General features: G+C 67.4%; 104 protein-coding genes and 1 tRNA gene (2 of these 105 only partly in view). 64 read left to right on the top strand and 41 right to left on the bottom strand.

Translation table 11 applies throughout. The annotated features are described in order from the left end of the window. Positions 1-547, bottom strand: the 5' portion of a protein-coding gene (locus AC5WJ1_RS09305; protein ID WP_494476042.1) for an ATP-binding cassette domain-containing protein. It extends 1,388 nt beyond the left edge of the window; only the first 547 of its 1,935 coding nucleotides appear in the window; the start codon lies at positions 545-547; its stop codon lies beyond the left edge, outside the window. A gap of 305 nt (positions 548-852) precedes the next feature. On the opposite strand from AC5WJ1_RS09305, the gene AC5WJ1_RS09300 reads away from it, so the two are divergent. The 16 genes from AC5WJ1_RS09300 (at position 853) to AC5WJ1_RS09225 (ending at position 18,326) form a co-directional block, all read left to right on the top strand. After that, positions 853-1,818, top strand: coding sequence for a MurR/RpiR family transcriptional regulator (locus AC5WJ1_RS09300; protein WP_133096352.1), 966 nt, complete (start codon positions 853-855; stop codon positions 1,816-1,818). A gap of 8 nt (positions 1,819-1,826) precedes the next feature. Further along, positions 1,827-2,795, top strand: coding sequence for an isoaspartyl peptidase/L-asparaginase family protein (locus AC5WJ1_RS09295; protein ID WP_133096351.1), 969 nt, complete (start codon positions 1,827-1,829; stop codon positions 2,793-2,795). A 51-nt stretch (positions 2,796-2,846) separates the two neighbouring features. Next, positions 2,847-4,751: a dipeptide ABC transporter ATP-binding protein gene (locus AC5WJ1_RS09290; protein ID WP_494476041.1), complete on the top strand. Its 1,905-nt coding sequence runs from the start codon at positions 2,847-2,849 to the stop codon at positions 4,749-4,751. A gap of 38 nt (positions 4,752-4,789) precedes the next feature. Then, positions 4,790-6,346 carry a glutathione ABC transporter substrate-binding protein GsiB gene (gsiB, locus tag AC5WJ1_RS09285; RefSeq protein WP_133096349.1) on the top strand — a complete coding sequence of 519 codons (1,557 nt, stop codon included), beginning with the start codon at positions 4,790-4,792 and terminating at the stop codon, positions 6,344-6,346. A 151-nt stretch (positions 6,347-6,497) separates the two neighbouring features. Then, a complete protein-coding gene (gsiC, locus tag AC5WJ1_RS09280; protein WP_133096348.1) occupies positions 6,498-7,418 on the top strand; it encodes a glutathione ABC transporter permease GsiC in 921 nt (306 codons plus the stop codon). Between the two features lie 7 nt (positions 7,419-7,425). Continuing rightward, positions 7,426-8,340, top strand: coding sequence for a glutathione ABC transporter permease GsiD (gsiD, locus tag AC5WJ1_RS09275; protein ID WP_063237910.1), 915 nt, complete (start codon positions 7,426-7,428; stop codon positions 8,338-8,340). A 4-nt stretch (positions 8,341-8,344) separates the two neighbouring features. Next, positions 8,345-9,403, top strand: a complete 1,059-nt coding sequence (locus tag AC5WJ1_RS09270) for a DmpA family aminopeptidase (protein ID WP_135705398.1) — start codon at positions 8,345-8,347, stop codon at positions 9,401-9,403. Next, the gene (locus AC5WJ1_RS09265) at positions 9,403-10,233 is read left to right on the top strand and encodes a M55 family metallopeptidase (RefSeq protein ID WP_494476040.1); all 831 of its coding nucleotides are present in this window, start codon (positions 9,403-9,405) and stop codon (positions 10,231-10,233) included. Before AC5WJ1_RS09270 ends, AC5WJ1_RS09265 begins: the two co-directional genes overlap by 1 nt. A gap of 91 nt (positions 10,234-10,324) precedes the next feature. Further along, positions 10,325-11,125, top strand: coding sequence for a hypothetical protein (locus AC5WJ1_RS09260; RefSeq protein ID WP_135705396.1), 801 nt, complete (start codon positions 10,325-10,327; stop codon positions 11,123-11,125). Between the two features lie 65 nt (positions 11,126-11,190). Continuing rightward, positions 11,191-12,261, top strand: coding sequence for a M14 family metallopeptidase (locus AC5WJ1_RS09255; protein WP_135705395.1), 1,071 nt, complete (start codon positions 11,191-11,193; stop codon positions 12,259-12,261). Positions 12,262-12,516: 255 nt separating this feature from the next. Continuing rightward, complete coding sequence (locus AC5WJ1_RS09250) at positions 12,517-13,143, top strand: CDP-alcohol phosphatidyltransferase family protein (RefSeq protein ID WP_133096343.1); 627 nt, start codon at positions 12,517-12,519, stop codon at positions 13,141-13,143. A gap of 4 nt (positions 13,144-13,147) precedes the next feature. Continuing rightward, positions 13,148-14,917, top strand: coding sequence for a bifunctional alpha/beta hydrolase/class I SAM-dependent methyltransferase (locus AC5WJ1_RS09245; protein WP_494476039.1), 1,770 nt, complete (start codon positions 13,148-13,150; stop codon positions 14,915-14,917). Next, positions 14,914-16,302, top strand: coding sequence for a phosphatase PAP2/dual specificity phosphatase family protein (locus AC5WJ1_RS09240; RefSeq protein WP_434033931.1), 1,389 nt, complete (start codon positions 14,914-14,916; stop codon positions 16,300-16,302). The genes AC5WJ1_RS09245 and AC5WJ1_RS09240 overlap by 4 nt, the downstream gene beginning before the upstream one ends. Then, the gene (locus tag AC5WJ1_RS09235) at positions 16,292-16,723 is read left to right on the top strand and encodes a hypothetical protein (protein WP_434033932.1); all 432 of its coding nucleotides are present in this window, start codon (positions 16,292-16,294) and stop codon (positions 16,721-16,723) included. The genes AC5WJ1_RS09240 and AC5WJ1_RS09235 overlap by 11 nt, the downstream gene beginning before the upstream one ends. Positions 16,724-16,731: 8 nt before the next feature. Further along, the gene (locus tag AC5WJ1_RS09230) at positions 16,732-17,358 is read left to right on the top strand and encodes a lysophospholipid acyltransferase family protein (RefSeq protein ID WP_133096339.1); all 627 of its coding nucleotides are present in this window, start codon (positions 16,732-16,734) and stop codon (positions 17,356-17,358) included. 5 nt (positions 17,359-17,363) lie between these two features. Beyond that, positions 17,364-18,326, top strand: coding sequence for a phosphatidate cytidylyltransferase (locus AC5WJ1_RS09225; RefSeq protein WP_135705391.1), 963 nt, complete (start codon positions 17,364-17,366; stop codon positions 18,324-18,326). A gap of 9 nt (positions 18,327-18,335) precedes the next feature. Here AC5WJ1_RS09225 and AC5WJ1_RS09220 read toward each other — a convergent pair whose 3' ends face one another. Then, positions 18,336-19,235, bottom strand: a complete 900-nt coding sequence (locus AC5WJ1_RS09220) for a LysR family transcriptional regulator (RefSeq protein WP_133096337.1) — start codon at positions 19,233-19,235, stop codon at positions 18,336-18,338. Between the two features lie 225 nt (positions 19,236-19,460). Between AC5WJ1_RS09220 and AC5WJ1_RS09215 the strand changes: the two genes are divergently transcribed. Genes AC5WJ1_RS09215 through AC5WJ1_RS09205 form a run of 3 tightly spaced genes read left to right on the top strand, consistent with a single transcriptional unit; the run spans position 19,461 to position 22,640 of the window. Beyond that, on the top strand, positions 19,461-20,456 hold the full coding sequence (locus tag AC5WJ1_RS09215) for a Bug family tripartite tricarboxylate transporter substrate binding protein (RefSeq protein ID WP_494476038.1): 996 nt from the start codon (positions 19,461-19,463) through the stop codon (positions 20,454-20,456). A gap of 11 nt (positions 20,457-20,467) precedes the next feature. Beyond that, complete coding sequence (locus AC5WJ1_RS09210; RefSeq protein WP_133096335.1) at positions 20,468-21,481, top strand: NADPH:quinone oxidoreductase family protein; 1,014 nt, start codon at positions 20,468-20,470, stop codon at positions 21,479-21,481. Positions 21,482-21,500: 19 nt separating this feature from the next. After that, on the top strand, positions 21,501-22,640 hold the full coding sequence (locus tag AC5WJ1_RS09205) for a CaiB/BaiF CoA transferase family protein (RefSeq protein WP_434033934.1): 1,140 nt from the start codon (positions 21,501-21,503) through the stop codon (positions 22,638-22,640). Between the two features lie 80 nt (positions 22,641-22,720). On the opposite strand, the gene AC5WJ1_RS09200 is transcribed toward AC5WJ1_RS09205, so the two are convergent. The 10 genes from AC5WJ1_RS09200 to dapC form a co-directional block, all read right to left on the bottom strand. Beyond that, positions 22,721-22,797, bottom strand: a tRNA-Val gene (locus AC5WJ1_RS09200). Between the two features lie 107 nt (positions 22,798-22,904). Further along, on the bottom strand, positions 22,905-24,494 hold the full coding sequence (locus tag AC5WJ1_RS09195) for a class I adenylate-forming enzyme family protein (RefSeq protein WP_494476037.1): 1,590 nt from the start codon (positions 24,492-24,494) through the stop codon (positions 22,905-22,907). A gap of 64 nt (positions 24,495-24,558) precedes the next feature. Continuing rightward, entirely contained in the window at positions 24,559-25,566 is a 1,008-nt protein-coding gene (locus tag AC5WJ1_RS09190; protein ID WP_135705387.1) for a tripartite tricarboxylate transporter substrate binding protein, read from the bottom strand. Positions 25,567-25,775: 209 nt separating this feature from the next. Beyond that, the gene (locus AC5WJ1_RS09185) at positions 25,776-27,044 is read right to left on the bottom strand and encodes an MFS transporter (RefSeq protein ID WP_135705386.1); all 1,269 of its coding nucleotides are present in this window, start codon (positions 27,042-27,044) and stop codon (positions 25,776-25,778) included. A gap of 158 nt (positions 27,045-27,202) precedes the next feature. Next, entirely contained in the window at positions 27,203-28,096 is an 894-nt protein-coding gene (gene prmB / locus AC5WJ1_RS09180; RefSeq protein WP_135705385.1) for a 50S ribosomal protein L3 N(5)-glutamine methyltransferase, read from the bottom strand. A 24-nt stretch (positions 28,097-28,120) separates the two neighbouring features. Beyond that, positions 28,121-29,272: a succinyl-diaminopimelate desuccinylase gene (gene dapE, locus AC5WJ1_RS09175; protein ID WP_195427621.1), complete on the bottom strand. Its 1,152-nt coding sequence runs from the start codon at positions 29,270-29,272 to the stop codon at positions 28,121-28,123. Between the two features lie 47 nt (positions 29,273-29,319). Next, entirely contained in the window at positions 29,320-29,667 is a 348-nt protein-coding gene (locus AC5WJ1_RS09170) for an arsenate reductase (RefSeq protein ID WP_133096328.1), read from the bottom strand. A gap of 25 nt (positions 29,668-29,692) precedes the next feature. Beyond that, positions 29,693-30,052 carry a hypothetical protein gene (locus AC5WJ1_RS09165; protein ID WP_240745875.1) on the bottom strand — a complete coding sequence of 120 codons (360 nt, stop codon included), beginning with the start codon at positions 30,050-30,052 and terminating at the stop codon, positions 29,693-29,695. A 155-nt stretch (positions 30,053-30,207) separates the two neighbouring features. Then, the gene (dapD, locus tag AC5WJ1_RS09160; RefSeq protein ID WP_029045838.1) at positions 30,208-31,032 is read right to left on the bottom strand and encodes a 2,3,4,5-tetrahydropyridine-2,6-dicarboxylate N-succinyltransferase; all 825 of its coding nucleotides are present in this window, start codon (positions 31,030-31,032) and stop codon (positions 30,208-30,210) included. A 65-nt stretch (positions 31,033-31,097) separates the two neighbouring features. Continuing rightward, positions 31,098-32,300 carry a succinyldiaminopimelate transaminase gene (gene dapC / locus AC5WJ1_RS09155; protein ID WP_494476036.1) on the bottom strand — a complete coding sequence of 401 codons (1,203 nt, stop codon included), beginning with the start codon at positions 32,298-32,300 and terminating at the stop codon, positions 31,098-31,100. Positions 32,301-32,505: 205 nt separating this feature from the next. On the opposite strand from dapC, the gene AC5WJ1_RS09150 reads away from it, so the two are divergent. After that, positions 32,506-33,480: a DMT family transporter gene (locus tag AC5WJ1_RS09150; RefSeq protein WP_494476035.1), complete on the top strand. Its 975-nt coding sequence runs from the start codon at positions 32,506-32,508 to the stop codon at positions 33,478-33,480. Positions 33,481-33,504: 24 nt separating this feature from the next. Here the strand turns inward: AC5WJ1_RS09150 and AC5WJ1_RS09145 are convergent, their stop codons facing one another. The 10 genes from AC5WJ1_RS09145 to AC5WJ1_RS09100 all read right to left on the bottom strand — a co-directional run bounded on the left by AC5WJ1_RS09145 (position 33,505) and on the right by AC5WJ1_RS09100 (position 43,239). Beyond that, positions 33,505-34,092, bottom strand: coding sequence for an SCO family protein (locus AC5WJ1_RS09145; protein WP_133096324.1), 588 nt, complete (start codon positions 34,090-34,092; stop codon positions 33,505-33,507). Next, complete coding sequence (locus AC5WJ1_RS09140; protein WP_135705380.1) at positions 34,089-36,257, bottom strand: heavy metal translocating P-type ATPase; 2,169 nt, start codon at positions 36,255-36,257, stop codon at positions 34,089-34,091. The genes AC5WJ1_RS09145 and AC5WJ1_RS09140 overlap by 4 nt, the downstream gene beginning before the upstream one ends. Positions 36,258-36,268: 11 nt before the next feature. Then, positions 36,269-37,024, bottom strand: a complete 756-nt coding sequence (locus AC5WJ1_RS09135; protein ID WP_135705379.1) for a sulfite exporter TauE/SafE family protein — start codon at positions 37,022-37,024, stop codon at positions 36,269-36,271. A gap of 255 nt (positions 37,025-37,279) precedes the next feature. After that, positions 37,280-37,489 (bottom strand): hypothetical protein, encoded by a 210-nt coding sequence (locus AC5WJ1_RS09130; protein WP_133096321.1) that lies wholly within the window; start codon positions 37,487-37,489, stop codon positions 37,280-37,282. Beyond that, complete coding sequence (gene ccoS, locus AC5WJ1_RS09125; protein ID WP_133096320.1) at positions 37,482-37,658, bottom strand: cbb3-type cytochrome oxidase assembly protein CcoS; 177 nt, start codon at positions 37,656-37,658, stop codon at positions 37,482-37,484. The genes AC5WJ1_RS09130 and ccoS overlap by 8 nt, the downstream gene beginning before the upstream one ends. 15 nt (positions 37,659-37,673) lie before the next feature. Further along, complete coding sequence (locus AC5WJ1_RS09120; protein WP_135705378.1) at positions 37,674-39,389, bottom strand: cbb3-type cytochrome c oxidase subunit II; 1,716 nt, start codon at positions 39,387-39,389, stop codon at positions 37,674-37,676. Next, the gene (locus AC5WJ1_RS09115; protein WP_135705377.1) at positions 39,386-40,816 is read right to left on the bottom strand and encodes a cbb3-type cytochrome c oxidase subunit I; all 1,431 of its coding nucleotides are present in this window, start codon (positions 40,814-40,816) and stop codon (positions 39,386-39,388) included. Before AC5WJ1_RS09115 ends, AC5WJ1_RS09120 begins: the two co-directional genes overlap by 4 nt. Before the next feature lie 40 nt (positions 40,817-40,856). Next, on the bottom strand, positions 40,857-41,318 hold the full coding sequence (locus AC5WJ1_RS09110) for a hypothetical protein (RefSeq protein ID WP_205751633.1): 462 nt from the start codon (positions 41,316-41,318) through the stop codon (positions 40,857-40,859). Positions 41,319-41,363: 45 nt separating this feature from the next. Continuing rightward, complete coding sequence (locus AC5WJ1_RS09105) at positions 41,364-42,491, bottom strand: metallophosphoesterase family protein (protein WP_133096317.1); 1,128 nt, start codon at positions 42,489-42,491, stop codon at positions 41,364-41,366. A 58-nt stretch (positions 42,492-42,549) separates the two neighbouring features. Then, positions 42,550-43,239 carry a carboxypeptidase regulatory-like domain-containing protein gene (locus AC5WJ1_RS09100; protein WP_205751632.1) on the bottom strand — a complete coding sequence of 230 codons (690 nt, stop codon included), beginning with the start codon at positions 43,237-43,239 and terminating at the stop codon, positions 42,550-42,552. 881 nt (positions 43,240-44,120) lie between these two features. Between AC5WJ1_RS09100 and smc the strand changes: the two genes are divergently transcribed. The 4 genes from smc to def all read left to right on the top strand — a co-directional run bounded on the left by smc (position 44,121) and on the right by def (position 51,765). Continuing rightward, on the top strand, positions 44,121-47,636 hold the full coding sequence (smc, locus tag AC5WJ1_RS09095; protein ID WP_135705376.1) for a chromosome segregation protein SMC: 3,516 nt from the start codon (positions 44,121-44,123) through the stop codon (positions 47,634-47,636). 64 nt (positions 47,637-47,700) lie between these two features. Next, positions 47,701-49,074: a cell division protein ZipA C-terminal FtsZ-binding domain-containing protein gene (locus AC5WJ1_RS09090; protein WP_135705375.1), complete on the top strand. Its 1,374-nt coding sequence runs from the start codon at positions 47,701-47,703 to the stop codon at positions 49,072-49,074. 12 nt (positions 49,075-49,086) lie between these two features. After that, positions 49,087-51,216, top strand: coding sequence for an NAD-dependent DNA ligase LigA (gene ligA, locus AC5WJ1_RS09085; RefSeq protein WP_135705374.1), 2,130 nt, complete (start codon positions 49,087-49,089; stop codon positions 51,214-51,216). A 15-nt stretch (positions 51,217-51,231) separates the two neighbouring features. Next, a complete protein-coding gene (def, locus tag AC5WJ1_RS09080; protein ID WP_135705373.1) occupies positions 51,232-51,765 on the top strand; it encodes a peptide deformylase in 534 nt (177 codons plus the stop codon). A gap of 129 nt (positions 51,766-51,894) precedes the next feature. On the opposite strand, the gene AC5WJ1_RS09075 is transcribed toward def, so the two are convergent. The 3 genes from AC5WJ1_RS09075 to map form a co-directional block, all read right to left on the bottom strand. Next, entirely contained in the window at positions 51,895-53,796 is a 1,902-nt protein-coding gene (locus AC5WJ1_RS09075; protein ID WP_135705372.1) for a pseudouridine synthase, read from the bottom strand. A gap of 22 nt (positions 53,797-53,818) precedes the next feature. Then, on the bottom strand, positions 53,819-56,410 hold the full coding sequence (locus tag AC5WJ1_RS09070) for a [protein-PII] uridylyltransferase (protein WP_135705371.1): 2,592 nt from the start codon (positions 56,408-56,410) through the stop codon (positions 53,819-53,821). A gap of 76 nt (positions 56,411-56,486) precedes the next feature. Beyond that, positions 56,487-57,305, bottom strand: a complete 819-nt coding sequence (map, locus tag AC5WJ1_RS09065) for a type I methionyl aminopeptidase (RefSeq protein ID WP_133096309.1) — start codon at positions 57,303-57,305, stop codon at positions 56,487-56,489. A gap of 360 nt (positions 57,306-57,665) precedes the next feature. On the opposite strand from map, the gene rpsB reads away from it, so the two are divergent. From rpsB to AC5WJ1_RS08985, 16 genes are all read left to right on the top strand, one after another. Continuing rightward, positions 57,666-58,409 (top strand): 30S ribosomal protein S2, encoded by a 744-nt coding sequence (gene rpsB / locus AC5WJ1_RS09060; RefSeq protein ID WP_029045850.1) that lies wholly within the window; start codon positions 57,666-57,668, stop codon positions 58,407-58,409. A gap of 283 nt (positions 58,410-58,692) precedes the next feature. Further along, entirely contained in the window at positions 58,693-59,571 is an 879-nt protein-coding gene (tsf, locus tag AC5WJ1_RS09055; RefSeq protein WP_133096308.1) for a translation elongation factor Ts, read from the top strand. Positions 59,572-59,873: 302 nt separating this feature from the next. Then, positions 59,874-60,584, top strand: coding sequence for a UMP kinase (gene pyrH / locus AC5WJ1_RS09050; RefSeq protein WP_063237869.1), 711 nt, complete (start codon positions 59,874-59,876; stop codon positions 60,582-60,584). A gap of 117 nt (positions 60,585-60,701) precedes the next feature. Beyond that, complete coding sequence (gene frr, locus AC5WJ1_RS09045; RefSeq protein ID WP_133096307.1) at positions 60,702-61,262, top strand: ribosome recycling factor; 561 nt, start codon at positions 60,702-60,704, stop codon at positions 61,260-61,262. A gap of 44 nt (positions 61,263-61,306) precedes the next feature. Beyond that, on the top strand, positions 61,307-62,077 hold the full coding sequence (uppS, locus tag AC5WJ1_RS09040; RefSeq protein WP_135705370.1) for an undecaprenyl pyrophosphate synthase: 771 nt from the start codon (positions 61,307-61,309) through the stop codon (positions 62,075-62,077). A gap of 50 nt (positions 62,078-62,127) precedes the next feature. Then, a complete protein-coding gene (locus tag AC5WJ1_RS09035; RefSeq protein ID WP_133096305.1) occupies positions 62,128-62,949 on the top strand; it encodes a phosphatidate cytidylyltransferase in 822 nt (273 codons plus the stop codon). A 23-nt stretch (positions 62,950-62,972) separates the two neighbouring features. Next, the gene (gene ispC, locus AC5WJ1_RS09030) at positions 62,973-64,154 is read left to right on the top strand and encodes a 1-deoxy-D-xylulose-5-phosphate reductoisomerase (protein ID WP_133096304.1); all 1,182 of its coding nucleotides are present in this window, start codon (positions 62,973-62,975) and stop codon (positions 64,152-64,154) included. A gap of 115 nt (positions 64,155-64,269) precedes the next feature. After that, positions 64,270-65,673, top strand: a complete 1,404-nt coding sequence (gene rseP / locus AC5WJ1_RS09025) for an RIP metalloprotease RseP (protein ID WP_135705369.1) — start codon at positions 64,270-64,272, stop codon at positions 65,671-65,673. Positions 65,674-65,769: 96 nt separating this feature from the next. Next, positions 65,770-68,103 (top strand): outer membrane protein assembly factor BamA, encoded by a 2,334-nt coding sequence (gene bamA, locus AC5WJ1_RS09020; RefSeq protein ID WP_240745874.1) that lies wholly within the window; start codon positions 65,770-65,772, stop codon positions 68,101-68,103. A 22-nt stretch (positions 68,104-68,125) separates the two neighbouring features. Beyond that, on the top strand, positions 68,126-68,653 hold the full coding sequence (locus AC5WJ1_RS09015; RefSeq protein WP_135705368.1) for an OmpH/Skp family outer membrane protein: 528 nt from the start codon (positions 68,126-68,128) through the stop codon (positions 68,651-68,653). A 43-nt stretch (positions 68,654-68,696) separates the two neighbouring features. Next, positions 68,697-69,788 carry a UDP-3-O-(3-hydroxymyristoyl)glucosamine N-acyltransferase gene (gene lpxD, locus AC5WJ1_RS09010; RefSeq protein ID WP_135705367.1) on the top strand — a complete coding sequence of 364 codons (1,092 nt, stop codon included), beginning with the start codon at positions 68,697-68,699 and terminating at the stop codon, positions 69,786-69,788. Between the two features lie 11 nt (positions 69,789-69,799). After that, positions 69,800-70,249: a 3-hydroxyacyl-ACP dehydratase FabZ gene (fabZ, locus tag AC5WJ1_RS09005; RefSeq protein ID WP_010809590.1), complete on the top strand. Its 450-nt coding sequence runs from the start codon at positions 69,800-69,802 to the stop codon at positions 70,247-70,249. Positions 70,250-70,349: 100 nt separating this feature from the next. Beyond that, entirely contained in the window at positions 70,350-71,153 is an 804-nt protein-coding gene (gene lpxA, locus AC5WJ1_RS09000) for an acyl-ACP--UDP-N-acetylglucosamine O-acyltransferase (RefSeq protein WP_133096299.1), read from the top strand. Positions 71,154-71,166: 13 nt separating this feature from the next. Beyond that, positions 71,167-72,375: a lipid-A-disaccharide synthase gene (lpxB, locus tag AC5WJ1_RS08995; RefSeq protein ID WP_195427627.1), complete on the top strand. Its 1,209-nt coding sequence runs from the start codon at positions 71,167-71,169 to the stop codon at positions 72,373-72,375. Further along, complete coding sequence (gene rnhB / locus AC5WJ1_RS08990) at positions 72,375-73,133, top strand: ribonuclease HII (RefSeq protein ID WP_434033946.1); 759 nt, start codon at positions 72,375-72,377, stop codon at positions 73,131-73,133. Before lpxB ends, rnhB begins: the two co-directional genes overlap by 1 nt. Further along, on the top strand, positions 73,130-73,906 hold the full coding sequence (locus AC5WJ1_RS08985) for a TrmH family RNA methyltransferase (RefSeq protein WP_115703349.1): 777 nt from the start codon (positions 73,130-73,132) through the stop codon (positions 73,904-73,906). Before rnhB ends, AC5WJ1_RS08985 begins: the two co-directional genes overlap by 4 nt. Before the next feature lie 34 nt (positions 73,907-73,940). On the opposite strand, the gene ppsR is transcribed toward AC5WJ1_RS08985, so the two are convergent. Further along, positions 73,941-74,894 carry a posphoenolpyruvate synthetase regulatory kinase/phosphorylase PpsR gene (ppsR, locus tag AC5WJ1_RS08980; RefSeq protein WP_218959498.1) on the bottom strand — a complete coding sequence of 318 codons (954 nt, stop codon included), beginning with the start codon at positions 74,892-74,894 and terminating at the stop codon, positions 73,941-73,943. A 289-nt stretch (positions 74,895-75,183) separates the two neighbouring features. Between ppsR and ppsA the strand changes: the two genes are divergently transcribed. The 3 genes from ppsA to AC5WJ1_RS08965 all read left to right on the top strand — a co-directional run bounded on the left by ppsA (position 75,184) and on the right by AC5WJ1_RS08965 (position 79,202). Continuing rightward, positions 75,184-77,568, top strand: coding sequence for a phosphoenolpyruvate synthase (gene ppsA / locus AC5WJ1_RS08975; protein ID WP_135705366.1), 2,385 nt, complete (start codon positions 75,184-75,186; stop codon positions 77,566-77,568). Positions 77,569-77,748: 180 nt separating this feature from the next. Next, positions 77,749-78,171, top strand: a complete 423-nt coding sequence (locus tag AC5WJ1_RS08970; RefSeq protein WP_133096295.1) for an NfeD family protein — start codon at positions 77,749-77,751, stop codon at positions 78,169-78,171. Positions 78,172-78,269: 98 nt separating this feature from the next. Continuing rightward, a complete protein-coding gene (locus AC5WJ1_RS08965; RefSeq protein WP_029045868.1) occupies positions 78,270-79,202 on the top strand; it encodes an SPFH domain-containing protein in 933 nt (310 codons plus the stop codon). Between the two features lie 24 nt (positions 79,203-79,226). Here AC5WJ1_RS08965 and smpB read toward each other — a convergent pair whose 3' ends face one another. Then, a complete protein-coding gene (smpB, locus tag AC5WJ1_RS08960; protein ID WP_133096294.1) occupies positions 79,227-79,679 on the bottom strand; it encodes an SsrA-binding protein SmpB in 453 nt (150 codons plus the stop codon). A gap of 178 nt (positions 79,680-79,857) precedes the next feature. Between smpB and AC5WJ1_RS08955 the strand changes: the two genes are divergently transcribed. After that, positions 79,858-80,295 carry a type II toxin-antitoxin system RatA family toxin gene (locus AC5WJ1_RS08955; RefSeq protein WP_135705364.1) on the top strand — a complete coding sequence of 146 codons (438 nt, stop codon included), beginning with the start codon at positions 79,858-79,860 and terminating at the stop codon, positions 80,293-80,295. Then, complete coding sequence (locus AC5WJ1_RS08950) at positions 80,282-80,626, top strand: RnfH family protein (protein ID WP_133096292.1); 345 nt, start codon at positions 80,282-80,284, stop codon at positions 80,624-80,626. Before AC5WJ1_RS08955 ends, AC5WJ1_RS08950 begins: the two co-directional genes overlap by 14 nt. A gap of 72 nt (positions 80,627-80,698) precedes the next feature. On the opposite strand, the gene AC5WJ1_RS08945 is transcribed toward AC5WJ1_RS08950, so the two are convergent. Together AC5WJ1_RS08945 and AC5WJ1_RS08940 are read right to left on the bottom strand one after the other, a co-directional pair. Beyond that, positions 80,699-81,229, bottom strand: a complete 531-nt coding sequence (locus AC5WJ1_RS08945; RefSeq protein ID WP_195427629.1) for a DUF4124 domain-containing protein — start codon at positions 81,227-81,229, stop codon at positions 80,699-80,701. Between the two features lie 193 nt (positions 81,230-81,422). Then, a complete protein-coding gene (locus AC5WJ1_RS08940) occupies positions 81,423-82,382 on the bottom strand; it encodes a DMT family transporter (RefSeq protein WP_133096290.1) in 960 nt (319 codons plus the stop codon). Between the two features lie 123 nt (positions 82,383-82,505). On the opposite strand from AC5WJ1_RS08940, the gene guaB reads away from it, so the two are divergent. The 4 genes from guaB (at position 82,506) to AC5WJ1_RS08920 (ending at position 87,802) form a co-directional block, all read left to right on the top strand. Then, positions 82,506-83,969, top strand: a complete 1,464-nt coding sequence (guaB, locus tag AC5WJ1_RS08935; protein WP_133096289.1) for an IMP dehydrogenase — start codon at positions 82,506-82,508, stop codon at positions 83,967-83,969. Positions 83,970-84,196: 227 nt separating this feature from the next. After that, on the top strand, positions 84,197-84,805 hold the full coding sequence (locus tag AC5WJ1_RS08930; RefSeq protein ID WP_133096288.1) for a hypothetical protein: 609 nt from the start codon (positions 84,197-84,199) through the stop codon (positions 84,803-84,805). Then, positions 84,780-86,399: a glutamine-hydrolyzing GMP synthase gene (gene guaA, locus AC5WJ1_RS08925; protein WP_133096287.1), complete on the top strand. Its 1,620-nt coding sequence runs from the start codon at positions 84,780-84,782 to the stop codon at positions 86,397-86,399. Before AC5WJ1_RS08930 ends, guaA begins: the two co-directional genes overlap by 26 nt. 416 nt (positions 86,400-86,815) lie before the next feature. Then, on the top strand, positions 86,816-87,802 hold the full coding sequence (locus tag AC5WJ1_RS08920) for a tripartite tricarboxylate transporter substrate binding protein (protein ID WP_255519696.1): 987 nt from the start codon (positions 86,816-86,818) through the stop codon (positions 87,800-87,802). A gap of 39 nt (positions 87,803-87,841) precedes the next feature. Here AC5WJ1_RS08920 and AC5WJ1_RS08915 read toward each other — a convergent pair whose 3' ends face one another. The 10 genes from AC5WJ1_RS08915 to AC5WJ1_RS08870 all read right to left on the bottom strand — a co-directional run bounded on the left by AC5WJ1_RS08915 (position 87,842) and on the right by AC5WJ1_RS08870 (position 96,789). Then, positions 87,842-88,657, bottom strand: coding sequence for a shikimate dehydrogenase family protein (locus AC5WJ1_RS08915; protein ID WP_133096285.1), 816 nt, complete (start codon positions 88,655-88,657; stop codon positions 87,842-87,844). Between the two features lie 24 nt (positions 88,658-88,681). Continuing rightward, positions 88,682-89,671, bottom strand: a complete 990-nt coding sequence (locus tag AC5WJ1_RS08910; protein WP_195427630.1) for a 2-hydroxyacid dehydrogenase — start codon at positions 89,669-89,671, stop codon at positions 88,682-88,684. A 20-nt stretch (positions 89,672-89,691) separates the two neighbouring features. Further along, positions 89,692-90,636, bottom strand: a complete 945-nt coding sequence (locus tag AC5WJ1_RS08905) for a sugar kinase (RefSeq protein WP_135705357.1) — start codon at positions 90,634-90,636, stop codon at positions 89,692-89,694. Then, positions 90,633-91,430: a sugar phosphate isomerase/epimerase family protein gene (locus AC5WJ1_RS08900; protein WP_135705356.1), complete on the bottom strand. Its 798-nt coding sequence runs from the start codon at positions 91,428-91,430 to the stop codon at positions 90,633-90,635. The genes AC5WJ1_RS08905 and AC5WJ1_RS08900 overlap by 4 nt, the downstream gene beginning before the upstream one ends. Next, positions 91,427-92,161: an amino acid ABC transporter ATP-binding protein gene (locus tag AC5WJ1_RS08895; RefSeq protein ID WP_133096281.1), complete on the bottom strand. Its 735-nt coding sequence runs from the start codon at positions 92,159-92,161 to the stop codon at positions 91,427-91,429. The genes AC5WJ1_RS08900 and AC5WJ1_RS08895 overlap by 4 nt, the downstream gene beginning before the upstream one ends. After that, complete coding sequence (locus AC5WJ1_RS08890) at positions 92,148-92,798, bottom strand: amino acid ABC transporter permease (RefSeq protein ID WP_042879405.1); 651 nt, start codon at positions 92,796-92,798, stop codon at positions 92,148-92,150. The genes AC5WJ1_RS08895 and AC5WJ1_RS08890 overlap by 14 nt, the downstream gene beginning before the upstream one ends. After that, complete coding sequence (locus AC5WJ1_RS08885) at positions 92,795-93,553, bottom strand: amino acid ABC transporter permease (RefSeq protein WP_133096280.1); 759 nt, start codon at positions 93,551-93,553, stop codon at positions 92,795-92,797. The genes AC5WJ1_RS08890 and AC5WJ1_RS08885 overlap by 4 nt, the downstream gene beginning before the upstream one ends. A 55-nt stretch (positions 93,554-93,608) precedes the next feature. Further along, positions 93,609-94,412 (bottom strand): transporter substrate-binding domain-containing protein, encoded by an 804-nt coding sequence (locus AC5WJ1_RS08880; protein ID WP_133096279.1) that lies wholly within the window; start codon positions 94,410-94,412, stop codon positions 93,609-93,611. Positions 94,413-94,649: 237 nt separating this feature from the next. Next, positions 94,650-95,705, bottom strand: coding sequence for a LacI family DNA-binding transcriptional regulator (locus tag AC5WJ1_RS08875; protein WP_135706280.1), 1,056 nt, complete (start codon positions 95,703-95,705; stop codon positions 94,650-94,652). Positions 95,706-96,150: 445 nt separating this feature from the next. Then, positions 96,151-96,789, bottom strand: a complete 639-nt coding sequence (locus AC5WJ1_RS08870; RefSeq protein WP_494476034.1) for a hydrolase — start codon at positions 96,787-96,789, stop codon at positions 96,151-96,153. A gap of 343 nt (positions 96,790-97,132) precedes the next feature. Between AC5WJ1_RS08870 and AC5WJ1_RS08865 the strand changes: the two genes are divergently transcribed. Together AC5WJ1_RS08865 and AC5WJ1_RS08860 are read left to right on the top strand one after the other, a co-directional pair. Beyond that, positions 97,133-97,429, top strand: a complete 297-nt coding sequence (locus AC5WJ1_RS08865; RefSeq protein ID WP_434033950.1) for a putative quinol monooxygenase — start codon at positions 97,133-97,135, stop codon at positions 97,427-97,429. A gap of 15 nt (positions 97,430-97,444) precedes the next feature. Then, positions 97,445-97,909, top strand: coding sequence for an acyloxyacyl hydrolase (locus tag AC5WJ1_RS08860; RefSeq protein WP_135705351.1), 465 nt, complete (start codon positions 97,445-97,447; stop codon positions 97,907-97,909). On the opposite strand, the gene AC5WJ1_RS08855 is transcribed toward AC5WJ1_RS08860, so the two are convergent. Then, positions 97,897-98,571: a TetR/AcrR family transcriptional regulator gene (locus AC5WJ1_RS08855; RefSeq protein WP_240745872.1), complete on the bottom strand. Its 675-nt coding sequence runs from the start codon at positions 98,569-98,571 to the stop codon at positions 97,897-97,899. The two genes, AC5WJ1_RS08860 and AC5WJ1_RS08855, sit on opposite strands and share 13 nt — an antisense overlap. Before the next feature lie 247 nt (positions 98,572-98,818). Here AC5WJ1_RS08855 and AC5WJ1_RS08850 point away from each other — a divergent pair, with 247 nt between their 5' ends. The 4 genes from AC5WJ1_RS08850 (at position 98,819) to AC5WJ1_RS08835 (ending at position 102,586) form a co-directional block, all read left to right on the top strand. After that, positions 98,819-99,127: a hypothetical protein gene (locus tag AC5WJ1_RS08850; protein ID WP_494476536.1), complete on the top strand. Its 309-nt coding sequence runs from the start codon at positions 98,819-98,821 to the stop codon at positions 99,125-99,127. Positions 99,128-99,274: 147 nt separating this feature from the next. Then, complete coding sequence (locus tag AC5WJ1_RS08845) at positions 99,275-100,072, top strand: citryl-CoA lyase (protein ID WP_135705350.1); 798 nt, start codon at positions 99,275-99,277, stop codon at positions 100,070-100,072. Next, a complete protein-coding gene (locus tag AC5WJ1_RS08840) occupies positions 100,069-101,715 on the top strand; it encodes a class I adenylate-forming enzyme family protein (protein ID WP_494476033.1) in 1,647 nt (548 codons plus the stop codon). Before AC5WJ1_RS08845 ends, AC5WJ1_RS08840 begins: the two co-directional genes overlap by 4 nt. 22 nt (positions 101,716-101,737) lie before the next feature. Next, a complete protein-coding gene (locus AC5WJ1_RS08835; RefSeq protein ID WP_135705348.1) occupies positions 101,738-102,586 on the top strand; it encodes a dioxygenase family protein in 849 nt (282 codons plus the stop codon). Positions 102,587-102,598: 12 nt separating this feature from the next. On the opposite strand, the gene AC5WJ1_RS08830 is transcribed toward AC5WJ1_RS08835, so the two are convergent. Beyond that, entirely contained in the window at positions 102,599-103,453 is an 855-nt protein-coding gene (locus AC5WJ1_RS08830) for an IclR family transcriptional regulator domain-containing protein (protein ID WP_133096270.1), read from the bottom strand. Positions 103,454-103,530: 77 nt separating this feature from the next. Between AC5WJ1_RS08830 and AC5WJ1_RS08825 the strand changes: the two genes are divergently transcribed. The 9 genes from AC5WJ1_RS08825 to AC5WJ1_RS08785 form a co-directional block, all read left to right on the top strand. After that, entirely contained in the window at positions 103,531-104,418 is an 888-nt protein-coding gene (locus AC5WJ1_RS08825; RefSeq protein ID WP_135705347.1) for a LysR family transcriptional regulator, read from the top strand. A gap of 123 nt (positions 104,419-104,541) precedes the next feature. Then, entirely contained in the window at positions 104,542-105,753 is a 1,212-nt protein-coding gene (locus AC5WJ1_RS08820; protein ID WP_494476032.1) for a CaiB/BaiF CoA transferase family protein, read from the top strand. Positions 105,754-105,794: 41 nt separating this feature from the next. Next, on the top strand, positions 105,795-106,745 hold the full coding sequence (locus tag AC5WJ1_RS08815; RefSeq protein WP_494476535.1) for a hydroxymethylglutaryl-CoA lyase: 951 nt from the start codon (positions 105,795-105,797) through the stop codon (positions 106,743-106,745). Positions 106,746-106,773: 28 nt separating this feature from the next. After that, positions 106,774-108,189 carry a 3-isopropylmalate dehydratase large subunit gene (leuC, locus tag AC5WJ1_RS08810; RefSeq protein ID WP_135705345.1) on the top strand — a complete coding sequence of 472 codons (1,416 nt, stop codon included), beginning with the start codon at positions 106,774-106,776 and terminating at the stop codon, positions 108,187-108,189. 19 nt (positions 108,190-108,208) lie between these two features. After that, positions 108,209-108,847 (top strand): 3-isopropylmalate dehydratase small subunit, encoded by a 639-nt coding sequence (leuD, locus tag AC5WJ1_RS08805; protein ID WP_195427639.1) that lies wholly within the window; start codon positions 108,209-108,211, stop codon positions 108,845-108,847. Positions 108,848-108,898: 51 nt separating this feature from the next. Beyond that, a complete protein-coding gene (locus AC5WJ1_RS08800) occupies positions 108,899-109,894 on the top strand; it encodes a Bug family tripartite tricarboxylate transporter substrate binding protein (protein WP_494476031.1) in 996 nt (331 codons plus the stop codon). Between the two features lie 16 nt (positions 109,895-109,910). Next, on the top strand, positions 109,911-110,834 hold the full coding sequence (locus tag AC5WJ1_RS08795) for an NAD(P)-dependent oxidoreductase (RefSeq protein WP_135705343.1): 924 nt from the start codon (positions 109,911-109,913) through the stop codon (positions 110,832-110,834). Positions 110,835-110,904: 70 nt separating this feature from the next. After that, the gene (locus AC5WJ1_RS08790) at positions 110,905-112,065 is read left to right on the top strand and encodes an ABC transporter substrate-binding protein (protein WP_135705342.1); all 1,161 of its coding nucleotides are present in this window, start codon (positions 110,905-110,907) and stop codon (positions 112,063-112,065) included. A 39-nt stretch (positions 112,066-112,104) separates the two neighbouring features. Further along, positions 112,105-112,667, top strand: partial view of a branched-chain amino acid ABC transporter permease gene (locus AC5WJ1_RS08785; protein WP_133096263.1) — the 5' portion only. It continues 325 nt past the right edge of the window; only the first 563 of its 888 coding nucleotides appear in the window; its start codon is at positions 112,105-112,107; the stop codon falls past the right edge of the window.

The raw sequence follows: 112,667 nt of genomic DNA, 5'->3' as shown, positions 1-112,667 counted from the left end.
CCAGGTCCAGGTGGTTGGTCGGCTCGTCGAGCAGCAGCAGGTCGGAGGGGCACATCAGCGCCTGCGCCAGGTTCAGGCGCATGCGCCAGCCGCCGGAGAACGACGATACCGGCTGCGTGACCTGGGGCAGCGTAAAGCCGAGGCCGAGCAGCAGCGCCTCGGCGCGCGCGGCGGCGGTGTAGCCGTCGGCGTCGGCATAAGCGGCGTGGGCTTCGCCTTCGGCGGTGCCGTCGCCGCTGGCCTGCGCGGCCGTGATGGCGGCTTCGATCTCGCGCAGCCGGGTGTCGCCGTCGATCACGTACTCGACCGCGCTGCGGCTGACCGCCGGCGTTTCCTGCGCCACATGCGCCACGCGCCATTGGGCCGGCACGCTGACATCCCCGCCGTCCGGATGCAATTCGCCGCGCAGCAGCGCGAACAGCGTCGACTTGCCGCTGCCGTTGGCGCCGACTAGGCCCACGCGCTCGCCCGGGTTGAGCGTCACGCTGGTGTGGTCGAACAGCACCTTGGTGCCGCGCTGGAGGACAAGCTGGTCGATTCGGATCACGTGCGGGGAAACTTCTGAACGGGGTACTGGCAACTACGCGGAAAAGCCGGCCAAGGCGGGTTGGCGGCGCTGGCCGGCATTGTAGCGTTTCCAGTGCGGGGCATGCCCGCGAATGGCGAAACACCAGAAATGCCAGGGCATTGCGCACCGCCCCGGTGCCCCGCATGGCGGCGGGTCCTAGGGATTACCCTCGAACTGCGAAAACTCTATTTTCTTTGTGGGTGGGTTGCGTGTAAATTCATTTTCATTCGTTTTTCAGGATGTAACCGGCAGCGTCGCCCATGCGCATGCCGTCCCGACCCGACATGACCCAAGGCCATTCGATCTCCGACCGCATCGCGCGCAGCCTGCCCACGCTGACGCCGGCGCACCGCCGCATGGCGGAATACGTGCTGGCCAACCTGTTCCGCGCGGCCACGATGCGCATCGACGAGTTTGCCGCGGCGGTGGACGTGTCGGTGGCCACCGCCAACCGCTTCGCGCGGGCGCTGGGCTTCGACGGCTATCCGCAATTCCGTACCGAGCTGGTGCGCGGCTTTGAGGCCACGCTGGCGCCGGTCGAGCGGCTGCGCAGCGAACTGGAGCGGCCCGCCACCGTGGCCGAAGTGTTCGCCGCCTCGCTCGAGGATGCGGCCGCCAATGCCGAAGCCACCCGGCGCGGCATCGACGCGCAGGCGTGCGAGCGCGCGGTCGCGGCGATCCTGGGTGCGCAGCGCGTCTACGTGGCGGGCTTCGGCGCCAGCGGCTTCCTGGCCGGCCTGCTGCAGCACGGGCTGGAAATGCATTGCCGCATGGTGACCTCGGTCGCCGGCGCCGGCGGCGCCTCGCACGCGGCGCGCCAGCTGTTCAAGCTGCAGCCGAGCGACCTGCTGATCGTGATTGCCTTCCCGCGCTATGTGACCGACAGCATCGAACTGGCGGAGCGCGTCAAGGCGCACGGCGGCCGGGTGCTGGCGCTGACCGACGGGCCGACCTCGCCGCTGGCGCCGCTGGCCGATATCGCGCTGTACGCGCAGGCCGCCAACCGGCTCTCGGCCAACTCCGACGCGACCGTGCTGGCGCTGATCGAAGCGCTGTGCGGCGCGGTCGCGCATCGCGCCGAGCGGCCGGTCAAGGCCGCCGCCGAAATGACCGAATTCCTGCTGCCGTGGCTCTATGGCGCGCCAGGCGCGGACCGCGCCGGCCGTGCCGGGCCAGCCGAGCCGCAGGCTACCGAAGAGCAGGCGGCGGGCACCACGCGCCGCCGCGCCTCCAACCTCAAGAAGCCCTGAGCTATCCCATGCAACAAGCAGTCATTGCCATCCACGGCGGCGCCGGCACCATCACCCGCGAGGCGATGGATCCCGCGCGCGAACGCGAATACACGGAAGCGCTGGAACACGTGCTGCGGGCCGGCCAGCGCATCCTGGCCAACGGCGGCAGCGCGCTCGACGCGGTGACCGAAGCCGTGCGCCTGCTGGAGGAATGTCCGCTGTTCAACGCGGGCAAGGGCGCCGTGCTGACCCACGCCGGCACCTATGAACTCGACGCGGCCGTGATGGACGGCGCCACCCGCGATGCCGGCGCGGTCGCCTGCGTCACGCGGCTGCGCAATCCGGTGCTGGCGGCGCGCGCGGTGCTCGACCACAGCGAGCATGTGCTGTTTGCCGGCACAGGCGCCGAAGAATTCGCCGCCGCCCAGGGGCTGGAGCTGGTGGAGCAGGACTACTACTTCACGCAGGCACGCCATGAGCAATGGCAGCGCGCCCGCGGTACCGCCGGCATGGCGCTGCTCGACCATGATGCCGCCGCACTGGCGGCACGCAACAACCCGGCCGACCCGATCGACCCCGACAGCAAGTTCGGCACCGTCGGCGCGGTGGCATGCGACAGCCGTGGCAACCTCGCCGCGGCAACTTCCACCGGCGGCGTGACCAACAAGCGGGTGGGGCGCGTCGGCGATACCCCCGTGATCGGTGCGGGCTGCTATGCCGACGACGTGGTGGCGGTGTCGGCCACCGGCACCGGCGAGATGTTTATCCGCACCGTGGCCGCTCACGATGTCTCGGCGCAGATGCGCTATGCCGGCCTGCCGCTGGAGGAATCGGCACGGCGCGTGGTGATGGAAAAGCTGGTCGCCATCGAAGGCCGCGGCGGCCTGATTGCGGTAGACCGCGACGGCAACGTCACGCTGCCGTTCAACACCGAAGGCATGTACCGCGGCTTTGCCCGCGTGGGCGAGGCCGTCAGCGTCTCGATCTACGGCTGACCCGCGCCGCACCGGCAAGTCTCAGCACTCGCAGCAAACAAGGAGTACCTAGTGGCCACTACCCCTGCGCAATCGCGCGCTTCCGCCTCCGGCATCATCCTGCCGCCCGAGCGCGTCGTCTCGGTCGACGGCCTGAGCGTGCGCTTTGCCACGTCCGAACGTACCGTCGAGGCCGTGCGCAACCTGTCGTTCCATGTCGACCGCGGCGAGACGCTGGCGGTCGTGGGCGAGTCGGGCTCGGGCAAGTCGGTCACGTCGCTGGCGCTGATGCGGCTGGTCGAGCATGGCGGCGGCAAGATCGCCAGCGGCAGCATGCTGCTGCGCCGGCGCGGCGGCGAGGTGATCGACCTGGCGCGCGCGGATAACGCGACCCTGCGCAGCGTGCGCGGCGCCGACGTGGCGATGATCTTCCAGGAGCCGATGACCTCGCTCAACCCGGTGTTCCCGGTGGGCGAGCAGATCGCCGAATCGATCCGGCTGCACCAGGGCAAGAGCCGCGCCGCGGCGCGCGCCGAAGCGCTGCGCATGCTGGAACTGGTGCGCATCCCCGAGGCGCGCCGCGTGCTGGAGCGCTATCCGCACCAGCTCTCCGGCGGCATGCGCCAGCGCGTGATGATCGCGATGGCGCTGTCATGCAAGCCGGCGCTGCTGATCGCCGACGAGCCCACTACCGCGCTGGACGTGACCATCCAGGCCGAGATCCTGCAACTGGTGCGCAGCCTGCAGGCCGAGATGCACATGGGCGTGGTCTTCATCACCCACGACATGGGTGTGGTGGCCGAGGTGGCCGATCGCGTGCTGGTGATGTACCGCGGCGAGAAGGTGGAAGAGGGAAGTTCCGACGACGTGTTCCGCGCGCCGGCGCATCCGTACACGCGCGCACTGCTGTCGGCCGTGCCGCGCCTGGGCGCCATGAGCGGCACCGACCTCCCGGCCAAGTTCCCGCTGCTGCGGCTGGACAGCGCCAGGGCGGAGCAGGCCGCGCCGCAGGACACGGTCAAGCCCGGCATCGCGCCGATCCTGCGCGTGCAGGACCTGGTCACGCGTTTCGACGTGCCCGGCGGCCTGTTCGGCCGTGTCACGCGCCGCGTGCATGCGGTGGAGAAGGTCAGCTTCGATCTCTACCCCGGCGAAACGCTGGCACTGGTGGGCGAGTCCGGCTGCGGCAAGTCCACCACGGGGCGTTCGCTGCTGCGCCTGGTGGAAAGCCAGAGCGGCACCATCGAGTTCAACGGCCAGAACATCAGCAAGCTGGAAGGGCCGGCGCTGCAGACGCTGCGCCGCAATATCCAGTTCATCTTCCAGGACCCGTTCGCGTCGCTCGATCCGCGCGTGCCGGTGGGCTATTCGATCATGGAGCCGCTGCTGGTGCACAAGGCGGCCAGCGGCAAGGAGGCCGAGCAGCGCGTGGCCTGGCTGCTCGACAAGGTGGGGCTGGATCCGTCGCACGCGGCGCGCTATCCGCACGAGTTCTCCGGCGGCCAGCGCCAGCGCATCTGCATTGCGCGCGCGCTGGCGCTGAACCCCAAGGTGGTGGTGGCCGACGAGTCGGTGTCGGCGCTGGACGTGTCGATCCAGGCGCAGATCGTCAACCTGATGCTCGACCTGCAGCGCGAGCTGGGCATCGCCTTCCTGTTTATCTCGCACGACATGGCGGTGGTCGAGCGCGTCAGCCACCGCGTGGCGGTGATGTACCTGGGCCAGATCGTCGAGATCGGCCCGCGCCGCGCGATCTTCGAGAACCCGCAGCACCCGTACACGCGCAAGCTGATGTCGGCGGTGCCGATCGCCGATCCGGCGCGGCGCCACCTGCGGCGCGAGCCGCTGAACGATGAGATTCCCAGCCCGATCCGCGCGGTCGGCGACGAGCCGGTGGTGCAGCCGCTGATGCAGGTCGCCGGCAGCGGCGCGCTTGGCCACTATGTCGCCCGGCATGCCGTCGGCGGCGCCTATTGAAGTCCTGGAAATAACGAAGCTACCAAGGAGAATCGACGATGTCTGCACGTATGGTTTCGCCCCGATGGATGGCCGGCGCCTTTGCCGCCGGCACGCTCGGCATGCTGGCCGCCGCGCCGGCCTTCGCGGCCAAGGATGCGGTGATGGCGGTGTATTCCACCTTCACCACGCTGGACCCGTACGACGCCAACGACACGCTGTCGCAGGCAGCCAGCAAGTCCTTCTACCAGGGCCTGTTCGGCATGGACAAGGACATGAAGCTGGTCAACGTGCTGGCCGACAGCTATGACGTCAGCAAGGATGGCCTGGTCTACACCATCAAGCTGAAGAAGGGCATCAAGTTCCACGACGGCACTACCTTCGATGCCGCCGCCGTCAAGGCCAACCTGGACCGCGTCACCAACCCGGCCAACAAGCTCAAGCGCTATACGCTGTTCAACCGTGTCGCCAAGACCGACGTGGTCGATGCCAATACCGTCAAGGTCACGCTGAAGGAGCCGTTCTCGCCGTTCATCAACGTGCTGGGGCATCCGTCGGCGGTGATGATCTCGCCGGCCGCGCTGCAGAAGTACGGCAAGGAAATTGCCTTCCATCCGGTCGGCACCGGCCCGTTCGAGTTCGTCGAATGGAAGCAACCCGATCACCTGAAGGGCAAGAAGTTCGCCGGCTACTGGAAGACCGGCTACCCGAAGATCGATTCCATCACCTGGAAGCCGGTGGTCGACAACAACACCCGCGCCGCCATCATGCAGACCGGCGAGGCGGACTTTGCCTTCAGCATCCCGTTCGAGCAGGCCGCGGTGCTGAAGAGCAGCGCCAAGGTCGATCTGATCTCGTCGCCGTCGATCATCCAGCGCTACCTGAGCCTGAATACCACGGTCAAGCCGTTCAACGACCCGAAGGTGCGCCAGGCCATCAACTACGCCATCAACAAGGACGCACTCGCCAAGGTGGCGTTCGCCGGCTATGCCGTGCCGGCCGAAGGCGTGGTGCCCCCGGGCGTGGACTTTGCCGAGAAGCTGGGCCCGTGGCCGTATGACCCGGCCAAGGCGCGCGCGCTGCTGAAGGAAGCCGGCTACCCGAACGGCTTCGAGACCACGCTGTGGTCGGCGTACAACCACACCACCGCGCAGAAGGTGATCCAGTTCGTGCAGCAGCAGCTGCAGCAGGTCGGCATCAAGGCGCAGGTGCAGGCGCTGGAAGCGGGCCAGCGCGTCGAAAAGGTCGAGAGCGTGCAGAAGCCGGAAGACGCCGGCGTGCGCATCTACTACGTGGGCTGGTCGTCGTCGACCGGTGAATCGGACTGGGCGCTGCGTCCGCTGCTGGCTTCCGAGTCGATGCCGCCCAAGCTGCTGAACACCGCCTACTACAAGAACGACCAGGTCGATGCGGATATCGCCGGCGCGCTGCGCACCACCGACCGCAGCGAGAAGGCCCGCCTGTACAAGGACGCCCAGGAACGCATCTGGAAGGATGCGCCGTGGGCCTTCCTGGTGACGGAGAAGGTGCTGTTCGCGCGCAGCAAGCGGCTGACCGGGGCGTATGTGATGCCGGACGGGTCGTTTAATTTTGATGAGATTGATATCAAGCAGTGAGGGGTGTGAGGGCAGGCGCTTGCAGCACCGCGAAGCCGCGCTCTGCCACAACCCACCCAACCTAGCAGTAAAGCAGTAAGCCGATGGTGGCCGCCTGCCCGCGTCGCGGGGTCGCAGGCAGGCGGCCTGCGGCCTTTCTTCATGGTGTGCAATGCTGAACTACTTCCTCAAACGAGTGCTGGGCGTGATCCCCACGCTGCTGATCGTGGCAGTGCTGGTGTTCCTGTTCGTCCACCTGCTGCCGGGCGATCCCGCGCGGCTGGCGGCGGGCCCCGAGGCCGACTCGGCTACGGTCGAGCTGGTGCGCAAGGACCTGGGCCTGGACCGGCCGCTGCCCGAGCAGTTCGTCAACTTTTTCTCCAATGCGATCCGCGGCGAGTTCGGCAATTCGCTGCGCACCAAGCGCCCGGTGAGCGAAGAGATCGGCGACCGCTTCATGCCCACGCTGCTGCTGACGGTGGCGTCGATGGCGTGGGCGGTGGTGTTCGGCATGGTGATCGGCATCGGCTCGGCGGTATGGCGTAACCGCTGGCCGGACCGGCTGGGCATGACGCTGGCGGTCTCGGGCATCTCCTTCCCGGCCTTTGCGCTCGGCATGCTGCTGATGGAGGTGTTCTCCGTGCAGTTGGGCTGGCTGCCGTCGATCGGCGCCGACACCTGGAAACACTACGTGCTGCCGTCGATCACGCTCGGCGCCGCGGTGGCGGCGGTGATGGCGCGCTTTACCCGCGCCTCGTTCGTCGAGGTGCTGCAGGAAGACTTTATCCGCACCGCCCGCGCCAAGGGCGTGCGCGAGACGGCGGTGGTGGCCAAGCATGGCCTGCGCAACGCGATGATCCCGGTGGTGACGATGATGGGCCTGCAGTTCGGCTTCCTGCTGGGCGGCTCGATCGTGGTCGAGAAAGTGTTCAACTGGCCCGGCCTCGGCCGCCTGCTGGTCGATGCCGTCGAGATGCGCGACTACCCGGTGATCCAGGCCGAGGTGCTGCTGTTCTCGCTCGAATTCATACTGATCAACCTGGTGGTGGACATGCTCTACACCGTGATCAATCCCACCATCCGCTACAAGTGAGGCCGGCATGACTGAGCTTTCCACGCCCGCCGCAAGCGAAGCGGCACCCGCAACGGCCCCGGTGCCGGAGGCCGTGCGCACGCCCTGGACCGAGTTCTGGCGCAAATTCCGCAAGCAGCACCTGGCGCTCGGCGCCGGCGTGTTCGTGCTGCTGCTGGTGCTGGTCGCCGTCCTGGCGCCGCATATCGTGCCATACGACCCGGAGAATTTCTTTGACTACGACGCGCTCAACGCCGGCCCGTCGGCTGCGCACTGGATGGGCGTCGATTCGCTCGGGCGCGATATCTTCAGCCGCATCCTGGCCGGGGCGCGCATCTCGCTGGCAGCGGGTTTCCTGTCGGTGATCATCGGCGCGGTGATCGGCACCGTGCTGGGCCTGCTGGCCGGCTACTACGAGGGCTGGTGGGACCGCATCGTGATGCGGATCTCCGACGTGCTGTTCGCCTTCCCGGGCATCCTGCTGGCGATCGGCATCGTCGCCATCCTCGGCAACGGCATGACCAACGTGATCTTTGCCGTGGCGATCTTCAGCATCCCGGCGTTCGCGCGGCTGGTGCGCGGCAATACGCTGATGCTGAAGCGGCTGACTTACGTCGAGGCCGCACGCAGCATCGGCGCGTCGGACTGGACCATCCTGATGCGCCATATCCTGCCGGGCACGGTGTCGTCGATCGTGGTGTATTTCTCGATGCGGATCGGCACCTCGATCATCACCGCGGCCAGCCTGTCGTTCCTGGGGCTGGGCGCGCAGCCGCCCACGCCGGAGTGGGGCGCGATGCTGAACGAGGCCCGCGCGGACATGGTGACCGCGCCGCACGTGGCGATCTTCCCGAGCCTGGCGATCTTCCTGACCGTGCTCGCGTTCAACCTGCTTGGCGACGGCCTGCGCGACGCGCTGGATCCCAAGATCGACCGCCGCTAAAGCCATGCAGACATCGACGCAGGGCGTGCCGCGCATCGGCAATCTGCCGGCGGGACCGCGCGACAGCATCGCCGACGTGCCGGGCGTGACCGTGGGCCACTGCACGCTGGCGCAGGATGCAGTGCAAACGGGCGTCACCGTGATCCGCCCGCATGGCGGCGATGTGTATCGCGACAAGGTGCCCGCTGCGGCTACCGTGCTGAACGGCTTCGGCAAGAGCGTGGGGCTGGTGCAGGTGGAGGAACTGGGCGTGCTGGAGACGCCGGTCGCGTTGACCAACACCTTCTCGGTCGGCGCCGTGGCGCAGGCGCAGATCCGCGCCGCCGTCGCCGCCAACCCGGAGATCGGGCGCGCGTGGCCGACCATCAATCCGCTGGTGTTCGAATGCAATGACGGCTACCTGAACGATATCCAGCGCATGGTGGTGGACGGCAGCCACTATGACGCGGCGCTGGCCGCTGCCGGCCAGGAGGTGGCGCAGGGTGCGATCGGCGCCGGGCGCGGCATGTCGTCGTTCGGCGTCAAGGGCGGCATCGGCACGGCCTCGCGCATGGTGTCGTGCGTCGCGTCGGGCTATTGCGTCGGCGCGCTGGTGCTGGCCAACTTCGGCACGCCGGAATCGCTGACGCTGGCGGGCAAGCTGCTCGGGCCGCAGCTGGTGCAGCGGCTGGCGCAGCCCGACGCTGGGGCACAGCCTGAAAAGGGCTCGATCATCATGGTCGTGGCCACCGACGCGCCGCTGGACGCGCGCCAGCTGCGCCGGCTGTCGCTGCGCGCGGGTGCGGGGCTGGCGCGCACGGGGTCGGTGTTCGGGCATGGCTCGGGTGATATCGCGCTGGCCTTCTCGACCGCCTATACCGTCCCGCACCAGGCGGACCGTGCGATGCCATCGGTCGCCATGCTCCACGAAACGCTGCTCGACCCGCTGTTCCGCGCCGCCGCGGACAGTGTCGAGCAGGCCATCGTCCATGCGCTCTGGCATGCGGCGACGGTGCAGGGCCGCGACGGCCATGCCCGCCGCGCCTTGCTGGAGGCCATGCCAGAACTGCGCCAGTCGGCCTGATGAAGATCCTGATTTCCACCGATATCGAAGGCGTCGCCGGCGTCTTCCACGCCGAGCAGACCCGCCCCGGCAACGGCGAGTACGAACGCGCCCGCGCCTGGATGACCGCCGAGGCCAATGCCGCCGTCGCCGGCGCCTTTGCCGGCGGCGCCACCGAAGTGCTGGTCAACGACTCGCATGGCGGCTTCCGCAACCTGTTGTCAGACCAGCTCGACCCGCGCGCGCGGCTGGTGCTCGGCAAGCCGCGCTACCTCGGCATGATGGCCGGCATCGAGGACGGCGCCGACGGCGTGCTGATGATCGGCTACCACGGCCGCGCGCAGAGCCGCGGCGTGCTGGCGCACACCATCAACAGCAGCGCCTTTGCCCGGGTCTGGCTCAACGGCATGGAACTGGGCGAGGCGGGACTCTACGGCGCGATGGCCGGGGAGCTGGGCGTGCCGGTGCTGATGGCCAGCGGCGACGATGTCTTCGTGCACGAGACCCGGCCGCTGATGCCGTGGGTGCGCTTTGCCGAGACCAAGCGCGCCGGCGGCTTCGGCAGCGGCACCACGCTGTCGCCGGCGGCGGCGCGCGAGGCGATCCAGGCGGCCGCGGCCGACGGCGTGCGCGCCGCGGCACAGGCGCAATGCCTGCGGCTCGACACGCCGGCCGACGCGCGGGTGAGTGCCCGGCTGCAGACCCTGACGCCGGCGCATGCCGACCTGTTTTGCCAGTGGCCGACGCTGGAGCGCCTGGACGGCGTGACCCTGGGCTTCCACGCCGATTCCGTGCAGGCCGCCGTGCGCATGCTCAACTGCCTGTCGGCGATGTCGTTCATGCTGAAGTAGCGCCTGCTCGGCAGCGGATCGTGCGGATCGCGCGGATCGGCGACAATAGCGGGTCCGCAGCCAACCCAGCCAACCGGCGCTACGCATTCGCATGACCCAGGCACACGACGGGGGCTGGATCCCCGTACGCAAGGACTTCGTCGACGTGGACACCCGCTGCCAGGCGCGCGGCAACAGCCGCCGGCACCACGGTTTCCCGCACGGGCAGGCCTATATCCTGCGCGACGCCGCCGGGCACGAGTACCCGTTCGGCGAGGACTGCGCCCGCGCCGCGGTGGCGCATCCCGGGTTGCTGCTGCAGGTGCCGGACTACACCGAGCGCGACGTGGTGCCCCGCACAGCCTTGCCCGATCCTGTCCCCGCCGGCGCCCGGCGCGGAGGGGGCGGACGGCGCAGCGCGGCGGAAACCGCGGCGGCCGAGCGCCTGGCCGCCATCCGCTACCTCGTGCTGCGCATGGAAAAAGTGGCCGCCGTGCCTCGCGTGCAGCCCACCGTGCGCTTTCCCGCGCTGGACCCCGTCTACGAGCAATACCTGCGCACCGGCGACGTGGCCACCGCGCAGGTGCGCCGGATCCTGGCAATCGAGCGTGCGCCCAGCACGCCGCCGCGGCTGCGCGCCACCAACCTGCTCGACGTCTATACCGCCCACGTCAAGCTGGAGCGCCTGATCGCCGCGTCCAACAGCGTCGACAACATCCGCTTCCTGCGCGGCCTGCACGACTGGCTGGCGCGCCACCTGGTGCTGACCGCCGGCCAGCTGGCCGCGGCAGGGATCGAGATGCATCCGCAGGCCTTCACCTCGCCCGGCATCTGGGGCGCGGGGACGGAAGCGGCCGGCCCGGCAGTCCCGGCACACTCGGCGCCGGCCGACCCGAACGGCTCGCTGTTCTAGCCACGGCTGGCAGAACCGGCGGAAAAGGCGTCTAATCTCCAGCATCGCCATCCGCCGGTGACGCCATGAGCCCTTTTTCGCGCAGCTACGCCGAAGCCCGCCAGAAATTCCTCGATGCCGCGCGCGCGGCCGGGGCCGACCTGGCGCAGTTCCCGCATCCGACCCGCCGCGGCAGCGCCGGCGAGGACCTGGCGATCGACGTGGCGCAGGTGGGCGCGCCCGGTGCGCGGCAGTGCCTGATGGTGACGTCCGGCACCCATGGCGCCGAGGGCTTCGCCGGCTCCGGCGCGCAGATTGCGATGCTGAACGACACCGCGCTGCTGGCCGATTGCGCCGCGGCCGGCACCAGCCTGCTGCTGGTCCATGCCATCAATCCCTACGGTTTCTCGCACCTGCGCCGGGTCAACGAAGACAACGTCGACCTGAACCGCAACTTCATGGATTTCTCGCAGCCGCTGCCGCACAACGGGCCCTATGCGGAGATCGCGCCGCTGCTGCTGCCGGCGCAATGGCCGCCGTCGGACGCCGACCAGGCGCAGCTGATGAAGACCGTCGCCGAGCGCGGCATGGCGTGGTACCAGGCCGCGCTGAGCGGCGGCCAGTACCAGGACCCGGACGGCATGTTCTTCGGCGGCAACAAGGCGACCTGGAGCAACTACACGCTGTGCCGCATCCTGGCGCGCTTCGGCGCCGGGCGCGGGGCGCTGCGCTGGATCGACGTGCACACCGGCCTGGGGCCGTGGGGCTACGGCGAGCCGATCCACATGGGCCCGGACACGCCCGAGTCGCTGACGCGCACGCGCGCGATCTGGGGCAGCCGGGTGACGTCGATCTATGATGGCTCGTCGACCTCGGCCAACCTGACCGGGCTGGCCTGGCATGCGGTGCCGCAGACGCTGCCGGGGATCGACTATGCCGGCATCGCGCTGGAGTTCGGCACGCTGCCGGTGGGCGAGGTGCTGGACGCGCTGCGCGGCGACCACTGGCTGCACCAGCACCCCGAGGCGGACGAGAACCAGCGCGCGCTGGTGCGCCGGGCGATGTGGCAGGCCTTCTACGGCGATGCCGACGACTGGCGCGACGGCGTGGTGGCGCAGGTGACCGACGCCGTGCGCAGCACGCTGGCCGCGGCTTGATCGTGGCTAGAGCGCGGCCGGATGGCACTCAGCCTGCGCATTCGAAATCCTTCACTACAGGGCGTAAGCCGCTTCTGGTAATGTCTCGGACTTGGCTGTAGAGTGCCGCCAAAGGCACCGCTGGCGGGTCGCGTCAGCGCGGGCCGGGCAGTCACGACGAAACGCCACAAGAAACGCCACAAGAACAAGACGGAAGGGGTTCCCGGCCTGCCAGCGGCGCCGCTTCCGGCATCAGCTCGGCGGGAGGCCGGCGCGATGACGCTCTACGAACTCAAGCCCAGGTTCCAGGCATGGCTGCGCCCGGTGGTGCAGGACCTGGCCGATCGCGGCGCCACCGCCAACCAGGTCACGGTCGCCGCGGCCGCCGGCTCTCTCGCGGTCGGCGTGCTGGCCGCCATCGGCATGCTGGTGAGCGAGAGCCCGGCGCTGTTCCTGCTGTTTCCCCTCTGGCTGTTCCTGCGCATGGCGCTCAATGCCATCGACGGCATGCTCGCGCGCGAGCACGGCCAGCAGAGCGCGCTCGGTGCCTACCTCAACGAACTCGGTGACATCGTCTCGGACCTGGCGCTGATCCTGCCGCTGGCGGCGCTGCCGGACTTCGGGCTGGCGCAGGTCGGCACCTTTGCGCTGCTGGCGGTGATGGTCGAGGCCGCCGGCCTGGTCGGCCCGCTTGCCGGCGCCAGCCGGCGCTACGACGGCCCGCTCGGCAAGAGCGACCGTGCCTTCGCGGTCGGGGCCATCGCGCTGTGGGCGGGGCTCGGCCTGGGTTTCGGCGGTGCCGCTTCGTGGCTGTGGCTCGCGCTGTCCTTGCTGTCGCTGTACACCATCACCAATCGCGTGCGCCGCGGCGTTGCCGAGGCGCGTGCCCGCACCGCAGGCTGAGCCCATGGACCGAGCCGCTATCCGCCAGCCGCAGGAGCGGCATTTCCAGACCCATGACGGCCAGGCGCTGTTCTACCGCCACTGGCCGGCGGTGGAGGGCCCGGCGCGCGGCGCCGTGGTGCTGTTCCACCGCGGCCACGAGCATTCCGGCCGGGTCGCCCACCTGGCCGACGAGCTGAACCTGCCGGGCTACGACATCTTTGCCTGGGACGCGCGCGGCCACGGCCGCTCGCCAGGCGAGCGTGGCTACAGCCCCAGCCTGGCGGACTCGGTGCGCGACATCCAGACATTTACCCACCATATCGCCGAGGCGCACGGCATCCCGCTGGAGCGCACCGCGGTCATCGCGCAAAGCGTCGGTGCAGTGCTGGCCGCCACCTGGGTGCACGATTACGCGCCGCCGATCCGCGGGCTGGTGCTGGCCTCGCCGGCGTTCAAGGTCAAGCTGTACGTGCCGTTCGCGCGGCCGGGGCTGAAGCTGATGCACCGGCTGCGCGGCAGGTTCTTTGTCAACAGCTACGTCAAGGCGAAGTTCCTGACGCACGATCCCGAACGCATCGCCAGCTACGACACCGACCCGCTGATCACACGGCCGATCGCGGTCAATATCCTGCTCGACCTGTACGAGACCGCCGAGCGCATCGTCGCCGATGCCGCCGCGATCACGGTGCCGACGCAGCTGCTGATCTCCGGCGCGGACTGGGTGGTGCACCGCGGGCCGCAGGACCGCTTCTACGAGCGGCTGGGCGCGCGCACCAAGGAACGCATCGTGCTGGACGGGTTCTTCCACGACACGCTGGGCGAGCGCGACCGCAAGCTGGCGGTGGACGCGGCGCGGCGATTTATCGTGCGCGAGTTCGACACGCCGTCGGCGCCGCGCTCGCTGCTCGATGCCGACCAGATCGGCCCGTTCCGGGAGGAGTCGGACCGGCTGGCGTCGGCGCCGGGCGGGCTGGCGGCGTGGTACTGGCGCGCGGCGCGCGCCAGCCTGAAGCTCGGCGGGATGCTGTCGGACGGCGTGCGGCTTGGGCACGAGACCGGTTTCGACTCGGGCTCGACGCTCGACTACGTTTACCGCAATACGCCGTCGGGACGCGGCCCACTGGGCCGGCTGGCCGACGAGCAATACCTCGGCGCCATCGGCTGGCGCGGGATCCGCCAGCGCAAGGTCCACGCCGAAGCGCTGATCGCCCAGGCTGTGCGGCGGCTGCATGCGGCCGGCATGCCGGTGCGCATGGTCGACATCGCCGCCGGGCACGGTCGCTATGTGCTGGAGGCGCTGGACGCGCTGGACGGCGGTGCGGCCGCGGTGGAATCGATCCTGCTGCGCGACTACAGCCAGCTCAACGTCGACCAGGGCAGGGCGCTGATCGCGGCCAAGGGACTGCAGGGAGTTGCCCGCTTCGAACAGGGCGATGCCTTCGACGGCGACGGCCTGGCCGCGCTGACGCCGGCACCGACGCTGGCCGTGGTATCGGGCCTGTACGAGCTGTTCCCGGAAAACGCGATGGTGCGCCGCTCGCTGGAAGGCCTGGCGCGCGCATTGCCGCCGGGCGGCTATCTGGTCTACACCGGCCAGCCCTGGCATCCGCAGCTTGAATTCATCGCCCGCGCGCTGACCAGCCACCGCGGCGGCGCAGCGTGGGTGATGCGGCGCCGCTCGCAGGCCGAGATGGACGAACTGGTGCGCGCCGCCGGCTTCGACAAGGTGACCCAGCGTATCGACCCGTGGGGCATCTTCACCGTCAGCCTGGCGCGCAGGCGCGCAGCATGAGCACGCTGCCCGCTGGCGCGGCTGAGGCGGCTGCCGCGGCATCCCGCGGCGAACGTCCGTGGCGGCTGGCCTGCCTGCTGCTGGCGCTGGCCGGCGCGTTTTTCTTTTCCAGCTACGGCTTTGCCAACTGGCTTGCGAGCCAGCGCGCGCAGGTGCCGTCAGTCTATTTCGGCTGGGAGCGCGGCATCCCGTTCCTGCCGTGGACCATCATCCCGTATTGGTCGATCGATCTGCTGTACGGCATCTCCTTTTTCCTGTGGCGCACGCGCGCTGCGCTGGTCGTGCACGTCAGGCGGCTGGTGCTGGCGCAGCTGGTCTCGGTGGCGTGCTTTATCGCGTTCCCGCTGCGCTTCAGCTTCGAGCGGCCGCAGGCGGAGGGGCTGCCGGGGCAGCTGTTCGCGCTGCTGGGCGGCTTCGACCTGCCGTTCAACCAGGCGCCGTCGCTGCATATCAGCCTGCTGGTGATCCTGTGGGTCGCGTACGCGGCGCACCTGCGCGGCGGCTGGCGCTGGCTGCTCCATGGCTGGTTCGCGCTGATCGGCGTGTCGGTGCTGACCACGTGGCAGCACCACGTGATCGACGTGCCGACCGGGGCGCTGGCCGGCTGGCTGTGCGTTTACCTGTTCCCGATGCGGCTGCCGGGCGTTGCGATGGGAGTGCCCGATGCGCGCACGCGCCAGCTTTCGCGGCGCTATGGGATTGGCGCAGTCATGGCACTGCTGTGCGCGGTGCTGGCGGTGGGAGCCTCCGTGACGCTGGCGTTCCTGCTGCTGTGGGCGGCGCTGGCGCTGGCCTGCGTTGCCCGCATCTACGCGCTGGCCGCGCCGGCCTGGTTCCAGAAGCATGCCGACGGCACGATGGCGCAGGCGGCATGCTGGGTGCTGGCGCCATACCTGCTCGGCGCGTTCCTGAATTCGCGCTGGTGGACGCGGCGCGCGCCGCAGGCCAGCCGCATCGCAGACGGCGTCTGGGTCGGCCGCTTCCCGACCGATGCCGAACTGCGCGCACTGGGCGCTGACGCCGTGCTGGACCTGAGCGCCGAATTGCCGCGCGCCGCAACCGAGCCGGGGCTGGCCTATCGCTGCGTGCCGGTGCTGGACCTGACCGTGCCGACCGCGCAGCAACTGGAGCAGGCCGTGGCGCAACTCGACGCGTGGCACGCGCAAGCGCGCCGGATACTGGTGAGCTGTGCGCTGGGCTATTCGCGCAGCGCGCTGGTGGCGGCTGCATGGATGGCGCGCCGGCAGGGGCTGCGCGCTGCCCCGGCGGCGCTGGCCGCTTTGCGCGCGTACCGGCCCGCGGTGGTGCTGGGGCGCGAGCACGCCGAGGCGCTGCAGGCGTGGCTGGACCAGTATCCGACACTGGAGGCTGCCGATGGCCGATAACCCCGGCCGCCGCGGAACCACGGACGCCTGGATCGCGCACGCCGTCACCGGCGCGCTGTCCGGTGCGCTCTGCATCGGCGTGGCCGGACTGGCCTTCGCGCTGGCTTCTGCCTGGCTGTCTGCCGGCCCCGCACTGTCTGCACTGCCGTTGCTGGTGGCACCGGCCCAACTCTGGCTGCTGCTGCGCGTGGCGATCGACCGGCGCCTGTTCGATGCGCTGGCCGCTTCGGCCGACCGCGAGGGCCAGGCGGACCTGGCCGGACTCGACGGCGCGCTGACCGGACTGGGCTGGATCACACCCGGCCGCACTGGCCGTTCGCTGCCCGAACGCGCGCGCGGCGCGATGCGGCTGGTGCGCGCCAGCGTGGCACTGGCCGCAGTCCAGCTGTGCCTGTCCCTGCTGATCTTGCTGCTGAGGTAAACAACACCATGTGGATCGCCCGCGCCACCGCGCGCGCCATCATCGCTTTCGCCCGCCTGCTGACCGGCATGCGCGCCAACTGGCAGGGCTGCTTTCCCGCCGCGGTGCAACGCGTGTACTTTGCCAACCACAGCAGCCATGGCGACTTCGTGCTGATCTGGGGCTGCCTGCCGCCCGACCTGCGCGCCGGCACGCGGCCCGTGGCCGGCGCCGACTATTGGGACTGTTCGCCGCTGCGGCGCTTTATCGGCCGCGACGTATTCCGCGCGCTGCTGATCGACCGCACGCACAGTGATCCCGGCAGCGATCCGGTGGCACTGATGCGCGGCGCACTGGAAGGCGGCGATTCGCTGATCCTGTTCCCCGAGGGCACGCGCAATACCACCGATGCACGGCTGCTGCCGTTCAAGAGCGGCATCTACCACCTGGCGCGCGCGTGCCCGGCGGTGGAGTTCGTGCCGGTCTGGATCGACAACCTCAACCGCGTGATGCCCAAGGGCGAAGTGGTGCCGGTGCCGCTGCTGTGCACCGTGACTTTCGGCCAGCCGCTGCTGGTGGCCGACGGCGAGGACAAGGAGAGCTTCCTGTCCCGCTGCCGCGACGGCCTGCTCGCGCTAGCCCCCGAACTGGACTGATGACCATGCCGACCACGCCAACGTTGCATTGGAGCCATGAAACCTGGCTGCTGTTCGGCGGCCTGTTTGCGGTGCTGCTGCTCGCCTCCACCGTGACCGCGCTGCTGCGCTGGCGCGTGGCCGGCGGCGGGCAGCACGCGGTGATCGACAACCTCGCGCAGCGCGTCAATGCCTGGTGGTGGATGATCGGCGTCATGGGGGCGGCCTTCGCGCTGGGCCGCACCGCGGTGATCGTGCTGTTCTTCCTGCTGTCGTTCTTCGCGCTGCGCGAGTTCGTCACCATCACCACCACGCGCCGCGGCGACCATCGCGCCATCGCCGCCGCCTTCTTCGTGTTCCTGCCGCTGCAGTACGTGCTGGTCTACACCGGCTGGTATGGCATGTTCTCGATCCTGATCCCGGTCTATGCCTTCCTGTTCCTGCCGATCCTGGCGGCGCTGTCGTCCGAGACCACGCGCTTCCTGGAGCGCTGCGCCGGGGTGCAGTGGGCGGTGATGATCTGCGTGTTCTGCATCTCGCACGTGCCGGCGCTGCTGACGCTGCCGATCCCGGGCTTCGAGGGCCGCAACCTGCTGCTGATCGCCTTCCTGGTGATCGTGGTGCAGGGCAGCGACGTGCTGCAGTACGTGTGGGGCAAGCTGTGCGGCAAGCGCAAGATCGCGCCGCTGCTGTCGCCGTCAAAGACGGTGGAAGGGTTTGTCGGCGGCGTGGCCAGCGCCACCGCACTGGGCGCGGCGCTGTGGTGGATCACGCCGTTCACGCCGTGGCAGGCCGGGCTGATCGCGCTGGCGATCGCGCTGATGGGGTTCCTGGGCGGGCTGGTGATGTCGGCGATCAAGCGCGACCGCGGCATCAAGGACTGGGGCCACATGATCCAGGGCCACGGCGGCATGCTCGACCGGCTCGACTCGGTGGTGTTCGCCGCGCCGGTGTTCTTCCATATCACCCGCTACTGGTGGGTGCCCTGAGCCGCGCCTTCAGATCTCCATTTCCTCGCACCACTTGACCACCGCGTCGCGGAAGTCCTGGCAGATCGGCGACAGGTAGCCGCCGGCGCGCCACAGCACCGCCAGTTCATGCTGCCACGACATGCCCGGCCCGGCGATCGCCTGCAATCCCTGTCCCTCGGCCTGCTTCAGGATGCGCGGCGGCATGATGCCGAGCAGGTCCGAGTGCCGCAGCAACTCGCCGAACGCGACCGGCGAGGCCGTGCTTTCCACCGCGACGCGCGGCGGCGGCAGGCCCACCGAGGTGAATCGTTCTTCCAGCCACTGGCGCAGGTACAGCGAACTGGCCGGCACGGCCCAGCGCTCTTCGGTCAGGTCGGCCAGCGTACGGAAGCTGTCGCGGCGCGGATGCGCCGCGCGGCAGACGATCTGCATGGTCAGCGGCCCCAGTGGCAGCCAGTCGATGTCCTCAGGCACGCTGGCCGGGCGCGCGGCCAGGATCAGGTCCGCGTCACCGTTCTGCAGCACCGCCATCAGGCGCGCGCTCAGGTGTGTCTCGATCGAGAACACCGCCAGCGGGCGGCTGACGAAGAACTGCGCCAGCAGCGGCGACAGCAGCGACGGCACCAGGTACGGGATGGCGCCGAGCCGCACGGTGCCGGCGCGCGCCAGGCGTTGCTCGGCCAGTTCGTTGCGCAGGTCGGTCGCCGCCAGCGAAATCTTGCGCGCATGGGCCAGCAGCGTCTTGCCGACGCTGGTCGGCACCAGCCCGCGCGGAGTGCGCTCGAACAGCGGCATGCCGGCCTCGGCCTCCAGCCGCGCCAGCGTCTTGGACAGGCCGGACTGGGTCATGCCGAGCGTGTCGGCCGCGCGATGCAGGTTGCCGTGTTCGCTGACTACCAGGAAGGCTTCTAGATCCTCGAATCGCATGGGATAGGTGCCGGCCTGGCAGCGTGCGGAGAGTGCCGGCCATTGTAGCGCGGCGAGGGGGCCGCGCCGCGGCATTGACGCACTGGGCCATGCCTGGCAGGACTCGAACTGTGCCGCGCAGGAATCGATCGTGCCGCGCTGGTGCCCTAGACTGCGCTGGCATCCCTCGCATCGCCAGCGGCTGGCGGGCATCAGAGAAGGGAGCCACGACAGGAGACACCGACCATGCCGACTCTTCGCTCGCGGCTGCGCGCCGCCATGCCCGCCATCGTGCTGGCCACGTTCGCAGTCTCTGTGCACGCGGCCGATGCACCCGATGCCGATCCCTATCCGTCGCGGCCGCTGACCATCGTCGTGCCGTCCGTGGCCGGCAATGTGAACGATGCCGTGGCGCGGCTGATTGGCCGGGAGCTGACCAGGACCTGGGGCCAGCCGGTCATCGTCGACAACAAGCCGGGCGCGGGCACCACCACCGGCACCAAGCACGTCGCGCGCGCCGCGAAGGACGGCTATACCGCGCTGCTGACCTTCACCGCGCACGTGCAGAACCCGTCGCTGTACCCGCGCATCGGCTATGACCCGATCACCGATTTCACGCCGGTCAGCGAGGTCGCGATCTCGTCGACCATCCTCGCCGTGTCGCCGGATTTCCCGGCGCGCACGCTGCCGGAGCTGGTGGCGCTGGTCAAGGCCAATCCCAACAAGTACCCGTACGGCTCGTACGGTGCCGGCACCACTGGCCATATCCTGGGCGAACTGTTCAAGCGCGAGGCCGGGCTGCAGATGGATCACGTGGCCTACAAGGGCGGTGTGCCGCTGGTCACGGACCTGGCCGCCGGGCATGTGAAGATCGGCTTTGTGCCGGTGGGCACGGCGATGGCGCTGCTGCAGGGCGGCAAGCTGATCCCGGTGGCCATGGCCGGGGCTGAACGTTCGGCGCTGCTGTCCGGGGTGCCGACCTTCCGCGAGGCGGGCTACAAGGGCTTCGAGCCGGATGCGTGGATGGGCCTGCTGTTCCCGGCGGGCGTGCCGAAGGCGCGGGTCGAGGCGCTGTCGCGCGAAGTGGCGCGCATCGTGCGCATGCCGGAGATCGCAAAGAAAATGCAGGACCTGAACCTGGTGCCGGTCGGCGGCACGCCGGAAGCCTTTGCCACGGTGCTGAAGAGCGACCGCGACAAATGGAGCCGCATCATCCGCGATGTCGGCATTACGCTGGAATGACAGGACTGACGATGCAAGAGGACGATTACCTGGGGCTGGTCTGCTCGCGCTGGTGCCACTGGAGCGAACTCGAACTGCAGCGCATCCCGCGCCGGCCGCTCGGGCGGGGGCAGGTGCGCATCCGCGTGCGGCATGCGGGCGTCGGGTTTGCGCTGAGCCTGTTCGTGTCGGGCAAGTACCAGCGCAAGCCGCCGCTGCCGTTCACGCCGGGCACCGAGGCGGCGGGCGAGATCCTGGAGGTGGCGCCGGACGTGACGCGGCTGCGCGTGGGCCAGCGCGTGGCGGCGGCGCTGGACTGGGGCGGCTTTGCCGAAGAAGTGGTGACGACTGCCGACACGGTCTATCCGGTGCCGGACGGGCTTGAACTGGCGCACGCCGCGGCGTTGCCGGTCACCTACGGCACAGTGTGGGCCGCGCTGGCGTGGCGCGCCGCGTTGCACCCCGGCGAGACCATGCTGGTGCACGGCGCCAGCGGCGCGCTCGGCACGGCTGCCGTGCAGGTGGGCAAGCTGATGGGCGCGCGCGTGATTGCCACCGCCAGCACCGATGCCAAGCGCGAGGCGGCACTGGCCAACGGCGCGGCGCACGCGCTGCCTGCCGATGCGGCCACGCTGGCGGCCTCGGTCAAGGCGCTGTGCCCGGCGGGCGGGGCCGACGTGGTGTTCGATCCGGTCGGCGGCGACCTGTTCGATGCCTCGCTGCGCTGCGCGGCACCGGGCGCGCGGCTGCTGTCGATCGGCTATGCCAGCGGCCGCATCCCGGAAGTGCCTGCGAACCTGCTGCTGGTCAAGAACCTGTCGATGATCGGCTTCAACTACGGCTACTACATCGGCTGGGGACTGACCGACGAGCGCCAGCGCTTCGCGCCGCGCGTGCAGCAGGTGGTCGAACAGATCATGCAGGCGGTGGCGAGCGGCAAGCTGGCGCCGCCGGTGCTGCAGCACTTCCCGCTGCGCGACTGGCTGGCGGCGGTCGACACCACGATGTCGCGCCGCGCCATCGGCAAGGTCATGCTGGATATCTGAAACGCGGAGGAAGGACCAGATGCAATCCGAACAAGACGCCGCGCTGCTCGACGGCCTGACGGTGCTCGACCTGAGCCAGGGGATCGCCGGGCCGTATTGCGGGCTGGTGCTGCGCCAGCAGGGCGCGCGCGTGATCAAGGTGGAACCGCCGGGCGGCGACTGGTCGCGCAATATGGGCCGCATCCGCGCCGGCCAGACCGCGATCGCGGTCGCGTGCAATGCCGGCAAGCAAAGCGTGCTGCTGGATGCGCGCACCGACAGCGGCCGCGCCGCCATCGCACGGCTGGCCGCACGTGCCGACGTGGTGATCCAGAACTTCCGCCCCGGCGTGGCCGAGCGCATGGGCGTGGGCTACGAGGCGCTGGCGGCGCGCAACCCGGCGCTGGTCTATGTGTCGATCACCGGCTACGGCCATGCCGGCCCGATGGCGGCGCTGCCCGCGGTCGATACCACCGTGCAGGCGGTCAGCGGACTGATGCACCTGAACCGCGACGGCGCGGGCCAGCCGCGCCGTATCCCGTTCTTCCTGATCGATCTCAGCACCGGGCTCTATGCCGCCCAGCATGCCTGCGCGGCATTGTTCAGGGCCGCGCGCCATGGCAAGGGGCGCCATGTGAAGCTGTCGCTGCTGGAGACCAGCGCTGCGCTTCAGTCGTACCTGCTGGTGGACGATGCCATGTTTCCCGACGCGGAAATGGCCGCGGCCAATGCGCCGACGGGATTGTTCGCCGCAACGGACGGCATGCTCTATATCAGCATGCTCAACGACGCGATGTTCGTGCGGCTGGCACGCCTGCTGGGCTTTGACGACTGGCTCGGCGATGCCGCGCTGCGCACCAGTGCCGGCCGGTTGCCGCGCGCGGCGGAACTGAACCGGCGCGTGGCGCAGGCGGTGGCCGCGCAGCCGCTCGCGCACTGGGAAGCGCAGTTGACCGAGCATGACGTGCTGTTCGGCCGCGTCAGCCACGCCAGCGATTTCCTGGGGAGCGAGCAATGCCGGCAGGCAGGGGTCTTCGGCCGCCTGGCGCTAGAGGGGATTGGCGAGGTGCCCTGGGCCAACCTGCCGGGGATGGCAGGCATGGTGCGGCCCGAGGGCAATGCGCCCACGCTGGGGCAGCACACCGAAGCGGTGCTGGCGGAGTTCGGCATCAGCGCCTGACCCTCAGCGACTGACATTGCCGCGCGGAAAAAGAAAAACGGACGGTGCGCGATTGCGTACCGTCCGTTTCCTTTGTGCGTTGGTAGGCTCGATTGGACTCGAACCAACGACCCCCACCATGTCAAGGTGGTGCTCTAACCAGCTGAGCTACGAGCCTAGCGAAGCCGCAGATTATAGGTATGCCTCCGCGATTGCGCAAGCACCTTCGCAAACTTTCTGCGATTGTGCTGCGCGCACCGCGTCAGCATGCTTTGCATCGAGAGCTCAGGCCTGCGTCAGCCGGTCGCGCAATTCGCGCTTGAGCACCTTGCCGATGGCACTGCGCGGCAGGCTGTCGACCACGTGCAGTTCGGCCAGTCGCTGGGTCTTGCCCAGCCGCTCGTTGGCCCAGGCCAGCACGTCCTGCGCCGTGGCGCCGCTGCCCGCGCGCAGCGCGACGAAGCCCACCGGCGTCTCGCCCCAGCGCTCCGACGGCACGCCGACCACCGACACCTCGGCGACCGCCGGGTGCTCGCGCACCACCGCCTCGATATCGCTGGGATAGATATTGAAGCCGCCCGAGATGATCATGTCCTTCTTGCGGTCGAGCAGCACCAGGAAGCCGTCTTCATCGAAGCGGCCGATATCGCCGGTGCGGATAAAGCGATTGCCCTGCGCATCGTGCCATTCGGTCTCGGCGGTCTTTTCCGGCTGGTTGTGGTAGCCGTTCATCATCGCCGGCGAACGGCCGACCACTTCGCCGGTGCTGCCCGGCGGCAGCTCGCGGCCTTCGTCGTCGATGATGCGGATGTCGGCGTTCGGCGCAGGGCGGCCCACCGTGTGCAGCTTGTCGGGGAACTGGTGCGCGTGCAGCAGGCAGCTGCCGCCGCCTTCGGTCATGCCGTACAGCTCGGTCAGCCCGCCGGGCCAGCGGCGCAGCACCTCGGCCTTCAGCGCCGGGCTGAACGGCGCGCTGGTGCAGAACTTCTGCCGGAAGGACGACAGGTCGTGGCGGTCGAAGTCCGGATGCGCCAGCAGGCGCTGGTACTGCACCGGCACCAGCATGGTGTGCGTGACGCGGTGCTGCTGCGCCAGCGCCAGGTACTTGCCCGCATCGAACTTGGCCATCAGGATCGCCGTGCCGCCCAGGCCGATGGTCGGGAAGAAGCTGGCCAGCGTGGTGTTGGAGTACAGCGGCGTCGACAGCAGCGTGACCGCGTCGGTGCCGTAGCCCGTGGCCGCGCCGCGCGACACGTGCGCCCAGCGCATGCCGTGCGACTGCACGATGCCCTTGGGCTTGCCGGTGGTGCCGGACGAATAGATGATGTTCAGCGGCATTTCCGCGCGGATCTCGGGCTCCTGCACCGGCGTGCCGGCGGGGGCGAGCCAGTCCGCATACGGCTGGCCGCCATCGCTGCCATCGAGCGTGACGAGGGGCGTGCCCGCCAGTTGCGCGCGTACCGGCTGCAACGCGGCAGCGACCGCGGCATCGGTGAAGAGGATGCGCGCGCCGGAGTCCGCGACCATGCCGGCCAGGCTCTCCGCCGTGGACGATGGCGCCAGCGGTGCCACCACCACGCCCGCGCGCACCGCGCCGAGATAGACCGCGGCGTATTCGATCGACGAGTTCGCGCAGATCGCGATGGCCTCGCCCGGGCGCACGTTGTCGCGCGCCAGCGCCGCGGCGATGCGGTCCATGGCGGCGTCCAGCCCGGCATACTCGAGCACGCGCCCGTCATGCATCAGCGCGCGCTGCGTGGGGCGTTCGGTGGCATGCTCGCGCACGAGCACGGACATGGTGGTGAAGGGGCGGGCAAGCGGCGCGGGCTGGGTGGGCTGCGTGGGCTGCGTGGGCTGGTTGGGCGTCTGGGTCATGTCGGCAAGTCCATGTCGCAAGAACGGAGCGGGCGCCGGCATCGCGGCGCCCGCCGGGAAGCGGTTACTGTATCTGCGCGCCGGAGTCCTTTACCACTTTGCTCCAGCGGTTGATCTCGGCATCGATATGCGTGCGCAGCGCCGCCGGCGTGGAGCCGACCGGTTCATAGCCATTGGTTGCCAGCGAGGCCTTCAGTTCGGGCTGGCGCAGCACGGTGGCGATCTCGGTGCTGAGGCGGTCGACCACCGGCTGCGGCGTGCCGGCCGGCGCCAGTACCGCATACCAGCCGGTGATGCTGATGCCCGGCACGCCGGCTTCGGCCAGCGTCGGCACGTCGGGCGCGACCGCGGCGCGCTGGCTGCCGGTCACCGCCAGCGCGCGCAGCTTGCCGCTCTTCACGTGCGGCAGCGTGGTGGAGATGCTGTCGAAGGTCAGCTGGACCTCGCCCGACAGCATCGCCGTCACCACCTGGGCGCTGCCCTTGTACGGGACATGGGTCATCTTGATGCCCGCGACGGAATCGAACAACTCGCCCGCCAGGTGCCCGGTGTTGCCGTTGCCGGCCGAAGCAAAGGTCAGCTTGCCGGGGTTGGCCCTGGCCTCCGCGATCAGCTCCTGCACGTTGTTCGCGCGCAGCGACGAGCTGCCGGCCAGGATCATCGGCAGGTTGGCCACCAGCGACACCGGCGCGAAGTCCTTGCGGGTGTCGTACGGCAGCTTGGGATAGAGGCTGGCATTGATGGCATGCGCGGCCAGGACCATGATCAGCGTGTACCCGTCCGGCTTGGCGCGCGCCAGCGCCTGCGTGGCGATGGTGCCGCCGGCGCCGGGCCGGTAGTCGAGCACCACCGGCTGGCCCAGCTTTTCCTGCAGCCTGGCGGCCACCGGGCGCGCCAGCAGGTCGGCGCTGCCGCCGGGCGGGTAGGGGATCAGCAGCTGGATCGGTCGCGCGGGCCAGGTCTCGGCGCCGGCGGTGAACGGCACGGCCAGCGAGCCGGCGGCCAGCATGCCGGCCAGGCCTTGCACGAGCCATGCACGGCGGCCCCGGACGGGGCGCAGGGATGATGCCATCGATGTGTCTCCTTGTTGTGCGGCCGCGGGCGCAGCCGCCGTCCCATGTTGCGGGCTGGGACGCCGGTGTCACAAACGGTAAAGCGGGATGCGCGGCAGCGGAATTCTTAAATTGATAAGTCTGGCTTTTTGTAGGCGAAGCCCGGGGCGATCGTCCTGGTGATCCGCGCGCCGCGCGACTGCATCAAGGACGCCGTACGACATGGCGCTCAGTTGGTCGGATGCGGCGGACTGAAGAAATACGGGATCAGCGACACCGCGACCAGCACCGCCGCGGACACAAAGATCGCCGCATAAGTCGATGCCACCGGCCATTGCCGCACATGCCCCGCATTGGCGATCAGCCCGAACGCCCACGATGTCAGCGCCGAGCCGAGGAACACGAAGGTATTGAGCAGCCCCAGCCCGCGCCCGCGCTGCGATGGCGGGATCAGGCCGCGGCCCTGCGCCATTACCAGCGGATGCAGCATGCCAATGGTCGACAGCAGCGCCATCATCGCCACGGCGTAGCCGATGCCGGTGTCCGGCCACAGCGCCAGCAGGATTGCCCCCGACATGGCAAAGCAGGACCAGCCGGCGATGGCGGTCTTGAGCGTGCTGCGGCGGACCAGCACCGGCAGCAGGAATGCCGTCAGGAAGCCGGCCAGGCTCAGCAGCGTCAGCGCCACGCCGCGCGGTGCCGAGCCCAGGCCGAATACCTCGGCCAGGTAGGGCCCGCTCCAGGCATTGCGGAAGGCGGTGCCGGCGGCCATGGCCACGCACAGCGGGATCAGCGTCCACAGCGGCGCCAGTTTCAGCAGCTGCGTGCTTTCCGACAGCATCGCCGGCCACGAGGCGCCGCGGGCCTCGGCATGGCCATGGTCGCGCACGAAGCGCCACACGCCATAGCAGGCCGCAACCATGCCCAGCGCCGATACCGCCATCGACGGCCGCCAGCCGATCAGCGAGATGGCCCAGCCCAGCGGCGCGGTCGCGCACAGCGAGCCGATCATGCCGGTGGCGTTGGAGCGGCTGACCACGCGGGTGTAATCGCGCTCCGAGAGCTGTTCCGAGGCGAAATGCAGCAGGCCCATGAACACGGGCGCGCACGCCAGCCCCAGCCCCACCTGCGCCAGCGTGGCTGCGGTGCCGTTGGGCGCCAGCACGAATACGATCGACGACAGCGCGCCCACGGCCAGCAGCAGCGCGGTCGGGCGGCCGACACCGTAGCGGTCGAACGCAATGCCCACGGGGATCTGCGCCACGGCGAAGGCCAGGAAGAACGATGAAGAGAGTGCGCCGTACCCCGCCGGCGACAGGCCGAAATCGTGCTGCAGCTCCGGCGCCATCACTGCCAGGCAGGAGCGGAAAAACTGGCTGAGCGCGAACGCGAAGGTCAGGATGGCAATGCCGCGCACGGCGTGCGTGGTTGCGGCCCGGGCGGGCAGGGCGTTGGCACCGGGTGGGGACCCGGGGAGGGGGGAGTTGCTGGCGGTCACGGCGTCAGTGGCGCAATATCTGCAGCGAGTGTAGAGCCTGCGCGCGTTGCCTGATCAACGGGTGGCCGGTGTTCGCCCAGATTGCGCGGGTGTCCCGTGCCGATTGTGTGCTCCCTCTCCCGCTTGCGGGAGAGGGAGCACAAATTTGGTGAGCTGATTTACCCCGGCAGCGCGTCGTATGTCAGCAAGAACACCTGCTCCTCGCCCGCGCTGACCGGCAGCCAGACGATTTCCAGGTCAGGGAAGGCGGCCTCCACATTGGCATGCTCGTTGCCGATTTCGACCACCAGCACGCCACCGGGATTCAGCCGCGCCTTGGCCCCGGCGATGATCCGCCGCACCACGTCCATGCCATCGTCACCGCCGGCCAGCGCGATGCGCGGCTCGGCCTGGTATTCCGCCGGCAGTGCCTGCATCGAGGCCTCGTTGACGTACGGCGGGTTGGTCAGGATCACGTCGTAGGTCGCGCCATGCGGCAGCGGCGCGTACAGGTCGCCTTCGTAGAGACGGATGCGGTCGTCCATCTTGTAGTCGGCGACGTTGCGGCGCGCCACGGCCAGCGCATCGGGCGAGATGTCGACGGTATCGATCTTCGCATTCGGCCACACGTGTGCGGCCAGGATCGGCAGGCAGCCCGAGCCGGTGCACAGCTCCAGCACCGGGCCGATCTGTCCGGTCTCGCCGACCCACGGCTCCAGCCCTTCCTGCAGCAGTTCGCCGATAAAGCTGCGCGGCACGATCACGCGCGAGTCCACGTAGAAGCGCAGGCCATGCATATAGGCTTCGTGCGTGATGTACGCGGCCGGCACGCGCTCGTTGACGCGGCGGTCGATCACCTTCAGCACGGCGTCGATTTCCTCGGGCAGCAGGCGCGCGTCGAGGAACGGGTCGAGCGTGTCGAGCGGCAGGTTCAGCGTGTGCAGCACCAGGTAGGCCGCCTCGTCATAGGCGTTGGCGCTGCCGTGGCCAAAGGACAGGCGCGCGGCGGTAAAGCGCGAGACCGCGAGGCGCAGCAGGTCGCGCACGGTGCGCAAGGGAGAGGGTGTTGCCATGTCAGTCTCTTTCGGCGAAAAAAATCAGGCGATCAGGCGTTCCAGCACGCCGCGATAAACATCCTTCAGCGGGTCGATGAAGCGCACCTCGACGTGCTCGTCGATCTTGTGGATGCTGGCATTGGGCGGGCCGAACTCGATCACCTGCGGGCAGATCTTGGCGATAAAGCGGCCGTCGGACGTGCCGCCGGTGGTCGACAGCTCGGTGTCGAAGCCGGTTTCTGCCTTGATTGCGGACGACAGCGCGTCGGACAGGTCGCCGCGCGGCGTCAGGAAGGGCTCTCCGCCCAGGGTCCAGTCCAGCGTGTATTCGAGGCTGTGGTGATCCAGGATCGCATGCACGCGCGCCTTCAGGCCTTCGGGCGTGCTCGCGGTCGAGAAGCGGAAATTGAAGTCGATGGTGACGTGGCCCGGGATCACGTTGGTGGCGCCGGTGCCGCCGTGGATATTCGACATCTGCCAGCTGGTCGGCGGGAAGTACTCGTTGCCTTCGTCCCAGACTTCGGCGGCGAGTGCGGCCAGCGCCGGGGCGGCGTCATGGATCGGGTTGCGGCCCAGGTGCGGGTAGGCGATATGGCACTGGATGCCCTTGACCGTCAGCTTGCCCGACAGCGAGCCGCGGCGGCCGTTCTTGACCATGTCGCCGAGCGCGTTGACCGAGGTCGGCTCGCCGATCACGCAGTAGTCCAGGCGCTCGCCGCGCGCGGTCAGCGCTTCGACGACCTTGATGGTGCCGTCATGCGCCGGGCCCTCTTCGTCGCTGGTGATCAGGAAACCGATCGAGCCGGCATGCGCGGGATGCGCCTTGACGAATTCCTCCACCGCCACCACGAAGCCGGCGATCGAGGTCTTCATGTCGGCCGCGCCGCGGCCGTACAGCTTGCCGTCGCGATGGGTCGGCTCGAACGGGTCGGAGTGCCACTGCTCCAGCGGGCCGGTCGGCACCACGTCGGTATGGCCGGCGAACACCAGCAGCTTGCCCGCCGTGCCCTGCGTGCCGCGCCGGACCGCCCACAGGTTGGTCACGCGGAAATCGTCCGGACCGCTGACGATGGCTTCGCAGTCGAAGCCAAGCGCCTTCAGGCGGGTTTCCAGGATGGCCTGGCAGCCTTCGTCGGCGGGCGTGACGGAGCGGCGGCGGATCAGGTCTTCGGTGAGGGCGAGGGTGGCGGTCATGTGACGGCGGCGAAAATCAGGGAAATCGGCAGGGGAATCGGGGGAAATCAGAACTGGCTGGCGTACTGGTCGGCGGAGAAACCCACCATCACCTTGCCAGCATGGGCCAGCACCGGTCGCTTGATCAGCGACGGGCTCTGCTGCATCAGCGCGATCGCGCCGGCTTCTTCCTCGGCGCGGGCCTTGTCCGCATCCGACAGCGCCCGATACGTGGTGCCCTTGCGGTTCAGCAGCGTGGCCAGCGGCACGTGCCTGAGCCAGCCGCGCAGCATGGCTTCATCCACGCCCTGCTTCTTGAAGTCGTGGAAGGTGTAGGCCACGCCGTTGGCGTCCAGCCAGGTGCGGGCTTTCTTGACGGTATCGCAGTTGGGAATGCCGTAGAGCAGGACGGTCATGGCTTGGTCTTTGTTGAATTCGGGCTCAGCGGAACAGCAGGTTCAGCGCAATCACCAGGCTGCCCAGGCCGAGCGCCACGCCACCCATGGCAACGGCGGTCATCAGGCGCAGGCGGCGGTCCAGCCGCGCGGCTTCCTTGCGCAGCGCTTCGATGGTGATGGCGTGCTGCTCGGCCAGCAGCTTGACCGCTTCGGCCTGCTGCACGGCGGCGGCTTCCAGTTCGGCAATGCGGGCGGCGGGATCGCGCGTCTCGGCCACGGCGCCTTCCGGCGCATCGTCCTTGCGCTTGCCTTTCTTGATCTTCTCGATGGTCTTGTTGGCCTGCTCGAGAATGGTGGGCAACAGGGAGAGCACGGTACTGACGGTGGCGGGATCCAGGGCCATGAGTCGCTTGCGGAGGGAAGGCATGTTGAGCCTGGCCAGGCGGGAGGTGACAGCGGGAACAGCGGTAACACGGGTATTGCGGTCCCGGGGACCGGCCCCGGGACGGGCTGGCGCAGCGAGGCCGCGCCAGCGCGGTCAGACGCGATCAGACGCGATCAGTCACGCAGCAGGTCGTTCAGGCTGGTCTTGGCGCGGGTCTGCGCGTCGACCTTCTTCACGATCACGGCGCAGTACAGGCTGTACTTGCCATCCTTGGACGGCAGGTTGCCCGCCACCACCACCGAACCGGCCGGCACGCGGCCATAGTGGATCTCGCCGGTTTCGCGGTCGTAGATCTTGGTCGATTGGCCCAGGTACACGCCCATCGAGATCACCGAGTTCTCTTCGACGATCACGCCTTCCACGACTTCCGAACGGGCGCCGATGAAGCAGTTGTCTTCGATGATGACCGGGTTGGCCTGCAGCGGCTCCAGCACGCCACCGATGCCAACGCCGCCCGACAGGTGCACGTTCTTGCCGATCTGCGCGCACGAACCGACGGTGGCCCACGTGTCGACCATGGTGCCCTCATCGACATAGGCGCCGATGTTGACGTACGACGGCATCAGCACCGCGTTCTTCGCGATGAACGAACCGCGGCGGGCCACTGCGGGCGGCACCACGCGGAAGCCAGCCTTGGCGAAGTCGTCGCCGCTCCAGTTGGCGAACTTGGTCGGCACCTTGTCGTAGAACTGGGCGAAGCCGCCGGCGCTCATCGGCGCGTTGTCTTCCAGGCGGAACGACAGCAGCACGGCCTTCTTGACCCACTGGTTGACGATCCAGTCCTTGCCTTGCTTCTCGGCCACGCGCAGCGTGCCGGCATCCAGCTGGCCGATGACGTTGGCAACGGCTTCGCGGATATCGTTGGGGGCGGACTTGGGCGACAGGCTGGTGCGGTCTTCCCAGGCCTGGTCGATCAGGGCTTGCAGTGCTTGCGTCATGTTCGTTTTCTCAGGGTTGAATATTGATGCGTGGGTCTGGCCAATGCGGTGGGCGAGGCAGCGCCTCAGCCCAGCGACTTGCAGAATTCGACGATGCGGCGCGCGCCTTCGAGGCATTCCTCCGGCGTAGCCACCAGCGCCATGCGCACGCGGTTGGCACCCGGGTTGATGCCGTCGGCTTCGCGCGCCAGGTAGCTGCCGGGCAGCACGGTCACGTTCTGCCCGGCCAGCAGGCGCGCGGCGAACTCGGTATCGCTCAGGCCGGTGCGCGAGACATCGGCCCACAGGTAGAAGCCGGCGTCGGGCAGCGCCACATCCAGCACCTCGGCCAGCATCGGCGTCACTTCGCTGAACTTGCGCACGTAGGCCGCGCGGTTCTCGCGCACGTGACCCTCATCGTTCCAGGCGGCGATGCTGGCGCTCTGCACCGCCGGGTTCATCGCGCCGCCGTGGTAGGTACGGTATAGCAGGAATTCCTTCAGCAGCGCGGCGTCGCCGGCGACAAAGCCGGAGCGCAGCCCCGGCACGTTGGAGCGCTTGGACAGGCTGGAGAACATCACCAATCGCTCGAAGCTCCGGCCAAGCCTGTGCGCGGCTTCCAGTGCACCCAGCGGCGCGCGGCCTTCGTCGAAATAGATCTCCGAGTAGCACTCGTCCGACGCGATCACGAAGCCGTAGCGGTCCGACAGCGCGAACAGCTGCTGCCAGTCATCCAGCGACAGCACGGCGCCGGTCGGGTTGCCCGGGGTGCAGACGAACAGCAGCTGGACCTTCTTCCAGACGTCGTCGCTAATACGGCCGAACGCCGGGGCGAAGTTGCGCGCCGGGTCGCTGTTGGCGAACACGGGCGTGGCGCCGGCCAGCAGCGCGCCGCCTTCATAGATCTGGTAGAACGGGTTCGGGCACATCACCAGCGCGCCCGGCCGGGTGCCATCGACCACGGTCTGGGCGAAGGCGAACAGTGCCTCGCGCGAGCCGGTCACCGGCAGCACCTCGGTGGCGGCATTGACCTTGGGCAGCCCGTAGCGGCGTTCCAGCCAGCCGGCGATGCACTGTCGGAGTGCATCGGAACCAGCGGTGGTGGGATAATTCGCCAGCCCCGAAAGCGACTCGGCCAGCGCTTGCTTGATGAATTCGGGCGTCGGGTGCTTGGGTTCGCCGATGCCGAAGCTGATCGCCGGCTTGTCCGCCGCAGGCGTCACCTGCGAAAAGAGTACCCGCAGTTTCTCGAACGGGTAGGGCTGGAGCAGGTCGAGGCGCGGATTCACGGTAGCAGTCGGGGCCGGTTAAAACGACGCATTATAGAGGAACGGCGCGGGTTACCGTGCACCGGAGCCGCCCGCGCGGCCGGCCGGGGCGCGGATGGCGGGAATCACTTCGCAGTGATGCCGCCGGCGCCGTCCGGACTTGTCTGCTCGCCCGTCTCCGCATTACGGCAGCAGGCGCCGGCTCGCATCAAACAGAATTCCCTTCATGAGCACGAAAACCATTACACCCATTACGGCGCAGGCTGCGCCGGCCGACCGCCATGCGGTCAAGGCGTCTCTTTCCATCCTGCTGGGGGCCTCGGTCTGGGGCATCGCCTGGTTTCCGTACCGCGTGCTGGCCGGCTGGGGGCTGGGTGGCATGCACGCCGCCGCGCTGGTCAGCGCGGTCGCCGCGGTGCTGTCGCTGCTGGCATTCCGCCGCCAGCTGGCCGGGCTGCGCCCGCACTGGCTCTTTGTCGCGGTCGGGCTGGCAGCCGGCGTGACCAACGCCGGCTTTGTCTGGGGCAGCGTCAACGGCCATGTCATGCGCGTGCTGCTCCTGTTCTACCTGACGCCAGTCTGGACCGCGCTGTTCGCCCGGCTGTTCCTGGGCGAGCGGCTCTCGCCGGCGGGGCTGGGCCTGGTGGCGCTGGCCCTGTTTGGCGCCGGGCTGATGCTGTGGACGCCCGAAGTCGGCGTGCCGCTGCCGGGCAACGCCGCGGAATGGTCGGGGCTGATCGGCGGCATTGGCTTTGCCGTCAACAACGTGCTGTCGCGCCGGGCCGGCCAGCGCTTTCCCGACATGGATGCGCGCGTGCGTACCGTGGTGGTGTACCTCGGCTGCACCGTGATCGGCGTGCCGGCGGCACTGTTGCTTGACGGTACCTCGGTGGCGATCATGCCGGGCGCGCAGGTCAGCGTCGCCATGCTGGTGCTGGGCCTGGCCGCGGTGCTGGTGGTCAGCAACTCGGTGGTGCAATACGGCCTGCAGCGGCTGCCGGCCAACCGGGTGTCGCTGCTGATGCTGTTCGAGGTCGTGATCGCGGCGGTATCGGCGTGGTGGCTGGCGACCGAGGTGCTGAGCTGGAAGGAAGCGGCCGGCGGGCTGTGCATCATCGCTGCCGGCGCCCTGTCGGGGCTGGTGCACCGCAGCCGGCCGGCGCGTGCTTCGGCAGTGGCTGACGCCGGGCTGGCAGCTTAAGCCGTCGCCTTTGCGGCGTATGAATCACTTGCGCACGCGTGCTTTCAGATAGGCGGCAGTCAGCAGCGGCACGTCGAACGGCGGCAGGAACTGTCCGCGTACCGTGGCATCCGGCCCGACCAGGATCAGCGACCCGGGATAGGCTGCGTTGGCGGCAGGCGGCACGCCCGGCCTGGCGCCGAGATCGTCGATCATTCGCGCCAGCGTCTGCGGGCTGCCGGTGGCGCCCATGAAGCGGGCGTCGTACGGGGCAAGGTAGCGCCGCAGGGCGTCCGGGGTATCGCGCTGCGGGTCCAGCGAGATGAACAGCACCTGCGTGGTGGCAAGCTTCTGCGTCGTGCTGATGCGCTGGTACAACCCGGTCAGCGCCGTCAGCGCAGCGCCGCACGGTGCTCCGCAATGGGTGTCGCCCAGCAGCACGAGGGTCCAGCGGCCTTGCAGCTGCGCCTGGGTAAATGCGCGGCCATTCTGGTCGGTGAGGCTGAAATCGCCCACCGGCCAGCCGCGCGACGACAGGTCGGTGTGCTGGGTCTCGTTGTGCGTGGCCGGCGCAAGGCCCGGCAGTGCGACGGCGAAAAGGCACGCGGCCAGCCTGGCCAGCCATCGGTTCATGGTGAAACTCCCTGTCCGGATCGCAATGCAGCGGGATGGCCCGGTGCCGTGGCGCCTGCGCGCTCGGCAGTGCCTGCATTCGCTTCGGCAGTTGCGCTGGCACGCCACGAGCGCATCGCCACGAGCACGCTGGAACCGGCCATCAGCACCGCCGCGAGCACCGGTTGCAGCAGCCCGCCGGCGGCCAGCGCCAGCGCGATCGCGTTGTAGCCGAAGGCCCAGGCCAGGTTGGCCCGGACCGTGCGGCGTACCTGGCGCGCCTGCTGCAACAGCCACGGCAGGCTGGCCAGGCCCGAGCGCGGCAGCACGACGTCCGCGCTTTCGCGCGCCAGGTCGGAGGCGTTGCCCACGGCGATGCCGACGGAGGCAGCCGCCAGCACCGGGCTGTCGTTAAGGCCATCGCCGACCATGGCGACCAGCCCTGTGCCGGCAGCCCAGTCGCGCAGGGCAAGCACCTTGTCCTGCGGCAGCAGCCTGGCCCGCCACGCATCGATATGCAAATCGCCGGCCAGTGCCGCCACCGCGTGCGGATTGTCGCCGCTCAGCAGCAGCGTGCCCAGGCCCTGGCGCTGCATCTCGCCGATCACGTCGCCAACATGCGGCATCGGCAGCGTGCGCAGCGCGATCAGTCCGTGCGCCTGGCCCTCCCAGCCAACCAGTACCAGCGTGCATCCCAGTGGCGCCGTAGCCAGCAGGGCAGGTGGCACGTGCCAACCGAGCGTGCCGAGGAACGCGGGCGATCCCAGCGCGCAGTCCATGCCATCGAATCGACCGCACAGGCCCTCGCCGGCATTGGCCTCGACTTCGTTGGAGGCCACGGGCGGCGATGCCGCGGCGCGGGCCATGGCGGCAATCGCGCGGGCCGCCGGATGGTCCGAAGCCTGCGCCAGCGCAGCCGCCACGCGCAGGACTTCCGCATGGCTGGCGCCTGCTGTCTGCATGCCGACAGGGTGCAGCGTGTCGGCCGTCAGCGTGCCGGTCTTGTCGAAGGCAATGCCCTTGAGCCGTGCCAGCCGTTCCAGCACGTCGCCGCCGCGCACGAGAATGCCGCGTTGTGCAGCCAGTCCGATCGCCAACGCATGCGTGAGGGGGGCTGCGAGTCCCAGCGAGCACGGGCACGCGACCACCAGCACGGCCAGTCCGGCCAGCATCGCGGCGTCCGCCACCTGCGCCGGAGCGCCTGCCCGGCTGCCCCAGAACCACGCGCTGGCCGCGGCCAGCGCCAGCACGCCCGGGATGAACACGGCAATGGTGCGGTCGACGGTGTCGCCCGCCAGCGATTTGCGCACCAGCGCTTCACGCACCTGCCGGCCGATCTGCTGCCACCGGGTCTGCGAGCCGGCCACCGTGGCACGGACCAGCAGCGGGCGGCTGCCGTTGATGCTGCCGGCGTGCACCAGCGCCCCCGGTGGCTTGAACTGCGGCTCGCTCTGCCCGGTCAGGACGGCTTCGTCGCACTCCGAGCGGCCATCGACGACGATGCCGTCGACGGGCACGCGTTCGCCCGGCAGTATCCGCACCAGTTCGCCCGGCCGGATGTCGACGACGGCGCGCCAGCCTTCGGTGCCGCCCTCGACCACGCGCGCCTCGGCGCGTTCAGCCGCCAGCATCGGCGCGAGGCGGCGCGCGGTGCGTACGCGCACCTGCGCCTCAAGCAGGCGGCCCAGCGTAAACAGCAGCAGCACCATGGCGGCGGTGTCGAAATAGACCAGGCTCGAACCGCGCGATACCTGCCAACCTGAGTAGCAGTAGGCGGCGAGCACGCCGATGCAGACCAGGGTGTCGGTCGACAGCCGTCCCTGCCGCATGGCCTGCCACGCGCCTTCGGCAAATGGCCGCCCGAGCAGCAGCACCAGCGGCGTCGCCAGCGCCCACAGCAGCCAGTGAACCGGGCCACGCAGCCACGCTTCATCGCCGGTAAACGCATCGGCGTAGAGCAGCCAGCTGAACAACATGACGTTCATGGCGAGAAACCCGCCGACGCCGAACCGGATCAGCGCGGCGGCGGCCTGCGGTTCCTCGTGCTCGCCATGGTGAACCTGATAGGCCAGGCAGCAGCCATAGCAGCAGAACCAGTGCGCTTCACCGTCCAGCTCGCGCAGCTGGCCCAGCCGTCCGACCGGCAACTGGCAGTGACTGCAGGCGTGCGAGGTTTCGATGGGCATAGGCGGCCTGTCTAATGCAGGTGGGCGCTCATCGGCACCACGCCGCGCGCGAGCGTGATCAGGCCGAGCAGGACGATGAACGCGCCGGCGGCGCGCACACCCTGCATGCGCCAGCCCGGGCGCGCCGCAGGCGCAGGCAGGAAGCTGGCGATGACGGGCTGCACCGGGATGCCCGCAGGCCGATGCCGCGCGCGCCACCAGAGCCCGAGGCCACCCATCGCCAGCATGGTGGGCAAGGTGCCGAGCCCGAACGCGAGCATGATCTGCAGGCCGCCCAGTGCGGTTCCGCTGGCCGCCGCCTGCGCGGCAAAGGCGTAAACCAGCGGGCAGGGGAGAAAGCCGTTCAGCACGCCAAATGCCAGCGGCGCGCCAGGTCCGGGCCGGCGCAGCAAGGTGCGCAGCGATTGCGCCAGCCACTGCGCGCCCCCACCGCCCAGCGCATGGCCGCCTCGGCCAATGAGCCCGGCCAGGTTCAGCCCGATCAGCAGCATCAGCAGCCCGGACAGGATGGCCAGCCCGCGCTGCACCATGCTGGCCATGCTGCTTTCACCGGAGTGCCCGACGAGCAGCATGCCGAGATAGCCGGCCAGCGTGCCAAGGAACGCATAGCTGCCGATGCGGCCCAGGTTGTAGCCCAGGTGCCGCAGCAAGGTGGCAACGCGTCCGCCGGGCGCGGGGCCCAGGCCGCAGGCAAAGCCGCCGCACATGCCGGCGCAGTGCATGCTGCCGGCGACGCCTGCCAGGAAGACCAGCCACAGGTCGCTCATGGCCTCTCCCGCTACTTGCGTAACGCCAGGTAGGCCACCCAGGCAAAGAAGCCAACCGTCATGATGACGAAGATCCAGAAGGCGATCGCTTCGGCAAGGGTCATGACCGGCTCCGCTTATAGGAACTGCAGGCCGAGCACGTTCAGCGCGAGTTCGCCGAACAGGAAGGCCAGGTTCAGCAGGGCCAGCGCGAGCAGCAGTCTCGGTATCATGGTCGGCTCCGATGGTATGGCGGACGGTCGGCGGGCGGTTGGCTTAGCGCGTCAGGTCCAGCCCTGGCCCGAGCCCGCCCCAGTAGGCATAGCCGTAGTACAACGCCCAGACGAACAACACCAGGTAGACCACCAGCAGCCACACATTGATGCGGCCATGCCGCGCCTGGATATGGCCGCCGCCGTAGTCTTGGGTCTGCCGGTGATGCGGCTCTTCCGGCACGGCGGGCGGGCTGTCGCGTTCATCATTCATGGCCGGATGCCTCCGCTTCGTCGTCCTTGACTTCGGCCCGGTAGGCCTTGTACTTGATGGCTTCGACGTCTTCGAACAGCCCCGACAGCACGGCCCAGATAAACACGCAGACCGCGCCGAGGCTCATGAAGAAGGCCACCACGAATTGCAGCAAGGTGAGTTCGGCCATGCTCGTTCCCTCTGGCTAGCGCTCGTCGGCAAATGCGAAACCATGCCGCCTGGCCCACGCCTCGCCGGCATAGGTGCTTGGCTGGCCGGGCTGTCCCGGTTGGCCCGCCGCCGGCGCGCGATAGGCGTGGCGCGATTCGTCGGCGCGCAGGCCGGGGTCGTTCAGCGCGGCTTTCTGCCCGGGCGGGATCGGCAGCGGCTGGCCGGTCAGGGGATCGGTGTAGGCCGACAGCGACAGGACAAAGTAGGCCAACGCCCAGCGATCGTCTTCGGACACCGTGTCGCTGAACGACGGCATCGGCGTGCCGGACAGCCCCGTGCTCATGGTGCGGAAGATGTCCTTCACCGATGCCCCGGACTTGAACTGCCCGGTGGTCAGGTTGGCCGGCGGGATCGGGAAGCCGAAATCGTCCTCGAGTCCGGCCGCCTTTTCGCCATCGCCCTTGCCGGTGCGCCCGTGGCATTCCCAGCATTTGGCGCGGTCCCAGGCCTGCTTGCCGCGCTGGATCATTTCGGCCGAGGGCTTGGGCGGCACGCCGATAAAGATCGGCGCGAGCGGCGGCTCTTCGAGGAAGTAGAAGTAGGGCTTGTCGGGATTGCTGCGGTCGGCCGCCAGTACGTACTTGATGTACTGGATCACCGCCAGCCGGTCTTTTTCCGGAAGTTCGTGCCAGCTCGGCATCGCGGTGCCGCGCACGCCGCGCGTGATGGTGCGCAGCAGGTCGCCGTCATCCGGCATGGAGCCCGACGGCGTGAGGCGGAACTTGAACACGCCCAGCGTGAAATTGCGCGGGCGGTCCTTCTGCATGAACGCGGCGGCCGGTCCGTTGCCATCGCCCTTGACGCCATGGCAGCCCAGGCAGCGACGCTCATACACGTTCTTGCCGTGCGCGATCCACTCCTCCGAACGCGGGATGCTCGTCTGCGAGGCCTCCATCTGCTGCGGCTCGAAGCGGTCGCGCCACTTGCCGCGGTTGGTGCCCAGCTTTTGCAGGTAGGCCACCAGCGCGCGCAGGTCTTCCGTGTCGGCGATCAGGATCACGGTCTCGCCTGTGAATTCCTTGTTGGGGGTCAGGATCACGGGGTACTTCCCCCGCTCCGGGACATAGAGCAGGCCGGCCTGGTTGGGCGTCAGCGTGATGGTCTCGCTGCTGCCGAAATCGAACAGCTGCCGGGTCGCGGGCGTGTTCTCGACGGTGCGGCGCCCCTGCTGGTCGGTCACCAGCCGTGCGGTGTGCGGCTCGGAGAACAGCGCGGTGAAGCGCGGCATGATCGAGTCGGGCGACAACATGCGCGGATCCCAGAAGTGCGCCAGGTGCCAGGCATCGCTGAACTTCAGGCCGACGCGCGAGAGATCCGGGCCGATGCGCCGCGTCGAGAACAGGTGCGGCAGGTCAAACGCGTATTCGCCGGCCTGGGAGACCGGGCCCCAGCGCCGGGTCTCGCCGGTGACCGGGCGCACGAACTGCGAGTGGCAGTACCAGCAGCCTTCGCGCGTATAGACCTCGCGGCCCCGCAACTGCAGCGGCGTGTAGTCGGTGGCGCGTGCTTCCGTCCATTTCAGTTCGCCCAGGTCGGTGCGCACCACCTGGGTGACCTTGTCGGTGCGCGACTGCGGCTCCAGCATCGGCAGCACGCCCTGCACGAAGGCGGCCAGCGAGAGGCAGCCGAACCCCGCGATCAGTGCATAGAAGCGCAGGCCATAGCGGCCATCGGGGCGGCGCGGGGTCATGTTGACGCTCCGCGTGCGGCGCCCGTGGCGCTCGGTGCCGTGGCGGGCTCGGCCGCCATCACGGTGCGCATCAGGTTGTAGACCAGCAGCGACATGCCGATGTCCATCGAGATGCCGGCAGTCGTGCGCACCAGCCAGTAGGGCCGGATGGCTACCAGCGAGTCCAGCCATTCCACGCCCGCCATCAGCATGTAGCCCTGCTGCAGGCCGGCCATGGTCAGGTCCAGTCCCATCAGGCTGATGCCGAAGGTGATCAGCCAGAACGACCAGTTGCCGAGCCGCGCCGACCATAGCGGCCGCGCCACCAGCCTGGGTATCACGTAGACCGTGCCGCCGATGGCCCACACCACGAAGGTGCCGAATACCGTCAGGTGCGAGTGCGAGATGACGAAATCGCTGAAATGCGTTGGCTGCTGGATCGCGCGCAGGGCCTCGGTCGAGCCCTGGAAGCAGCCCGCGAGGTACATCAGCGAACCCATGATCAGGAATTTGGCGGTCAGGTTCTGGGTAAAGGTGTGCCAGCGGCCCATCATGGTGCCGAAGAAATTCTGCAATACCGTCCAGACCGGCACGATCAGCAGCATCGAGGTGATGATCGCCAGCGTCTCGGCCCAGTCGGCGATGGGGCTGTACAGGTAATGGTGGATGCCGACGAAGGGATAGAACAGCGCCAGCGACCAGAACCCCACCAGCGACAGCTTGTGGCTGTAGACCGGGTTCTGCACGCTCGCCGGCAGGAAATAGTAGATCAGCACGTAGCCGGCAGGCGTGATCCACAGCCCCACGATGTAGTGGATGAACAGGCCGTGGAAGGCGGCGCTGTTGATGCCGGTGATGGTGTACGGCAGGATAAAGCTGCCGAGTACCAGGTTCATCACGGTCCAGACAAAGGCGCCGATCAGGTACCACACTGCCACATAGAGTTGCGGCTCGCGCCGGTGCGCGATCGTCATCAGGAACTGCACGGTGGTGACCGTCACCACGAAGAAGATGATGGCGTCGATCGCAAGCGGGAATTCGCCGGCCTCCAGGCCCTGGTTGTAGCCGAGCATCAGCGACGCCATGCCGGCAACCAGGCCCAGGTTCCACACCCATACCAGCCAGTGTCCCCACCGGCCTTTCCATACCGGCACGCCGCACAGGCGCGGCAGCAGGTAGTAGCACAAGCCGATGAACAGCGTGGAGAAGGCGCCGAAGATCACGCCATTGACATGCATCGGCCGCAAGCGGCCGAAAGTCAGGTATTGCGAGGTCCCCAGGTAGTCTGGGAAGTTGAACAGGCTGGAGATGGTCACGCCGATGCTGGGCGTGAACATCAGCCAGAACAATCCCCAGTAGAGCCACTTGAGAATAAGCCCGCGGTCGATCAGCGAATCCAGGTCAGGAAATGCTTCGGATGGGTCCGATGTCGCGCGGGCGGCAGTCATATGCTTTTATCTCCCTTCGTTATCGCAGCCGGCCACGCGCTCAGTGCCTGCCTGGATCGAGCTTGCTGTTGCGGTTCGAGTAGTAGATGTACGCCTCGAGCGCTTTCATGGCGGGCCCGTTGGGGTCGATCTTCTCGCCTTCGTTGGGTTTCTCGATGCACCAGTTGATCATGTCCCGCAGCGTGGCGAACTCGTTCATCTGTTCCTGGAACTTGGGAAACTCATGCGGATGGGTGTCCGACGCATACGGGTGGCACATGGCGCAGGCAACACCGGTGTTCGACAGCTTGACGTTCAGCCGCTGCTGCGCACCGGAATCGCCGTGGAACAGCTGGTCGCCGACCTTCACCTGTTCCATGAACACCTCTTCAAACGCTTTCAGCTGATCTGCCGTGTGGGGTTCCTTGTGCGCCATCGGCTGGTCGCTGTCGTAGCCGAGCAGCAGCAACACGGCTACCCCAGCCGCCAGGGCCCGGGCATGCCATTTGTCGTTCTTCATCATTCGCTCCTCACGCATTTCTGCGCCGGATCAGGGGTGCCGGCCGGGCTAGATCCGGTCGGCCACGCGCGGGCTGAGCACCTGGTTGCGGTTGTCCTCAGTGCCGGAATCCGCCGGCTGGTCGGCGAAGACCGTCTTGCGCCACATCTTGTATTCGTTCTCCACCCGTCCCTGCGGGGTCATGGTCAGCGTGCTCCAGCCCACGCCGTCGAAGTGATCGCCCGGATCGGCGCGAATCATCGGCTTGGTCAGCAGCGGCACGCCTTCCGGCGCGTAGGGCCATGGCCACGACGTGGCCAGCATGCCGATCGAGCGCACCTTGCCGATCTCGTTGTAGAGCACCTGGTGCGTATGACCGTGGATATTGGTGACGTTGGCGTAGGGCTTGAGGATTTCATGCGCCTCGCGCCAGTCGCGGATCCAGAAATTCCAAGGCGGGTAGTACTCGTACAGCGGCGTATGCGTGAACAGGATGACCGGGCTGCTCTTGGGCCAGTTCGACAGCGTGCTGTTGAGCCAGCGCATTTGCTTTTCGCCGATCGCCGACCAGGCACCACCCAGAGTGCCGTCGAGCGTGGCCATATGTCCCATGCGCTCTTTCGGCGTCATCTTGCGTGCCGTCCAGAAGTCAGGTGCGGCAGCGACCGTATTCAGGCCGATCACGCGCACGCCTTTGTGGTCGAAGGTCCAGGGCGTGTTGCCGAAGGTCTTGTTCCAGGTCGACCCCATGTCGAGGTACCAGTCGTGCTCGCCCGGGATGAAGACCTTGCGGACCTTCACTTCCTTCAGCAGTTCGGCGCCGAGTTGCAGCTCGACAGGATCGCCCAGCTGCGCCAGGTCGCCGCCGAAGATCATGAAGTCAGCCGGCGGATTCATCGCCTGCACTTCCTTGAAGGCGCGCACCGTCTTTTCCACGAAGCGGGAGTTGAGCTCCCTCGGATAAAGGTGCGTGTCGGAGACCCAGGCAAAGCGGAAGCTCTGCCCGGTTTGCCCGTAGGCCACCTCAAGAGTGTTCAGGAGCGGGAAGAACCCGCATGCGGCGGCGCCCGCAACGCCTTTGAGCAGCGCCTGGTGCAGGAATGTGCGGCGCGTCCATACTGCTGCGCCTTCCGGGCGATCGCCCGGACCGGCCAGGGTCCGGTGCAACTCGCGTCGTTCGAGTTGGAATGAGTTCATCTGGCGGTCCTCCGCCCCCCGGGGGATGATGAAGTTGGCAGCGGCGAAACTGAACGCGCTATTTCTTTTTCAGTTCGATCGAGAGTTTCGCGGTCTGGCCGCCGGCTACCGTGACTGGCGTCTCGGTATCGCCGGTGTAGTACTGCGTGGCAACCAGGGTGTAATTGCCTGGTGGAACGTCGTCGATGCGGAAGCTGCCGTCTTCGCCGGTCAGCGCGTAGTACGGGCTATCGGCGACATAGATGTGGGCCAGCATCCAGCCGTGCGCGTCGCACTCGACCCGGACCAGCCCGGGCCGCGGAAGTTCGCGCGTGATCTTGACCCCTTTCTCGGGTAGCGCAAGGTTGAATGCCGTGCGCTGTCCGTAGAAGCCGTGGGTATTGTGCAGTATCGGATCAGAGCTGGTGACTTCAAGCTTGCCGGCTCGGATCACCTGCACGGCAGGCTTGAAAATGCAGTGTTCCTGGTCGAGCACCGGGATCTTGTCGGGGGTACCCCAGGCCTTCCCTTTGGGCACTTCCTTCAGGTACACGACGGCATCCTGGACGCCTTTGCCGGCGCCCACGCGGATCTGTGGTTCATCGCGCGGGCCGCCGCAGACTTCGCGGTCCTTGGTGGGGATGATCTTGCGGATCGGGACGGTGCCCTGGAAAGTGACCTTGCCTTCGATCTTGCCGCCCCCGCTGACCGGGGCGACTTCATAGGCAAAGGTGGGGACGCTGAACAGGCTGAGTACTGCCAGTTGCATGCAGCAAGCTTTGCGAAGAAAGAAACACATGCTGTTTCCCCGCCTTTCAGCGCCATGCGGTGCGCTCACTCTTGTTGTTCCCCCCGGACATGCAAGGCGCAGCAGGATGCTATGGGTTGTCGCTGAAGCATAGTACGCAGGCTGCCCAATGCAAAGCGCAACGGACATTTGGTGCGGCAGCACGTGATGGGACGGACGCAGCCAGCCAGCGTGCGCTTGACAGTGCGTACTACCGTGGCCCGCTGTAGCTGCTGCAAGTCGCGTACAGCCACCTCAAGGCCTACGAGGCCCATCGGAGCCACTTTCGATAAACGAGGCAGACACCAGCAGGGTAGAACAGGCGGCGGTCACCGCGGACGCGCTCTAGCTCGATTGCCGGTTATTGATGTCGCTGATGGACCACGCCCGGGCGGCCGCCGACAGTTCACGCATGCTTGGTCCTCCTGGAAATTGCCGCAAGGGCAGGGCTTCGGGGGGGGGCTTTCATGGTGCGCGGCTCCCGGAGCGAATCCGGGATCACGCCGACAGTGCAGAGACTAGCATTTACCCTAATTAGTTTCCCGGCCACGTCACAGGCGTGCCGGCCGGGCACGCCGCCGATGAATGCCAAAGTGCTTGCGGAATCCCCTGTAAGGGACGGAAAAGCAAGGGAAATCGGGGTAGGAATATGGCGCCGGGGCAACCGCCAAACGGGCCGGCGAAGGCATCTGCGATGGTATGATTAGCCCCAATTCTCGGGCCCGGGGGGTATTTTGAGGCGCAGGCGGCACGCCGCGCCGGCTCCCGCGCAGCCCGGCTTCTGAACATTGCTATAGCCCCGATACCAGGCTGCGCGCGGTACCCAAGACGGACCGCTGGCGGCCGATACCACACGAGAAACCGTGCGACTATCCTCGATCAAGCTGGCGGGCTTCAAGTCATTCGTCGATCCCACCAATTTCCAGGTGCCGGGCCAACTGGTCGGCATCGTCGGTCCCAACGGCTGCGGCAAATCCAACATCATCGACGCGGTGCGCTGGGTGCTGGGCGAGTCACGCGCTTCGGAGCTGCGCGGCGAGTCCATGCAGGACGTGATCTTCAACGGTTCCACCGCGCGCAAGCAGGCCGGCCGGGCCAGCGTCGAACTGGTGTTCGACAACGCCGAAGGCCGCGCCGCCGGCCAGTGGAGCCAGTACGCCGAAGTGGCGGTCAAGCGCGTGCTGACCCGCGACGGCACCTCGTCCTACTACATCAACAACCAGCCGGTGCGCCGGCGCGACATCCAGGACATTTTCCTGGGCACGGGCCTGGGCCCGCGCGCCTACGCCATCATCGGGCAGGGCATGATCTCGCGCATCATCGAGGCCAAGCCCGATGACATGCGCATCTTCCTGGAAGAAGCCGCGGGGGTGTCCAAGTACAAGGAGCGCCGGCGCGAGACCGAGAACCGCCTGTCCGACACGCGCGAAAACCTGACCCGCGTCGAGGACATCCTGCGCGAACTCGGCACCAACCTGGAAAAGCTGGAAGGCCAGGCCGAAGTCGCCCAGCGCTTCAAGACGCTGCAGTCCGATGGCGAAGAAAAGCAGCACCTGCTGTGGCTGCTGCGCAAGCGCGAGGCGCAGGTCGAGCAGGAACGCCACCAGCGCGCCATCGAGCAGGCCCAGATCGACCTGGAAGCGCAGACCGCGCAGCTGCGCCATGTCGAGGCCGAGCTGGAAACCATGCGCGCCGCGCACTATGCCGCATCCGACGGCATGCATGCGGCGCAGGGCGCGCTGTACGAAGCCAATGCCGAGGTCAGCAAGCTCGAGGCCGAGATCCGCTACGTGGTGGAGTCGCGCAACCGCGTGCAGGCCCAGATTGCCGCGCTGACGGCGCAACGCGAGCAGTGGCAGGGCAAGGCCGAGCAGGCCACCGACGAACTGGCGCAGGCCGAAGAGAACCTGGCCGTGGCCGAGGGCCGCACGGTCGAGGCGCAGGAGGCGGTGGCGCACAAAAACGACGAGCTGCCGACGCTGGAAGGCCTGTGGCGCGATGCCCAGCAGCTGCTCAACGAGCAGCGCGCCGGCATCATGCAGGCCGAGCAGGCGCTCAAGCTCGAAGCCGCGCAGCAGCGCAGCGCCGACCAGATGCTGCAGCAGCTGGAGCAGCGCCGCGAGCGCCTGTCGGCCGAGGAAAAGGGCCTGGACCGTCCGGATGAAACCCGGCTGGAACAGGGCCGCGCCGAGCTGGCCGAGCAGGAGGCGCTGGTCGAGGAAGCCCAGGCCGTGCTGGCCGATGCCGAAGAAAGCGTGCCGCGCCTCGATGAAGAGCGCCGCGCCGCGCAGGCGCGCGTGCATAGTGAAGCCGCCGCGATCGCGTCGCTGGAAGCGCGCCTGCATGCGCTGCGCCAGCTGCAGGAGAACGTGCAGACCGACGGCAAGGTGCAGCCCTGGCTGGCGAAGCACGAGCTGGCCGAGCTGCCGCGCCTGTGGAAGAAGGTCCATATCGAGGCGGGCTGGGAAAACGCGCTGGAATCCGTGCTGCGCGAGAAGCTGAACGCGCTGGAAATTTCCAACCTGGACTGGGTCAAGGCCTTCCTGACCGACGCGCCGCCGGCCAAGCTCGCGTTCTACTCGCCCCCGGCCGCGGCCCGTCCGCTCGAAACGCCGGCGGGGCTGCGTCCGCTGATGTCGCTGGTGCAGATCACCGAGCCGGGCATCCGCGCAGTGATGCAGGACTGGCTGGCCGATATCTTCGTCGCCACCGACATGGCGCAGGCGCTGGCCACGCGCGGCACGCTGCCCGAAGGCGCGTCGTTCGTGGTGGCCCAAGGCCACCTGGTGGGCCGCAACGCGATCCAGATCTACGCCGCCGATTCCGAACAGGCCGGCATGCTGGCGCGCGAGCAGGAAATCGAAAACCTGCAGAAGCAGGCGCGTGCGCAGGCGCTGCTGTCTGACGAAGCCAAGACCCAGGCAGTACGTGCCGAGGCTGCGTACACGCAGGCCAGCCAGGCGCTGGGCGAGGCCCGCACGCGCGCCGAGCAGGCCACGCGCCGCGTGCATGCGCTGCAGATGGACGTGCTCAAGCTGTCGCAGGCGATGGAGCGCTATTCCGCGCGCAGCGGCCAGATCCGCGAGGAGCTGGAAGAAATCCACGCGCAGATCGAAGAGCAGCGCGCGATCCGTGCAGAATCCGAAGCCAGCTTCGAGCAGCACGACGCCGCGCTGGCCGAGATGCAGGCCTCGCACGAAGACCAGCAGATGGCCTTCGAGGCGCTGGACAGCAAGCTGTCGGCCGCGCGCCACCAGCTGCGTGACTTCGAGCGCGCGGCGCAGGAAGCGCTCTTTGCCGAGCGCAACCTGTCCAGCCGCATCGACGAACTGCGCCGCAATATCCAGGTCGCGGCGGACCAGGCCGAGCGCATCGCCGAATCGCTGGAGAACGCCCGCGCCGAGCTTGAAACCATCAACGAGCAGACCGCGCATACCGGCCTGCAGGATGCGCTGGAACTGCGCGCCGAGAAGGAAGCCAGGCTCACCGTCGCGCGCACCGAACTCGATGCGCTGTCGGCGCAGCTGCGCCAGTTCGACGAGCAGCGCCTGGCCGCCGAGCGCAGCCTGCAGCCGCTGCGCGACCGCATCACCGAGCTGCAGCTCAAGGAGCAGGCCGCGCGCCTGAACCAGGAGCAGTTCAGCGAGCAGCTGACCACGGCGCAGGTCGACGAAGCCGGGCTGGCGCACAAGCTCACCGGCGACCTGAAGCCGTCGTACCTGCAGGGCGAAGTCACGCGCATCAACAACGCCATCAACGCGCTGGGCCCGGTCAACATGGCCGCGCTCGAGGAACTGGCGGCGGCGCGCGAGCGCAAGACCTTCCTCGATGCGCAGTCGGCCGACCTGAACGACGCCATCAACACGCTGGAAGACGCGATCGCCAAGATCGACCAGGAAACCCGTGCGTTGCTGCAGGGCACCTTCGACCAGGTCAACCACCATTTCGGCGAGCTGTTCCCGTCGCTGTTCGGTGGCGGCCAGGCGCGCCTGATCATGACCGGCGAGGAAATCCTCGACGCCGGCGTGCAGGTGATGGCGCAGCCCCCGGGCAAGAAGAACTCGACCATCCACCTGCTGTCGGGCGGCGAGAAGGCGCTGACCGCGATTGCGCTGGTGTTTGCGATGTTCCAGCTCAACCCGGCGCCGTTCTGCCTGCTGGACGAGGTGGACGCGCCGCTGGACGATGCCAACACCGAGCGCTACGCCAACATGGTGGCGCGCATGTCGGACAAGACTCAATTCGTTTTCATCTCACATAACAAGATCGCCATGGAAATGGCTCATCAACTCATTGGCGTGACCATGCAGGAGCAAGGCGTTTCGCGGATCGTGGCCGTGGATATGGACGCGGCGGTTTCGATGGCGGAGGCAGCATGAGCCGTAAGCAGGAGCCCCGAGACCACAATGCTGTGACCAACATGGGCGCTTTGGAGATTGCAGCATGAAGCTGAACATGGACCTGCAGACCGCGCTGATCGTCGCGGGTTTGGTATTCCTGGTGCTGCTGTTTGGCTACAACCAGTGGCAGATCCGCAAGGCGCGCCGTCCGCGCGAGCTGAGCCCCGAGGACGACCTGCCGCCGATGCGCGAGCCGGTGGTCGGCCAGGCCACTGCCCCGGAGACCGCGGCGCGGCTGCACGAGGCCAACGCCGAGTCGGTGCAGCGGCGCGAGCCGACGCTGGCGCCGGGCACGCCGGCAGCATCGTCGCAGCCCAACCACGTGGCCGCCGCGGCCGCGGCCGCGGCCAGCACCGCCGATGCTGACGAGGCCGTGGCCGAGGAAGTCGCGGTGGCTGCCGGCGTGGTGCAGGCCGAGCCCGGCGCCGCGGCCGGCGACGCCGAGGCCGAATCCGCCCCGGCGACGGGCCCCGCGGTGGCCGATGCGCCGGCACCCGCTGCGGCGCCCGTACCCGCCCCAGCGCCGGCACCGATCCCGGCCCCGGTTCCGGCCCCGCTCGCCGCCGTTCCCGACGGCCAGCCCGCGCCGGCCGTGGTCGATCCGCTGATCGACTGCATCGTGCCGCTGCACCTGGAGCGCAAGGCCTCCGGCGACCGCATCCTGCCGCTGACCGGGCGGCTGCGCCGTGCCGGCACCAAGCAGGTCCATATCGAGGGTCTGCGCGCCGAAGCCAATGCCTGGGAACCGGTCACCGCCGGCCACCAGTACGAAGACCTGCAGGTCGGCGTGCAGCTGGCCAACCGCAGCGGCCCGCTCAATGCGCTGGAGTTCTCCGAGTTCATCACCGCGGTGGAATCGCTGGCCGAGGCGCTCGACGCCTCCGCCGACCTGCCCGACATGAGCGAGACCGTGGCCAACGCGCGCGAACTGGATGGCTTTGCCGCCGGCAGCGACGTGCAGCTGGGCGTCAATGTGATTTCCGACGGCGCGCCGTGGTCGGCCGCCTACGTGCAGAACGTGGCCACGCAGGACGGGCTGGTGCTGTCGCGCGACGGCACGCGCTTTATCCGCTATCAGGCCAATGCCGAAGGCGTGCAGCGCCCGCTGTTCACGCTGCAGTTCGGCGATACCAACTTCCTGCGCGACGACCTGACCGTCAAGTCCGGGCGCCAGATCACGCTGCTGCTCGACGTGCCGCTGGCGGACCAGGGCGCCAGGCCGTTCAAGACGGTTTGCGAATACGGCAACACGCTGGCCCAGCGCATGGGCGCGCAACTGGTCGACGACAATATGCGCCCGCTGACCGAAGCCTCGTTCATCGCCATCTTCAGCCAGCTGGAAACGCTGTACCAGAAGCTGGAAGCGCGCGGCATGCCGGCCGGCTCGCCGGTGGCGCTGCGCTTGTTCAGCGTCTAGCCGGAGCCTGCCATGACCGCAAAACCACGCGGCGCGCAGGCTGAAGCCTCCGCGCCCGCCGGCGGCTTGCCGCCCGAAGCCGCGGCCAGGCGCGTCGCCTGGCTGCACGACGAGCTCAACCGCCACAGCTACCAGTACTACGTGCTGGACGCGCCCACCATCCCGGATGCCGAGTACGACGCGCTGTTCGCCGAACTGATGGCGCTCGAGCTGGAGCATCCCGAGCTGCAGTCGCCGGATTCGCCCACGCAGCGCGTCGGCGGCGAGGCGCTGGCCGCCTTCGACACGGTGCGCCACCGCGTGCCGATGCTGTCGCTGAACAACGGGTTCGCCGACGACGACGTGCTCAACTTCGACCGCCGCTGCGCGCAGGGCCTGGGCCGCACCGCACCCGCGGCGGGCGAGGCCGACCTGTTCAGCGCGGCTGACGCGGTGGAGTACTCCTGCGAGCTGAAGTTCGACGGGCTGGCCATGTCGCTGCGCTATGAAGACGGCCGGCTGGTGCAGGCCGCCACCCGCGGCGACGGCGAGACCGGCGAGGACGTGACCGTCAACGTGCGCACCATCAAGGCGATCCCGCTGAAGCTGCGCGGCCAGGCGCCGGCGGTACTGGAAGTGCGCGGCGAGGTCTTCATGTATCGCCGCGATTTCGCCAAGCTCAACGCGCGCCAGGCGGAAGCCGGCGAAAAGACCTTCGTCAATCCGCGCAACGCCGCTGCCGGCAGCCTGCGCCAGCTCGATCCGCGCATCACCGCGAAGCGGCCGCTGTCGTTCTTCGCCTATGGCCTGGGCGAGCTGCAGGGCGTGGACCGCCCGCCCACGCACAGCGCCATGCTCGACGGCTTCGATGCGCTGGGCCTGCCGGTGTGCAAGGAACGCGCCGTGGTCAAGGGGGCGCAGGGATTGCTCGGTTTCTACCGCGATATCGGCGAGCGCCGTGATGACCTGCCATACGATATCGACGGCGTGGTCTACAAGGTCAACGCGCTGGCCGAGCAGGACCGGCTGGGCTTTGTCTCGCGCGCGCCGCGCTTTGCGCTGGCGCACAAGTTCCCGGCGCAGGAAATGACCACCATCGTCGAGGACATCGAGGTGCAGGTCGGCCGTACCGGCGCGATCACGCCGGTGGCGCGGCTGCAGCCGGTGTTCGTCGGCGGCGTGACCGTGACCAATGCCACGCTGCATAACGAGGACGAGATCCGCCGCAAGGATGTCCATATCGGCGATACCGTGATCGTGCGCCGCGCCGGTGACGTGATCCCGGAGGTGGTGGCGGTGGTTGTTGAGCGCCGTCCGGCGGATGCGCGCGCCTTCGTGATGCCGACGGCCTGCCCGGTGTGCGGTTCGCATATCGAGCGGCTGGAAGACGAGGCGATCGCGCGCTGCACCGGCGGCCTGATCTGCGCGGCACAGCGCAAACAGGCGCTGCTGCATTTTGCGCAGCGCCGTGCCATGGATATCGAAGGGCTGGGCGACAAGGTGGTCGAGCAGCTGGTGGACCAGGGCATCGTGCGCACGCCGGCCGACCTGTACAAGCTTGGCGTGGCCAAGCTGGCGGCGCTGGAGCGCATGGCCGACAAGTCGGCGACCAACCTCGTCGCGGCGATCGAGGCGTCGCGCGAGACGACGCTGAACCGCTTTATCTTCGCGCTCGGCATCCGCCACGTGGGCGAGGCCACCGCCAAGGATCTCGCCAGGCATTTCGGCAAGCTCGACGGGCTGATGGCCGCCGACGAAGCCGCGCTGCTCGAGGTCAACGACGTCGGCCCGGTGGTGGCGCAGTCGATCGCGCACTTCTTTGGCGAGCCGCATAACGTCGAGGTCATCGAACAACTGCGCGCCGCAGGCGTACACTGGCCGGAGAGCGAGCCGGCCGCCAGGACGCCGGCGCCGCTGTCGGGCAAGACCTTCGTGCTGACCGGCACGCTGCCGACGATGTCGCGCGAGGACGCCAAGGAATTGCTAGAGGCCGCGGGCGCCAAGGTGGCGGGCTCGGTGTCGAAGAAGACCGACTATGTGGTCGCTGGCGCCGAAGCCGGCAGCAAGCTGGACAAGGCCGAGGCGCTGGGCGTGCCGGTGCTGGACGAGGCCGGCATGCTCGCGTTGCTGGCAGAAGCGGGCGCCGCGCCCGCGCAGGATTAGACCGGGGAAACAGCCATGATCCGCGAGATTCTCAAGATGGGCGATCCGCGCCTGCTGCAGGTGGCGCGGAAGGTCGAGCGTTTCAATACGCCCGAACTGCGCACGCTGATCGAAGACATGTTCGACACCATGGACCACGCCAACGGCGCGGGGCTGGCCGCGCCGCAGATCGGCGTGGACCTGCAGGTGGTGATCTTCGGCTTCGACCGCAACCCGCGCTATCCGGATGCGCCGATGGTGCCCAAGACGGTGCTGATGAACCCTGTGCTGGAGATGCTGTCGGACGAGCTGGAAGACGGCTGGGAAGGGTGCCTGTCGGTGCCCGGCCTGCGCGGGGTGGTGCCGCGGCATGTGCGGCTGAAATACAGCGGGTACGACCTCATGGGCAACCGGATCGAGCGGGTTGCCGAGGGCTTCCATGCGCGCGTGGTGCAGCATGAGTGCGACCACCTGCAGGGCATTCTTTACCCGATGCGGATCCGGGATTTTTCGCGGTTTGGGTTTACCGAGACCCTGTTTCCGGATTTGCCGGCCAATAGCGACGAGTGATCGCCTGCTGCCGGTTTGCTCCCTCTCCCGCAAGCGGGAGAGGGAGCACGCAATCGGTACAGACATGAGGCTGTGGCAATTTGCCAAAGTCTGTCAAAAAAAGCGGCCATCGCGGCCGCTTTTTTCACATCAGAACTTCTCGAACTGCCCCAGGAACCGCCACTTCCCCGGCGGCAGGTCGCCCAGCACCACGCGGCCCATGCGCACGCGCTTCAGGCCAACCACTTCCAGCCCGACCTGCTCGCACATCCGGCGGATCTGGCGCTTGCGGCCCTCGCGCAGCACGAAGCGCAGCTGTTCTTCGTTCTGCCAGCTGACCTTGGCCGGCTTGAGCAGCACGCCGTCCAGCGACAGGCCGTGGCGCAGCAGCTCGAGCTGGTCGGCGGGGAATGCCTCGCTGACATTGCGCTCGACCGCACCTTGCGGGCCGTGCCAGACCACGCGCACCAGGTACTCCTTCTCGACGTTCGAATCCTCGCCGATCAGCGCGCGCGCGACGCGGCCATCCTGCGTCAGCACCAGCAGGCCGGTTGAGTCGATATCGAGGCGGCCGGCGGGCGCCAGGCTCTTGCGTTGCCACGGCGCGAAACGCTTGCGCGACGGGTCGCCTTCCCACTGGTTCTCGGCGGTGAACAGCACCGCGGCGGGCTCGTAGCCGTCCTCGGCCTGGCCGGAGACGTATCCCACCGGCTTGTGCAGCAGCACGGTGACGCGCTCGCCCTGTTCGGAGCGCGCTTCCTGCAGGATCTCGATTTCGGCATCCGGGCGGATGCGGCTGCCCAGCTCGGTCACCGGCTTGCCGTCGACCAGCACCCAGCCGCGCGGAATCCATTCATCGGCTTCGCGGCGCGAGCACAAGCCGAGTTCGGACATGCGCTTGGACAGGCGCACCAGGCCGTCGTCATGGGTAGCCTCGGGCGCGGCATCGGCGCGGGCGGGCTGCTGCGGGCGCGGGGCCGGTGCCTGCGGCCGGGAGGTGCCGGCGGTGCGGATGCGGTCCGCGGCATCGCTGAAGCGGCGCGCCGGCGCCGAGCCTTCGTGGCGGCGTTCGCCGGTGGGGGCAGGGCGACGGGGACGGTTTTCGTCGTCGCCGTAGCGCCGCGGACGGTTGTCGTCATCGCCAAAGCGCCGCGGCGGACGCGACTCATTGCCTTCGAAGCGACGCGGGCGGGCTTCGCCGCGGTCGTCGCCATAGCGGCGCGGACGGTTGTCGTCGTCGCCGAAGCGCCGCGGCGGACGCGATTCATTGCCTTCGAAGCGGCGCGGGCGGGCTTCGCCGCGATCGTCGCCATAGCGGCGCGGACGGTTGTCGTCGTCGCCGAAGCGCCGCGGCGGACGCGATTCATTGCCTTCGAAGCGGCGCGGGCGGGCTTCGCCGCGATCGTCGCCATAGCGGCGCGGACGGTTGTCGTCGTCGCCGAAGCGCCGCGGCGGACGCGATTCATTGCCTTCGAAGCGGCGCGGGCGGGCTTCGCCGCGATCGTCGCCATAGCGGCGCGGACGGTTGTCGTCGTCGCCGAAGCGCCGCGGCGGACGCGATTCATTGCCTTCGAAGCGGCGCGGGCGCGCCTCGCCACGATCGTCGCCATAGCGGCGTGGACGTTTGTCGTCGTCGCCAAATCGCCGCGGCGGACGCGACTCATTGCCTTCGAAGCGGCGCGGACGAGCCTCACCACGATCGTCGCCGTAGCGGCGCGGACGATTGTCGTCGTCGCCAAAACGTCGAGGCGGGCGCGCTTCGCCTTCGGCACGGCGCGGCCGTGCCTGGCGCTCGCCGTCAGCGGGCCGCGGCGGACGCGGCTTGCGCACGTCGCCGCCCGATTGCGCTTCGCCTGGCGCGCGGCGGCCGGCACTCTTGCCGCCGTCATTCTGCTGCGCACGCTTGATGCCTTCGGTCACGGCCCGCACGCGGTTGCGGTTCAGGTCCGAAACCCGCACCGGGCGGTTGCCGGTCTTGCGCGCGGCCGTGCCGGTATCGCTTGCGGCCTTGATGCCTAGCGTCTTGCGCTTCGGCGAATTGCTGTCGGTCATATCGTTGATGCTGTCCGCCGCCTCAGATTGCGAGGGCGGCGAGCAAGTCCTGTTCAAGCTGAATCTGCAATCGGTTGTCGGCGGCCAGGCGGCTGCCGTCTACCAGGAACACGTCTTCGACGCGTTCGCCCAGGGTGTTGATGCGTGCCGAATGCACGGACACGCGATGCCGTGCCAGTACGCGGGCGATGGCGTACAGCAGGCCGGTGCGGTCGTTGGCGGAAAGCGACAGCAGGTAATACTGGCCGCGCTCGTCCGCGCGCAGGTCCACGCGCGGCTTGATCGGGAAGCTGCGCGACTGGCGCGACAGGCGTCCCTGCGTGGGCTCGGGCAGGGCGTCCTGCTGGCGCAGCTTTTCGCAAAGCTCGTGCTCCACCAGCGCGATGATGTCGCGGTAGTTGCCACGGTAGTTGTCATTTCCTGCCATGCCGGGGTCCGTGACCTGGAACGTGTCCAGCGCGTAGCCGTGCCGGGTGGTGTGGATCTTGGCGTCCTGGATCGAAAACGCCTTGCGCTCGAAATAGCCGCAGATGCGCGCGAACAGGTCGGGCTGGTCCTGCACGTAGACAGCCACCTGCAGGCCTTCGCCCGCAGGCGAGATGCGTGCCTTCACTACGGGTGCGGGGCTGTCGACCTTGTCGTACAGGTGCCGCGTGAGCCAGGCGATATCGCGCGCATCGTGGCGCAGGAAGAAGGCCACGTCGAGCTGCGCCCACAGCCGCTTGCCGAGCTCGGGATCGAACGCCTTGAGCCGCAGCGTCGAGATGGTTTCTTCCTTGCGCTGCGCCCACAGCGAGTGCGAATCGACCCTGGCGCCGCCGAGCACGCGCAGCGTGATCCGGTACAGGTCTTCCAGCAGCTTGCCCTTCCACGCGTTCCAGACCTTGGGGCTGGTGCCGCGGATATCGGCCACCGTCAGCAGGAACAGCGCGGTCAGGTAGCGTTCGCTGCCGACCACGCGCGCGAAGGCATGAACCACTTCCGGATCGGTCAGGTCCTGCTTCTGCGCCACGTGGCTCATGGTCAGGTGGTGCTCGACCAGCCAGCTGATCAGGTCGGCATCTTCGCGCGCGATGCCATGCTGCTTGCAGAAGCGGCGCGCGTCCTGCGTGCCGAGCTTGGAATGGTCGCCGCCGCGGCCCTTGGCGATGTCATGGAACAGCGCCGCCACCCACAGCACCCACGGCTTGTCGAAGCTCGCCATCAGCTGGCTGCAGAACGGGAACTCGTGCGTGTGCTCGACGATGGCGAAGCGGCGCATGTTGCGCACTACCATCAGGATGTGCTGGTCCACGGTGTAGACGTGGAACAGGTCGTGCTGCATCTGCCCGACGATGCGGCGGAAGTTGATCAGGTAGCGCCCCAGCACGCTGGTCTGGTTCATCAGCCGCAGCGCGTGAGTGATGCCTTGCGGCTCCTGCATGATGGCCAGGAACAGGCGGCGGTTTTCCGGGTCGTTGCGCCAGCTTGCGGTCATCACGGTGCGGGCGTTGTACAGCCCGCGCAGCGTGCGCGGCGACAGGCCCTTCACGCCGGGCGTGCGCTGGTACAGCAGGAAGGTTTCCAGGATCGCGTGCGGATCGCGCTCATACACGTCGTCGCTGGTGATCTCCAGCATGCCCTGGCGCTCGACAAAGCGTTCGTTGAGCACGCGCGTGACCTGCGACTCGCTCGGGAACAGCATCGCCTCGATGTTCAGCAGCAGCACGCTGTTGAGCTGCGTGACTGCCTTCGCCGCCCAGTAGTAGCGCCGCATCAGCTGCTCGCTGGCGCGCTTGTTGGTGGTCTGGCGGTAGCCGAAGGATTCCGCCAGCGCGGTCTGCAGGTCGAACACCAGCACGTCCTGGCGCCGGCCCGCCACCAGGTGCAGGCGCGCGCGGATGGTCTTGAGCAGGCGCTCGTTGCGCGCCAGTTCCTGCGCTTCGCGCTGCGTCAGCAGGCCGCGCTCGAACAGTTCTTTCCAGCTGTCGCCCAGGCCCGCGGCCTTGGTCATCCACAGGATCACCTGCAGGTCGCGCAGGCCGCCCGGGCTTTCCTTGCAGTTGGGCTCGAGCGCGTAGGGCGTGTCCTGGTACTTGGCGTGGCGCTGGCGCATTTCCAGCAGTTTGGCCTGGAAGAACGCGGCCGGGTCCAGGTCGGCGAGGTAGCGCGTGCGCATCGACTCGAACAGCTTGCGGCTCCCGGTCACCAGCCGCGCCTCCAGCAGCGAGGTCCGGATGGTGATGTCCTGGCGCGACTCGCCGATGCAATCGTCCACGGTGCGTACCGACGAGCCGATCTCCAGCCCCAGGTCCCAGCACAGGCCGATAAAGCGCTCCAGCCGCCCGGTGGTGTCCTGGTCGGGATCGGCGGGCAGCAGCAGCAGCACGTCGACGTCCGAATAGGGCAGCAGCTCGCCGCGGCCGTAGCCGCCCACCGCCACCAGCGCCGCACCCGCGGGCATCTGCAGCCCGCGCCACGCCTCTACCAGCGCGGCGTCGACGGCGCGGCGCAGCCGCGTGATCAGCGTGCCGACGTTGGCACTGGTATTGAAGTCGGCAAACAGGACCTGCTTGTCGGCTTTGAGCTGTTCGCGCACGCGCGTGGCCAGCAGAAGTTCCGGCGTGGTGTCCATGGAGAGGGCGGGGTGGTTCGTGGGCACGGCTGGAAAAATAAGGGCGCCGCTCAGGCGCCCTGGCTGGTGTGCGACCTCAGGCCGCGACGGATTCCGTAATGAAGGCCGGCGGCGCCGGTGTGCCGGCGGAGACCGTCAGCACTTCATACCCGGTCTCGGTGACCAGCACGGTGTGCTCCCACTGCGCCGACAGGCTGCGGTCGCGGGTCTTGACCGTCCACTGGTCGGGCATGGTGCGGATATCGCGCTTGCCGGCGTTGATCATCGGCTCCACGGTGAAGATCATGCCGGCCTTGATCTCGGCGCCGGTGCCGGCTCGGCCGTAGTGCAGGATCTGCGGGTCTTCGTGGAAGTTCTTGCCGATGCCGTGGCCGCAGTATTCGCGCACCACGCTGTAGCCGGCGGCTTCGGCGTGCACCTGGATGGCATGGCCGATGTCGCCGAGGCGCGCGCCATGGCGTACCTGGGCGATGCCCTTCCACATGCATTCGTATGTCACCTGCGCCAGGCGCTTGGCCAGGATCGAGCCCTCGCCGGCGATGAACATGCGGCTGGTGTCGCCGTAGTAGCCTTCCTTGGTGATGACGGTGATGTCCAGGTTGACCGCGTCGCCGCTCTTGAGCACGCGCTCGCCGGGAATGCCATGGCAGATCACGTCGTTGACCGAGGTGCAGATCGCGCCGGGGAAGGGCGGGTAGCCGGGGGGCGCATAGTTCAGTGGCGCCGGCACGGTGCCTTGCACGTCACGCATGTAGGCGTGGCACAGGCGGTCCAGCTCGCCCGTGGTGACGCCCGGCTGGACGAAGGGCGTGATGTAGTCGAGGACTTCGGAGGCAAGGCGGCAAGCCACGCGCATCTGGGCGATGTCTTCGGCGGTGTTCAGGTAAATGCTCATGCTGCGTCGCCAAAAGTGATGGCGGGGCCACTGGCCGCGCCGAATTCGAAAGGTCAATGTCGGATTATCGCACCATCGGAGCCTGATAGCAGCCTGTGCCGAGGCGCTTTTGGACGGCGCCTCTCCAACGCGGGTGCTGCGGTTGCGATCCGGGCGGCTTGAGCGCCCGATGCTTTTCTTGCTAGAATAGCGGGCTGACTTGATTGCGGCGCAGCATTGCATCCGCCAGGCCGGTATTTTGCAGCATCTGCTGCACGGTTTCTTGGAAATCGTTTTTGGAAATCGCTGGCCCGCCTATCCGGGGTGTTCCTTTTCAGGAATGTCGGGGCGGGCTTCAGACCTAACCCTTTGGAGAATCACATGTCCGTTACCATGCGCGAAATGCTGGAAGCCGGTTGCCACTTCGGCCACCAGACCCGCTTCTGGAACCCGAAGATGGCCCCCTTCATCTTCGGCCATCGCAACAAGATCCACATCATCAACCTCGAAAAGACGTTGCCGATGTTCCAGGACGCCATGAAGTACGTGCGTCAGCTGGCAGCCAATCGCGGCACCATCCTTTTCGTGGGCACCAAGCGCCAGTCGCGCGAAATCCTGGCTGAAGAAGCAGGCCGCGCCGGCATGCCCTACGTCGACGCCCGCTGGCTCGGCGGCATGCTGACCAACTTCAAGACGGTCAAGACCTCGATCAAGCGCCTGAAGGACATGGAAGCCGCCAAGGAAGCCGGCGCGCTGGAAACCATGAGCAAGAAGGAAGCGCTGATGTTCGAGCGCGAGATGATCAAGCTGGAAAAGTCGATCGGCGGCATCAAGGACATGGGCGGCGTGCCTGACGCCATCTTCGTGGTCGACGTCGGCTACCACAAGATTGCCGTGACCGAAGCCAACAAGCTGGGCATCCCCGTGATCGGCGTGGTCGATACCAACCACTCGCCGGACGGCATCGACTACGTGATCCCGGGCAACGACGACTCGAGCAAGGCTGTGGCCCTGTACGTGCGCGGCGTGGCTGACGCGATCCTGGAAGGCCGTGCCAACGCGGTGCAGGAAGTCGTTGAAGCCGCCCGCGGCGACGACGAATTCGTCGAAGTGCAGGAAGGCTGATAGCCTCCGGCCCGCTGTTTGAAAGGAACCCGATAGCGCGCACGTCAACATAAGACAGCAAGCATCGCTTGCCGCCCGGCATGCCGGGCAGCGCGCAGGGCGCAAGCCGGGGTACTTCGGCAGCAGGGCAAAAAAAGGGGGCACATCTGGCGCCCCCTTTTTTCGAATTTGAATTGTTGTCATCCGCCGCAGGCAATATCTGCCGCGGGTGCGCTGTAGACCCACCGACCGGGTGCCGCGGGCGACTGCCGGGGCCCGGCGCGAACCATTCAAGGAGTGACAAATGGCGGCAATTACCGCAAGCATGGTTGCAGAACTGCGCGCGAAGACCGACGCGCCGATGATGGAATGCAAGAAGGCCCTGACCGAGGCCGACGGCGACCTGAACAAGGCCGAAGAGCTGCTGCGCGTCAAGCTGGGCAACAAGGCCAGCAAGGCCGCATCGCGCGTGACCGCTGAAGGCGTGGTCGGTTCGTTCATCGACGGCACCACCGGCGCCCTGGTCGAACTGAACTGCGAGACCGATTTTGTCTCCAAGAACGACGACTTCCTGGCGTTCACGGCCAAGGTTGCCGAGCTGATCGCCAAGCAGAACCCGGCCGACGTGGCTGCGCTGTCGGCGCTGGAAATCGACGGCGTGAGCGTGGAAGCCACCCGTGCCGCCCTGATCGGCAAGATCGGCGAGAACATGACGATCCGCCGCTTTGTCCGTTACGCCAACGGCGGCAAGCTGGTTTCGTACCTGCACGGCACCCGTATCGGCGTGATGGTCGAGTTCGACGGCGACGAAGCCGCCGCCAAGGACGTGGCCATGCACGTGGCCGCCATGAAGCCGGTGTCGCTGTCGGCCGAGCAGGTCCCCGCCGACCTGATCGCCAAGGAGCGCAGCATCGCCGAGCAGAAGGCTGCCGAGTCGGGCAAGCCGGCCGAGATCGCCGCCAAGATGGTCGAGGGCTCGGTGCAGAAGTACCTGAAGGAGGTGTCGCTGTTCAACCAGCCGTTCGTGAAGAACGACAAGCAGACCGTCGAGCAGATGCTCAAGGCTGCCAACACGACCGTGAAGGGCTTCACCCTGTACGTCGTGGGCGAAGGCATCGAGAAGAAGCAGGACGACTTCGCCGCTGAAGTGGCCGCCCAGGTGGCCGCTGCCCAGAAGGGCTGATGTCAGGGGCGCGCCGGCCGGCCCTTATGGGACGGTCCGGGCGCCTATAATGCCGCAGGGGCGCCGCAAGGTGCCCCTCTGCATAAGTAGCGCAGTGATGCGTATTGCACTTTGCAGCACGTTGACTGCAGCAGTCAGTTTTCGCGGTCGTCTTCCTGTCGCCTGCCGCCAGGGCGGGGCGACCCCGAAAACCGGCTTTCTCCCGCCGGTGGCGCGCGATCCGCGCCGCCGGTGTCAAAAAATCAATCGTCTCATTTGTGTTCAGTCCCAAACGAGCGACTTGCTCCTGCCCGAGGGTAAACATGCCAGCCTACAAGCGCGTCCTTCTGAAACTGTCCGGTGAAGCCCTGATGGGCGACGATGCCTTTGGCATCAACCGCTCCACCATCGAGGCGATGGTGAACGACATTGCCGAGATCGTGAAGCTCGGCGTCCAGGTCGCGGTGGTCATCGGCGGCGGCAATATCTTCCGCGGTGTCGCGGGCGGCGCGGCCGGCATGGATCGCGCCACGGCCGACTACATGGGCATGCTGGCCACCATGATGAACGCGCTGGCCCTGCAGGACGCGATGCGCCACGCCAATATCGAAGGCCGCGTACAGTCCGCGCTGCGCATGGACCAGGTGGTCGAGCCGTACATCCGCCCGCGCGCGATTCGCCAGCTGGAAGAGGGCAAGGTGGTGATCTTCGCCGCCGGCACCGGCAACCCGTTCTTCACCACTGATACCGCCGCCGCGCTGCGCGGCTCGGAAATCGGTGCCGAGGTTGTGCTCAAGGCGACCAAGGTGGACGGCGTCTACACCGCCGACCCCAAGAAGGACCCGAGCGCCACGCGCTACACCACCATCAGCTTCGACGAGGCGATCTCGAAGAACCTGCAGGTGATGGACGCTACCGCCTTCGCCCTGTGCCGCGACCAGAAGCTGCCGATCCGCGTGTTCTCGATCGTCAAGCCGGGCGCGCTCAAGCGCGTGATCCTGGGCGAAGACGAGGGTACCCTGGTCCACGTCTGAGTCCGGCGCCCCCCGATGCCGCGCCACGGCGCTGGTGTCTGGCCGGGCAAAGAGTAGAATGATTCATTTTCGATCCCGCCCGGCGGGATCATGGTTGGCTGATTTCCGGAGGTTAACATGAGCGTCGCCGACACAAAGAAGAGCGTCGAGCAGAAAATGCAGAAGTCGATCGAAGCCTTCAAGGCCGATCTGGCGAAGATCCGCACTGGCCGTGCCCACACCGGCCTGCTCGACCACGTTCAGGTGGATTACTACGGTTCGATGGTGCCGATCAGCCAGGTCGCCAGCGTCGGCCTGGCCGATGCGCGTACGATCACGGTGCAGCCGTGGGAAAAGAAGATGGTGGGGGCGGTCGAGAAGGCCATCCGCGATTGCGACCTGGGCCTGAACCCGGCCACCATGGGCGACGTGATCCGCGTGCCGATGCCCGCGCTGACCGAAGAGCGCCGCAAGGAGCTGACCAAGGTCGTCAAGGGCGAGGCCGAGGGCGCCAAGGTTGCGGTGCGCAACCTGCGCCGCGATGCCAATGAGCAGTTCAAGAAGCTGGTCAAGGACAAGGCCATCTCGGAGGACGACGAGCGCCGCGGCCAGGACGAGGTGCAGAAGCTGACCGACAAGTACGTGGCCGAGATCGACAAGATGGTCGCCGAAAAAGAGAAGGAGATCATGACGGTCTGACGCCGTCCCGGCATTTGCCGGGGCTGCCGCGACCGTCTGCCATCATGCAGCACATCAGTTCAACACTCGCCGTACCCGATACCTCCTACGTGCCCGGTCACGTTGCCATCATCATGGACGGCAACGGCCGCTGGGCGACCCAGCGGCACCTGCCGCGCGTTGCCGGGCACTCCCGGGGGCTGGATGCTGTGCGCGCGGTGGTGGAAGCCTGCGCCGCGCGCGGCGTGCAGTACCTGACGCTGTTCGCGTTCAGTTCCGAGAACTGGCGCCGGCCGGCGGACGAGGTGTCGTTCCTGATGCGGCTGTTCATGATGTCGCTGCGGCGCGAAGTGGTGAAGATGCACGCCAACAACATCCGCCTGCGGGTGGTTGGCGATCTGGCCCGCTTCAGCCCGCGCATCCAGAAACTGATCAAGGACGCCGAGGCCCGCACCGCAGGCAACACCGGCCTGACCGTGACCATCGCCGCCAACTACGGTGGCCGCTGGGACCTGCTGCAGGCCATGCGCAAGATGCTGGCGCGCTCGCCGATGCTCGATCCGGAGTCGATCGACGAATCGATGCTCGCCCCGCACCTGGCCATGGCCTATGCGCCGGAGCCCGACCTGTTCATCCGCACCGGCGGCGAACAGCGCATCAGCAATTTCCTGTTGTGGCAGCTCGCGTATTCCGAACTGTATTTCACCGACGTGTACTGGCCGGATTTCGACGCCGCCGAGCTGGACAAGGCCTTTGCCTCGTACCGCCAGCGCGAACGCCGTTTCGGCCGCACCAGCGCGCAACTGGTTGCGCCGGGACTATCGGGCACCGCCTGACACCCTGGCCGATCCGGGCTACTCCAATAACTACCACGGGACCGCAGCGCATGCTCCTCACCCGCGTCATCACCGCCCTGTGCCTGTTGCTGCTGATTCTTCCGATCCTGTTCCTGGCGCCGCCGGCCGGCCTGGCGGGCCTGCTCGGGGTGATCGTGCTGCTGGCGGGCTGGGAATTCGGACGCCTGATCGGACTGCGCGGGCCCTGGCCCTATGTCTATGCGCTGGCCTGCCTGATCGCCACCATCACCTGGCATGACATGCCGCTGCGCCACGCCACCACCTGGCTGCTGGAAGCGGCGGTGGTGTGCTGGGGCGTGGCGCTGGTCTTGCTGGCGCGCGGCGTGCGCACCGCCACGCCGGGCTTTGCCGTGCTGGGGGCCATACTGGGCCTGGTCATGCTGCCCGCGTTTGCCCATGCCACGATGATCCTGCGCGGCGCCGGCATCGGCGTGCTGCTGACGGCGGCCGTGCTGGTGTGGGCGGCCGACATCGGCGCCTATTTCACCGGCAAGGCCATCGGCCGGCGCAAGCTGGCACCGTCCATCAGCCCGGGCAAGTCCTGGGAGGGCGCCATCGGCGGCTGGCTGCTGGCGCTCGTCATCGGCCTGGCGCTGGCCGCCACCCATGCCTTCGCGCCGACGTGGTTCTCGGTGCTGGGCGACCGCGGCGGCCTGGGCTACGTGGCCGCGCTGACCACGCTGCTGGTCGCGGCGAGCGTGATCGGCGATCTGTTCGAGTCGCTGCTCAAGCGGCAGGTCGGCATGAAGGACAGCAGCCGGCTGCTGCCGGGCCATGGCGGCGTGCTGGACCGGATCGATGCCTTGCTGCCGGTGTTCCCGCTGGCGGCACTGATGCTGATTTTTCTCTGAAGCCTTCTCTGAAGCGGTCTGATATGCAGCGCATTACCATCCTTGGCGCCACCGGCTCGATCGGCGAAAGCACGCTCGATGTCGTCCGCCGCCATCCCGACCGCTACACCGTGCACGCGCTGACGGCGCATCGGCAAGTGCGCAAGCTGGCCGAGCAATGCATTGCGTTCCGCCCGGCCCGCGCCGTGGTAGGCAGTGCCGAGGCGGCCGGCGAGCTGCAGGCGCTGCTGCGCGATGCCGGTGTCGATACCGAAGTCAGCCACGGCGAGGCCGAGCTGGAATCGGTCGCCGCCGACGCGCAGACGGACGCCGTGATGGCCGCGATCGTCGGCGCCGCCGGCCTGCGCCCGACGCTGGCCGCTGCGCGTGCCGGCAAGCGCGTGCTGCTGGCCAACAAGGAAGCGCTGGTGATGTCCGGCCGCATCTTCATGGACGCGGTGCGCGAGCATGGCGCCACGCTGCTGCCGATCGACAGCGAGCACAACGCCATCTTCCAGTGCCTGCCTGCCGACGACCCGCGCTATGGCCGTGGCGTGGCCAAGGTGCTGCTGACCGCGTCGGGCGGGCCGTTCCGCACCCGCGATCCCGACACGCTGCATGACATTTCGCCGGACGAGGCCTGCGCCCACCCGAACTGGGTCATGGGCCGCAAGATCTCGGTCGACTCGGCCACCATGATGAACAAGGGCCTCGAGGTCATCGAGGCGCACTGGCTGTTCGGCGCGCCGGCCGAGCGCATCGAGGTGCTGATCCACCCGCAGAGCATCGTGCATTCGATGGTGGCCTACCACGACGGCTCGGTGCTGGCGCAGCTGGGCAACCCGGACATGCGCACGCCGATCGCCTACGGCCTCGCCTATCCCGAGCGCATCGATGCCGGCGTGACGCCGCTCGACCTGACGCTGGCCGGCGGGCTGCATTTCGAGAAGCCGGACCTGCAGCGCTTCCCGTGCCTGGGGCTGGCCTTCGACGCGCTGCGCGCCGGTGGCGTGGCGCCGACCGTGCTCAATGCCGCCAACGAGGTGGCGGTCGAAGCATTCCTGGGCGGAAAAGTGCGCTTCACGGACATTTCGCGTTTGGTGGCTCAGGTGCTCCAGGCGGCACCGGCCGGCGCGGCGGACACGCTAGACGCCATCCTCGATGCCGACCGCATGGCGCGCGCGGCTGCGCGCGCGGCCGTTGCCGGGCTGGCGCTGCGCCACTGATCCGACGGACCGGCCCGCCGCATCTGCGACAATAGCGGTTGCGGCGGCCCCGGACATGCCGGTACCCCCGGATCCGGCGCGCCAGTCCAGCCACTGTTACTGACGTCCCGACGCCATGCAAACCGTACTCGCTTTCATTGTTGCCTTGTGCGTACTCATCTACGTGCACGAGATGGGGCATTACCTCGCCGCGCGCGCCTGCGGCGTGAAGGTGTTGCGCTTTTCGATCGGCTTCGGGCGGCCGCTGCTACGCTGGATCTCGAAGAGCCGCGACCGCACCGAATGGACGGTGGCGGCCATCCCGCTGGGCGGCTACGTGAAGATGCTGGACGAGCGCGAGTTCGACCCCGAGCGCGACGCCCGGATCGATCCGGCCGACCTGCCGCGCGCGTTCAACCGCCAGCCGGTCGGCAAGCGCTTCATCATTGTCGCGGCCGGGCCGCTGGCCAATTTCCTGCTGGCGATCGTGCTGTACTTCGCGCTGTTCGCCGGCGGCATGCGCGAACCCGCGCCGATCGTCGCCGCGCCGGCGGCCGGCACCATGGCGCAGCAGGCCGGCGTGCGCGAAGGCGACCGGGTGCTGTCGCTGACCGCCAACGGCCATACCGAAGCGGTGCGTTCCTGGAACGACCTGCGCATGGCGGTCTTCGCCGGGGGCTTCGGCGATGCGCGCGCCGTGCTGCGCGTGCGCGCCGCCGATGGCACCGAGCGCGACGTCACGCTGGCGCGCCTGCCCAATACCGGCGGCAACCCGGAGCAGGATCCGCTCAGCACGCTGGGCCTGAATCTGAAAGGCGGGCCGGTCACGATCACCGAGGTATTGCCGGACTCGGCCGCCGAGCGCGCCGGGCTGAAGAAGGGCGACCGCATCGTCGCCTGGCAGGGCACCCCGATGACCCAGGCCAGCGCGCTGATCAAGGCGGTGCGCAGCCAGCCGGGCCAGACCGTGACGCTCGGCATCGAGCGCGACGGCAAGCGGCTGGACGTGCCGGTGACGCTGGACGCTGCCGCCCCGCGCGACGGCGAGAAGGATGCCAGCGGCGCGCCGGCGCCGCCCGCAGGCAAGCTGGGCGCGGCGCTCAGCCAGGCGGTGGAGATGGAGACGGTGCGCTACCGTCCGGACGAGGCGCTGGCGCGCGCGTTCGGCCAGGTGTGGGACACCAGCGCGCTGTCGCTGAAGCTGCTGGGCAAGATGCTGGTGGGGCAGGCGTCGCTGCAGAACCTGAGCGGACCGCTGACAGTGGCGGACTACGCCGGGCGTGCCGCAAACCTCGGCCTGCAGGCTTTTGTCAGCTTCCTGGCGCTGGTCAGCGTCAGCCTCGGTGTACTGAATTTGTTACCTATTCCGGTTCTGGATGGGGGGCATTTGCTGTATTATTGCGTGGAATTTTTGACTGGCCGGCCCGTACCAGACCACTGGCAGGCAATGCTGCAGAAGGTTGGCATTGCCTGCATCCTGCTCCTGACCTCGCTCGCTTTGTTCAATGACGTCAGCCGAATGTTTCTGGCGAACGGCTAGAAACGCTTGTCGGCAAGGGGGCGGTCGTGTCGTCGGACACCGTCGCCAGGGGGCGCCATTGCCATGCGCAGTCCCACGAGGCATGGAAAATCCTGGATGGAATCAAAGAGGGGATCAACATTGATCAGACATAAGCGCATTTCGCTGGGCTTGCTGGCGAGTGCCGTTATTGCAGCCTGGAGCCCGGCGGGCTGGGCTGCCGATCCGTTCGTCGTCAGGGACATCCGCGTTGAGGGCCTGCAGCGCGTCGAGCCGGGTACGGTGTTTGGCTACCTCCCCGTGCGCGTCGGTGAAACGTTCACCGACGACAAGGGCGCCGATGCGATCCGTGCCCTCTACAATACCGGCTTCTTCAAGGACGTGCAGATCCGCGCCGAAGACGGCGTGCTGGTCGTGCAGGTGGAAGAACGCCCGGCGATCTCGCAACTGGAATTCGTCGGCATCAAGGAATTCGACAAGGACACGCTGCGCCGCTCGCTGCGCGCGGTCGGCGTCGCCGAAGCGCGCTACTATGACAAGGCGCTGATCGACAAGGCGGAGCAGGAGCTCAAGCGCCAGTATGTCGCGCGCGGCTACTATGCCGCCGACGTGCAGACCACGGTTACGCCGGTGGACCGCAACCGCGTCTCGGTCGTGTTCAACGTCGAGGAAGGCCCGGTCGCCAAGATCCGCCAGATCAATATCGTCGGCAACAAGGCGTTCAAGGAAAGCACGCTGCGCGACGAGATGCAGCTGTCCACGCCGAACTGGCTGTCGTGGTACACCAAGAATGACCTGTACTCGAAGCAGAAGCTGACCGCCGACCTGGAGGCGCTGCGTTCCTACTACCTGAACCGCGGCTACCTCGAGTTCGCGATCGAATCGACCCAGGTCTCGATCACGCCGGACAAAAAGGACATCTACCTGACGCTGAACATCAAGGAAGGCGAGCAGTACAAGGTGTCCGACATCCGCCTGGCCGGCGAACTGCTGGGCAAGCAGGAGGAAATGGAAAAACTGCTGCAGCTGAAGAAGGGCGACATCTTCTCGTCCGAAAAGCTGACCGCCAGCACCAAGGCCATTACCGACCTGCTCGGCACCTATGGCTACGCCTTCACCACGATCAACCCGCAGCCGAACATCGACCAGGAAAAGCGCGAGGTCGCGCTGACGCTGATGGTCGACCCGGGACGGCGCGTCTATGTGCGCCGCGTCAACGTGGTGGGCAACAGCAAGACCCGCGACGAAGTGGTGCGCCGCGAGATGCGCCAAATGGAAAGCTCGTGGTTCGACAGCGAGAAGCTGCAGCAGTCGCAGGCGCGTATCAACCGGACCGGCTACTTCACCGACACCAACATCACCACCGAGGACGTGGCCGGCGCGCCCGACCAGGTCGATGTGAACGTCAACGTGACCGAAAAACCGACCGGGCAGATCAGCCTGGGCGTGGGCTTCTCGTCCACCGACAAGCTGGTGCTGCAGGCCGGCCTGCGCCAGGACAACGTGTTCGGCTCCGGTACCAGCCTGGGCCTGGACGTGAACACCGCCAAGTCGTTCCGTACCATCGCGCTGACGCAGTACGACCCGTATTTCACGGTGGACGGTATCAGCCGCTCGACCGATATCTACTACCGCACTTCGCGTCCGCTGTACTACACCGGCGACCAGGACTACAAGATCGTCTCCGCCGGCGGCGGCTTCAAGTTCGGCGTGCCGTTCTCGGAAGTCGACACCGTGTTCTTCGGTATCGGCTACGAGCGCACCCAGGTCTATACCTCGGTCAACACGCCGAGCCAGTACACGGCGTGGCTGAACGCGATCGGCAAGAACAGCGGCGACGGCATCAACAACTTCCCGTTTACGATCGGCTGGGCACGTGACCGCCGCGACAGCGCGCTGGTCCCGACCAAGGGCCCGTACACCCAGGCCAACCTGGAAGTGGGCCTGCCGGGCGGCGATACGCAGTACTACCGCGCCAGCGTGCAGCAGCAGTACTTCTATCCGATCTCGAAGTCGTTCACGCTGGCGCTGAACGGTGAAGTCGCTTACGGCCACGGCTACGGCAACACGCCGTTCCCGGTGTTCAAGTACTTCTACGCCGGCGGTATCGGCTCGGTGCGCGGCTACCAGACCAGCACGCTGGGTCCTAAGGACCAGAACGGCAACCCGGTGGGCGGTGCATCCAAGATGATCGGTAACGTGGAATTCATCTTCCCGCTGCCGGGCTCGGGTGTCGACCGCACGCTGCGCCTGTTCACGTTCTTCGACTTCGGTAACGTCTACCAGGAAGGCGCGCCGATTTCGTTCAGCGACCTCAAGTACTCGACCGGCTTCGGCATGTCGTGGCTGTCGCCGATCGGCCCGCTGAAGATCAGCATGGGCTTCCCGCTCAACCGGGAAGAAACTGACAAGGTCCAGCGCTTCCAGTTCCAGATCGGGACGGCATTCTGATTCTGTAAAAGGATCTGTTTTCATGATGACAATATCCAAACTGGTCAAATCCCTGGGCGCCGCCGCATTCGCCACCGCCGCGCTGTGCACCGCGATGCCGGCCATGGCCCAGGAGGCGCGCATTGCCGCCGTCAATTCCGAGCGCATCCTGCGCGATTCGCAGCCGGCCAAGCAGGCCCAGGTGAAGCTCGAGCAGGAGTTCTCCAAGCGCGACCGCGAGCTGCAGGACATGGCCCAGAAGATCAAGGGCATGGCCGACAAGCTCGACAAGGACACCGCCGTGCTGGCCGACTCCGACCGCCAGCGCCGCCAGCGCGAGGTGGCCGACCTCGATCGCGAGTTCCAGCGCAAGCAGCGCGAGTTCCGCGAGGACCTGAACCAGCGCCGTAATGAAGAGCTGGCGCAGGTGCTCGAGCGCGCCAACCGCGTGATCCGCCAGCTGGCGGAGCAGCGCAAGTACGACCTGATCGTGCAGGAAGCCGTGTACGTGAACCCGCGTATCGACATCACCGACGACGTGATGAAGGCGCTGAACGCCGGCGCCCGCTAAGCCGCCGCTGTTCGTTTCGTCCCTTTTTTCAGGAAGTACCGCCATGCAGACACCCACACTGGGTCAGCTCGCCACCGAGAACGGCGCGCAGGTTGTGGGTGATCCCGACCTGGCGATCGTTGGCCTGGCTCCCCTTGACCAGGCTTCGGCGGGCGAGCTCTCGTTCCTGTCCAATCCGCTCTACCTGCAGCAGGCGCTGGATTCGCAAGCCGGCGCCGTGATCGTGTCGCCGGCCGACCTCGAGCGCATCCGCGCCGAGGGCCGGGCCGACGGCCGCAACTGGCTGGTGGCGCGCAATCCCTACGTCTGCTTTGCCCGCGTGGCGCAGCGCTTCGATCGCGAAGCCAACCACGATCCCCGCGTCGGCATCGACCCGCGTGCCAGCGTGTCGCCCGACGCGGTGGTGCCGGCGTCGTGCTTCATCGGCCCGAACGTGGTGATCGAGCGCGGCGCGCGGCTGGGCGAGCGCGTCCGCATCCTGGCCAACGGCTACGTCGGTGCCGGTGCCGAGATCGGCGACGATTCGCTGCTGTACGCCAATGTTTCGATCTACCACCACTGCGTGGTCGGCGCGCGCGCCATCCTGCACAGCGGCGTGGTGATCGGCGCCGATGGCTTCGGTTTCGCTCCCGATATCAGCGCCACCGGCGTCGAATACGTGAAGATCCCGCAAACGGGACGCGCGGTGCTGGGTCATGACGTGGAGGTCGGCGCCAATACGGCGATCGATCGCGGCGCCATGGCCGACACCGTGGTCGAGGACGGCTGCAAGATCGACAACCAGGTCCAGATCGCGCACAACGTACGGGTCGGCGCCCATACGGTCATTGCCGGCTGCGCCGCGGTATCGGGCAGCACGCGCATCGGCCGCTTCTGCGTGATCGGGGGCGCCGCCAATTTTGCCGGCCACCTGACCATCGCCGACCGGACCACAGTGTCCGGCGGTACGTCGATTACCAAATCCATTACCAAGCCCGGGGGCCATTTCACCAGCGTCTTCCCGTTCCTGCCGCACGGCGAGTGGGAACGCAACGCAGCCATCGTGCGCGGCCTGAGCAAGCTGCGCGAACGCGTGGTGGCGCTGGAACGTCGCCTGCGCGGCCAGTCCGCCGGGTCCCAACCCACACAAGACTAAGAGAAATCATCATGAGCGCGGCCGAAATCGATATCCGCAAGATCCTCAAGCTGCTGCCGCACCGGTACCCGTTCCTGCTGGTCGACCGCGTGCTGGAGTTCGAAGCGCAGAAGCGGATCAAGACGCTGAAGAACGTCACCATCAACGAGCCTTACTTCCAGGGCCATTTCCCGGAACAGCCGGTGATGCCGGGCGTGATGATCCTGGAAGCGCTGGCGCAGTCGGCCGGCCTGCTGACCTTCGGCGCCGACATGGAGCGCAAGGAAGGCGCGCTGTACTACTTTGTCGGCATCGACGGCGCCCGCTTCAAGCAGGTGGTGTACCCGGGCGACCAGCTGCACATGAATGTGACGGTCGAGCGCTATATCCGCGGCATCTGGAAATTCAAGGCGTTCGCCACCGTGGACGACAAGGTCGCCTGCGAGGCGGAACTGATGTGCACCGTGAAGCAGGCCGAGTGAGGCCGGCTGCCGCGCTCCCGGACGGGCGCGCGGCGCGGACGGGAACCTTTGCCGCGCGCAGGGGCCCATTCTTCACCAGACACACCACAGGACAGGACGTATGACGCAAATCCACCCCACCGCCCTGGTTGACCCGAAGGCAGAGCTTGCAGCCGACGTGACCGTCGGGCCGTTCTCCATCGTCGGCCCCAATGTGCGGATCGGCAGCGGCACCCGGATCGGCTCGCATACGACGGTCGAGGGCCATACCACGATCGGCGAGGGCAACAACATCGGTCCCTATGCCTCGGTCGGCGGCGTGCCGCAGGACATGAAGTACCGCAACGAGCCGACCCGGCTCGAGATCGGCGACCGCAACACCATCCGCGAATTCACCACGATCCACACCGGCACGGTGCAGGACCGCGGCCTGACCAGCATCGGCAGCGACAACTGGATCATGGCCTACGTGCATATCGCGCATGACTGCTCGGTCGGCAACCACACCGTGTTTTCCAGCAACGCGCAGATCGCCGGCCACGTCGACGTGGGCGACTGGGCCATCCTGGGCGGCATGAGCGGCGTGCACCAGTTCGTGCGCATCGGTGCCCACGCGATGCTGGGCGGTGCCTCGGCGCTGGTGCAGGACGTGCCGCCGTTCGTGATCGCCGCCAGCGACAAGGGCGGCAACAAGGCGACGCCGCATGGCGTCAACGTGGAGGGGCTGCGCCGCCGCGGCTTCGATGCGGCCCAGATCGCCGCGCTGCGCCAGGCCTACAAGCTGCTTTACAAGTCCGACCTCAGCTTCGACGAGGCCCGCAACGAGATCGCCGCCTTGCTGGCCCAGTCGGATGCCGGCACCGCGGCGCCGCTGCAGTCGTTCGTCGACTTCCTTGCCGCCACCCAGCGCGGCATCGTGCGCTGAGACCGGGCTGCACATGGTCGACGCCGCGATTCGGGGTGGCCTGCCCACGGGCAACGGTTCTGCCGCCGCCAGGCGCGGCACCATCGCCATGGTGGCCGGAGAGGCCTCCGGCGACCTGCTGGCATCGCTGATGATGGGCGGGCTCAAGACCCGCCTGGGCGATACCATGGCGTACGCCGGGATCGGCGGCAAGCGCATGATGGCGCAGGGCTTCGTCTCGCGCTGGCCGATGGAAACGCTGTCGGTCAACGGCTATGTCGAGGTGCTGGGCTCGCTGCGCGAGATCCTGCGCACCCGGCGCGAGGTGCGAGACTGGCTGCTGGCCGAGCCGCCGCAGTGCTTTATCGGGGTCGACGCCCCGGATTTCAATTTCGGCCTGGAAGTGCCGCTGCGCCGCGCCGGCATCCCGGTGGTGCATTTCGTCAGCCCGTCGATCTGGGCCTGGCGCGGCGGGCGCATCCGCACCATCGCGCGCGCGGTGGACCACATCCTGTGCCTGTTCCCGTTTGAGCCCGAGATCTACGCCAAGGCCGGCATTCCCGCCACCTACGTCGGGCACCCGCTCGCCGACGTGATCCCGATGGTGCCTGACGTGGCCGGCGCGCGCGCCGAGCTGGGGCTGCCTGCCGGCCACCGCGTGGTCGCGGTGCTGCCTGGCAGCCGGCAGTCCGAGGTGCGCAACCTTGGCGCCACCTTCTTTGCCGCGATGGCGCAGATGCAGCGCATGGACCCGAACCTGGCGTTCGTGCTGCCGGCGGCAAGCGCGCCGCTGCGCGCCATCGTCGAAGACCTGCACCGGCAGTATCCGGAACTGCGCCTGACCATTGTCGACGGCAAGTCGCACCAGGCCATGGAAGCCGCTGACGTGGTGCTGCTGGCCAGCGGTACCGCGACGCTGGAGGCGGCGCTGTACAAGAAGCCGATGGTGATCTCGTACAAGGTGCCCTGGCTGACCGCGCAGATCATGAAGCGGCAGGGTTACCTGCCGTACGTGGGATTGCCTAATATCCTTTCAGGGCGCTTTGTCGTGCCCGAGCTGCTGCAGGACGATGCCACGCCCGAGGCGCTGGCCCGCGAAACGCTGCTGCAGCTCAACGACGAGGGCAATACCGCCTTCCTGTACGAGCATTTCACCCGCATGCACGAGACGCTCAAGTGCAACACCGCGCAGATTGCCGCCGATGTGGTGGTCGATTTGATGCATAGCCGGGGCAAAGTCTGATGGCCCGCCGCAATGCCGTATCCCTGCAGATGGGACTGGACCTGGCTCCTTCCGCATCCCCCGTGCAACGTTTGTGCGGCGTGGACGAGGCGGGCAGGGGGCCGTTGGCAGGCCCGGTCTATGCCGCCGCCGTGGTGCTGGACCCCAAGCGCCAGATCCGCGGGCTGGCCGATTCCAAGATCCTGACCGCCGCCAAGCGCGAGGCGCTGTACGAGAAGATCTGCGAGCGAGCGCTGGGTTGGCATATCGCCTTCGCCACGGTCGAGGAAATCGACACCATCAATATCTTCCACGCCAGCATGCTGGCGATGCAGCGCGCCGTGCAGGGCCTGGCCGCCAAGGGAATCGTGCCGGACCTGGTGCAGGTCGATGGCAACCGCTGCCCGCAGGTGCCGTTCCCGGTCGAGGCCATCGTCAAGGGCGACGCGCTGGTCAAGGCGATTTCCGCAGCGTCGATCCTGGCCAAGGTGGCGCGCGACCGTGCCCTGATGGAGCTGCACGCAACCTACCCGCAGTACGGCTTCGACTCGCACGTCGGCTACGCCACGCCGCAGCACATGGCCGCGCTGGCCGAGTTCGGCGCCACGCCGCATCACCGCCGCTCGTTCGCGCCGGTGCGCGAGGCGCTGGCACAGCGTCCGCTGTTTACCGCGGTGACGGCAGTTGCTGCCGGGGGCATTGACGGCATCGAAGTCGCCGAACTCACCACCCCGATCCAGGCCGCGCCCCCAGGCACCCTGCAAACCGACGCACCGTGAAGCACGTCACCTCGCGCGACAACGCGCTGTTCAAGCACCTGAAGGCGCTGGCCACCTCCACCCACCAGCGCCGCAAGGCCGGGCAGTCGCTGCTCGACGGCGTGCACCTGGCCCAGGCCTATGTGGATGCACTGGGCCAGCCAGTCACCTGCGTGGTGTCCGAGCGCCACTACGACCATGCCGAGGTTGCGCCGCTGCTGGCGCGCGTCGACGCGGAGCGGCTGGTAGTGCTGGCCGATACGCTGTTCACGCAGATTTCCGGCGTGGTCAACGGCATCGACCTGATGCTGGTGATCGAAACGCCTGCTGGCCACCTGCCGGCGCGCATCGAAGAGGACTGCATCATCCTCGACGGCGTGCAGGACGCCGGCAATGTCGGCTCGATCCTGCGCAGCGCCGCCGCGGCGGGCATTCGCCATGCCTTCCTGGCAACGGGATGCGCGTTCGCCTGGTCGGTGAAGACGCTGCGCGCCAGCATGGGCGCCAACTTCCACCTGAACATCGTCGAGCACTGCACCGTGGAGTCGCTGGCACCGCGGCTGGCGCTGCCATTGCTGGCGACGTCGTCGCATGCCGACGCCGCGGTGTTCGATACGGACCTGCGCGCGCCGGTGGCCTGGGTGGTCGGCAATGAAGGCGCCGGCGTCAGCGACGCGTGGATGCAGCACGTCAAGCGCAAGGTCGGCATTCCACAGCCGGGCGGCCTGGAATCGCTGAACGTGGCGGCCGCCACCGCGATCTGCCTGTTCGAGGCGGTGCGGCAGCGGCGATGAAAAAAGCGGCCGGGCGGCCGCTTTTTGTTTGTGCCTAGTAGTTGTCGCGATCGACCTTGATCTCCTGCAGGATCGTGGTCGCAATCTCTTCGATCGACTTGTGCGTCGACGACAGCCACTTGATGCCTTCGCGCCGCATCATCGCCTCGGCCTCATTGACCTCGTAGCGGCAGTTCTCCACCGCCGCGTACTTGCTGCCGGGGCGGCGCTCGTTGCGGATCTCGGTCAGGCGCTGCGGGTCGATCGACAGCCCGAAGATCTTGCTCTTGAACGCGTACAGCGCCGACGGCAGCTTGCCGCGCTCGAAATCGTCCGGGATCAGCGGGTAATTGGCCGCCTTCAGCCCGTATTGCATCGCCAGGTAGAGGCTGGTCGGGGTCTTGCCGCTGCGCGACACGCCCACCAGGATCACATCGGCTTCTTCGAGGTTCTTGTGCGACTGGCCGTCGTCGTGCGCCAGCGAGAAGTTGATCGCCTCGATCCGGTTCTTGTACGCCTCGGTATCGGCATTCTGGTGGAAGCGGCCGATGGCGTGGGTGGACTTGAGCCCCAGTTCCTTCTCGAGCGGCTCGATGAAGGTCTGGAACATGTCCAGGATCATCGCCTTGGCACGGCGCAGTGCCTTGTTCGCTTCCTGGTTGACCAGCGTGGTGAAGACGATCGGCGGCACGCCTTCGTTGTGGAAGGCCTCGTTGATCTTGCCGACCGCGATATGTGCCTTTTCCGGGGTATCGACGAAGGGCATCCGCACCTTGCGGAAGCGCATTTCGAACTGCGCCAGGATCGAGTGACTGAACGTTTCCGCAGTGATCCCGGTGCCATCCGAGACGATAAAGACGGTACGCACCGGCGGCCGGTCGCCGGTCTGGGCGGCTGCAGCGGGCGTTATCGCAGGTCTTGTCGCGGTCGCTTGGGTGGACGGGGAGGCGGGCTGCGTTCCAGGCTGGGTCCCGGAATCCGCTGTACCGGGCGCTTCTGGCTGGGACATGGGGTTGCGCAAATAAATAGATTCAATCTTCCGCAGAAAAGTGCGGCGCAGCACGGTAGAATAGCGGCGATCTTTTCGCTAAGCAATTCCGCGAGGGGCCCGCTTTGCATCAATCCAGGCCCGGAATTGTCGACAATGTGCGCTGCGCGATGAGAGCCGTAGCGCCGTGTCCGCAACATTGCAGCACCATGAGCATGGGGTTGCTTAGCCAAGCGATCGGTCCGGGAACAGAACGCGAACAACATACCGGGCATGCGCAACAAGTTTTCTACTTTGTTTTGAGGCTCTCATGACTAACCAGGCAGATAACGGCGCCTACGTGTTGCCGTTCGAGCAGTTGCGCATGGCTGACGTGGAAATCGTCGGCGGCAAGAATTCGTCGCTGGGCGAGATGATCTCCCAGCTGGCGGAGGCCGGCGTGCGCGTTCCCGGCGGTTTTGCCACCACCGCGCTTGCCTTCCGCGACTTCCTCGCCCACAACAACCTGACCGAGCGCATCTCCCAGCGCCTGAAGACGCTCGACGTCGACGACGTCAAGGCCCTGGCCGAGGCCGGTGCCGAGATCCGCGACTGGGTCGCCACCGCTCCGTTCCAGCCGCGCCTGGAACAGGAAATCCGTGAGTTCTATGCCCGCGTGTCCGAGCGCGAAGGCGCCGAGGCTTCGTTCGCGGTGCGTTCGTCGGCCACGGCCGAAGACCTGCCCGACGCCTCGTTCGCCGGCCAGCAGGAGTCCTACCTGAACGTCAGCGGCATCGACGACGTGCTGGACAAGATCAAGCACGTGTTCGCCTCGCTGTACAACGACCGCGCTATCTCCTACCGCGTGCACAAGGGTTTTGCCCATGACGTGGTGGCACTGTCCGCCGGTATCCAGCGCATGGTCCGTTCGGACCTGGCCGCTTCCGGCGTGATGTTCACCATCGACACCGAATCCGGCTTCCCCGATGTGGTTTTCATCACCTCCAGCTACGGCCTGGGCGAAACGGTGGTGCAGGGCGCGGTCAACCCGGACGAGTTCTACGTCTTCAAGCCGACGCTGCAAGCCGGCCAGTACCCGATCATCCGCCGCTCGATCGGCTCCAAGCTGATCAAGATGGAATTCACCAAGCCGGGCGAAGCCGGCCGCGTGAAGACCGTCGATGTGCCGGCCGAGCTGCGCAACCGCTACTCGATCACCGACGAAGACGTGACCGAGCTGGCCCGGTACGCGGTGATCATCGAGAAGCACTATGGCCGCCCGATGGACATCGAGTGGGGCAAGGACGGCAAGGACGGCAAGATCTACATCCTGCAGGCCCGCCCGGAAACGGTGAAGAGCCAGTCGGCCGGCAAGGCCGAGCAGCGCTTCAAGCTCAAGGGCACCGCCCCCGTGCTGACCAGCGGCCGCGCCATCGGCCAGAAGATCGGCACCGGCCCGGTCCGCGTCATCAACGATCCGTCCGAGATGGAACGCGTGCAGCCCGGCGACGTGCTGGTCGCCGACATGACCGACCCGAACTGGGAGCCGGTGATGAAGCGCGCTTCGGCGATCGTCACCAACCGTGGCGGCCGTACCTGCCACGCGGCCATCATCGCGCGTGAACTGGGCGTGCCGGCCGTGGTCGGCTGCGGCGATGCCACCGACATCCTGAAGGATGGCACGCTGGTAACCGTGTCGTGCGCCGAGGGCGACGAAGGCCGCATCTACGACGGCCTGCTCGAAACGGAAGTGACCGAAGTCCAGCGTGGCGACATGCCGGAAATCGACGTCAAGCTGATGATGAACGTGGGCAACCCGCAGCTGGCCTTCGACTTCGCGCAGATCCCGAACTGCGGCGTCGGACTGGCCCGCCTGGAATTCATCATCAACAACAACATCGGGGTCCACCCGAAGGCCATCCTCGACTATCCGCAGGTCGATGCCGACCTGAAGAAGGCCGTGGAAAGCGTGGCCCGCGGCCACGCCAGCCCGCGCGCGTTCTACGTTGACAAGCTGGCCGAGGGCATCGCCACCATCGGCGCGGCCTTCTACCCGAAGCCCGTGATCGTGCGCCTGTCGGACTTCAAGTCCAACGAGTACAAGAAGCTGATCGGCGGTTCGCGCTACGAGCCGGACGAGGAAAACCCGATGCTGGGCTTCCGCGGCGCCTCGCGCTACATCGCCGAAGACTTCGCCGAAGCGTTCGAGATGGAATGCAAGGCCATGAAGCGCGTGCGCGATGAAATGGGCCTGACCAACGTCGAGATCATGGTGCCGTTCGTGCGTACGCTGGGCCAGGCCGAGAAGGTCATCGGCCTGCTGGCCAAGCACGGCCTGAAGCGCGGCGAGAATGGCCTGCGCATCATCATGATGTGCGAAGTGCCGTCCAACGCGATCCTGGCCGAAGAGTTCCTGCAGTACTTCGACGGCTTCTCGATCGGCTCGAACGACCTGACGCAGCTGACGCTGGGCCTGGACCGCGACTCGGGCATGGAGCTGCTGGCCAAGGACTTCGACGAACGCGATCCGGCGGTGTGCTTCATGCTGTCGCGCGCCATTTCGGCGTGCATCCGCCTGGACAAGTACGTCGGCATCTGCGGCCAGGGTCCTTCGGACCACCCGGACTTTGCCGAATGGCTGACCAGGGAAGGCATCAAGTCGATCTCGCTGAACCCCGATTCGGTGGTCGACACCTGGCAGAAGCTGGCTTCCTGAGGCTTTTGACGTCACAATAACGACATTCGCCGGCGCGCCTTCGGCAGCCGGCTGGCACCGGCCCCTGCGTCAGGTGTTGCATCGGCCCCGCAGGCGCCCCTGGCGCTGCGGGGTTTTTGTTTTTCGGGAATCGATTCCGGGCATTCGCTGCCGGGAACCGATCGGACGGGGGGATTTCGGATGGCGTACTACATCTGGTTCGTGGCGGCGGTCGCGCTGGTGATCGTCGAACTGAATACCGGCACGTTCTACCTGCTGATGGTGGCCGTCGGGCTGGCCGCCGGCGGCGTCGCGGCCTTGCTGGACCTGTCGCCCGCCGCGCAGACGGTGACCGCGGCGCTGGTCGCCGCGGTGCTGATCGCCGGGCTGCGCCGTACCCGTTTCGGCAAGCTGCGGCGCGGCAATGCCGCCGCCGATCCCAACGTCAATCTCGACATCGGCCAGGAACTCGACGTTGCAGCGTGGGACGCCAACGGCCGTGCGCGCGTGCCGTACCGGGGCGCAGACTGGACCGTCGAGCTTGCGCCGAACTGCGCCGCGGCGCCGGGCCGCTACCGTATCGTCGAAGTGCGCGGCAGCACGCTGGTGGTTTCGCCGCGCTGAGCCGCATCCAAGGGTTGCCCGGTGCCAGCCGCGCAACCATCCGCCTGCCGCCGTTCCGGCGGCGCCGTACCGCTGTTTCCTGACCGGAGGGTTGTTACATGCTCGCTTTTCAGCTTGGCCTGTTGCCGCTGATCATCCTTATTGCCGTGATCGTGCTGATCGCCAGGGGCATCAAGATCGTGCCGCAGCAGCACGCCTGGGTGCTGGAGCGCCTGGGCCGCTACCATGCGACGCTGACGCCGGGGCTGTCGATCGTGGTGCCGTTCGTCGACCGCGTTGCCTACAAGCACGTGCTCAAGGAAATCCCGCTGGACGTGCCCAGCCAGGTCTGCATCACCAAGGACAATACGCAGCTGCAGGTGGACGGCGTGCTGTACTTCCAGGTGACCGACCCGATGAAGGCGTCCTACGGCTCGAGCAACTTCGTGGTGGCGATCACGCAGCTGTCGCAGACCACGCTGCGCTCGGTGATCGGCAAGCTTGAGCTGGACAAGACCTTCGAGGAGCGCGAGTTCATCAACCACAGCGTGGTGAACGCGCTCGATGAGGCCGCCGCCAACTGGGGCGTCAAGGTGCTGCGCTACGAGATCAAGGACCTGACGCCGCCGAAGGAAATCCTGCATGCGATGCAGGCGCAGATCACCGCCGAGCGCGAGAAGCGCGCGCTGATCGCCGCGTCGGAGGGCAAGCGCCAGGAACAGATCAACTTGGCCACGGGTGCGCGGGAAGCGGCCATCCAGAAGTCGGAAGGCGAGAAACAGGCCGCCATCAACAAGGCGCAGGGCGAGGCGGCGGCGATCCTGGCGGTGGCGGACGCCAATGCCCAGGCGATCCAGAAGGTGGGCAACGCGATCCGCACCGAAGGCGGCATGGACGCGGTCAACCTGAAGGTGGCCGAGGAATACGTGGCTGCGTTCGGCAACCTGGCCAAGCAGGGCAATACGCTGATCGTGCCCGGGAATATGAGCGAGATGAGCAGCATGATCGCGTCAGCGCTGCAGATCGTGAAGGGGCAGAAGGCCGGCGCCTGAGCACGCAGGCGCCGCCGGGCGGCATTATCCCTTGGTGTCGCCCTTCATGATGCGCGCCTTCTCGCGCTGCCAGTCGCGCTGCTTTTCGGTCTCGCGCTTGTCGAACTGCTTCTTGCCCTTGGCCAGGCCGATCTCGCATTTCACTCTGCCACGCGTGTAATGCAGGTTCAGCGGCACCAGCGTGTAGCCGCGCTGCTCGACCTTGCCGATCAGCTTCTTGATCTCGTCGGCCTTCAGCAGCAGCTTGCGCGTGCGCACCGGATCGGGGTTGACGTGGGTGGAGGCGCTCTGCAGCGGGCTGATATGGGCGCCGATCAGGAACATCTCGGCGTCGCGCACCACCACGTAGCCTTCCTTGATCTGTACTCGGTTCGCGCGGATCGCCTTCACTTCCCAGCCTTCCAGCACGATCCCGGCCTCATATCGCTCTTCGATGAAGTAGTCGAAAAAGGCCTTCTTGTTGTCTGCGATGGTCATGCGTGCGGGTAGGGGAACAATGTGGTGAAAGCGGGCCGGATCGCTGCAGCGCCGCATGGCGAAGTGCCGCCAGCGACCAGCGTCGGCTAAAATTGGGATTTTAGCAAACCAGCCCCGGTACCGGCTTGTGTCCTGGCGCAATGCGCCAGGCATGGCCGGGAGCCAGATTTTCCAATACATGGCAGACGTCCATAAATCCGTGCTGCTCGGCTATTCCGCCGCGCAGATGTACGACCTGGTCACGCGCGTGGAGGACTATCCCAAGTTCCTGCCATGGTGCGGCGGCGTGGAGGTGTTCGAGCAGACCGAAACCACGCTCGACGCCAAGATCCATATCCATTTCAAGGGGATCCAGCAGTTCTTCCACACCCGCAATACGCAGGAGCGCCCGACCCGCATCGACATGACCTTCGCCGACGGGCCCTTCAAGACCTTTAATGGCGCGTGGCGCTTTACGCCGCTGCGCGTGGACGCCTGCAAGATCGAATTCCACCTGCACTATGAGTTTTCGAGCCTGCTGCTGGAAAAGCTCATCGGCCCGGTGTTCAGCATGATCGCGAATACCTTCGTCGATGCCTTCGTCAAGCGCGCCGAGGTGGTCTATGGCGCCAGTTGAAGGCGCGGGCACCGTGCATGTCACGGTGTGCTATGCGCGGCCCCATGCGGTATTCCTGAAGGAGATCGACGTGCCCGCGGGCACCACGATCGCTGCGGCCATCGTCGGCTCGGGGCTGCAGCAGGCGTGCCCGGAAGTGGATCCGTCGACCATGCGGGTGGGCATCTTCGGCAAGCTCAAGACGCCCGATACCGTGGTGCGCGAGGGCGACCGCGTGGAGGTGTACCGGCCGCTGACTGCCGACCCCAAGCAGGCGCGGCGCAAGCGCGTGCAGAAGCTGCGCGAGGGCGGGGCGCGGGAAGGCCAGAAATGGCTGCGTGGCAATGGCTGAGCCGCAAGGCTTGCGCCACCGGCCGCAGCACTGACCGCGAAACGGGGCGTGATGCCCCGTTTTTGCTTATGTTCAGTTGCAGTTCTTTTCGAGGCTGGCGCTGGTCTTGACCAGTTCGGCCTGGCGCTGCTCGCTGTTCAGGTGCTGCAGCGAGCCGTCCTGACCCGCTACCGCCGCGCGCATCCCTTGCTGCAGGCCGGTGGCGTAGTTGCGCAGCTGGGCGCAGCGGGCCTCGCGGTCGGCAGCCTCGGCTTCCTTGCGCGCCTCTTCCGCGGCGGCTTTCAGGCGCGAGTCGCGGCGCTTCTGGAAGGCCTCTTCGGCCGTGGGCGGCGGGGCCTCCTTCGCCTTGCCCGCGGCCCTGGCAGGGGCCGGTGCAGCCACGGGGGCGTTGGCGGTCTCCGTGTTGGCGGCCTCCACCGGCTGGTACTCGCCGGCGCTGCGGCCAGGGGCACGCAGCACCCTGGCGGCGGCGCCGGAGGGCGGCACGTCGCTGTAGACCATGCGGCCGTTGGCATCGCGCCATTGCCAGTAGGCATGGGCGTGGACCGAGGCGGCAGCGGTGACGGCAGCGGCAAGCAGGCACAGCACGGACGATCGTTTCATGGCGCGGCGTCTCAAAGTGGCTGGTAAGGAACGGATGCGGCTGGAGAACTGCTGGGCCGCCGGCTGCGCGCGAGGCAATGCCGCGGCAGGCCTGCCGCGGGCGATGGCTTGGCGCCAGGGCATGGCGCCGGTTTGACCCTGGTACTTCAGTTCTGATGTGGCGCGTGTGACCCCCGCGCCATCGTCCGCTAGTCTACGCAGACTTGTCGCTGGCGTGCAAGCGCACCGACCAGGCCACGCCGACCATCAGCAACACAATGGCGGCAATTTCCAGCGGCCGCGGCCAGCGGTGGTCGAAGACAAAGCCATATGCCAGCGCGAACAGCGTCTCGAACACGATCATCTGGCCCGACAGCGTCAGCGGCAGGCGCCGGCTGGCGATGTTCCACAGGTTGTTGCCGATCAGCGACGCGCCCAGCGCCACCGCGGCGTTGACCATCCAGAACCACTGCCAGTCGCGGCCGCTGTCGCCGGAAGTGAGGGCATCGCCCGCCACCAGCCAGCCGACTATGGCCAGCACGGCCGATACCGCGCCGGTCGACAGCCCATAGAGCGCCGACCATTCATTGCCGCTGTAGTGCGGGTTGCGCTGCAGGTAGCGCGCGTTGTCGACCGCATAGAGCGTCCAGCAGACCAGCGCGCCGGCGGCGCAGCAGACGCCGGCAATCTTCTGCCAGACCGGCCGCACGGCGTCACCGGCCGCGGCGGCATGTGCGCTCTGGCCGCCGCCGAACAGGTCGATGTTGATGCAGGCGATGCCCGCGGCCACCACCAGCAGCGGCCACAGCAGCCGCGACAGCGGCACCGCACCGTGGTCGCGCCGGCCCATGATGGTGACCGTGATCGGCAGGATGCCGATAATCAGCGAAGTCGGCCCGACCCCGGCCAGCTGCACGCCGAAGGCCAGCAGCACGTAGTAGAGCAGGTTGCCGGTAAAGGCCTGGCGCAGCAGCGCCACGCAATCGGCGCGGGTCAGCTTGCGGGCGATGCGCTTGATCAGCGGCAGGGCGGCAACCAGCGCGACCAGGCCATACGCCAGGTAGCGCCCGATCGCCAGCTCCCACGGCGAGAACACGGGCAGCAGCTTGGGCGCGATAAAGACCATGCCCCAGAACGCGCCCGCCAGCAGCCCGCACAATACGCCGATCCCCATGCTTTTCAACGCCCGGTTAAAAGGACGACGAGCATAGCAGACGACACGCCGGAAAACCCGTTGCCGTTCATCAGCCAGCCGCGCATTCCTGTATAATTCGCTTTTGCGCCTAGAGGATTTGCTATGCGTCTTGTCCAGAAAGCACTCACATTCGATGACGTGCTGCTCGTCCCGGCCTATTCGGCCGTCCTTCCCCGGGATGTTTCCCTCCGCACTCGCCTGTCCCGTTCGATCGAACTGAACATTCCGCTGGTGTCCGCTGCCATGGACACGGTGACGGAGGCGCGCCTGGCGATCTCCATGGCGCAAGCCGGTGGCATCGGCATCGTCCACAAGAACCTGAAGCCCGCCGACCAGGCCCGCGAAGTGTCGCGCGTCAAGCGCTACGAGTCGGGCGTGCTGCGTGATCCGATCACCATTTCGCCGGACGCGAAGATCCGCGATGTGATCGCGCTGTCGCAGCAGCATGGCATTTCGGGCTTCCCGGTGCTGGAAGGCAAGATCGTCGTCGGCATCATCACCAACCGCGACCTGCGCTTCGAGGAAGAACTCGACGCCCCGGTGCGCGCCAAGATGACCCCGCGCGAGAAGCTGGTGACGGTGGCCGAAGGCGCGCCGCTGGAAGAAGCCAAGCGCCTGATGAACCGCCACCGCCTGGAGCGCGTGCTGGTGGTCAACCAGGCCTTCGAGCTGCGCGGCCTGATCACGGTGAAGGACATCCAGAAGGCGGTCGAGAACCCGCTGGCGAGCAAGGATGACCACGGCCAGCTGCGCGTAGGCGCCGCGGTCGGCGTGGGTCCGGACAACGACGAGCGTGTCGAGCTGCTGGTCAAGGCCGGCGTCGACGTGATTGTGGTCGATACGGCGCATGGCCACAGCCAGGGTGTGCTGGATCGCGTGCGCTGGGTCAAGCAGAACTTCCCGCAAGTGCAGGTGATCGGCGGCAATATCGCCACCGGCGACGCCGCCCGTGCGCTGGTCGAGCATGGCGCCGACGGCGTCAAGGTCGGCATCGGCCCCGGCTCGATCTGCACCACCCGTATCGTGGCTGGCGTGGGCGTGCCGCAGATCACCGCCGTTTCCAACGTGGCCGAGGCGCTCAAGGGCACCGGCGTGCCGCTGATCGCCGACGGCGGCATCCGCTATTCGGGTGACGTGGCCAAGGCCCTGGCGGCCGGCGCCCACACCGTGATGATGGGCGGGATGTTCTCAGGCACCGAAGAAGCGCCGGGCGAAGTGTTCCTGTACCAGGGCCGCTCGTTCAAGAGCTACCGCGGCATGGGTTCGGTAGGCGCGATGAAGGACGGCGCGGCTGACCGCTACTTCCAGGAAGACAACACCGCCAACGTCGACAAGCTGGTCCCCGAGGGGATTGAAGGCCGCGTGCCGTACAAGGGTTCGGTGATGGCCATCATCCACCAGCTGACGGGCGGCGTGCGTGCCTCGATGGGCTACTGCGGCAGCAAGTCGATCGCCGACTGGCATGAGAGTGCCCAGTTCGTCCAGATCACGGCAGCCGGCATGCGTGAATCGCACGTGCACGACGTGCAGATCACCAAGGAAGCGCCGAACTACCATATCGACTGACGCGCAGCGGTCGCGCCCGCCGTCCGCAGTGGCGGCGGTGCGCTGCCCGCGATCAGCGGGACGAGGGCGTGCGAGGTTTGGTGCGAGGTGCGCAGCGCCGCCCTGGTCCGACCGGATTCCAATCCGGCCCCGACCGTGGCCCCGGCCGCGCGCCACGCCGGTGTTGCCTGTCCCGGCGTGCCTTGCTGCCAGCCGCATCACCGGCGGGGCCCAGACGAGGAGCGCCAATGAAGGTGTTGCTGCGAGCCGTGCTGTTTTTCGATGCCCTGGTGGACCTGCTGCTGGGCGTCCTGCTGTTGATGTCCCCATTCACCACGCTGTACGCGGCGCTGCAATTGCCGCAGCCACAACCCGCGCTGTTCGGGCAACTGCTGGGCGTGGCGCTGGCCGGCCTGTCGGTGCTGCTGTGGCAGGCCGCGTTCAACGGCCAGCTGACGGTACCGGTGGCACGCACGGCCGGCTATGTGAACCTCGCCAGCGCGATGCTGATCATTGCCTGGATGGTGTTCCTTGAGCTGCCGCTCGAAGGCGCCGGCAAGATCTGGCTGCCGACCATGGCCGTGGTGCTGCTGTTTTTTGCCGCGGTGCAGATCCCCGCGGCGAAACGCGTGCGCGTGCGCGAGCAGCAGCTGAAGATGGAACGCGCGCTGAAGGAACAGGAAACCCGGAAGGAACCCGGCGTCGCCCCCGCGGCACGCCCAACGAATACCCCAGAATACCGGCGCGAGCCGGTCATCACGCCGCCGCCGGGCTATGGCCCCGGCACGGAAGTGACCGAGCCCGCAACGGAAGACACGCCATCGGCCCATCATGCACGACAAAATCCTCATTCTTGATTTCGGCTCGCAGGTCACGCAGCTGATCGCCCGCCGCGTCCGCGAGGCGCACGTCTACTGCGAAATCCACCCGAACGACGTCTCCGACGACTTCGTGCGCGAGTACGCGCCCAAGGCCGTCATCCTGTCGGGCAGCCACGCCAGCACCTATGAAGACCACCAGCTGCGCGCGCCGCAGGCGGTGTGGGACCTGGGCGTGCCGGTGCTCGGCATCTGCTACGGCATGCAGACCATGGCCGTGCAGCTCGGCGGCAAGGTCGAGTGGAGCGACCAGCGCGAGTTCGGCTACGCCGAGATGCGCGCCCACGGCCATACCGCGCTGCTCAAGGACATCGAGGATTTCCGCACTGCGGAAGGCCACGGCATGCTCAAGGTCTGGATGAGCCACGGCGACAAGGTCACCGGCCTGCCGCCGGGCTTCAAGCTGATGGCGTCCACCCCGAGCTGCCCGATCGCCGGCATGGCCGACGAAGCGCGCGGCTACTATGCCGTGCAGTTCCATCCCGAGGTCACGCATACCGTCAAGGGCCGGCAGATGCTCGAGCGCTTCGTGCTCGGGATCGCCGGCTGCAAGGCAGACTGGGTCATGCGCGACCACATCGAAGAAGCCGTCGCCAAGATCCGCGAACAGGTCGGCGACGAAGAGGTGATCCTGGGCCTGTCGGGCGGCGTCGATTCGTCGGTGGCCGCGGCGCTGATCCACCGCGCCATCGGCGACCAGCTCACCTGCGTCTTCGTCGACCACGGCCTGCTGCGCCTCGACGAAGGCAAGATGGTGATGGAAATGTTCGCCGGCCGCCTGCACGCCAAGGTCGTGCACATCGACGCTTCCGAGCAGTTCCTCGGCCACCTGTCCGGCGTGACCGACCCCGAGCAGAAGCGCAAGATCATCGGCCGCGAGTTCGTCGAGGTGTTCCAGGCCGAGGCGAAGAAACTGAGCAAGGCCAAGTGGCTGGCGCAGGGCACGATCTACCCCGACGTGGTGGAATCGGGCGGCACCAAGACCAAGAAGGCCACCACCATCAAGAGCCACCACAACGTCGGCGGCCTGCCCGAAACGCTGGGCCTGAAGCTGCTCGAGCCGCTGCGCGACCTGTTCAAGGACGAAGTGCGCGAACTCGGCGTGGAACTGGGCCTGCCGCCGGAAATGGTCTACCGCCATCCGTTCCCGGGCCCGGGCCTGGGCGTGCGCATCCTCGGCGAAGTCAAGCGCGACTATGCCGACCTGCTGCGCCGCGCCGATGCCATCTTCATTGAAGAACTGCGCAAGACCATCGCCACCGAGCAGGACGCTGCCGCTGGCCTGTGCGAGCCGAACCAGGTCGGCAAGAGCTGGTACGACCTGACCAGCCAGGCATTTGCCGTGTTCCTGCCGGTCAAGTCGGTGGGCGTGATGGGCGACGGCCGCACCTACGACTACGTCGTGGCGCTGCGCGCTGTGCAGACCACCGACTTCATGACGGCGCATTGGGCGCACCTGCCGTACGCGCTGCTCGGCCGCTGCTCGAACCGCATCATCAACGAAGTGCGCGGCCTGAATCGGGTGGTGTATGACGTGTCGGGCAAGCCGCCGGCGACGATCGAGTGGGAGTGATTTGACGTCCTCCGAAGTCTATCGCTGACGATCGGAAATCTCCCGGAAACCCGCGCCGCTGCGCGGGTTTCGTGTTTTTGGCTATCGATGGCTATCGACTGAAATCGGACTCTGGGGTCGGTAGCAAGGCCGCCAGTGTGGCCGTTCCCATCAACTTCGGGATGGCTCTACCGGGCGATTCGGGATCAAATGCAGCGCCCCACGTGATAGACCTCTTTCGCGGTGTTCCTCACCATGACCATCCCTTGCGGACTGCGCTAGAGAAAAAAACTGGAGACAGGCGAAGGTGGTTTCCATGCCGTTCGCCAGCACGACAAATCCGGCAAGCGGCAAATGGTGCTAGTCTTTCACGTTCTGTCCCTGACAGTGCCCCAATGCTTGCAATGCCGCCGGCTAGCTAAACGTGTGAGTCATAGATGCGACTACCCCGCAAGCACCTTCAAACAGCTTTATTGCTGGCCGCTCAACTGGCCGGATTCCTTGCCGCAGTTCCCGTGATGGGCCAGACGACTGCGGCGACTTACCCGAGTCACGCTGTCGAACTGGTGGTGCCAAGCTCAGCGGGCGGTGGTACTGATACGGTTGCGCGAGCCTTCAGCGAAGCCATGCGAAAGTACCTGCCGCAGCCGCTGACCGTGGTGAACAAGCCAGGCGCCAGTGGCGCAATCGGCATGACGGAAGTGGCCCGCGCCAGGCCGGATGGCTACAAGCTCGGCATAATCATCGCGGAAGCCGTGATCGTCCCGCATGTCGGGCCGACCACGTTCGACCCCGCCCAGCTGGTGCCGATCGCACGCCTGAATGCCGATCCGTCCGCGATCACGGTGAGGGCCGATTCGCGCTGGAATACCATCGAGGCGTTCCTGGCATTCGCCAAGGCGCACCCCGGTGAGGTGCAGGTCGGGAATTCCGGTCCGGGTTCGATCTGGCACCTGGCGGCGACGGCGTTGGAGGACAAGTCGCACGTCAAGTTTAATCACGTGCCGTTCACCGGCGCGGCGCCGGCGTTGGTGGCGTTGATGGGCGGGCATATCGACGCGGTGGCTGTCAGTCCCGCGGAGGTATCGGCCTATGTGGCCGCGGGCAAGGTGAAGACGCTCGCGGTGATGGCCGACCAGCGTGTCAGCGGTTTCGAGAATGTGCCGACGCTTCGTGAGCGGGGTATCGCCCTCTCGATCGGCACATGGCGCGGGCTGGCCGCGCCCAAAGGCACGCCACCCGAGGTGCTCGAAACCCTTGCGGCCGCCAGCCGCAAGGCGGTGGCGGATCCAGTCTTTGTGGCGGCGCTGAGCCGGCAGAACCTGGGCATTGCCTATGCCGACGCAGCGACCTTCAAGGCGATGATCGCGGCTGACAACGCGGTGATGAAGGCGCTGGTGGCCAGGACCAACCTGAAGAAGTGAGGCAGCGCATTCGCTGGTCCCGATGATGCTGACGGGGGCTTATGACAGGCGGGCAATCTCCTCAAGCAGCGCCGCCTCCATCGCCTCGATCGGCGCGCGCGCGCAGCCGGTGTAGAACTCGACCTGGGCGCACGCCTGGTGCAGCATCATGCGCGTGCCGTCGATGGTGCGGCAGCCGAGCGCTGCGGCATCGCGGATCAGCTTGCTCCTGACCGGGATGAAGGCGGCGTCCATGACGATCAGGTGCGCGGCGAGCTGTCCGGCGACCGGGTTGACATCGGGGGCGCGAAAGCCCGCCGCGGTCGCGTTGGCGAGCATGTCGAAATCCGCCGCGCGGAAGTCCGTCAACCCGCCGCCAAAGCGCAGGCCGAGCGAGCCGGCCAGTTCTTCGCCGCGCGCCGCGGTGCGGTTGAACACGGTCACGCTGGCGCCGGCCTCGCGCAAGCCATAGGCCATCGCCCGCGCCGCGCCGCCCGCGCCCAGCAGCGCAATGCGCTGGCCGGCCACATCCGTCACCTCCTGGAACGCCCGGACGGCGCCGATGCAGTCGGTGTTGTAGCCGGTCAGCACGCCATCGAGATTGTTGATGGTGTTGACCGCGCCGATGGCGCGCGCGGTCTCGTCGAGATGGTCGAGGTGGGGGATCACGGCCTGCTTGTGCGGCATCGAGACATTCATGCCGCGCACGCCGAGCGTGCGGATCGACTGCACGGCGCCGGGCACGTCCTGCACCCCGAAGCACACAAAGGTGTAGTCGATCCCGAGCGCCCGATAGGCGGCATTGTGGATGCGCACATTGAAGGTGAAGGGCTCGCCCATGATCGAGCCGCACAGCGTGGGAATGGAACCGGGCATTGCGGGGTGTCCTTGCGAGGAAAATCAGGCGGCTGCCTGGGCGGCAAAGGCCGCCAGGTCGAAGCGCGCGGCAGGTTGCCGCCCGGCGAGCGCGTCCAGCAGGTTGCGCGTGGCCAGTTCGGCCATGGCACGACGGGTCTCATGCGTGGCCGAGCCGATATGGGGCAGGGCGGTCACCCTGGGATGGCGGCGCAGCGGCGAATCCTGAGGCAGCGGCTCGGTGGCGAAGACGTCCAGCCCGGCCGCGCGCAGGTGGCCGCTTGCCAGCGCCGCGAGCAGCGCGTCTTCCTGCACGATCTGGCCGCGCGCGCCATTGACGAAGATGGCGCCCGGCTTCATCAGCGCGAACTCGCGCGGGCCCATCAGGCCTCGGGTGCTGTCTGTCAGGGGCAGCGTGATGGCGACGATATCGGCGCGGCGCAAGGCGTCGTCGAGTTCCGTCCGGGTGGCGCGCCCCACCAGGTCGGGCGGCTCCATGGCAGTCTCGTTGACGTAGAGCACCTCCATGCCGAAGCCGAGCGCCGCGCGCCGCGCCACGGCCTGGCCGATACGCCCGAAACCCAGGATCGCCAGCGTCTTGCCGTGCACGTCCCAGCCGAACAGGCTGTCGCCGATATTGGCGGTCCAGCGGCCTTCGCTGACGTGGGCCGCCAGCTCGACCAGGCGGCGGCTCGTGGCCATGATGAGGGCGAAGACGGTGTCGGCCGTGGTCTCGGTAAGTACGCCCGGCGTATGGCACAGCGTGATGCCGCGCTGGTGCAGGCAGGGGAGGTCATAGTTGTCGACGCCCACCGAAATACTCGAGATCACTTCCAGCCGGCCGGCTTCGGCCAGCTCCGCCGCGCCCAGCTTCACGCTGGAGCCGATCAGGCCATGGGCGGATGCCAGCGCGGCGCGGAAGGCCGGCCGTTGTGCCGGCTGGCGCGGGTCAGCCACGATCACGTCATGCTCCGACTCGATCCTGGCGAGCAGGTCGTCAGGAATCGGCCGGAACACCAGTACATTCTTGCGCATGGGTAGTCCTTGCTGCGGCTTCACAGGCTGGCGGCCGCCAGCTGGGCATGGGTCGGCAGGCCTTCGGTATCGCCGCGCACCTGCACCGCCCGGGCGCCGATCCAGGCACCGCGCCGGACGGCTTCGCCCACCGGGCGGCCCTCCAGCAGCGCGCTGATCACGCCCACGGCAAAGCCGTCGCCGGCGCCAACGGTATCGACGACGCGCTCGACGCTGAAGGCCTCGACATGGCCGCTGCCGGCCTCGCCATCGAAGTAGGCGCCGTCGGCACCGAGCTTCACCACCACCAGCTTCGCGCCGCGGGCACGGTAGAAGGCGGCAATGCGTTCCGGCTCGGCGTGGCCGGTGAGGAAGCGGCCTTCCTCGATGCCGGGCAGTACCCAGTCGCTTTGCTGCGCGAGGTCGTTCAGCGTCTCCCGCATCAGCTCGGGCGTGGCCCACAGCGTGGGCCGAAGGTTGGGATCGAACGAGATCGTGCGGCCGGCGGCGCGCATGGTGGCGATGGCCTGGCGCGTGGCGGCCTGCGTGCCTGCCGCCAGCGCGGGGAACACGCCGGTGACGTGCAGGTGCCGCGAGCGCCGCAGCCATTTGTCGTCCAGGTGCTCCGGGTTCATGCGGCTCGCCGCCGAGCCGCGGCGGTGGTATTCGACGGGCGGATCGCTGCCGTCGTCGACCCGGCCCTTGAACTGGAAGCCGGTGCGCTCGCCGGGCTCGCATACCACCTGGCTGCAATCCACGCCTTCGCGCTGCATTTCGCCGAGCAGGTAGCGGGCCATCGAGTCGTCGCCCAGCCGGCTGGCCCAGCCGACCTTCAGGCCCAGGCGCGACAGGCCGATGGCCACGTTGGTCTCGGCGCCGGCGGTGCGCTTGTGGAAGGTCTGCGCGCCTTCGAGCGGCCCGGCTTCGCCGGCGACCAGCATCAGCATGGCCTCGCCCAGCGTGACCACGTCAAGATCGGGACTCATGCGGGGACCTCCACCGAACGCAGCAGTTCGACATGATGGCGCGTGACCTGTACCAGGTCTTCGCCTTGCAGCGGGAATTCGATCGCACGCGCAACTTGCGTGGGCAGGCGGCGCAAGACGCCGCGCCAGGGTGCCGCCGACTGGTCGAGCGGTACCGCGATCCATTTGGCGGGCGTGCGCTGCACGCCCTTGCAGTGCACGTAGCCGACGTTGGCGCCGAAGACTTGCGCGGCGTCGAGCGGGTCTTCGCCGGTCCAGTGCCAGTTGCCCATGTCGAAGGTCATCGGCACGGTCTCGCCGAGCGCCGCGATACGCGCGAAGAAGTCGCGCAGCGGCGGTACGGTGCCGGCGCGGGCGGTCTGGTCGTTTTCCACGACGAGTTCGATGCCGTCGTGCCGCAGCCAGGGAAGCAGCGCTGCCAGTGCCGTGCCTGCCCGATAGCCGCCAAGCGACATCTTGACCCGGCTCGCACCGAGCGCCAGCGCGGTCGTGAAGGCACGGTCGAGCGCGGCGGCATCGAGGCTGCCTGCGTCATTCCAGAGGCCTTCCGGGCTGGACCAGACCACGTCCAGTCCATGCTCCCCAGCAACCTCGCGCTGTTCGATGACTTCCTCCTTGTGCCCGCGCTGGAGTTCGCCGCGGAATTCCACGCCATCTGCGCCCGCTGCCGCGGCAATCCGCGCCAGCGCCGCCTGGCCGTCGCGCAGCGCGAGGTCGGCACCATAGGCGGTCAGCGAGATAAGGACCGGCGGGCGCGAGGCTCCATTTGCGCCTTCTGGTTGCCACTGGCTCATTTCAGTGCTCCCGCGCTGAGGAATTGCTGCAGTTCCGGCGTCCGTGGCTGCGCGAACAGCGCCTTCGACGGGCCCGCCTCGTGGACCTTGCCCTGGTGCATGAAGATGGTGGTATGCGCCATGCGGCGCGCGAATTCCATCTCATGCGTGACCAGCACCATGGTCATGCCGGAGGCAGCGAGGTTCTCCATGACACGAAGCACTTCCGCCGTCAGCTCGGGGTCGAGCGCAGAGGTGACTTCGTCGAACAGCATCACCTTGGGTTCCATCGCCAGCGAACGGGCGATGGCCACGCGCTGCTGCTGGCCGCCCGAGAGTTGCTCGGGGTAGCAGTCCTTCTTGTCGAGCAGGCCGACCTGGGTCAGCACCTGGGCGACGATGCCGTCGATCCGGCTTGCGGCCATCTTCTTCACGATGGCCGGCGCCAGCGCGATGTTCTGGCCCACGGTCAGGTGCGGAAACAGGTTGTAGCTCTGGAACACCATGCCCACGTCGCGGCGCAGGTCGAGCAAGCGCTTGCGGTCGTGATCCAGCTTGTGGCCGGCGACGGTGATATTGCCGGCATTGATCGTCTCCAGTCCGTTCAGGCAGCGCAGCATGGTGCTCTTGCCGGAGCCGCTGCGGCCGATGATGGCGACTACCTGGCCCGGCTCGATGGCAAACGACACGCCTTTCAGGACTTCGACGCAGCCATACGATTTGTGCACGCCTTGTGCTTCAACGATTGACATGGAGCCTCCTTTCCATGCGCCGGGCCGCCGCGGACAGCGGGAAGCAGAGCGCGAAGTAGATAAGTGCGACGACGACAAAGACCGCAAAGGGCTGGAAGGTCGCGTTGTTGATCAGTTGGCCGGCGCGGGTCAGCTCGATGACGCCGATGATGGAAGTGATCGAGGTGTTCTTGACCAGCTGGACCGAGAACCCCACGGTGGGCGGCAAGGCCAGCCGCACCGCCTGCGGCAGCACCACGTAGCGCAGCTGCTGCCAGCGGGTGAGGGCAAGCGCCTCGCTGGCTTCCCACTGTCCTTGCGGCACGGCCTCGATGCAGCCGCGCCAGATCTCGCCAAGATAGGCGCTGGCGTAGATCGACATCGCCAGCATGGCCGCGACCATCGGCGACAGCTTGAGCCCGAGCACGGACAGGCCGTAGTAGCTCAGGAACAGCACGATCAGCACCGGCGTGCCTTGCACGACCTGGATATAGACCGTGCTGGCCAGGCGCAGCAGCGGGCTTCTGGAGGTACGCGCCAGCGCGACCAGGAAACCGGCCAGCGTGCCGCCGACGAAGGCCAGCAAGGTCACCCACAGCGTCCAGCGTGCGGCCAGCAGCAGGATTTCAAGATGATTCCAGGAAAATTCGGTGATCATTTCGTGCTCCCAGCAACCGCTGCCGTCAGTTCGGCGCGCGCCAGCGGCACGACCGGCGCCGTGCGGGCCAGCTTTCGTGCGCGCGCCACCACGCGGCGCCGCTTGAACACCAGGTTGCCGATCAGGGCGAACATGGCGCGCAGCAGTAGTGCCAGCCCGATATAGAGGAACATGACGAGGATGTAGCTCTCGAAGGTGCGGAAGGTCTGCGAATCGACCTGGCTGGCGACCGCCGTCAGCTCTTCCACCGAGATCGTCGACACCACGCTCGAGGTCAGCATCATCAGCGTGAACTGGCTGGTCAGGGCGGGATAGACCTTTTCGAAGGCCGGTACCAGCGCGACGTGGCGGATCAGCTGCCAGCGCGTCATGCCCAGCGCGGCGGCGGCTTCGAGCTGCGAGCGGTGTACCGCCTGCAATCCGGCACGGATGATTTCAGTCGAGTAGGCGCCGAGGTTGACGGTCATCGCAATCACCGCGGCAGTGACGGCATCGATCTGCAGGCCCACGGTCGGCAAGCCGAAGAAGATGATGAAGAGCTGGATCAGGAAGGGCGTGTTGCGGATCGCCTCGACATAGGCCCTGGTGACGCGCTGCAGCCACGGGCCGCCAAAAGCGGCGGCAATGGCGCCGGCGGTGCCGACCAGGGTGCCAAGCAGGATCGAGCCGAAGCTGAGTGCCAGCGTCATCGCGGCGCCTTCCGCGAAGCGATCCAGCTGCGACAGCACCGGGGTCCATTCGAATTGGTAGTGCATGCGGGTCTCCTGGCACGCCGGCGGGGCGCCGGCGCGCAACCTCAGACGGCCTGGTTCAGAACGTTTGCAGCGCGGGCAGCGCCTTGCCGGTCCACTTCTGCGCAATGGCATCGAGTTCGCCATTGAGCTTGACGTAGGAGATGGTGGTGTTGAGCCACTGGCGCAGCTCGAAGGCGTCGCGGCGCACGGCCATCGAATTCGGCTGCACCGAGAACGCGAACTTGGCGTCGAACTTGCCGGCGCCGCGCGCCTTCATGATTTCGTTGCCGGTGGTGTTGGGCAGCGCAATGGCGTCGACCTGGTTGCTGATCAGCGCCTGCGCGCAGGTGGCATCGTCCTCGAAGCGGACGATATTCATGCCGGGCACCGCCAGGCGGGTCAGCGCGGTGTCCTGCGTGGTGCCGCGCGTCACGCCCACCTTCTTCTTGCCGAGCTCAGTCAGCTTGGCGTACTTGGCAGCGGTAGGCGCAAAGATGGTCAGCTCGAATGCGCTGTAGGGCGAGCTGAACATGATGGCACGCGCCCGCTCCGGCGTCGGCGCCAGCGTCGCGACCAGGAAGTCGACCTTGCCCGCTTCCAGCGCCGGAATCCGGCTGGGCGAGGTGAGCGGAACGATATCGACCGGCACGCCCAGGTACTTGCCGAGCAGGTTGGCCACGTCGACGTCATAGCCGGCGGGTTTGCCGGTGGCGTCCGTGGTGCCGAAAGGCGGAGCACCGGTCACCACGCCGATGGTGACCTTGCCCTTCTTGACGATCTCGGCGACGGTCTGGGCTTGGGCGGTAACAGCGGCGCTGGCCAGGATCAGCAAAGCCAGTACGGGCGTGGCAAAGCGGCGCAACAGGTGTTGGGCGTTCATTGGATGTCTCCTGCACGGATATGAAAGGTGTCGCTGGCGGCAGCGATCTGCATGCCGGATTTGAAACCGGTTTCAGGATTATAGGAAACCGGTTTCAGAGATACAGCAGTGGAAACCCTTACGGGCGCGCCGAGGTTGTTCCGACGGGGAAATGGGTGCGCTTGCGCACCCGCTACGCTGGTGCGGCGGCTCTATGCGTGGCTTGCGCGCGCACGCCGGACGGCGGCGGGGGAGTGATCAGCCGCGGCGGGTGGAACCGCGTGTGACCAGCGTGCCGGGCAACAGCACCCGCCGCGGCGGCAGCTGGCCGCCTTGCAGGCGCTCGATCAGGCAATTGGTGGCAACGCGCCCGATATCGTCGGTCGGCTGGGAAATGGCGCTGAGGCCCGGGCCGACCAACGCGGCCCATTCGGGGTCATCGAAGCCTATCAGGCCAAGGTCGGTACCGAGTTGCCACCCCAGTCGGGCGGCCGACGCGGCCACGCGCAGCGAGATCACTGCGTTGGCTGCCAGCACGGCAACGGGCGCCTGGCCGGCACGCCGGCGCAGCTCGCGCAGCGCTTCATCGAGGGCGTCGTCGTCACCTCTGTGGGCTTCAAAAGCAGATCCGCTGACCGTGTCCGCGTGTTCGGCGATAAAGCTTCGAAATGCGCGGGCGCGCTCGTTGCGCGAGCTGATGGCCTTGATCGGCTCGCTGATAAAGAGGATGTGCCGATAACCGGCTTCGACAAGGTGGCCGGCCGCTTCATGGACGGCAGTCAGGTTGTCCAGGGCGACAAGATCGACTTCCGCATCGCCGACCTTGCGATCAACCAGGACGACGGGCTTGCCCAGCTGCGCGGCATCGGTCAGGGCACCGGCGTCGTGGCCCAGTGTATGCAGAATGAAACCCTCCACGCGGTAAGCCGAGAGCGAGCGAATGGCTTCGCGCTCCAGTTGCTCGTCGTTGCCCAGGTTGAACAGCATCACCATATAGCCGGCATCGCGACAGGCCTTCTCAACGCCACGCAGCACTGCTACCGAGAACGAATTGGACACGTCCGCCACCACCAGCCCAATCAGGCGAGACTTGCCGCGTTTGAGTCCCTGCGCCATGGGACTGGGACTATAGCCAAGTGTGCGGATGGCCGATGCCACGCGCTCCTCCACCTCCGTGGACAATTGCTGGCCACCCCGGTTCAGGTAGCGCGATACCGTTGCCTTGGAAACGCCCGCATAGTCGGCTACATCCTGGATGGTGAGCTTTTCTGCGGGATTCGGGTTGGACTTCGGTCGGGTCACGGGCGGCGGCATAAAGTTGGATGAAACCAGTTTCACGATTATGCCTCGCGACTGCCACGATCGCCAGCACGCCGGGCTCAGTAGTGTAGTAGTGCACAAGTCGTCACTTAACGGCAGGGACGATGGGCACTGGACGGCCCTGAGGAGTGGGAAGCGCAGGTACGGCATCACCCCCGCTACATCACCGACGATATGACGGCGTTGTGTCGAGCGGCAAGGCATGGCGTAGGTATCGTTCAGTTATCGAGTATGTGTTTTTGTCTTTAGCTTTGTCATCACAGAATGCGATGGCACGATAACTATTGATTGCTTTACACGGCCGGAAAGGAGGTAGTAGTCGGCCATGCCGGCTCCGGTCGGGGCGGGGTTAAGCGAGAGAACAAAGGAATCGCGCCCCGCGTGGCGCGGGGCGCGTGGCACATGGAGTTGGGGGCGGGCATGCCGGCCCGCCTGCAGCTCAGGTGCGGTCGTAGGAGAACTGGATGCCAGCCGTGCCGCCGGTCTGGATGAAGAGATCCATGAAGGCCGGGACGGTCTCGCTGCGGGCCCAGTCGCGCTGCAGTTCGCAGAACAGCTGAGCCACGCTGATCATCTTGCCGCCAGCCTGTTCGATGCGGCGCAGCGCGGCCTCGTGCGCCGCCACGGAAGTACCGCCTACGGCGTCGGCCACGACATAGACCTCATAGCCTTCCTTGAGCGCGTCCAGCGCCGGGAAGGTCAGGCACGCTTCCGTCCACAGGGCAGTCATGATCAGCTTCTTGCGCCCCGTCGCCTCCACTGCCGCGCGGAACTCCACGTCTTCCCAGGAGTTGATCGAGGTGCGGTCGTAGGTGGGGAAGTCGCCCAGCACCTTCTGCAGCTGCGGGATTGGCGGCTTGTTCAGGCCCGTCTTCACATTGACCGTGGAATGCACGATCGGCAGCTTGTACGCAACCGCGGCACGCGAAACGCCGACGATGTTATTGATCAGCAACTGCCGGTCCATGGAGGCGATGGAGTTCACCTGGACCGGTTGGTAGTCGATGATCACGAAGGCTGCGTTCTGCGGAGTCAGCAGGTGGTCGTTTGCGGGATCGCGAATGGGTTCGCTCGCCATGGTTATCTCCAGAACAATGGGTGGGTTTCTGCTACTCGGCGTTCCCGGGCCGGCGCTGCATGTACTGTGCGCGACGCTGGCCCGACTGCCCCGCGACGGTACCGGCATTGCCGGACACTGCAAACCGGAAATGCGGTTCTGATGCCGTCCCGCATGCGTTGCGGTCGGCCGTCGCAACGAGCCTTTGCAGCATAAGCCATGCATTGGGGCGAGCGTGATAGCCATCTGCCAAACATGCTGTTCGCGCTGATAGAACGATCCGCGCGCCCTCCGTGTCCTGCTTGCTTGCGCCGTGGTATTTGCCTAGTCTTTGCTGACACCATATGTGCGGAGGACACGAACGATGGGCGATTTCTATGTGCTGGTGATCCTGTATGCCAAGCCCGGGCGCGAGGCGGAGCTACGGGAAAAACTGCGGGCCGTGGTGGCGCCTTCCCGCCGCGATGCCGGCAACCTGCGCTACGAGATGTTCGAGCAACAGGATGATCCGCGGCGCTTTGTCTTCGTCGAGCACTGGGACAGTCCCGCCGCGCAGGAGGCGCACCATACGCAGACCGAGCACATCCGCCGCTTCCAGGAAGATGGCAGCGATGCGGTGGAAAGGATGGAGTTGTTCTACCGGATGAAGCTTGTGGCCTGAGTGGCAGCGTTCTCCATGCAGGGAGGCTATGGCGGCGATAACGACCACGGCGTGGAAAAGTATGAAATCGCCGCGCGCTGGGACGACATCGTGCAATGGCAGCTGTCCAGCCGCTTCACGCTCTCGCTGGATGGGGAGGTCAATGTCGCGAACTGGCGCGCATTGTCTAACCGGCCGTCCAGCCAGCTGATGGAGTACGGCATCTCGCCAATCTTTCGCCTGGGTTATGCCGCGGAATTTGCCACGCCGTTTATCGAGGCGTCAGTGGGTTTGCGCGTGCTCAGCCACACCGAGATCGCCGGCGGCCACCGCATGGGATCGGCGTTCCAGTTCTCAGACATGGTCGGCGTCGGGGTTGCCTTCGGCGAGGCGCGGCGCCTGACCATCGGCTACCGCTTCCAGCACCTGTCCAACGCCGGCATTCAGGAGCCGAATCCGGGCGTCAACTTCAGCATGGGCTACATCCGCTATCGCTTCTGACGCGCTTCTGAGGGCGTGCCGGCATCAAGGGCCGGCACGATCACCGCGATCGCGTCGCGGACCAGCGCATCGATCTCGGCGTCGTCCGGACGGACGCCGGTAGCCAGCGCACGGTGCAGGACGCTGGCCAGCACCATGCCGTGGAACAGCCTGGCACTGACCTCAGGGCTTGCCGAGAGCCGCGTGCCTCTCGCCTGCTGGCTGCCAAGGAAGGCCGCAACATAGGCGCAGGTCGCCGCCGGGCCGCGCGTATACCAGGCGTTCCCCAACGCGGGGAAGCGCCGCGATTCCGCGAAGATCAGCCGCAGGAACGCCAGGTGGCGTTCCTCCAGCAGCGACTGCAGAAAACTGTGCGCGATCTTGCCGAGTCCCTGCGCCGCATCGCAGCGCGACACATCCACGCCCTTCTCGGTCTTTTCCAGGAAGCGGTCGCACAGCCGCTCCACCACCGCCACGAACAAACCGTCCTTGCCGCCGAAATAGCTGTAGACGTTGGTCTTGGAGCCCCCGCACGCCTTGACGATGTCGTCCAGGCTGACGCCGTCATAGCCGTGCTCGAGGAACATGTCGGCGGCGGTGCTCAGGATCAGGGCGCGCTTCTCTTCGCCACGGCGTGTGATGCGCTGCGGCGGGCGGTGCAGGGGAGTGTCGGTAACGCTCACGGGTGATGCCATCGGTAGCGAGGAGTAACAGGGGACAAGGGGCGCTGGCGCCCCGCGCAGTCTACCAAATGCTTGCGTGATCCAAGTGGCAGCCCAGGCGTCGCCCCTTTCTTCAAAAAATTCGAGTGAGGTTTTTCAATTTATTTAGTACCATACGGTACGGTTTGATTATATTTGGATCGTGAGACGTGCGGGGCAGATTGCCCCGGTCGACACAAGGTTCTTCCTGGTAGGAAAGGAGCAAGTGATGAAAAAGGTATCGATTGGCGCAATCCTGATGGTGGTGATGGCGGCCGGGGCGCAAGCCGCGGTGCGCACCGCGGACGTCTATACAGACGGGGCGCATGTTGCCGAGGCCCTGCAGCGTTCGCAATCCGGCCGCCTGGCCGATGAGCAATTCCGCCGGATTGCCGTGCGCAAGGCGGATCCGTTCACCGACGGCGGACTGCGGCAGGTAGATCTGTTCACCGACGGCGCACTGCGCCAGGTGGATCCGTTCGCCGACGGCGCACTCGCGAGAATTGGGAGTGCCGACCGGTTCACGGATGGCGCCTGAACGGCAAGCCGGTCCTGCGCCACATGCAGTGCCGGCCGCAAGTTGACGTCGGGGTGCGGGTTTACCGTTCTTGCAGAGGCTCGCACCCCCACCTAAAATAATTCGCATATCGCATTAGATTGCGCGTAGCGCAAAAACGGAGACAACGTGACGGAAGCGAAACACCCCCGGGCTGCCGGTCAGACCAGCATCGCGCATGTGGATATCCACGGCGTGTCGGTGCATGGCAAAGACCTGAGCGAGGCCTTGATCGGCAAGGCCGGCTTCACCGCCTACTTCCTGTTCCTGCTGACCGGCCGCGAGCCCGGCGCAAAGCTGGTGGCGATCACCGATGCCTGCCTCGTGGCGATCGCGGAGCATGGCCTGGTCCCCTCGGTGCAGGCAGCGCGCATGACGCTGGCCGCCGCGCCGGATGCGTTGCAAGGCGCCGTGGCGGCTGGCGTGCTGGGTTGCGGCTCGGTGATCCTGGGCGCATCGGAAACCGCGGGCCAGCTGCTGGCGGAAGTGCTCGCCGGGCGGGAACACGGCACGCTGGCCGAGAGCGCGAACTCGGTGGTCAGGGCCGTGCGGCAGGCGCGCAAGCCACTGCCAGGCTTTGGCCATCCCACGCACAAGCTGGGGGATCCGCGCGCGCACCGGCTGCTGGCCATCGCGCGGGAGCTGGGCGTTGCCGGCGACCACGTGGCCGCGCTGGAAGCAGTAGCCGCCGCAGTGCCCGAGCATTACAGCAAGCCCTTGCCGCTGAACGTTTCGGGCGCAATCCCCGCCGTCCTGCTCGACGCTGGCTATCCCGCCACCGCGCTCAAGGGGGTGCCGCTGCTGGCGCGCGTGGCGAGCCTGATCGCCCACCTGCAGGAGGAACGCCGCCAGCCGATTGGCTTCATCCTGGCCGATGCCGCCGAACAGGCCATCGCCTACAGCGCCGCGCCGGCGCAAGCATCATGAGCGCGCCGGCCACCTGCACCGGCACGATGGCGCCGCTCGACGTGCTCAGGCAGTATCCGGCGCATGACTTCACGCTGACCGGTTTCCTCGCGGCCCGCGTGGCGGCGCAACCGGACAAGCCGGCGTTGCTTTTCGAGGGCGAGACCTGGAGCTATCGCGAGCTCGAGGGACGAATCGCGCAAGCCGCGCAATGGCTGGCGCAGGCCATGCACGTGCGCCGCGGCGACCGCGTCGGCGTGCTGTCCCCCAACCATCCGTCCACGGTCGTGCTGATGTTTGCGCTGGCGCGCATCGGCGCGACCATGGTGCCGGCCAACCCGGAATACCGGCTGGACGAGGCGCTGTACGTGTTCGACCATGCGCAGGTGTGCGGGCTGGTATGTGCGCCGGCCACGCTGGAAACCGGTGCGGCCATCGCACGGGCGCTCGGCGGCGGGGTCTGGCTGCGCGCCAACGAGCCTGGCGACCACGGTGTGCCGACGCTGGAGCAGTCGATGGCGGCGGCCACCGGTGAGTTTGCCAACGAATCTGCCAACGATGGCGGCGACCGGGATACCGCGCTGATCATCTACACGTCCGGCACCACGGGCTTTCCCAAGGGCGCGATGCACAGCCACCGCGGCTACGTGCTGACTGCCGAAGCCTTCGTCGGCCGGCTCCAGCTGCAGCCGGACGAGCGTGTGATGTGCGTGATGCCGCTGTTCCATATCAATGCGCTGATGTATTCGGTGGGCGGGTCGCTGGCTTGCGGCGGCTGCCTGGTGCTGATGCGCAGGTTCTCGGCGTCGTCGTTCTGGCGGTTCGCCGCCGAGACCGGTGCCACGGAGGTGAACCTGGTGGCGGCGGCCGGCAGCATCCTGGCCCGGCGCCCGCGTGCGGAGTTCGTGCCTGGCCACCGCATCACCAAGATGTTCATCGCGCCGCAGACCCAGGAAATGGTGCGTGTGATGAAGCAGGAGTTCCACGTGCCGCGGCTGATCGAATGCTATGGCATGACGGAAATCCCGGGCGTGATTGCCAACCCGTTCGACGGCCCGCACAAGCTTGGCACCATGGGCCTGATCTCGCCCCACCCGGATCCGGCGGTGCCGGTGCCGCAGGCCCGCATCGTCGACGACGAAGGCAGCGACGTGGCCCCGGGCGGCGAGGGCGAACTGCTGATCCGCACGCCTACGCTGATGCAAGGCTACTACCGTGACCCGGCCCAGACCGAGGCGGCGTTCCGCGACGGCTGGTTCGCCACCGGCGACCTGGTGCGCCAGGACGAGGACGGCTACTACGTCTTTGTTGCGCGCAAGAAAGATGTGATCCGGCGCAAGGGCGAGAACGTGTCGGGCGCCGAGCTCGATCGCATCTTCGGCGAACACCCGGCGGTGGAAGAAGCGGCGGCCATCGGCGTGCCCGCGGAACTTGGCGAGGAAGAAATCCTGCTGGCGGTGCAGTTCCGCGCGGGCCAGTCGGCCGATGCGGCCGAGCTGCTCGCCTGGGCGCGCGGCCGCCTGGCCGTGCACAAGCTGCCGCGTTATATCGCCACCGTCGACGCAATCCCGCACACACCGACGCACAAGCCTGCCAAGCACAAGCTGAAGGCTGACCGGACACTGCTGGCGCGCGCGGTCGACCTGTCGGCCGCCAGCCAATAAGCCAGAACAAAAGGAGACAACCATGAGCACCCAGGACAACTACACCCTCCAGCGCGCGCTGGACGCCATGTGCGCCGGCGCACCCGGCTCGGACGAGACCTTGCAGGCGCAATTCGGCGTGGCGCTGCGGCATTTCCACGCCATGCTGGACGAGCTGCAGCTGACCGATGCGCAGCTCTATCGCATTGCCGCCTGGCTGGGCCGGGTGGCCGCGCAGGATGAACTGATCATGCTGTGCGACATGATGGGCCTGACCATGCGCGCGCTGGACCTGGCGCGCACCGGCGAGCAAGCCACGCCACAGAACGTGACCGGCCCGTTCCCCAAGGACCAGGTGGCCGAAGGCAGCAACCCCTGCCACCTGGCGACGGCGGAGGAGCCCGGGCAGCGGCTCGAAGTGCGCGGCCGCGTGCTGGATGCGCGCACGGGCCAGCCGGTGCCGGGCGCGACGCTGATCGTGTGGCAGCCCAACCAGTTCGGCCGCTACGAGAACGAAGACGACTCCCAGTCCGAAGACAACCTGCGCGGCAAGCTGCGCTGCGATGTGGAGGGCGGCTTCCAGATCTTCACGGTGCGGCCGGGCGGCTACATCATCGGGCGCGAGGACACGGAGGTGGGCGTGCTGATGAGGCGCCTGGGCCGCAACCGCCAGCGCGCGCCGCATATCCACTACCGGGTGGTGCAGCCGGGATACCGCACGCTGACCTCTCAGATCTATTTCAAGGGCGACCCCGCCAACCCGGTCGACTGCATCTTCTCGACCATCGATGACCACATCGTCGAGGTGGGGCCACATCCGCAGCGTGACGGCTACCAGCTGCTGACGCTGGATGTGGTGATCGAGCCCGAGGCGGCGCCAGTGGCGGCCTGAGCCCCGCGCAGCTCAGGAGGCCGCCAGGATCGAATGCGCCAGCGTGGGCGCCCGCCGGATGGCGGCCTCGATCATCGCGGCCGCCTCGCGCAGTGCCGGCAGCCGTGTGGCGACAAGTTCTTCGGGGCTGGCGCGCTCGGTCTCGGTGGAGCAGTTGATGGCGGCGATCACGCGCTGCTGGGGGTCGCGCACGGGCACGGCGATAGACAGGACGTTGAGCTCGAGCTGGCCGTGCTGGATCGCATAGCCCTGTTCAAGCGTGCGTGCCAGCGCGGCGCGCAGCGCATCAGCATCGCTGAGCGTCATCGGCGTGAATTTCTGGAACGGTGCCTTGTCCAGGACCTTGTTCTGCTGGGCCTTGGTCGCATGCGCCAGCAAGGCGAGGCCGAGCGAGGTGCAATGCACCGGCAGCCGGTAGCCGACCGAGGCGCGGAACGCGATGCGCCGCTGGCTGGGCACATGCGCGAGGTAGACCACACTGTCGCCGTCGAGGATGGCGAGCGAGACCGAATCGCGGAAGCGCTCGGCCACTTCCTGCAGGAAGGGCTGGACGATGTCGCGCAGGTTCATCGAGCTGAGGAATGCGGCGCCCAGCGACAGGACCTTGGGCAGCAGCACGAAGCGCCGCCCGTTGGCGCCGATGTAGCCCAGCGCCTGCAGCGTCAGCAAGGCACGGCGCGCGGTGGCGGGCGTCATGCCGGTGGCCTGGGCGACTTCGCTCAGCGTCATTTCCGGCGTGGTGTCGGTGAACGCCTGGATCACCGCCAGGCCGCGCGCCAGCGCCGCGACGTAGTCGCGGTGGCCTTCTTCGAGCTTGGGCGGGGCGTCCTGGTCGACGGGGGCGGTGGGTTTGGCGGCGGAGGTCATGCACGCATTTTATCCGCAACGCCCAGGCTGGAACAGAAAGGAGGGCGCCATGGCCGGCGCCCGGGAGACATAGCAACATGAGACTCGATCCTACCTCGCTGCGGCTCTTTGTCTGCGTGGCGGAAGAGGGCTCCATCGCAGCCGCCGCCGAGCGTGCGCACCTGGCCGCCGCCGCAGTCAGCAAGCGCATCAGCGAGCTGGAGCAAGGCCTGGGCACGGCCCTGCTCCGGCGCAGCAACAAGGGCGTGGAGCCGACCACGGCCGGCATCGAGCTGGTGCACCTGGCGCGCGGCGTGCTGCACGACCTTGACGACATCGTGACGCGCATGCGCGACTTCGGCGGAGGCCTGCGCGGCCAGGTCAGGGTATTCGCCAACGTCTCCGCCATTACGCAGTTCCTGCCGGCGCAGCTCAAGTCGTTCCTGGCGGACTATCCGCGTGTCGACGTGCGCCTTGATGAGCGCGTCTCCACCGCCATCGTGCGCGCCGTGGCCGAGAACGCCGCGGATATCGGCATCTTCACCGCGTGCGCGGTAGGGGCGGAACTCGAGACCTTTCCCTACCGGTGCGACGAACTGGTGGTGGCGGTGCCAGACGGCCACCCGCTGGCAGCGCGGCAGTCGGTGTCGATCCGCGAGGCGCTGGACTTTGATCTGGTCAGCATGCATGCCGGCAGCCAGATTCATCTGCAGCTGGTGCGGGCCGCCAGCGAGGCCGGCCTCGTGTTCAAGCCGCGCATACACGTGCCTGGCTATGACGCGCTGTGCCTGATGGTGCAGGCGGGGATGGGGCTGGGCATCCTGCCGAGGTCCAGCGCGGCGCCTTACCAGGACACCCTCGGCATCCGTACCGTCAGGCTGGACGAGCCCTGGGCCGCGCGGCAACTGGTGATCGGCGTGCGCGCCTACGACAGCCTCTCGGCGGTGGCGCGGCTGCTGGTCGACCGCCTGCTCGACGCCGCGTAGCACAGACGCGCCTGCCATCGCGCTATGCGATGGCAGGCTCGCCAATCACTGCTTTACCACGCGCGCCGGTTCTTCCAATCTTGCATGGCAGTCACCGTATTTCGACAGGAGCAGCAAACCGTCATGGTCAACGAAGCGAACAAGGAAAAGATGCCGCTGCAAGGCGTGCGCGTGTTGGAGCTGGGATCGCTGATCGCCGGCCCGTATGCCGGCGGCCTGCTCGCCCAGTTCGGCGCCGAGGTGCTGAAGATCGAAGCGCCGGGCGAAGGCGATCCGCTGCGCAAATGGCGCAAGCTGTATGAGGGCACCTCGCTGTGGTGGTATAGCCAGAGCCGCAACAAGAAGTCGCTGACGCTGGACCTGCGCAGCCCGGAAGGCCAGGACATCGTGCGCAAGCTGGTCGCCGGCGCCGATATCGTGATCGAGAACTTCCGCCCCGGCACGCTGGAGAAATGGGGCCTGGGCTGGGAAGACCTGCGCAAGGTGAGTCCGGCCCTGGTCATGGTGCGCATTTCCGGCTATGGCCAGACCGGCCCCTACAAGGACCGCCCGGGGTTTGCCGCGATCGCGGAATCGATGGGCGGGCTGCGCTATGTCAGCGGCTACCCCGACCGGCCGCCGGTGCGGTCCGGCGTGAGCATCGGCGACACGCTGGCGTCGCTGTACGGCGTGATCGGCGCGCTGCTGGCCATGCACCACCTGCGCAACAACAACGGCGAAGGGCAGTATGTGGACGTGGCCCTGTACGAGTCCGTCTTTGCCGTGATGGAGAGCCTGGTGCCGGAGTTCGACAAGTTCGGCCACGTGCGCGAGCGTTCCGGCGCCAGCCTGCCCGGCATTTCGCCGTCGAACACGTATCCCTGCAAGGACGGGCAGTACGTGATCATCGCGGGCAACGGCGACGCCATCTTCCGGCGCTTCATGACGGCGATCGGCCGCGACGACCTCGGCCAGGATGCGCGCCTGGCTCACAACGATGGCCGCGTGCAGCACAACACCATGCTCGACGACGCCATCGCCGCATGGACCGCCGCGCACGACCTCGACACCGTGCTGGCGACGCTGGAAGCCGCGGCGGTGCCTTGCGGGCGCATCTACACCGCGCAGGACATCTGCAGCGACCCCCACTACAGTGCGCGCGGCATGATCGAGCCGCACCAGCTTCCCGATGGCTCGCCGCTGGCGCTGTCGGGCATCGTGCCCAGGCTCAGCGCCACCCCGGGGCGAACCAACTGGATCGGGCCGGCGCTGGGCGAGCACACCGAAGAGATCCTGGCGGGCATCGGCATTGCCGGCGCCGAATTCCGCGCGCTGCGCGAGGCCGGCGTGGTCTGAACCCGCGGCGCCAAACCGAAGGACAGAAAATGAACACGACCATGTGGCTTCCCCATGCCCCGCGGCGAGTCCGCATCAATGAAGTGTCCGTGCGCGACGGCTTCCAGATCGAGCCGGAATTCGTCCCCACCGAAGAGAAGATCGCGTTGATCGACCGGTTATCCGAAACCGGGCTCGCCCGGATCGAGATCACCTCGTTCGTGTCGCCCAAGGCGATTCCGAACCTGCGCGATGCCGAAGCCGTGGCCAGGCAGATCCGCCGCCATCCCGAGGTCATCTATACGGCCCTGGTGCCGAACGTGCGCGGATGCGAGCGCGCGCTCGAGTGCGACCTGGATGAGATCAACCTCGTCATGTCCGCCAGCGAGACCCACAACCTGGCAAACATGCGCATGACGTGCGAGCAGTCGCTGGCGCAGTTCCGCGATGTGACGGCGCTGGCCCGCTCCGGTGACCTGGTCGTCAGCGGCTGCGTGGCGACGGCGTTGGGCTGCCCGTTCGAAGGCGCGGTGGCGCCAGAGCGCGTGCGGTGGGCCGCGGGGCGATACCTGGAGCTGGGCATGGACAGCATCACGCTGGCCGACACCACCGGCATGGCAGACCCGCGCCAGGTGAGCGACCTGGTCGAGACCTTCCGCCAGTGGTTCCCAGGCGTGCCGCTGACACTGCATTTCCACAACACCCGCGGCATGGGCCTGGCCAACGTGCTGGCTGCGCTGGCCGCGGGCGTGGACAGCTTCGATGCCTCGCTGGGCGGGCTCGGCGGCTGCCCGTTCGCGCCCGGCGCCACCGGCAACATCTGCACGGAGGACCTGGTGCACATGCTCGAGTCGGCCGGCATCGACACCGGCGTTGACCTGGACCGGCTGCTGGGCGCCGCGCGCGACCTGCCGGCGCTGGTCGGGCACGATATTTCCGGGCAGGTCGTCAAGGCGGGCAAGCGCACCGAACTGTATCCGGTGCCGGAATGGGTGGGCGCGCGCCAGCACTGAAGCAAAGCATAAGCAAGGAGACATCATCATGACCGAGCCTAACCGCCCCGCGAGCCTGCTCGACAAGCTCTGGGCCAGCCACGTGATCCACCAGGAGACCGACGGCCCCGCGCTGATCTATATCGATCGCCACCTGGTCAACGAAGTGACCAGCCCGCAGGCCTTCGAAGGGCTGCGCCTGAACGGGCGCAAGGTGTGGCGTGCCGCCTCGGTGCTGGCCACTGCCGACCACAATGTGCCCACCACCGCGCGCAGCCAGGGCATCGCAGATCCGGTGAGCCGCGCGCAGGTTGACGCGCTCGACCGCAACTGCGAAGAGAACGGCATCGTCAATTTCGGCATGGACGATCCGCGCCAGGGCATCCTGCACGTGGTGGGGCCGGAGCGCGGCGCGACCTTGCCCGGCATGACCATTGCCTGCGGCGATTCGCATACCTCCACGCACGGCGCGTTCGCGGCGTTCGCATTCGGCATCGGTACCTCGGAAGTGGAGCAGGTGCTGGCCGCGCAATGCCTGTGGATGAAGAAGCCCAAGTCGATGCTGGTACGCGTTGAGGGCGAGCTGGGCAGGGGCGTTGCCGCCAAGGACATTGCGCTCGCGCTGATCGGGCGCATCGGCACGGCTGGCGCGACCGGCCACGTGATCGAGTTCGCCGGCAGCACCATCCGCGGCCTGAGCATGGAGGCGCGCATGACCGTGTGCAACATGGCGATCGAGGCCGGTGCGCGCACCGGCATGGTGGCCGTTGACGAGACCACGCTGGAATATCTGGGAGGACGGCCGCAGGCGCCGCAGGGCCGGATGTGGGACGTGGCCGTCGAATACTGGCGCACGCTGCACAGCGATCCGGGCGCGACCTTCGATGCCGTGGTGGACCTCGACGCCGCGACCATCCGCCCGCACGTGACCTGGGGGACGTCGCCGGAGATGGTGGTGCCCGTCGGCGAGCGCATTCCCGATCCGCGGGACGAGCGCGACCCGGTGCGGCGCAAGAGCATCGAGGCGGCGCTGCGCTACATGGGCCTGCTGCCGAATACGCCGATCGAAGCGGTCGCGGTCGACAAGGTCTTTATCGGGTCATGCACCAACGCGCGCATCGAAGACCTGCGCGCCGCGGCGGAGGTCGTGCGCGGCCGGCATGTCTCGCCGCGCATCCGGCAGGCACTGGTGGTGCCGGGCTCGGGCCTGGTCAAGTCCCAGGCCGAGGCCGAGGGCCTTGACCAGGTATTTATCGCGGCCGGCTTCGAATGGCGCGAGCCCGGCTGCTCGATGTGCCTGGGGATGAACGACGACCGCCTCGCGGCGGGCGAACGCTGCGCATCCACGTCCAACCGCAATTTCGAAGGCAGGCAGGGACCGGGCGGGCGTACCCACCTGGTGAGCCCGCAGATGGCAGCCGCGGCCGCCGTGGCGGGGCACTTCGTCGATGTCCGCGCGTTGTAACACCGGAGGAAGCCGAGCAATGAAAGCCTTTACCACCCTGGATGGACTGGTCGCGCCGCTGGATCGCGCCAATGTCGATACCGATGCCATCCTGCCCAAGCAGTTCCTGAAATCCATCCGGCGCAGCGGCTTCGGCCCCTACCTGTTCGACGAATGGCGCTACCTTGACCATGGCGAGCCCGGGCAGGACTGCAGCACCCGGCCGCTGAACCCGGACTTCGTGCTGAACCAGCCGCGCTACCGCGGCGCGTCGATCCTGCTGGCGCGCGAGAACTTCGGCTGCGGCTCCTCGCGCGAGCATGCGCCGTGGGCGCTGGAAGACTTCGGCCTGCGCGCGCTGATCGCGCCAGGTTTCGCGGACATCTTTTACAACAACTGCCTGAAGAACGGCCTGCTGCCGATCGTGGCGGCGCCGGAGGTGGTCGACCGCCTGTTTGCCGAGGTCGCTGCCACGCCGGGCTACCGGCTGCAGGTGGACCTGGCCGCGCAGCAGGTGGTCACGCCGGCCGGGGAGGTGATCGCTTTCACGCTCGACCCGTTCAAGCAGCATTGCCTGCTCAACGGGCTGGACGATATCGCGCTGGCACTGCGCCACGCCGCGCAGATAGACGCCTACGAACAAGTGCGGCGGCAGCGCGAACCCTGGTTGTTCAACTGACTGGACATCCGGCCGCACGAGCCGGAAAGCCCGACAACGATAGATGGAGACATGATGGACTGGAAGACTCACACCCCTCGCGCGCTGTGTGCCGCGGCGCTCGGCCTGGCCTGCTTTGCCGGCGCAAGCGCCGCCCTGGCACAAGCCTATCCCGCACAACCGATCCGCATGGTGGTGCCGTACGCACCCGGCGGCACGACCGACATCATCGCCCGGCAACTGGCCCAGCGCATGTCCGAGAAGCTGCACCAGCCGGTGGTGGTGGAGAACAAGAGCGGCGCCAACACCGTGATCGGGGCCGACGCGGTTGCCAAGGCGCAGCCCGACGGCTACACGCTGCTGCTGACCAACGACGCCACGTTCGTGCTCAATCCGGTGGTGCTGCCATCGGTGTCCTACAACGTCGCGCGCGACTTTGCGCCGGTGGCGGCGATCGGCTATGTGCCGCTGGTCATGGCGGTATCGGGCAGCCTGCCGGTGGACAGCGTCAAGGACCTGGCGGCCTATGCGAAAGCCCGCCCGCAGGCGCTCAGCTACGGTTCGTTCGGCGCTGGCAGCCAGCCGCACCTGATGGGCGCGCTGTTCAACAAGCTGGCCGGCACCGACCTCGTGCACGTGCCCTACAAGGGCTCGGCGCCTGCCGTGGCCGATGTCGTCGGCGGGCAGATCCTGATGACCTTCCCGGCGCTGCCGACGATCCAGAGCTTTGTCACAGCGAAGAAGCTCAAGGTGCTGGCGGTCAGCGGCGACAAGCGCACGCGCGCATTGCCCCAGGTCCCGACCTTCGAAGAGGCCGGCTACAAGGAAATGAATATTTCGGCGGTCTACGGTGTGCTGGCGCCGGTCAAGGTGCCGCGCGCGGTGGTCGACAAGCTCAATGCCACGATCCGCGAGATCCTCGACGAACAGGACTTTGTCGAGAAGCACTTTGCGGCGCAGGGCATGGTGCCGATGAAGCTGACGCCGGAACAGTTTGCGCGCTACATCGAAACGCAGACGCAGCAGACACGCAAGGTCGTTGCGCTGTCGGGCGTCAAGGTCGAGTAGGCCGGAAGGCAAGGACATGAAAGACGTGAATCACGAACGCACCTCGTCATCGCCGCGCATCGGCTGGATCGGAATCGGCGCCATGGGCAGGCCGATGTGCCTGAACCTGCTGAAGGCCGGCCACGCGCTGACGGTGTTCGACAAGGTGCCCACCCAGTGCGAGCCGGTCGTTGCCGCGGGTGCCCACGCCGGGCCGTCCGCGCGGGATGCGGTAGCGCAATCCGATGTGGTGTTCTCTACCGTCTTCGATGACAGCAGCTTGCGCGCGCTGTTCCTGTCCGACGGCGGCATTGCCGCTGCGGCGGCCGCGGGCCAGGTCTTTGTCGACATGAGCACGGTATCGCCGGAAGCCTCGGCTGAGGTGGCCGAGGCACTGGCGCAGCGCGGCGCCAGCTGGCTGCGCGCGCCGGTGTCCGGCACGGTGTCGCTGGCCGCGAGCGCGCAGCTGAGTTGCTTTGTGTCCGGGCCACGCGAGGCGTTCGCTGCGGTGCAGCCGCTGCTGGCCTGCCTGACCGCGCGCCAGTCTTATGTCGGCGGCGCCGACGAGGCGCGCGTGATCAAGCTGATGATCAACATGATGGTGTTCATGAGCACCGCGGTGATCGGCGAAGGGCTGGCCTTCGGCGAGCGCGCCGGGCTGGACCGCGCGCTGATGGTCGATGCGATCAACGACAGCATCGTCGGCAGCGCGCACTACCGCACCAAGGCCGACAAGCTCAAGCAGCGCGAATACGGCGCCGCGGGGCCGATCTCGCTGGTGGTGAAGGACCTGGACCTGGCACTCGCCGTGGCGCGCGACAACGCCGTGGCGCTGCCGATCTCGTCGCTGGTGCGGCAGTACCTGGCGATGATGCAGCAGCGCGACCTGGGCCATCTCGACATTGCCGCGCTGGCCGATGTGCCGGCCTGGAGCAGTGCGCCGGGCGGGGAGGTGCGCTAGCCGCCGTCAACTGAGGCGCGCCGCGAGAGCGCGCCCAAGACCCATGAACCATGACAAAAAGGATGGAGACATGAACCTCAAGCAAATCATCCGGACGCCGCACGGCGTCCTGTGCGCGGCTGTCGCCGGAGTGATGTTCGGGCTGGCGCAGCAGCCGGTGCTGGCCCAGGCCAGGCCCGGCGCGGAGCCGGTGCGCATCGGCGGCCTGTTTTCAACCACCGGCGGCCTCGCCGCCGTGGGGCTGGCCGAGCGCGAAGGCGCGCTGCTGGCGCAGAAAGTCATCAATGCCGGCGGCGGCATCGGCGGGCGGCCGCTGGAGCTGGTCGTCGAGGACGACGGCTCCAGCCCGGATACCGCCGTGGCCAAGGCCAACGCACTGCTGCACACGCACAGGGTGCGCGCCATCGTCGGCCCGTCCGGGATCGCGCAGACCGTGGCCATCGGCGGCATCACGCAGGCGCAGAAGGTGCCGCTGTTTGCGTTCTCCGGACTCGGGCCGGCGGTGGAACGCGAGCGTACCTGCGTCTTCCACCTGACGCCCTCGCAGGAACTGAATGCGCGCGCGGTGCTGTCCTATGCGCGCGACAACGGGCTCAAGCGCATCGGCGTGCTGCACGATTCGGGCTACGGGCAGGTGGTGTGGAGCAGCATGAAGACGCTGGACCGCCAATACGGCGTCACCTTCGTGCAGGTCGAGAAATTCGAGATCGCCGCCACCGACGTCACCACGCAGGCTGCCAAGCTCAAGGCCGCCACGCCGGACGCGATCGTCGTCATCTCTACCTCGCCCGCGCCGTTCCGCAATGTGCGCCAGCTGAAGGTCGGCGCACCGATCATCTCAGTGCACGGCACCGCCACCTACGAGACCGTCAAGGGCATGGGCGAGGCCGCCGACAACATCATCCATCCCGAGTTCATCGTTTCCGAGGATCCGCTGCCGGGGCAGAAGGAGTTTGTCGAGGCTTACCGCAAGGAGTACGGCAAGCTGCCCAAGCATTTCGCCGCCGTGGGCTGGGATGCGGTGATGGCGCTGGCCAGCGGCCTGAAGGCGGCGGGCGCCGATGTGGCCGGCGACAAGCTCTGCAGCGCGCTGCGCCGGCCTTACCAGGGCGTCACGATGGGCTATGACTTTTCTGCGCCCGATATGGGCGGCATGACGCTGGCCGGCTTTACTTACTCGAAGCTGCAGAAGGGCCAGTTCGTGCGGCTGGACTACAAGGCCCGGCCCTAGCCGGTGTAGCGGCAAAACGCATCGGCAAAAGGATCGGCAATGTCTGACACCCTAGTTATCCAGGCGGTCCTGTCCGGGATCACCAACGGCTTCGTCTACGCGCTGATCGGCGTGGGCATATCGATCATCTTCAAGGGCACGCGCATCGTCAATGCGATGCAGGGAGAGTTCGCGGTAATCGGCGCGCTGGTTGCGGTATTCGCGCTCAAGACGCTGGGCCTGCCTTATCCGGTGGCGATTGCCGGCGGCATTGCCGCCGGCGCCGCCAGCGGCCTGGCCATCGACACGTTGTTCGTACGCCCGATGATGCGGCGCGGCGCCGGCGAAGAGAGCTTCCTGCTGCTGACCATCGGCCTGGCGTTCGCGCTGTCCGCCGCGGCACTGTACTTCGGCGGGCGCGATTCGCACCTGCTGCCGGCCATCGGCGGCGAGGGTGTGGTGGAGCTGCTGGGGGCGACCGCGCCCGTGCACGCACTGGCGCTGGTGGTCATTGCGGTGCTGCTGGTGGCGGCGTTGCGGTTGTTCTACACGAAGACCCTGGTCGGTCTGGCCATGACGGCGGCGTCGCTGGACCCCGACGGGGCCACCACCACCGGCATCAA

It is taken from the genome of Cupriavidus sp. MEYA8, from assembly GCF_059278825.1.
Note: the sequence above shows the minus strand (reverse complement) of the source record. Positions and strands in the feature narration are given on the sequence as shown.

Coding starts and splice junctions, on each gene's coding strand:
- AC5WJ1_RS09215 (WP_494476038.1), top strand. CDS start 19,461: ATGCCGACTCTTCGCTCGCGGCTGCGCGCCGCCATGCCCGCCATCGTG.
- AC5WJ1_RS09170 (WP_133096328.1), bottom strand. CDS start 29,667: ATGACCGTCCTGCTCTACGGCATTCCCAACTGCGATACCGTCAAGAAA.
- gsiD (WP_063237910.1), top strand. CDS start 7,426: ATGACTGAGCTTTCCACGCCCGCCGCAAGCGAAGCGGCACCCGCAACG.
- AC5WJ1_RS09075 (WP_135705372.1), bottom strand. CDS start 53,796: ATGACCGACAGCAATTCGCCGAAGCGCAAGACGCTAGGCATCAAGGCC.
- AC5WJ1_RS09135 (WP_135705379.1), bottom strand. CDS start 37,024: ATGAGCGACCTGTGGCTGGTCTTCCTGGCAGGCGTCGCCGGCAGCATG.
- AC5WJ1_RS09295 (WP_133096351.1), top strand. CDS start 1,827: ATGCAACAAGCAGTCATTGCCATCCACGGCGGCGCCGGCACCATCACC.
- AC5WJ1_RS09220 (WP_133096337.1), bottom strand. CDS start 19,235: ATGCGATTCGAGGATCTAGAAGCCTTCCTGGTAGTCAGCGAACACGGC.
- fabZ (WP_010809590.1), top strand. CDS start 69,800: ATGAGCGCGGCCGAAATCGATATCCGCAAGATCCTCAAGCTGCTGCCG.
- def (WP_135705373.1), top strand. CDS start 51,232: ATGATCCGCGAGATTCTCAAGATGGGCGATCCGCGCCTGCTGCAGGTG.
- gsiC (WP_133096348.1), top strand. CDS start 6,498: ATGCTGAACTACTTCCTCAAACGAGTGCTGGGCGTGATCCCCACGCTG.
- rpsB (WP_029045850.1), top strand. CDS start 57,666: ATGTCCGTTACCATGCGCGAAATGCTGGAAGCCGGTTGCCACTTCGGC.
- ppsR (WP_218959498.1), bottom strand. CDS start 74,894: ATGTCCCAGCCAGAAGCGCCCGGTACAGCGGATTCCGGGACCCAGCCT.
- AC5WJ1_RS08885 (WP_133096280.1), bottom strand. CDS start 93,553: ATGCACTACCAATTCGAATGGACCCCGGTGCTGTCGCAGCTGGATCGC.
- AC5WJ1_RS08920 (WP_255519696.1), top strand. CDS start 86,816: ATGCGACTACCCCGCAAGCACCTTCAAACAGCTTTATTGCTGGCCGCT.
- AC5WJ1_RS09120 (WP_135705378.1), bottom strand. CDS start 39,389: ATGACCCCGCGCCGCCCCGATGGCCGCTATGGCCTGCGCTTCTATGCA.
- ispC (WP_133096304.1), top strand. CDS start 62,973: ATGCAGCGCATTACCATCCTTGGCGCCACCGGCTCGATCGGCGAAAGC.
- AC5WJ1_RS08865 (WP_434033950.1), top strand. CDS start 97,133: ATGGGCGATTTCTATGTGCTGGTGATCCTGTATGCCAAGCCCGGGCGC.
- AC5WJ1_RS08910 (WP_195427630.1), bottom strand. CDS start 89,671: ATGCGCAAGAATGTACTGGTGTTCCGGCCGATTCCTGACGACCTGCTC.
- ccoS (WP_133096320.1), bottom strand. CDS start 37,658: ATGGCCGAACTCACCTTGCTGCAATTCGTGGTGGCCTTCTTCATGAGC.
- AC5WJ1_RS09150 (WP_494476035.1), top strand. CDS start 32,506: ATGAGCACGAAAACCATTACACCCATTACGGCGCAGGCTGCGCCGGCC.
- AC5WJ1_RS08840 (WP_494476033.1), top strand. CDS start 100,069: ATGAGCGCGCCGGCCACCTGCACCGGCACGATGGCGCCGCTCGACGTG.
- AC5WJ1_RS08900 (WP_135705356.1), bottom strand. CDS start 91,430: ATGAGCCAGTGGCAACCAGAAGGCGCAAATGGAGCCTCGCGCCCGCCG.
- AC5WJ1_RS08800 (WP_494476031.1), top strand. CDS start 108,899: ATGATGGACTGGAAGACTCACACCCCTCGCGCGCTGTGTGCCGCGGCG.
- pyrH (WP_063237869.1), top strand. CDS start 59,874: ATGCCAGCCTACAAGCGCGTCCTTCTGAAACTGTCCGGTGAAGCCCTG.
- AC5WJ1_RS08860 (WP_135705351.1), top strand. CDS start 97,445: ATGCAGGGAGGCTATGGCGGCGATAACGACCACGGCGTGGAAAAGTAT.
- AC5WJ1_RS09105 (WP_133096317.1), bottom strand. CDS start 42,491: ATGAACTCATTCCAACTCGAACGACGCGAGTTGCACCGGACCCTGGCC.
- AC5WJ1_RS08790 (WP_135705342.1), top strand. CDS start 110,905: ATGAACCTCAAGCAAATCATCCGGACGCCGCACGGCGTCCTGTGCGCG.
- AC5WJ1_RS08875 (WP_135706280.1), bottom strand. CDS start 95,705: ATGCCGCCGCCCGTGACCCGACCGAAGTCCAACCCGAATCCCGCAGAA.
- AC5WJ1_RS09110 (WP_205751633.1), bottom strand. CDS start 41,318: ATGATGAAGAACGACAAATGGCATGCCCGGGCCCTGGCGGCTGGGGTA.
- leuC (WP_135705345.1), top strand. CDS start 106,774: ATGACCGAGCCTAACCGCCCCGCGAGCCTGCTCGACAAGCTCTGGGCC.
- dapE (WP_195427621.1), bottom strand. CDS start 29,272: ATGACCGCCACCCTCGCCCTCACCGAAGACCTGATCCGCCGCCGCTCC.
- AC5WJ1_RS09300 (WP_133096352.1), top strand. CDS start 853: ATGACCCAAGGCCATTCGATCTCCGACCGCATCGCGCGCAGCCTGCCC.
- AC5WJ1_RS08850 (WP_494476536.1), top strand. CDS start 98,819: ATGAAAAAGGTATCGATTGGCGCAATCCTGATGGTGGTGATGGCGGCC.
- smpB (WP_133096294.1), bottom strand. CDS start 79,679: ATGACCATCGCAGACAACAAGAAGGCCTTTTTCGACTACTTCATCGAA.
- lpxD (WP_135705367.1), top strand. CDS start 68,697: ATGCAGACACCCACACTGGGTCAGCTCGCCACCGAGAACGGCGCGCAG.
- bamA (WP_240745874.1), top strand. CDS start 65,770: ATGGAATCAAAGAGGGGATCAACATTGATCAGACATAAGCGCATTTCG.
- uppS (WP_135705370.1), top strand. CDS start 61,307: ATGCAGCACATCAGTTCAACACTCGCCGTACCCGATACCTCCTACGTG.
- AC5WJ1_RS09090 (WP_135705375.1), top strand. CDS start 47,701: ATGAAGCTGAACATGGACCTGCAGACCGCGCTGATCGTCGCGGGTTTG.
- AC5WJ1_RS09145 (WP_133096324.1), bottom strand. CDS start 34,092: ATGAACCGATGGCTGGCCAGGCTGGCCGCGTGCCTTTTCGCCGTCGCA.
- AC5WJ1_RS09245 (WP_494476039.1), top strand. CDS start 13,148: ATGGACCGAGCCGCTATCCGCCAGCCGCAGGAGCGGCATTTCCAGACC.
- prmB (WP_135705385.1), bottom strand. CDS start 28,096: ATGGCAACACCCTCTCCCTTGCGCACCGTGCGCGACCTGCTGCGCCTC.
- AC5WJ1_RS09165 (WP_240745875.1), bottom strand. CDS start 30,052: ATGGCCCTGGATCCCGCCACCGTCAGTACCGTGCTCTCCCTGTTGCCC.
- ligA (WP_135705374.1), top strand. CDS start 49,087: ATGACCGCAAAACCACGCGGCGCGCAGGCTGAAGCCTCCGCGCCCGCC.
- AC5WJ1_RS08795 (WP_135705343.1), top strand. CDS start 109,911: ATGAAAGACGTGAATCACGAACGCACCTCGTCATCGCCGCGCATCGGC.
- AC5WJ1_RS08945 (WP_195427629.1), bottom strand. CDS start 81,229: ATGAAACGATCGTCCGTGCTGTGCCTGCTTGCCGCTGCCGTCACCGCT.
- guaA (WP_133096287.1), top strand. CDS start 84,780: ATGCACGACAAAATCCTCATTCTTGATTTCGGCTCGCAGGTCACGCAG.
- AC5WJ1_RS09205 (WP_434033934.1), top strand. CDS start 21,501: ATGCAATCCGAACAAGACGCCGCGCTGCTCGACGGCCTGACGGTGCTC.
- AC5WJ1_RS08940 (WP_133096290.1), bottom strand. CDS start 82,382: ATGGGGATCGGCGTATTGTGCGGGCTGCTGGCGGGCGCGTTCTGGGGC.
- AC5WJ1_RS09015 (WP_135705368.1), top strand. CDS start 68,126: ATGATGACAATATCCAAACTGGTCAAATCCCTGGGCGCCGCCGCATTC.
- lpxA (WP_133096299.1), top strand. CDS start 70,350: ATGACGCAAATCCACCCCACCGCCCTGGTTGACCCGAAGGCAGAGCTT.
- gsiB (WP_133096349.1), top strand. CDS start 4,790: ATGTCTGCACGTATGGTTTCGCCCCGATGGATGGCCGGCGCCTTTGCC.
- AC5WJ1_RS09100 (WP_205751632.1), bottom strand. CDS start 43,239: ATGCAACTGGCAGTACTCAGCCTGTTCAGCGTCCCCACCTTTGCCTAT.
- AC5WJ1_RS09255 (WP_135705395.1), top strand. CDS start 11,191: ATGAGCCCTTTTTCGCGCAGCTACGCCGAAGCCCGCCAGAAATTCCTC.
- AC5WJ1_RS09115 (WP_135705377.1), bottom strand. CDS start 40,816: ATGACTGCCGCCCGCGCGACATCGGACCCATCCGAAGCATTTCCTGAC.
- AC5WJ1_RS09240 (WP_434033931.1), top strand. CDS start 14,914: ATGAGCACGCTGCCCGCTGGCGCGGCTGAGGCGGCTGCCGCGGCATCC.
- leuD (WP_195427639.1), top strand. CDS start 108,209: ATGAAAGCCTTTACCACCCTGGATGGACTGGTCGCGCCGCTGGATCGC.
- dapD (WP_029045838.1), bottom strand. CDS start 31,032: ATGACGCAAGCACTGCAAGCCCTGATCGACCAGGCCTGGGAAGACCGC.
- AC5WJ1_RS09130 (WP_133096321.1), bottom strand. CDS start 37,489: ATGAATGATGAACGCGACAGCCCGCCCGCCGTGCCGGAAGAGCCGCAT.
- AC5WJ1_RS09265 (WP_494476040.1), top strand. CDS start 9,403: ATGAAGATCCTGATTTCCACCGATATCGAAGGCGTCGCCGGCGTCTTC.
- AC5WJ1_RS09035 (WP_133096305.1), top strand. CDS start 62,128: ATGCTCCTCACCCGCGTCATCACCGCCCTGTGCCTGTTGCTGCTGATT.
- AC5WJ1_RS08870 (WP_494476034.1), bottom strand. CDS start 96,789: ATGGCGAGCGAACCCATTCGCGATCCCGCAAACGACCACCTGCTGACT.
- AC5WJ1_RS08955 (WP_135705364.1), top strand. CDS start 79,858: ATGGCAGACGTCCATAAATCCGTGCTGCTCGGCTATTCCGCCGCGCAG.
- AC5WJ1_RS08905 (WP_135705357.1), bottom strand. CDS start 90,636: ATGAGTCCCGATCTTGACGTGGTCACGCTGGGCGAGGCCATGCTGATG.
- map (WP_133096309.1), bottom strand. CDS start 57,305: ATGAGCATTTACCTGAACACCGCCGAAGACATCGCCCAGATGCGCGTG.
- tsf (WP_133096308.1), top strand. CDS start 58,693: ATGGCGGCAATTACCGCAAGCATGGTTGCAGAACTGCGCGCGAAGACC.
- AC5WJ1_RS08930 (WP_133096288.1), top strand. CDS start 84,197: ATGAAGGTGTTGCTGCGAGCCGTGCTGTTTTTCGATGCCCTGGTGGAC.
- AC5WJ1_RS09270 (WP_135705398.1), top strand. CDS start 8,345: ATGCAGACATCGACGCAGGGCGTGCCGCGCATCGGCAATCTGCCGGCG.
- ppsA (WP_135705366.1), top strand. CDS start 75,184: ATGACTAACCAGGCAGATAACGGCGCCTACGTGTTGCCGTTCGAGCAG.
- AC5WJ1_RS08820 (WP_494476032.1), top strand. CDS start 104,542: ATGGTCAACGAAGCGAACAAGGAAAAGATGCCGCTGCAAGGCGTGCGC.
- AC5WJ1_RS09195 (WP_494476037.1), bottom strand. CDS start 24,494: ATGACCCAGACGCCCAACCAGCCCACGCAGCCCACGCAGCCCACCCAG.
- AC5WJ1_RS09190 (WP_135705387.1), bottom strand. CDS start 25,566: ATGGCATCATCCCTGCGCCCCGTCCGGGGCCGCCGTGCATGGCTCGTG.
- AC5WJ1_RS08895 (WP_133096281.1), bottom strand. CDS start 92,161: ATGTCAATCGTTGAAGCACAAGGCGTGCACAAATCGTATGGCTGCGTC.
- rseP (WP_135705369.1), top strand. CDS start 64,270: ATGCAAACCGTACTCGCTTTCATTGTTGCCTTGTGCGTACTCATCTAC.
- AC5WJ1_RS08950 (WP_133096292.1), top strand. CDS start 80,282: ATGGCGCCAGTTGAAGGCGCGGGCACCGTGCATGTCACGGTGTGCTAT.
- AC5WJ1_RS09250 (WP_133096343.1), top strand. CDS start 12,517: ATGACGCTCTACGAACTCAAGCCCAGGTTCCAGGCATGGCTGCGCCCG.
- AC5WJ1_RS09235 (WP_434033932.1), top strand. CDS start 16,292: ATGGCCGATAACCCCGGCCGCCGCGGAACCACGGACGCCTGGATCGCG.
- AC5WJ1_RS08915 (WP_133096285.1), bottom strand. CDS start 88,657: ATGCCCGGTTCCATTCCCACGCTGTGCGGCTCGATCATGGGCGAGCCC.
- AC5WJ1_RS09210 (WP_133096335.1), top strand. CDS start 20,468: ATGCAAGAGGACGATTACCTGGGGCTGGTCTGCTCGCGCTGGTGCCAC.
- guaB (WP_133096289.1), top strand. CDS start 82,506: ATGCGTCTTGTCCAGAAAGCACTCACATTCGATGACGTGCTGCTCGTC.
- AC5WJ1_RS09260 (WP_135705396.1), top strand. CDS start 10,325: ATGACCCAGGCACACGACGGGGGCTGGATCCCCGTACGCAAGGACTTC.
- AC5WJ1_RS09225 (WP_135705391.1), top strand. CDS start 17,364: ATGCCGACCACGCCAACGTTGCATTGGAGCCATGAAACCTGGCTGCTG.
- AC5WJ1_RS08830 (WP_133096270.1), bottom strand. CDS start 103,453: ATGACCTCCGCCGCCAAACCCACCGCCCCCGTCGACCAGGACGCCCCG.
- frr (WP_133096307.1), top strand. CDS start 60,702: ATGAGCGTCGCCGACACAAAGAAGAGCGTCGAGCAGAAAATGCAGAAG.
- lpxB (WP_195427627.1), top strand. CDS start 71,167: ATGGTCGACGCCGCGATTCGGGGTGGCCTGCCCACGGGCAACGGTTCT.
- AC5WJ1_RS09230 (WP_133096339.1), top strand. CDS start 16,732: ATGTGGATCGCCCGCGCCACCGCGCGCGCCATCATCGCTTTCGCCCGC.
- rnhB (WP_434033946.1), top strand. CDS start 72,375: ATGGCCCGCCGCAATGCCGTATCCCTGCAGATGGGACTGGACCTGGCT.
- AC5WJ1_RS08890 (WP_042879405.1), bottom strand. CDS start 92,798: ATGATCACCGAATTTTCCTGGAATCATCTTGAAATCCTGCTGCTGGCC.
- AC5WJ1_RS09140 (WP_135705380.1), bottom strand. CDS start 36,257: ATGCCCATCGAAACCTCGCACGCCTGCAGTCACTGCCAGTTGCCGGTC.
- AC5WJ1_RS08815 (WP_494476535.1), top strand. CDS start 105,795: ATGTGGCTTCCCCATGCCCCGCGGCGAGTCCGCATCAATGAAGTGTCC.
- AC5WJ1_RS08970 (WP_133096295.1), top strand. CDS start 77,749: ATGGCGTACTACATCTGGTTCGTGGCGGCGGTCGCGCTGGTGATCGTC.
- AC5WJ1_RS08835 (WP_135705348.1), top strand. CDS start 101,738: ATGAGCACCCAGGACAACTACACCCTCCAGCGCGCGCTGGACGCCATG.
- AC5WJ1_RS08880 (WP_133096279.1), bottom strand. CDS start 94,412: ATGAACGCCCAACACCTGTTGCGCCGCTTTGCCACGCCCGTACTGGCT.
- AC5WJ1_RS09070 (WP_135705371.1), bottom strand. CDS start 56,410: ATGGACACCACGCCGGAACTTCTGCTGGCCACGCGCGTGCGCGAACAG.
- AC5WJ1_RS08825 (WP_135705347.1), top strand. CDS start 103,531: ATGAGACTCGATCCTACCTCGCTGCGGCTCTTTGTCTGCGTGGCGGAA.
- AC5WJ1_RS08965 (WP_029045868.1), top strand. CDS start 78,270: ATGCTCGCTTTTCAGCTTGGCCTGTTGCCGCTGATCATCCTTATTGCC.